A 115,343-nucleotide genomic window follows, 5' to 3' on the forward strand; every position below is an offset into this window, starting at 1 on the left:
ACCCTTCTGTCAGATTAACTTCCACTTCCCACTTTGCCAGGGTAACTTCTACTGATATCTCTTTTAAATCATGGAATTTAATTTATCAAATTAGCATAGTCGCATTATTTTATTTTTTCTCAATTTTCCTATTGATTTGCTTCTTTAACGGTGCTACACTAACGCCATATTAATAGATACGGATTGGCAACGAGGTCAAAGCTTTACAGCTTTGACCCCGTTTTTTTGCTTTTCTGTCTCGAAGAAGGGGGATGATCAATTGGAGAATAACAAGGTCACTAAGACCAAGGCTGCCTCCATCGCTGCGTTGTCATTATTATCGCTGGTCATTATGGTGCTTGGAGCTTACTACATCGTCCATAGCACGAAAAACGGAATTACTATCAAAGTCATCAATGCATCGGTGCCTGGTTCCGTATTCGGTCTCCTCGTTCTATATCTGGGATTCAAATACTGGATCTCGGTAAGAAAGCTCAGAACCGAAGTTTACAAGCCATCGTCGAGGTTCTCCATCAAAAACTTCAGTCGCAAAGGGAAATAGGTTAAGCGGGAAGCTTAAAAATCAGGAGGGTGGAAATAATGAAAAAATCATGGAAAATCGCTGGAGCGCTGCTGGTACTCGGGATATTTGCAATAGCAGCAATGATCTCAATCACGCCTACCACAGGATCCGATCCAACAGGAGCTGCGTATGTAGCGGCAACAGGAGCTGAAACGCTTTCGGAGGTTGCGACGACCGCTTCCAAGGCATATTACGGGGCAAACTTCACCTGGATAATGCTCACAGGCTTCATGGTATTCTTCTTCCAGTGCGGGTTTGCAATGGTTGAAACTGGCTTCACGAGAGGAAAGAACGCAGCACACACAATGACCATGAACTTCATGGTATTCCTTGTAGGTGCAATAGGCTATTTCCTTGTAGGCTTCGCACTTCAGTTTGGAGGCTCCGGTGGAGCTGCGGGACTTGGAACTGGCGGTTCAGCACTCGGAAGCATGCTTTCAATCCCAGGACTCGGTGGAATCCTTGGCTACAACGGATTCATGCTTTCAGGGCTTGGAGTCTATGATCCAGGCATATACGCTCTGTTCTTCTTCCAGATGGTGTTCATGGATACTACAGTAACCATACCTACCGGAGCAATGGCAGAAAGAGTCAAATACTCATCAATGGTCATCACCTCGTTCTTCATTTCGATGTTCCTCTACCCTCTTTTCGGAAACTGGGTATGGGGCGGCGGATGGCTTGCAACTCTAGGCAAGAACTTCGGACTGGGACATGGAGTCGTTGATTTCGCAGGCTCTGCAGTAGTACATTCCATGGGCGGTATGCTGGCACTTGCTGGTGCCATAGTCATAGGGCCCAGGATAGGAAAGTTCAAGAAGGATGGGACTGCCAGGGCTTTCCCCGGACATGACATACCGATGGCCATAATCGGAACGATAATCCTATTCTTCTGCTGGTTCTCCTTCAACGCTGGCTCGACGCTCAACGCATCTGATTTCAGACTGGCCATTGTTGCAACAAATACTATGATTGCAGGCGCAATCGGCGGACTTTCAGCAATGTTCTATATGTGGGTAAGGCATGGAAAGCCGGATCCGTCGATGACAGCAAACGGAGCACTTGCCGGACTTGTTGCAATAACAGCACCAAGCGCTTTCGTAAATGCGGGTGCAGCATTTGTAATCGGACTCTTAGGCGGACTTCTTGTGTGCGTAGCTGTATCATTCGTGGAAAACAAGCTTAAGCTTGACGATCCTGTTGGAGCGATATCAGTACACTGCATAAACGGCATCTGGGGAACCCTTGCTGTAGGACTTTTCGCAGACGGCACCTATGGCGATGGTCTGAACGGTGTTGCTGGCGGAGTAAGAGGACTATTCTATGGAGATGCATCCCAGCTATTTGCACAGCTCGCAGCTGTCGGAGTCCTCATAGTATATGGCTTTGGCCTCTCCTATGTGTTCTTCAAGGTACTTGACAAGGTCTGGGGTCTGAGAGTAAGTGCTGAAGCAGAGCTTGAGGGTCTGGATCTTCCTGAGATGGGTGTTTCAGCTTATCCTGAACTGCAGCTTGCCAAGTCAGAGCTTGACTTTGACAATTCAGACAACATGGAGATAAAGCAGCTGCCTAACTACAAGCCATTTGGCTATGCAGCAGGCAAGAAGCTTACATCATAAGAACAGCCACAATGATACTGATGGAGATGATTTAAATGAAGAAGCTGGAGATTGTGATCAAGCCGGAAAAGCTTGAAGCACTAAAAAAGATACTCTCCGACTGCAATGCAAGCGGAATGATGATAACAAACATCATGGGATATGGAAACCAGAAGGGATTCATGCATGTTTATAGAGGAACCGAGTACATGGTAAACCTGCTCCCAAAGGTCAAGGTTGAGACAGTTGTCTCTGCGGACATAGCAGAAAAGATAATCGGCAAGGTACTCAAGGAGATATCTACCGGAAGCTACGGCGACGGCAAGATATTCATATATGAGCTGGAAGACGCAGTAAGGATTAGGACAGGCGAAAGAGGTCCGAGCGCACTTTAGCCATCCGGGGCTTCCCGAACACACTCCTGAATGATACCTCATGACATGCCTCACACCTTGTCATGGGAAGCCCTTGATATAAGGCAGGCGCTTGATGCACCTGCCTCTTTTCTTGCAATAAAGCAGAATTGAGATTGCATTTCCTCAGGACATAATTTATAATGATTATAAATTGAAATCAATCATATTTTATAAAATCTAATAATCAGGAGTGAATTATGGAAATTACTGAAAACATACGAAAAACCCTTCTCGAATATCAGAAGAGCGAAGCTACCGGAGCTGAAATATACAGAAGGATATCCGGAATCGTAAAAGATGAGAATGATAAGGCTACTTTATTGAAGATAGCAACAGAAGAGGACCGCCATGCTGCCATCTGGAAAAGGTACACGAAGACAAGCATTGGCTACAACAGGTGGCATGTCCTCTTCTATACGCTTCTTGCAAAGCTCTTCGGTTATACCTTTGCAATCAAGCTCATGGAGAAGGGTGAAAACGCCACAATTGACAATTATACCAAGGACCCTGAATTCATCAAGGCCGTGCCTGAATCAGCACGTATTACTGAAGAAGAAGAAGCTCATGAGGACGCATTGATTGGAATGCTTGATGAAGAAAAGCTCAAGTACATGGGATCGATAGTTCTCGGCCTTAATGATGCACTCGTCGAGATTTCAGGAAGCCTTGCCGGATTTACCTTCGCAATGGGCTCTAACAAGCTCATATCCATGGCAGGACTTATTACCGGAATCTCCGCGACGCTTTCCATGGCCAGCTCGGAGTATCTCTCGAACAGGTCTGAAGGAAGCAGCAACCCACTCAAGTCCAGCATTTACACAGGCTTTGCGTACCTTATTGCCGTTGTCCTTATGATCATGCCTTTCCTCCTGCTTCCGGACCAGATGCATTATCAGGCACTGTTTCTCACCATGATCATTGTTGTGGGCATAATCTTTGTCTTCAACTTCTACCTTTCAGTTGCCAAGGACTACGATTTCAAGACCAGGTTCCTTGAAATGGCATCCATAAGTCTTGGAGTTGCTGCACTATCGTTCTTCATAGGCATCGCGGTGAAGAATTTCCTGGGCGTTGAGCTATAGGGTATTAGAGAGTAGAGCTGCAATATTTCCTAAGCCTCATGCTTACAATTTTGGCATCGTATATTTAATGTGATTTTTACCATTTTCTCATTGACTTCTAAAATGGCAGATATATATTTATATTGAAGATATAAATGTCTTCAAATCGCAATATAATATGGGGGAAAGAAATGAACATCGGGATACTCGTACATTCTAAGACAGGCAACACACTCTCGGTCGTCAAGCTCCTCGAAGACAGGCTAAGGAAGAACGGACACACAGTATCAATTGAACGCATAGTACCGGACAATGAGGACCAGCCTGACAAATCAAAGATTAAGCTAGTCTCGGCACCATCAGCTTCAGGATTCGATTCAGTTGTTCTTGCAGGTCCTGTTCATGGTTTCTCACCAACTGCGGCTATAGTCAGATGGATTGAGGGATCAGATGATCTGAATGGAAAGAACATTCCTCTGGTAATCACGCAGCAGTTACCATTCCCCTGGATGGGTGGCAACGGTACGGTCAGAAAGATTACCGCCTTGCTGGAGAAGAAGGGTGCCAAAGTTCCGGTAACATCAATCGTGAACTGGGGAAGCGGAAAAAGGCAGATGCTTATAGACGATACGGTAAACAAGGTATCGGAATATCTGAAATAGTTGTTTTGAGGGCAGATTCCACTGCCCTCTTTGTTTGTCATGGCATATTGAATTATTGTATACTTAGATAAAAACACCAGAGGTGCAGTATGAACTCACTTATTTTAAGGACAATAGCACTGATTACCATGATAATAGACCATACCGGAGCGGTATTCTTCCCTGGTGTGGATTCATTCAGGATAATAGGAAGGATAGCATTCCCAATATACTGTTTTCTCCTTGTTGAAGGCTTCAGGCATTCAGGAGATGTGAAGAAATATATAAGAAGGCTTGCTGCCTTTGCAATAATATCAGAGCTTCCTTTCGATCTGGCATTTTTCGGAAAGCTTGAACTAACACACCAGAACATATTCTTCACGCTGACCCTGGGTCTGATTGCGATATATCTAATGGATACAAAAGGTAAGGAGCTGCCATACATCGGGCTGGTCTCGGTGGTTGTCGCAATGGTCCTTGCTTCGCTTCTAAATACTGACTACGGGTACATCGGCATACTCTACATACTTATCTTCTACCACACAAGGCTGATGACCGGTCCCATGAGGCATCTCATTGCATTCGTTGTCTTCACTCTCTCGAATTTCCTTTTGACAGGCGGCCTGCAGCTATATTCGTCACTTGCCTTCATTTTCATAATCGCATATAACGGAAACCCCGGCCCCAGGTCGAAGGCAATCCAGTACTTCTACTATGCAGCCTACCCTCTTCACCTTTTGGTAATTTTCCTTATATCCAGATATGTCATCTGAGAAAACCTTCATAGCCTGTAATGTTAGCAGCCCGGAAAATCTGGGCTGCTTTTACATACCTTAATTATTAGTGAACTGATTGACTGTCAGTCAGTAGTGTACTAAAATTGACTTAAGAATGAAAGCAAGGGATGATCATATGAGTTATATAGCTTTAAGTGAAGTCACAAAAAGCTACAAAATGGGTGAAATAAGCATAGTTGCAGCCGACATGGTCAGCTTCAGCATAGAAAAGGGTGAATTCGCGGTGGTCGTCGGCCAGAGCGGAGCAGGTAAGAGCACTATACTCAACATTCTCGGAGGCATGGATATGTCCGATACCGGCAGGATTACTGTCGACGGCAGCGAAATCCATGGCTATAATTCCAGAATGCTTACAGATTACAGACGCTATGACATAGGCTTCGTTTTCCAGTTCTATAACCTTATCCAGAACCTGACTGCGAAAGAAAATGTTGAACTTGCTGCAGAAATAAGCAGAAACCCCCTTGATGCAAAGGAGGTCCTGAAACTTGTCGGGCTTGAGGACAGGATGTATAATTTTCCTTCACAGCTATCAGGCGGTGAACAGCAGAGGGTATCCATTGCAAGAGCGCTTGCGAAAAACCCCAAGCTTTTGCTATGTGATGAGCCGACAGGAGCACTTGATGACCAGACTGGAAAACAGATACTTAAGCTTCTTCAGGATACCTGCAGGAAGACCGGCATGACTGTTGTGGTCATTACACATAATGCTGCGATAACTGCAATGGCTGACAGGGTCATACGCATGAAGAGCGGCAAGGTGTTATCAGTGGAGGTAAACAGCAATCCCATCCCCGTCGAAAGGATTGAATGGTAATGTTCAATAAATCCCTCCTAACAGACCTGGTAAGGGCCATAAGGCGTACCCTTCCCAGGTTTCTTTCGATAACCGCCATAATAGCCATAGGTGTAGGCTTCTATGCCGGCATTAACGCGACCAGCCCTGACATGAGGCTTACCAGCGACAAGTATTTTGACGAGATGAACCTTATGGACCTTCGGTTACTGTCGCCAATGGGGTTCAGGGAGTCAGACCTTGAGATGATACGGGGTACTGAAGGGGTTAAGGATGTCAGAGAATCCCACACCAAGGATATATTCGCCATTTCCGGGGAAGACAAGAGCACAGTCAGGCTCTACGCGTATGATATGGGTTCGGAAGCTTCTGCGGTTTCAATTAACAGGGTTATCCTTACTGAGGGAAGATACCCGGCTGCCTCAAACGAAGTCCTTGTCGAGGATTCCCCGAATGTACCTTCATCCTTCAGCCTTGGTTCTGAAGTTAAAATGGAAGCCCCCTCCGGAGAAGACCTTGAAGACAGTCTGAGAGAAGACTCCTATACTATAGTGGGAAAGATTCAGTCGCCAATGTACATTGACCAGGCGAGAGGACAGACAACCATAGGAGATGGCAATATCCGGTTCTTCATGCTGGTGCCTAAAGAAGCCTTCACCTTCGAGCGCATAACAGAGGTTTATGTAACCGGAACAGGACTTAAGGAAATCAGCGCTTATGAGGATGAATACGATGAAAAGGTTTCAGTCCTAAAATCAGCCTTTACAGCTTTGGGTAAGGAAAGGATAGCACAGGAGCTGGATGAACTCAGAAAGAAGATTGAAGATGGCTGGGCAGAGCTTACAGATGAAAAGAAAAAAGCATACGCTGAGCTGGATGATGCCCTTATCAGTCTTAATGATGCCAGAGACCAGCTGGAGTCCGGTGAAACAGAACTCAAGGTCAATGATGCGAAATACAGGAAGCAGATAGCAGACGGCAGGGCTCAGATTGCTGCGGGAAGAAAGCAGATTTCTGCCGGATGGGCCGAGTACGATAAAAATCTCGCTATAATAACAGCAGCTGAAGAAGAGCTGAGGATTCCACTCCTGCTTCTGGCAGAGTCTGAAAAACTGCTGGATGCCATGAACCTGGAGCTTGGACCGGCTGAAGACGCATATGACAGGATGGTTGAATACATAAATACCGGGGAAGGTGAAATTCCCGTGGTGCCCGAGATACCAACTGAGGGACTGGATGATTCACAAGACCTCTCAGCTCTTCGTGAACTTTTGGTACAGTATCAGGCAGATTATGGTGATGAATATGAAAGTCTTGCTGAAGAATACGGCTTGCCTCCACTTGAGGAACTTGATGACCCGGATGGGATTAGGGAAGACATTGAAGAGATAAATATCCTGATCAGGAAATTCAATGAGACCGGCGAACTGAGCGAGGAAGAGCTTGCTATACTTACAACCTTCATTGAGGAAAACAGGACCAGATACGATGAGATGGTTAGACTTGTAAGTGACATGACTGGACAGATTGAAGCTGCAAACAGTGAAATTGAAGCCGGAAAGAAGCAGCTCTCTGCTGCAAAAAGCACTCTTGAAAAGAATGACAGATCCCTTGACCAGGCTGAGAAGACACTTAATGCCAGTGAGAAGACACTGAATTCAGAGCTTGCTGCAGGCCGTGTAAAGCTTGACCAGGGTTGGGCTGACTACAGGGAAGGTCTCGCAGCGTACGAAGAAGGTCTTGCAAAGGCTGATTCAGAGTTCCTTGATGCAGAGAATGAGCTTAGGGATGCTGAAGGCAAGCTTACTGACATCAAGGGTGAATGGTATGTATTCACCAGGGACGACAATCCCGGATATACCAATTTTGAGGATGATTCCTTAAGGATAGGAAATGTTGCCAAGGTATTCCCTCTGTTCTTCTTTTTGGTGGCATCCCTCGTATGCCTGACAACCATGACCAGGATGGTCGAAGAAGAAAGGACCCAGATAGGAACCCTCAAGGCTCTTGGATATGCCAAGAACACAATTTCAGCAAAGTATACCACGTATGCCCTCGCTGCAAGCACTCTGGGTTCACTCATAGGCTTCGCCATAGGATTCACTCTTTTTCCTACGATTATCATAGAAGCATACAAGATACTTTACCTGCTTCCATCACCAGTCACTCCCTTCCATTGGGATTATGCGCTGATTTCATATTTCATCGCAACAGTTGTTACATTGGTTGCTGCATATTCAGCTACCGCCAAGTCACTCAGGGAAAGCCCGTCACAGCTCATGCTTCCCAAAGCCCCTCCTCCAGGAAGGAAGGTGCTTCTGGAAAGGATACCTTTTATCTGGGACAAGCTCAGCTTCATGAAAAAGGTCACAATCAGAAACCTGTTCCGTTATAAAAAGAGATTTCTCATGACTGTAATCGGAATTTCGGGCTGCACAGCACTGCTCCTCACTGGCTTTGGTCTTCGTGACTCCATACTATCCATGATGGGGACACATTTTAAGGAACTGCAGGTCTATGATGCCATGGTAGTACTTGATGATGGGTCTTCGGCTGATAATGTTATTGAACTGCTCAAAACAGAACCATCAGTCACCGAAGAAATGTATGCAGTAACGGAGAGCCTTACTGCATCATCCGATTTGATCGGCAAATCACACGAGGTTACCCTTATTGCGCCCGATGACACCGAAAGCCTTTCAGACTACATAGTGCTAAGGGACAGAACATCCCATTCACCGATACCGCTAGATAATGACGGCGCGGTAATTTCTGAAAAACTGTCGATGCTTCTTGGCGTAGGCCCTGGTGACAGGATCACCCTCGAGAATTCAGATAAAGAGAAATTCAGCATCAAAGTATCAGGAATCACTGAAAACTACATGCTCCACTACATATACATTTCAAAGGAATATTATTCTCAGGTCTTTTCCCGGGAGCCTCAACGCAATTCCATACTATTTAACCTGGATGAGTCAACTGAGGAAAAAGAGGCTGCTCTTAGTGAAAAGCTCCTTGAGAACGAGAGTGTACTTGCGACAGTATTCCTCTCAGGGTCAATTCTGGACTTCACCAAGTCACTGGGCTCCTTCAACCTGGTAGTCCTTGTACTGATAATCGCGTCAGGAGCACTGGCATTCGTAGTTCTTTTCAACCTCACGAACATCAACATCACTGAAAGGATGAGGGAGATAGCGACAATCAAGGTATTGGGATTCAGGGACATGGAGGTTTCAACCTACGTATTCCGTGAAAACATAATCCTCAGCTTTATAGGAAGCCTCCTGGGTCTTGTTCTAGGTTATCTGCTCCACATATATATCATAGCTACCGTTGAGCTTGACTACATCATGTTCGGTCGTGAAATACTTTGGCCAAGCTACCTATACGCTGTTATACTGACCATGGGGTTCTCATGCATAGTAAATTTTGTAATGTACTTCAGGCTGAAGAAGATCAACATGGTCGAATCACTGAAGTCAGTGGATTAGGAGGTGCACCTTGAGAATATCAAAGCCCAGGGAAGAACGCAGACAGGAAATAGTTGAGACCGCAAGAGAACTGTTCATCGCACAGGGAATAGACAATACCCCAGTCAGCCAGATTGTCAAAACCGTTGGAGTGGCACAGGGTCTCTTCTATTACTACTTCAAATCCAAGGACGACATCATTGCTGCTGTCGCTGACCATATCATGGACTCAATAGAACGAAGCATCAAATCATCACTTGAAATAAAAGATATGGGTTTCAACCAAAGGATTACAATTGTAGTCGACATGTTTCTTGATTCATTCGGTATATTGGATGAAAGTACAGGAAGTGTCACAAACCTTGTTTATACCAGCCAGCTTTACGACATCATAAAGACGAGACTGACAAGCACTACCGCAGATGTCATCAACGCTCTCATGGCTGAAGGAACCTCATCTGGCGCACTTAACATCAGGCATCCTGAACTGATGGTGACCCTTATAATCCAGGGTCTTGCTGAGCTTATAGGTAATGGACTCAGGGAAAGGTCAGTCATACTTGACCTTATTGAGCAGGGTTTGAACCTTCCTGAGAACAGCCTGCAATAGCTTCTGGAACTTATCGATTTCAGCTAAGCTACAATTTCAAGATACAGTTCACACTCAAAATTTCTGTCTTCCCGAATTTGTTCATTAAATGATTAAGGTGCATTCCATGGCCTTTTGGCTTTGGAATGCACCTTTTCTATGCTTTCATATATTTCAGAAATCCGTTCTCAAGGATACGCCTGAGTCTTCCGGTCTCAAACAGGTAATCTGCATATGGCTTGAACATTCTTTCTATCACAAGGTGCTTCTTGATCGTCCCTACATTGATGTAGAACTCGTTGACCGCTGCCTTGAAAATATCCTCCATGGTCATTGGCTTGTCGATAAGGTTATATATTATCTCAATCCTTGCCATGCAGCCTTCTATGTTTTTCTTCGCAATATTATAGATTTCATCGCTGGATCCCCTGTGGGAAATAATGTACTTTTTGAAGCTGAAATTCTGGATGACCTTCAGTGTCTCGAGATAATCCGGGACAGAGTACATATACGGGAGCTTCAGGCCTGAAAGGACTTCGATGCTTATTATTGCATCACCAAGATAAATAACATCATCAGGTGTCACTATGCTCATATGGGAAGTTGTGTGCCCGAGTGTCGGTATGAACCTGAATTTTTTTCCGCATATGTCCACTGTCGTGTCCTCAGGCGGCACCTTTATATCAGTCTTGCAAATCAAATGGCTGAACCTTTCATTGATATCCGTCATTGAAAGATAAGGGTTCATAAACTTGAGGTTCAATAAATTGGTTGTCAGTATAGCATCAAGCTCAGGCATAGCTATGATACACCCATACTTTTCACGGAAGTAGGCATTGTTTCCAGTGTGGTCCACATGTGAATGTGAGCATGCGATACCAGCGACCTTAAAACCTCGTGACAGCAGGGCAGCTTCGATAATATCCCGGTCTTCATTGTAGCCCGAGTCTATAAGGACTACATTGCCCGTTCCAAGGTCGTAGAATGGGATATACTGGTCTCCTGTATCAACTACATAGGTATCCCCTAAAATATGAATAATATTTGCATGCCTAGTGTATGATGCCATTTGGAACACCATCCTCTGCTATTTCCTTTTTTTTGTGGGCTTAGCAACTTCCTCAGTATAATAGTACTGATAGTACTTTCCGTATCCGCTGTTTTCAGAAACATCAAGTTTATTTAGGATAACTCCAAGAATCTTTGCGTTTACTTTTTCAAGGAGTTCCTTTGACTTGATTGCAGCATTCCTCTCTGCCGTACCTGATGATACTACAAGTAGGTATCCGTCTGTATGACCTGCTAATAACTGTGCATCAGTAACAATAAGCACTGGTGGAGTATCGAATATGATAAAGTCAAACTTCTCCTTCATATCCTCAATAAAATGCTTCATTTTTGCTGATGCCAAAAGCTCTGATGGATTAGGTGGTCTGATTCCTGCAGTTATTATACTCAAATTATCTACGACTGTTGGCTTTATAGCATTATCAATCGTGACTTCACCGGCTAATAGGTTAGAGAGTCCAACTAAATTGGATGCTTTGAATATCTTGTGAGTCATGGGTTTTCTCTGATCACAATCAATTAATAGAGTCCTCTTTCCTGCCTCTGCCATGACAACTGCAAGATTCGCTGAAACTGTGGACTTGCCTTCGCCCGGACCTGAACTAGTTATGCAAACAGTCTGTACGCTTTTATCAAACGAAGAGAACTGTATGTTGGTCCTTAGTGTCCTAAACGCTTCAGCAATTGGCGATTTAGGATCCCTGACAGTAATTATATCAATTTTTTCCATTACATATCTCCATTATAAATATTATATATTTCTTCTAATCATTTGAAAGATACTCTTTCGTACAGGCAGTTCAAAATTCGCATCAATTTCCTGGTCTTCGATTATAAGTTCAGCATTATCTAGTACATAATCTTCAAATTTGCGATCAATCTTATATGCTTTATCAAACGCCTCAATCAAGCCTGCTGGTCTTCTAGTACTATTGTGCGCATCAGAAGCCATGAAGTTGGCAAGCCCATTCTTTATCATGTCAATCGCTGTTGCCTCTGCAGACTTTCCTGATGTACCAAGAAGACTTCCTGCATTTATTTGAAACAGACACCCTTCTCTGATTAGTCCATTTAAGACCCTTAAGTCATCCTGAATATACCTGTATCTTTCGGGATGTGCTAGTATAGGAACTGCACCAAGAACACCTAACTCATACATTAAATCAATATATGAATCTGACCAACTATCCATTGGTAATTCGACAAGTATATACCTACTTCCGTTAAGTCCTTTTATTATTCCGTTCTTATATAAATCAATGGAACTATTGTCGAGAAAAATCTCCTGACCTGGATATAATTCAATATTCATACCCAAATTCTTGATATTATCTTTGAGGGTTTCCAGACTTTCAAGCATCATCTCGTGGCTAACTTCATATCGTCCCTTTGCATAGTGTGGTGTGACAATAATTCCATCAGTACCTTCCTGCATATACTTCTTAAGCATTGCGATAGAAGTCTCCAGATCTTTAGAACCATCGTCAAGCCCTGGAAGTACGTGACTGTGGACGTCTATCATTCTTTCGCCTCTTGTTTCCATTATCCTCAACCTCCTTGGGAATTATGCCTATGACAGGAAGATCGAGATATCTCGCTATGTCGTCTTCAGATTTTATTGTATTGTCGAGATACTCTATAACAAATACGACCCCCATTGATCCCATAAGTCCGATAAGGAAAGCTATTGCAATATTCAGTTTTTTGTTTGGACTCACAGGGTTTGTAGGAATCTGCGCCCTGTCCATTATCTGTATATTTCCTCCAGTAGGAAACACTGTTTTCGATGTATCTATGAATGCTCCGGCTGCTGCTGTGGCAATTTGAACCGATACAGAAGGATCTTCATTCCTTGCCTTAATTACCATTATCTGAGTGTCTGACTGAGGGGTAACAGTAATAGCATCCTGGACATCCTTCGGAGTATAACCTTCTCCAAGTCTAGTAGCAGTTTCATCTGCAACAATTTTCGACTTAGCTATTTGTACATAAGTCTTTACAAGGTTCTGATACATGACGATATCCGAATAAACGGTCTGTTCAGTTCCTTGTGGTTTTCCCACAATGATACTAGTCTGAGCTTCATATACTGGTCTTAGAATAAAGAAGCTAATAACTCCAGATGCAAGTGTGCAAATTATTGTTATTATTATAATTAGTTTCTTTCTCTTTCTTATCATGTTAAATAGGTCTCGCAGGTCAAGCGTCATTTCATCTTCCATTGTTCAATTCCTTTCAAGCTTAATACATTTACTCTTTATTCTATCACAGTTTCCATAATCGAGTAAACCATAAATACTTTGAAATATATTGATATACAATATATCTTAATTTAACACAGAGTTAACATATAATTGAGACACCCGGTGTATTTATGCCGGGTGTCTCTAAGGCTTGCTATTTTGATTTAGCTACGCTGACTTTGGACATGTACTCGAAATACTTCACTATTGCGCTGTGGTCGGTATTGTCATGCCCATCAGCCTTGAGTGACTGCATTATCTCCATTATTTCTGCAGTGAACGGCATCGGCGATCCTATTTCGTGTCCTGCATCAAGGGCATTCTTCAGGTCCTTGATATGCAGGCTCATCTTGAATCCCGGAGTGAAGTCACCTGACACCATCTTCGGAAGCTTTGCATCAAGGACACTTGACCCCGCACTCCCTGCCCTTATAGCCTGATGGACCTTTTCAGGGTCAACTCCAGACTTGACGCAGAAGGCGATGGCTTCTGATACGGCAGCTATGTTAAGCGCCACTATCATGTTGTTAGCAAGCTTTGTGGTATGTCCTGCACCGACTGAACCTACAAGGGTGACGGTCGAACCCATTGACTTGAGTATGTCATAGCATGAGTCGAAAACATCCTGTTCTCCTCCTACCATGATTGCAAGGGTTCCGGCAACAGCTCCAGGCTCTCCTCCGCTTACAGGCGCATCCATCATGTCGATTCCCTTTTCCCTGAGCTTCGCTGCTATCCTCTTGGTTGCCACAGGAGATATGGAGCTCATGTCAATAACGACCAGTCCTACCCTGCCGCCTTCAACTATTCCATTTGTTCCAAGTGCCACTTCCTCCACCTGCGGTGAATCCGGCAGCATCGTTATTACAACATCACAAAGGCCTGCCACCTCTTTGGGCGAGAATGCCTGTACTGCACCTTCACTTACGAGCCTTTGCACCCTCTCGTTGTCATGGTGGTTGTATACCACAGTTTCAAATCCAGCTTTCATGGTATTCCTGCACATTGGTTCACCCATGATACCTATACCTATAAATCCTACCTTCTTCAAACTTATCACTCTCCCAATAATCTATAAGGCTATTATACAACGTTATTCAACCAGATTGCCAGATTTTGACGTTCTCACGACTTCAGATGACTAACAACTTGCTGTCCGCTTTTTCGGATATAACATGAAATATAGTAAAGTCATGATAAGTCTTCCCCATGTCATGGTCCCGCGAGCTCACTCCTTTGCGGGGCCTTCCAGGATAAGAGGCCACGGGAAACCGCGGCCTCATTCTTTAGATTATATTCCCAGGAGCTTTTTTGCATCGATATATGCTGCAATACCATCAGCTACCTTCTTGGCTTCCTTCATTGCCCTGACTACAGTCGCAGGCTCATGCACTACATCACCGCCTGCGAAGACTCCGGCAAGGGTGGTCATGCCATAAGGCTTTTCTCTTGTTATTACATAGCCCCTGTCACTTGTCTCTATGCCTGGCGTTGTCGAGACTATCCTCTTGGCAGGCCTTGACCCGATGGCCAGAAGTATGACATCGGCATCAATGATGTCTTCAGCACCTTCAGTCTCAACCACAAGTCCGGTCACCTTGCCCTCATTTCCTGCGTAGGCCTTGGGCAGTGCAGAGAATCTGAACTCGACGCCATCAGCTATCGCGCCTTCATATTCTCCCCTTGTTGCAGGCATATCCTTCTCGGTTCTCCTGTATGCAACAGTTACGGTTCCCGCACCAAGTCTTTTTGCAGACCTTGCAGCATCCATGGCCACATTGCCTGCCCCTACAACGACAACTCTGTCGCCAGGATTGATCAGGACCTCGTCTGCGGTAACCTTACCTTCTCCAGCCATTACAACCATTCTCAGGAAGTAGCTAGCCTGCTCTATTCCGCTGTTTTCACGTCCAGGCAGCTTTAGGTCCTTGGACAGGTTCGTTCCGGTTCCAATGAACGCAGCATCGAAGCCGGCCTTGAAGAGCGTTTCAAGCGTGAAGCTTTCACCTGCCGTAGAATTTGTGATGAATGTTACTCCAAGGGAGGCTATTCTCGCAATTTCCCTTCTCACAACATCCTTGTTCAGTCTGAACTCCGGTATGCCATATAGAAGCACTCCGCCGGGCTCTTCCTGAGCCTCATAGACCACCACATTGAAGCCCTGCCTTGCCAGGTCTCCGGCAACGGTAAGTCCAGCCGGTCCTGAGCCTATGACTGCCACCTTGCCTCTTGTCTTCGCTACTGTCGGATCAGTGATTATTCCTGCTTCATAGTCAAAATCAGCCACAAACCTTTCAAGCTTGCCTACCCTTATCTCCTTGCCCTTAGCATGCAGAATGCAATGCCCTTCGCATTGAAGCTCGTGGGGGCATACCCTGCCGCATATAGCCGGAAGGTTGCTCCTCTCAGAGATTATCCTTCTGGCGGTACCAAAGTTTCCCTTAGATACCTCTTTTATGAATTCAGGGATCGACTGTTCTATGGGGCAACCCGTCTTGCAAAGGGGCTTCTTGCAATCAAGGCACCTCTTGGCCTCAGCGACCGCCTCCTTTGGCGTGTAACCCCTGTTCTCCTCTTCGAATCCGAACCTGTTGTCCATGTGGCTTCCTCCTTTGAATAGAGAGGAGAAGACTAAATCTTCTCCCCTCCGTATGTCGTTGAAATATTGTACTTCTTTATCTTCCGCCACAATGTGGTGGTGCTTATGCCAAGCTCCTTGGCTACCGCTATCCTGTTTCCTGAGTGCTTGTCGAGCAGTGCCACGATCCTGGTATACTCTCCAGCCTCAGTGTATGGTTTGATCTCCTCAACATGTGATGACCCATTGGAGTGAATTGTACCATATTTCTGGGACTGGTCAATAGGAAAACTGTCCTCGATATGAAATCTGACCAGTTCTTCAGATATCACCCTTTCAGAGCTAATGGTGACTACCTTCTCAACAAAGTTCTTCAGCTGCCTTATGTTTCCATACCAGTCATATTCGCTCATCAGCTTTCTTGCGCCTTCACTGAAGGTCACATTCTTGTTAAGCTGCGCTGAGTAATCCCTTGTGAAGAAATCGGTAAGCACAAGGATGTCTTCCCTTCTTTCCCTAAGTGGAGGTATATGAAGGGAGAGGATGTTAAGCCTGTAGTAAAGGTCTTCCCTGAACTTACCCTGCCTGATAAGGTCCATCAGGTTCTTGTTCGTTGCCGCGATGATCCTGACATCTATTGGAGTGACCTTGTCGTCCCCAACCCTCATGATGTTCTTCTCCTGTATTACCCTGAGAAGCCTTACCTGGCCGTAGAGGTCCATTTCAGATATCTCATCGAGGAATATGGTTCCTGTGTCAGCAAGATGGAAAAGTCCTCTCTTGCCTCCCTTGGAAGCCCCTGTGAATGCGCCTTCGACATAACCGAAGAGCTCGCTTTCAAGCAGATTCGAAGGGAGTGCCGCGCAGTTCACCGCAACGAAAGGATTGTTCTTCCTCAGGCTCTCGTTGTGTATGCTCTGGGCAAAGAGCTCCTTGCCGGTTCCCGATTCCCCTGAGATGAGAACTGTGGAATTGTTCTTCGAATATTTCAGAGCCATGTCCTTAAGGCTCCTCATCTTGTTCGAAATGCCATGTATATCTTTGAAGGTGTACTTTGCAATGTGACCCTTAAGATAGATTTCTCTCTTGATCTCTGCAGCCATATCCTCAATCTTCTCTACAGGTGAGAATGAGAATATTACACCCTCCACCTTGCCATCAACATTGATAGGAGCATAGTTTGCGATATATACGGTCTCATTGTGGGTCAGTATGGTGCCGAACACCTCCTGCCCTTTCTTGACCTTAGCAAGGTCAGCAGAATCTATTTCAGGAATTATGCTCGTTATTCGCTTGCCAATGGCATTCTTGTCCTTTGTCCTGAAGCTCTCTTCCGCATTGTGGTTGAATATGGTGATTATTCCGCTATTGTCTGTCTTTATTATCGCATCAAACGAGTAATCAACAACCGCCTTGAACTCAGCGCTCTGCTTCTTCTCTATGTCAAGGGCCATGACAATCTTCTCAGCGATTTCAAAGGCCTGGCTAATTGAATCTTCAGTTGATTCCAAAAAGAGACACGGCACACCAAGCCCTTTGGCATAGGTGTTCACTATGTCTCCTCCGATCAGTGCATCAGCCTTATCTCTAACCGCCCTGTCGACTGCCGGCAGAAGGTCCTCCCTGTTATTGATAAGATATGTCTTTACCTCTACACCCACGATGTCTCCAAATATCATGATATCCGTATACATGTTCTCGAAGCCTATGAATGCAAGCTTGGGCCGCTCCTTGTTAAGAAGCTTTTTCGCCTCGTGCATGAGCATAGCGATTTCCTGACCTGTAATCCTGATTTCAACCAAAGGTATTCCGAGTCCTGAGTCCTTGATCATCGATGCCTGGGTACCTCGTGCTATGACCACGTCATAGCCCTTGTCCATGGCTTCCTTTGTCATTTCAACAATTTTCTCTGATGTTGAGAGCTGCATGAGGACCTCGGCATCCATCTTCTTCACGATGCTTTCTGCAAGCTCAATCATCTCTTTCCTAGGCGCCATGAATGCTATCTTTGCCAAGTCCTCACCTCCCTCTTTTATTACTATAATAGAGTTCCCAAAAGCTTATGTCAAAGACAAGCTTTAGATGAGCTCCATTTCCTTGAGGATCTTCCTGAGACTCTCTCTTTCATGTTCCTTAAGAGGTCCTACTGGTTCATAGGAGCATCCTACATCGATTCCCTGCATTGCAAGTCCTTCCTTGATAACCGCCGGGAATGTCCCGAGGTTAAAGGCTATCCTTAAAGGAGCAAGCTTGAACTGTGCTTCGAGGGCACCTTCCCTGTCGCCGGCCATATACTTGTCATAAATGTCAGCTGCAAGTCTCGGTGCAACGTTGGAGCATGATGCAATGGCACCTGCTGCTCCATAGCATAGAGCTGCATATATCAGGGTATCCCTGCCCATCATTACGTGGAAGTCCTTGCCTTTTGTAAGTCTCAGATACTCTTCAGTGTTAGTCATATCTCCTGTCGAATCCTTGACTCCTATGATGTTCTTGACATCAGCGAGCTTTGCCACAGTCGGAGGGAATATGTCCACACCAGTCTTTGGCTTGTTGTTGTACATGATTATCGGAAGGTCCGTACACTTCGCAATTGTCTCATAATGCCTGATGAGGTCTTCCTGTGTCGGGGTTATGAACATCGGAGTCAGTATTGACAGAGCATCAACCTTGCATTCATCTGCAATTTCAGCCAGCCTTACAGCTCCCCTGGTGGTTATGTGGTTGACTCCGGCATAGACAGGAACCCTGCCCTTTACCTCATCAACAGTTATCATGAGAAGTTCCCTGTATTCATCATCTGTCAATCCATAGAACTCGCCTGTTGTTCCTGCAGGGAATACACCGTGCAGTCCGTTTTTTATCAGATGATTGATCATCAGCCTCAGTGCCTTCTCGTCCAGCTTACCCTCTTTGGTCAGGGGGGTCACCAGAGGAGGTATGACGCCATACGGTTTAAAATCCATTTTCATTCCATCCTTACTTATCAAGGCATAAGCCTTGTTGATTTCTTTTTGTGCCTACCTGACCAGACAAGGTTTCTTGTTATCGAACTTCCAGTCCTTGATAAGGTACTGCATTGCCATGGAGTCATCCCTTGCTCCGAGGCCCTTCTCAAGATAAAGCTCATGGGCCTTCATTACCTTCTCCATGTCGAGCTCAATTCCGAGTCCCTTCATGTCTTTGGCTATGGTAACCTCACCATCAACTATCTTCATTGCGTTCTTTGTAAGGTCCTGTCCATCCTGCCATATCCAGTGCGTGTCTATGGCTGTTATGTTTCCAGGTGCCGCTGCTGCTGCATGGCAGAACATGGCAAGGGATACATCGAAATGGTTGTTTGAGTGGGATCCCCAGGTGAGTCCGAACTCATTGCACATCTGCGCGACTCTTACTGATCCGGACATGGTCCAGAAATGAGGGTCTGCAAGTGGAATGTCCACGCTGTGCAGAGCTACTGCATGGGACATCTGTCTCCAGTCAGTTGCGATCATATTGGTAGCTGTAGGAAGTCCTGTCCTCTTCCTGAATTCTGCCATGACTTCCCTTCCGGAGAAGCCTGCTTCGGCTCCGCACGGATCCTCAGCGTATGCCATTATCCCGTGCATGTCCTTGCAGAGAGATACCGCTTCCTCAAGTGACCATGCACCATTTGGGTCAAGAGTTATCCTCGCTTCAGGGAATCTCTCATGGAGAGCCTTAATTGCCTTGATCTCCTCTTTACCTTCAAGAACTCCGCCTTTCAGCTTGAAGTCCTGGAATCCGTATCTTTCCTGCGCTGCCTCTGCAAGCCTTACAATGGCTTCCGGAGTCATTGCCTCGAATCTTCTTACAGCTTCCCAGTCGTCCTTGAACTCATCCTCTATGAGGTAGCCAAGGTCTGTCTTCTTAGGGTCTGCTATGTAGAACAGGTAGCCAAGTGCCTTTACCTTTTCCCTCTGCTGTCCGTCACCAAGTAGTGCCGCTACAGGAACTTCCAGATACTTTCCGAGAAGGTCGAGGAGTGCTGATTCTACTGCAGTCACCACGTGAACCGTAGTCCTCAGGTCGAAGGTCTGAAGGCCTCTGCCTTCCTTGTCCCTGTCCTTGAACTTGTTGAATATCTCATTCATGACATTCTTGTAGTTTCCAAGCGACTGTCCTACGACAAGCTCCCTTGAATCCTCAAGTGTCTGTCTGATCTTTTCTCCGCCCGGAACTTCTCCTACTCCCTGGTTGCCTGTGTCATCCTTAAGGATTACAAGGTTCCTTGTGAAGTATGGTCCGTGAGCGCCTGAGAGGTTAAGAAGCATGCTGTCATAGCCTGCTACCGGAATAACGGTCATCTCTATTACTTTTGGAGTCATATCGCTACCTCCGCCTAGTTTCTTGTTACTTCGAGATTGTTCAGCTTCTCGTAGTACTTGACGAGTGCGGAATGGTCCTCTTTCTCAAGTCCGTCAGCCTTAAGCCCGAGCATCATCTCCATTACCTGTGAGGTAAGAGGAAGTGAAGCTGCCAGCTCGTGTGATGTATCAAGAGCATTCTGAAGGTCCTTGATATGGAGCTCAATCCTGAAGCCAGGGTCGAACCTTCTGTCCAAAACCATCGGAGCCTTAGCATCAAGCACTGTGCTCCCTGCAAGTCCGCCTCTTATTGCCTTGTAAACAAGCTCAGGATCTACTCCTGCCTTCTTTGCAAGTACGAGAGCCTCACTCATTGCCGCTATGTTAAGAGCAACGATTATCTGGTTTGCAAGCTTTGTTATGTTACCTGCGCCGATTTCTCCAACGTAGACAACAGATCCAGCCACTGTCTTCATTATGTCGTAGCACTTGTCGAAGGTTTCCTTGTTTCCGCCGACCATTACTGACAGAGTTCCATCGATTGCCTTAGGCTCTCCGCCACTTACAGGTGCATCAAGAAGATCGATGCCGAACTTGGCAAGCTCTGCGCTTACTTCCCTGCTTGCAAGTGGAGCTATTGAACTCATGTCGATGACTATCGTACCAGCCTTCGCTCCGCTGGATATTCCATTTTCACCAAGGCATACTGTCTTGACGTGAGGGGAATTCGGAAGCATCGTAATGATGATGTCTGTCTTTTCAGCAACTTCCTTGGCAGTTTCAGCCTTTTCAGCACCAAGCGCTACCAGTTCAGCAACGGCAACAGTGTTCCTGTCATTTACAATAAGCTCATATCCAGCCTTGAGCAGATTCTTGCTCATCGGCTTTCCCATTATTCCAAGTCCTATAAATCCTATCTTCATTTAATTTCACCTTTCCTTTGTATGATCGAATGTATGCAGATTATTCAATTATTCAGCGTCTATGTGATCGGAGCGGGGTTGAATACTGTCAGCGCATTGTATAGGCCGTACTCATCGCTGAAGGTCTTCTTCCTGCCTCCTGCCACATCGATTATGAACTCGAAGATTTCTCTGCCCTTCTCCTCCAGTGTCTTTTCACCGGATGCTATGTCTCCTGCGTTGATGTCTATCAGGTCAAACCATTTGTTCTTTAGTGCCGTGTTCGAGGATACCTTGATTACCGGCGCAACTCTCAGGTTGTAGGTAGTACCTCTGCCTGTAGAGAACACCTGGATCGTCATCCCTGATGAGAACTGCTGCGTTCCGCACACGAAGTCCGATGCGGGGGTTGCAGCGAATGTAAGTCCCGGTTTCCTGATCCTCTCGCCCGGTGACAGTACGTCAACTATGGGGCTTGTGCCGGATTTTACGACCGAGCCCAGTGATTTTTCGATTATGTTTGCAAGTCCGCCCTGCTTGTTGCCGGGTGTCGGATTCGCATCCCTGTCCACTTCTCCGCCTGCAAGGTAGTCGTCATACCATGACATCTCCCTTTTAAGCTTTTCAAGGACTTCAGGGGATACTGTCCTTGGTGCGAGGAGATGAACTCCATCCCTTACCTCGGACACTTCTGAGAACATGACCCTGGCTCCGGCAGCAACCAGCATATCGGCAGCATATCCTATTGCAGGGTTAGCAGTCACACCGGAAAAAGCATCGCTCCCCCCGCACTGCAGCCCTACAACCAGACCTGAAACCGGACATTCTTCCCTCTGCCTTCTGTTAAGCCTTTCGAGCTTTTCTTCTGCCTTGTCCATGATCTCATCCATTATTTCCTGGAAACCCTTGCAGTCCTGAAGGACAACAAGATCTCTGTCATCTATCTCAGTAAACAGCTTCTGCGGTGTAAGCTTCTCGCATCCCAGGGATACGGTTAACAGCTCGCCGCCGAAATTCGGGTTCTTTGACATGTTGAGTATCGTCCTGATTGGGATTTCGGAATTCTTTGCGCTTATTGCCACACCGCAGCCGTATGCATGATTTAATGCAGCAACATCATCTACATTCGGGTACTTCGGGAGAAGCTCCCTCCTTATCCTGTCGACAGCCACGTTCACTACACCTTCAACGCACTGCACTGTTGTTGTTATGGCAAGTATGTTCCTTGTACCGAAGGTACCGTCAGCATTCCTGTAGCCCATGAAGGTCCTGAGTCCGACTTCAGGTGCCGTCCATTTGTGGTCAAAAGAGCTCTTAAGGCTCTCAACCGGAACCGCTTCCCTTATCTTCACATTGCGCTCGTTGACCCAGCAGCCTTTTTTGATATCTTCCTTCGCATGTCCGATGACCTCACCGTACCTAAGTACTTCAGATCCCTCTGGTATGTCAGAAAGAGCTATCTTATGGGCCTGTGGAATGTCTTCTTTAGCAACAAGACCACCCTCGAAGGTACTGCCTTCCTTGGCTCCGCCTTCCCTGACTATGATCGCCACATTGTCCCTGTCATTGACTTTAATATACAACTCATTCATATCAGTTAAATCCCCTTGATATCCTTTACTTATGAGATTGGGGAAATATCTCTATTTCCCCAACTCTATGCTGCTAATTTTTGGGTATGTTACTTTTTAAGTAGAGCCTGGAACTTGAAGAACTCGTCTCTTGTTTCCTTTATGAGCTGTATTGCATCAGCAGTCTCATAAACTGTTACAGGCTGCTTGAAGCCAGTCTCAAGGTCCTTCGCATAGTCAGGATCAGTAGATATCTGCTTTGCAATGCTGCTCATCTTCTCTATTATCTTGGCATCAGTTCCCTTAGGGAACGCTATGATGTATGGCTTCTCCATTGCGAAGTCAAGGCCCTGCTCAGTGAGTGTCTTTATGTCGCCAAGGAATTCGTTTCTCTCAGCAGAGAACTGTCCGAGTGCAACCATGTCGCCAGTCTTCAGGTAATCCTGGATTGTTCCGTAGGAAATCGCCGCTACATCTATTCTTCCACCAAGAAGGTTAGTAACCTTTTCAGCTGCTGAACCTACGTCTACGACTTTAAGGTCGATTCCGGCCTGGTCCATGAGCATGAGTCCCTGAAGGTGAGAATATCCGCCAAGCTCTGTTCCGAATATTATGTCGCCAGGTGTAGCCTTTGCCTTTGCAACAAGGTCAGCTGCATCTGTAAGTCCGGACTGCTTGCTTGCTACAAGTATTACGCCCTTGTCAACTGCAGGTATTGCAGCAACATCAAAAGCATCGTATCCATAATCAACAAGTCCTGCGACTTCATTGACTATCATAGGTCCAGTGTGTGTAAAGAGGATTGTATTTCCGTCTGTAGCGGAATTCTTAACCTGTGATGTTGCAACTGAACCGCCTCCGCCTCCCATGTTGGTTATGATCATGGTCTGGCCAGTGATCTCTTCGAAGTACTTCGCAAATGTCCTTGCGTTGAAGTCTGTGTCGCCGCCTGCTGAAGCTGTTACAAGAACCTCTACAGTCTTTGTAGGCCATGCAGTCTCAGTCGGTGCTGAAGTGCCTGAAGGTGCTGTTGTAGGTGTTGTCGGAGTCTTGGCTCCGCAGCCTGCAAGCACGCCAACTGTGAGGACCATTGCTGAAATGATGGAAATTGCTTTGAATTTCATTCTTTTCTCTCCCTTTTTTGTAATATATATCCCTTTGTAATTGGAACCAAATTTATTCTGCCTATCTAACCAGGCAAGGTTTCTTGCTGTCGAACTTCCAGTTCGGAATAAGGTGCTGCATCGCCATGGCGTCATCCCTGTCATGGGAATCCATCTTGTTATACAGCTCGTTCGCCTTCATGACCCTGTCCATGTCTATTTCAATTCCGAGACCGGGCTTGTCGGTTACCTTGATCTTTCCGTCCTTTATTGCAATTGACTCGCCGCATAGCTCCTGTCCGTCCTGCCATATCCAGTGTGTATCCATGGCTGTGATTTCTCCAGGTGCTGCCGCTGCAGTCTGTGCGAATATCGCAAGCGAAATGTCGAAGTGGTTGTTAGAGTGGCTGCCCCACGTCATTCCCCAGTCGTTCAGGACCTGTCCTGCCCGAATCGAGCCGCTCATGGTCCAGAAATGAGGGTCTGCAAGGACTATGTCAACAGCTTTGCTTACAACTGAGTGGTGAAGCTGTCTCCAGTCTGTCGCTATCATGTTTGTCGCAACCCTGTGTCCGGTCGCCATCTTGTACTCTGACATTATTTCCCTGCTTGAGAAGCCCTTCTCAGGTCCGCACGGATCCTCAACATATGTCAGTATCCCGTGCATGTCCTTTGTAAGCTTAATCGCCTCATTCAGGGACCACGCTCCGTTAGGGTCGATGTTTATCCTGGCATCTGGGAACTCTTTCTTGAGAGCCCTTATCGCCTTCATTTCCTCTTCTCCATCAAGGACACCAGCCTTAAGCTTGAAGTCCTTGAAGCCGTATCTTTCCTTTGTAGCGTAAGCCTGCTCAACTATCGCTTCAGGAGTCAGCGCCACATTCCTTCTTATCCTGAACCATGGATCGCTGCTTGAAGATTCATCTATGTATGGCAGATTTACCTTGGTCCTGTCCGATACATAGAACAGATATCCGAGTATCGTAATGTCTTCCCTTTGCCTTCCGTCTCCGAGCAGAGAGCACACAGGCAGTCCCATGAACTTTCCAAGGAGGTCGAGAAGAGCTGACTCTATTGCTGTTTCAGCCTTTACCACGAACTTCAGGTTCTTCAGGTCAAGTCCCTGGAGCCCTTCGCCGTCGTTTCCTCCAGCGAGGTATCCTCCGCGCTTTACCGTCTGGACTATGTTCCTGTAATCTCCTATCTGCTTCCCTATGATAAGAGGCTTGTAGCTTTCAAGTGCCTTTGTTATGTCTTCACCACCGTGGACTTCTCCAAGGCCGGTGTTTCCTGCGCTGTCCTTCATGATCACGATGTTCCTTGTGAACATCGGGGCATGTGCGCCGCTGAGTGTCATTGTCATGCTGTCAAATCCCGCAACCGGGACAACCATCATTTCAGTTACTACTGGAGTACCTTTGATGTTCATATATCCACCCCTGTCTTCTGTTCTAGTCGCCGCTTCTCAGTATCGACTGTTTTTTCCTGACTTCACTGTAGATAGTCCAAAGCATTATGACTACCGTAAGCACCATAAAAACTGCAGCTATCGGGCTTTTAAAGAATCCTATGAAGCTGTCGTCTGTCATCATGAGTCCTCGTCTGAAGTTCGTCTCAGCCATAGGTCCGAGTACGAATCCTATAATGAAAGGAGCCTGCGGAATCTTGAACTTCACGAAGTAGTAGCCTACCGCTCCAAACAGGAGAATCGACCATACATCGAAAATCCTTGATGAAAGTCCGAATGCACCTACCACACAGAGTACGAACACTATCGGAAGAAGGATGTAGTTTGGTATGCTTAGCAGCTTTACGAATATCCTTATACCTGCAAACTCAAGGATTATCATGAGTATTGTTGATATGAAAACGGCCGCAAAGACTGTGTATACAAGTGGTCCGTAATTTACGAAGAGCATCGGTCCCGGCGCAATGCCATGGATCATGAATCCACCGAGAAGAAGTGCTGTAACAGCATCTCCAGGGATACCCAGAGTCATCAGCGGTATGAGAGCTCCTCCGATTGAAGCGTTGTTAGCAGTTTCGGATGCTACGATTCCATCTATGACGCCTGTACCGAACTTATCTGGATACTTCGAAGATTTCTTGACTACCATGTAGGCTACAAGATTGGATGTTCCTCCGCCTATTCCAGGCAGTATTCCAATTCCTGTACCGATCAGTGCTGAAATCAGGAAGTTCCACTTCTGGCTCATGAATTCCTTCATAGTAAAGCCGAAGCCCCTTATCTTAGTCACCTGAGCAATCTCAGCCTTACCTTCAAGCTTTGAAGATTCAGCAGTCTTTATGACTTCTGATATTGCAAAGAGTCCTATTAGCACGCATAAGGTATTGAACCCTGATGTCAGCTCCACAGTTCCGAAGGTGTATCTTAAAACAGCATCAACCGGAGCTATACCTACTGTAGCGAATACAAATCCTACAAGCCCGGAAAATATGCCCTTAAGCATTGAGTCCGTCGAGAGCGATACGATAAGCATGAGTGAGAATATTGCGATTGAAAAGTATTCTACCGGTCCGAAGCTAAGTGCAACCTTTGCAAGCGGCGGTGCAATGAAAATCAGAGCTACAAGACTGAACATCGTTCCCAGGAATGAGAACACTATTCCAACTCCCAGCGCCTTAGCTCCTTCGCCCTTCTCCTGCAACGGATGACCGTCAAAGCAGGTCGCGACTGATGAAGGTGTTCCCGGTATCTTAAGGAGTATTGCGGATATGAGTCCGCCTGATGTTGCTCCAATCCAAAGTGCAATGAGTATTGCCAGACCCATGGCCGGCTTCATGCCGTATGTCACAGGCAGAAACAGTGCAACTGCCATAGTGGCAGTGAGTCCCGGAAGAGCTCCGAAGAGTATACCGATCGCCGTTCCTGCGATCATGAGGATAAGTGTGCCAGGCTGCATTATGGCAACCAGTCCTTGTGCGAATAATTCCATGCTTTAGCCCCCCTATCCCAATAGTCCGGCTGGAAGCATAAGATCCAGACCAAACCTGAATGATACATAAATAATTGCTGAAGTTATCACTGCCACCAGTGCGTAAAGAAGATAGTTCTTCTTGATCCTCATCGGAACCAGCACAAGTATCTGGGCGAAAAGATACAATGATGACGATATTACGAATCCAAGCGGTTTTAGGAGTGCTACGTATACGAGTATCAATACTACTGTAATTAGCACCGTCTTCATGTCGCCCTTTTGGCCAGTCTTTGTTTCTTCGAAGGTACTAACATCGAACTTCTTAGCTGAAGCTGCACCCTTTACAGTCTGCAGCAGTCCCACAATGAGCATTATCGTACTAAGTATGTACGGGAAGAAAGTTGCATCGATGAGTTTGCCTTTTCTTGGAATCTGCATTGTCATAATGAGATAGAACAGGCCGAATGCAAGCATAGAAAGTCCGACTATCAGGTCATTATACTTTTTGAATTTCATTTTTATCCCCCTTCACTACTCCACACCTGGTTATTCTTTTGACAATCGTTAAATCCTGTCAATCGATTACTTCGATGTGTTGCATCGTTTACGCACCATAACATATAGCAAGAGCCATGCCAAAACCGTTTTCAAGTTAAAACTTTTTTACGAAATCGTAAAAACCGTGTTAAATACTGGACAAAATGACTTTTGATTGTACTCAATCTAAAACATCATGATTTCACAGGTTAACTTCCATTTCATAAGGCTGCAAACATCATTTCAAATTGAAATGATTGTTTCATATGAAATGAACGTTTCAAATGTTGAAATGTCTGTCATATTTTTCTATTTAGTTATTACCCCCTCAAACAGATTCAGGCGACTATCAGTCGCCTGAATCACATATTCTATCATCAATTTCATCCCTAGTATGGCCTTTCAGCTCCCATCTTCGTATAGATCCGCACCAGCTGGTAATTGCTCCAATGAAAGCCACCAGCTCATCAGAACCGGGAAATGCAGCAAGTTCCGCCAGGCCCCTTACAGTGTCAAGCTCATTGTAGCCTGACGCTATCTTGTCACGGGCAATATACAGCGCTTCCTTCATGGCTGCCATTTCATTGTCGCTGGCATAGGTACCGAGGAGATCCAGAATACCATTAAGCTTTTCCAACTCATCGCTTTCCATGTGGGAATTTGGATCCAGCAGCTCATCAGCTGCAAGCTGCTTGTATTCTGCAACATTTGAAATCTCCTGGGCATAGGCTACATTTGCCGGTTCTGTCACATCATCTCTGCAGATGACAAACCCCTTATCCTTCAGGTTCACACGGACAAGGCTAAATCTTCTGTCAAGAAATCTCCTTGTCTCTGCTTCAAGCCTCTCATCGTCAGAGTACAGGTTCCTCCATTCTTTCCCCTGTGCATTCCTGAGCGAATATCTGACAAGACGTACAAATTCCTCGACGGGTATCAGTCCGCATACCATTACCTGAACTTTTACAAGTTCCTCGATGATATCGAGCCTTTTTACCAGCTTCAGGGCAGATTTGTTTGATAGCTCCGGAAAAACATTCCCGGCGTTTCCCTCCAGGCCGAAATGCCCAAGGATTCCTGAGCTGGCAGCTCCTCTTTCCGTTCTTCCGGACAAGGCAAGGAAAGCATGCCTCGGAAGCAGGTATGCAAGCTCCTCAGGATTAGAAAGAACTGAAGATAAGGCATCAGTGAGAACCCCCTTGGTCCATCGGGATTTGGACTCAACACCGAGCTCGCTGCAGAGGTCGAGCAGCTCTGTCTTTCTCTTTTTCATAAGATTTTGTTGAATATACTCTAATAGATCCACGTTATCAGCCCCGTTTTTGAAGGATACCTATATTCTACCATTTTCGTTAACAAAAAAAAGGATGCCGCAAAGCTCTGCGGCACCCTCCTGAAATTACTGAATTATACTGAGTATACGCTTGCGTGCGTGTCTCCGCCTTCTCCAGACCAGTCATAGTGGAAGAATTCTCCCCTCTTCCTGTCAAGCCTTTCGAACATGTGGGCTCCGAAATAGTCTCTCTGAGCCTGAAGCAGGTTTGCAGGCAGCCTATCGGTGTGGTAGCCGTCATAGTATGATAGTGCTGAACTCATTGCAGGAAGGGATATCCCGTTCCTTACCCCGAGTATGACTGCTTCCCTCAGGCCTTTGGAAGCATCGTTCAATGTCTCGTTGAAGAAGCCATCCATCATGAGGTTTGAAAGTCCCGGATTCTTGTCATACGCCGTCCTTATGTCATCGAGGAACGCCGACCTTATGATGCAGCCGCCTCTCCATATTGTAGCGATCTCTCCAAGGTTCAGGTCCCACTTCCTGGATAGAGAAGCGCTTGCAAGCAGAGAGAACCCTTGAGCATAGGATATTATCTTGGCTGCATAGAGCGCTTTGCCAAGATTCTCAATGATCGCTGCCTTGTCACCTTCAAATGACTTTTCAATGAATGGAACCATCCTGGCTGCCACTACCCTCTCGTCCTTCATTGAGGACAGCACCCTGGCATATACTGCTTCCGTTATAAGTGAAAGCGGTTCTCCCTCGTCGAGCGCAGAAATTACAGCCCACTTTCCGGTACCCTTCTGCATCGCAGTATCGAGGATCTTCTCCACAAGAGGTTCCCCATCAGTATCTTTGGTCCTCAGGATATCTCTCGTTATCTCAACGAGATAGCTCTTGAGCACTCCATCGTTCCATTTCTCGAATATGTCGCCCATCTCATCATATGTGAGCTTCAGGACATCCCTCATTATCGCATAGACTTCAGTGATCAGCTGCATGTCTCCGTATTCGATGCCGTTATGTATGGTCTTGACATAATGTCCTGCTCCGCCATATCCGATCCAGGCTGTGCACGGCTCATTATTCTCACCAACCTTGGCAGATACAGCCTTGAAAATATCCTTTATACTATCCCAGGCTTCCTTGGCACCTCCGGGCATGAGCGATGGTCCGTATAGCGCTCCAAGCTCTCCACCCGAAACACCTGAGCCAACGAAGTAGATGCCCTTGTCATAGAGGTACTTGTATCTTCTTTCGGAGTCTTCGAAGTTGGAGTTTCCTCCATCGATTATGATGTCCCCTTCATCCACGAAGGAAATCAGCTGTTCTATAGTAGAATCTACTGTCGAACCAGCCTTGATCATTAGCATGATCTTCCTCGGTTTCGAAAGTGAGTTCACGAAATCCTCGATTGTCATTGCAGGGACAAAGTTCTTGCCCTTTCCGGTGCCTTCCATAAATTCTGATATTACGCTCGATGTCCTGTTGTATATCGCAACCTTATAACCTTTTGACTCCATGTTCCTTGCGAGATTCTCTCCCATTACCCTGAAGCCAAGTATACCGATATCTGCCTGCATATTCATTCCTCCTATTTTACGATAAATTCACCTTGATTATACCTCAAAAGGATATCAAAAAAAGGCTTATAGACAGATGTTAACAATTTTTGTCCAAAAATTCATCACTTTAAGGAAAATTTTTCCAACAAAATCAAAAAAATGCACCTCCCTAAGGAAGCGCATTCTGATTTTGCTATTTCTTTCTTATGAACAGACCATTCTCCAGCATAGACATGACCTGTTCTACAACAAGATCCAGGTCTACTTCCTCTTCGTCCTGGAACATGACATACTTCAGACCGAGGAATGTGGAAACTCCCATCAGCACATATGACATTACCGAAGTGTCAAAATCTCTTGCTTCGCCACTCACCTTCGCCTCGTCAAGCCCCTTCCCGTATCTTCTGCCGAACTCCTCATAGTAATCCATGAACAGCCCCTTATCAATATAGAGGGATTCCCAGATGATGTTGTAGGCGTGCTTGTTGGCTCTTACAAACTCAAGATATGACTTCAGTCCCTTACGTTCCATCTCGATCCTGGAATCGCCTTCAACTATGTTTGAGGCTATCGCCTTCCTTATGTCATGGTTGTATCCAAGAAGAAGATACCGATAAAGGCTGAACTTATCCTTGAAATATATATAGAATGTACCCAGTGCAACATCAGCTTCGCTGGTAATATCAGTAATGGATGTGCTATGGTACCCCTTCTCATAGAATAGGCTCTCTGCAGATTCGAGTATCCTGTCCATTGTTGCCTGACCACGTTTTGTCTTAGGTTTCTTTATAACATCATTCAAAGCCATACCTCATTCCAATTAAAGATTTTCCGCATTATGTCAGGTCCTCAGCCTGTTGTCCATACATACATTCTATTGATGCATTGGTGCCATGTCAAAGTTTTTCCAATCTGATACACCTGACGTCATTTAAGACGTTGGATTCTCGCCCCAACGTATGATATTGGCAGCCCATGCATATCCTATTCCAGCAGCTATCATGGCAACTACAGTTCCATCGCTTACCTTACCTGACTCAAGTGCCATTTGCAGAGAAAGTATCTGGTCTATCTGCCCCATATGCCCGTAGTCCTCAAGGTATGTAGTCTGACCTTCACCCATACCTAGCTCCTTTAGAAGGTTCTGGTGCTCAGACCTTTTTATATGAAGTATGGCAAGGTACCCTAAGTCAGCCCTTTCTAGGGAGGCCTTCCTGAGCGACTCGTCTATGCACTTCAGCCAGTTCCTAATTGAAACCTCTTTGAGCCTCGACTTCATCTTCGAAGGTTCGAGCACTCTCAGGCTCTTCTTTGATTCCTCAACATTATCTTGTGTGACTACCCTTTCGGTTCCGCCTATTTCAACTCCCACACTCCTTGAAAGACTCCCGTCTGATATGATGTGGGATCCGAGGATAAGGTTCCTTCCGTATCCCTTTTTCAGTAGGATTGCTCCCCCTCCGGCTGACAGGTCGAACATCATCGAAACATCATTGTCCGTGTAGTCTATGAAGTCCCCGTTCCTGTAGCCGCCTGCAATGAGTACTGTCTTCGCATCCTCATCTGCAATTAGCATATCACAGGCTATCTTCATGGCAGTGACAGTTGTACAGCACCTGTTCTGCATATCAACTCCCCACGCATTCCATGCGCCTATCCTTTCCTGTATATATAGCGCAGTCGTGGTTAGCGGAAATTCCTTCCATTCTTCACCGATTGAAATGATGATATCGATGTCCAGGGGGTCAGTTCCGGTATTCTTAAGGCACTCCAGCGCAGCGAGCGCTCCCATTTCCTGAGTCCCGTCTTCAGGTCCGTCACCGGGCACGTATTTCCTTCGTATGCCGAGCTTATCTACGACAGCTGCTTCGCTCCATGCTCCGTTTGACGCTTCAGCTATTTCTTTTGCTGTCATGAAACCTTTAGGAATGTACAGCCCGGTACCGACTATTCCCACACTTCCCTTCATATGTCACCTCCAGATTTACTATACTTCTCAATTTCAATGCCGCTTTGCTTTAGTCTACCATTTATTCGGTGTCCAATCGAACTAAAAATGAACCGCCATTCCATCACAGTCAATTATTTCACAATGAAAAGCTTTTAATAATATAAAAATCCATCTATTCTAATTATGCTTCGTAAATAAAGGGTCATGGCAACATGAAATTGCCATGACCATCCAAAACATGATATCAGCCTCATGTTTTTAAATTTTATTGAATAAACTGTTGAAATTAACGTCTTCAATTATTCACTTACAAGATATCTGATTAATTTGTTGATAATTTGTTAATTTTGATATTTTCATATTTTCTCAGCAACGTGATTTTGTATGAATTTAACAGCTGGAAAAGTATCATTTAATCAGTTTAGCACGCATCTATTTTCCATTTTGCTAATAAATAAAAATTTAACAATATTCTATTGCATTATCCTTTTCTCTATGGTTATAATGAACTCAACATGAAAGACCCTTCATGTTTGTTCTGAGGGTCTTATCAAATGGTGGAGGGAATTTAATGAAAGGTTTGACAGTTAACGAAATCAAAATCGGGGACACCGCCTCTTATCAGAGGACAGTAACAGAAGCGGACGTGGCTATGTTCGGAGGAATATCAGGAGACCTCAATCCGGCTCATTTCAATGATGAATACGCCAAAGATACTATGTTCAAAGGAAGGATAGTGCATGGCATGCTCACTGCGTCCTATTTCTCGACTGTATTAGGCACTTACCTTCCAGGACCCGGGACAATCTACCTTGCGCAGGATCTGAAATTCCTGAAGCCGGTAAAATTCCACGACACGATAAAGGCCGTCGTCACAGCTACTGAAATCAACGCAGAGAAGAACAAGGTCACTTTCGAGACTGTCGCCTACAACCAAAATGGCGATGTCGTGGTAAAGGGCTTCGCGACTGTTATGCCACCAAGATAGGAGAGATAAAATGGATTTTTTACTTAATGAAAAGCAAAAGATGATGCAGAAGCTGTTCAGGGATTTCGCAGTCAATGAAGTGAAGCCTCTGGCGCACGACATTGATGAGGAAGAGAGGTTCCCGGTTGAAACTGTCGTAAAGATGGCAGAGATTGGAATGCTGGGAATACCATTCTCATCTGAGTACGGCGGATGCGACGGTGACAACCTTTCATACGCGATAGCAGTCGAAGAGATGTCCAGGGTGTGCGGCACCACAGGAGTAATACTCTCCGCCCACACCTCACTTGGTGCAAGTCCAATAGCAAGCTATGGAACACCTGCACAGAAGGAGAAGTACCTGAAACCGCTTCTTAAAGGAGAAAAGCTGGGAGCATTCGGGTTAACCGAGCCAAATGCAGGATCTGATTCAGCCATGCAGGAATCAAAGGCTGTCCTTGACGGCGACCACTACATCCTGAACGGATCAAAAATCTTCATAACCAACGGCGGCTACGCTGACATATACATAGTCTTCGCCATGACTGACAAGGCGAAGGGCACCAAGGGCATTTCCGCATTCATAGTCGAAAAGGACATGCCAGGCTTCAGCATAGGAAAGAAGGAGCTGAAGCTAGGAATTAGGGGAAGCTCAACAACAGAGCTCATATTCAAGGATGTAGTAGTTCCGGTTGAGAATCTTCTCGGAAAGGAAGGCATGGGCTTCAAGATAGCCATGCAGACACTTGACGGAGGCAGGATCGGAATAGCAGCACAGGCTCTAGGCATAGCCCAGGGAGCGATCGATGAAGCCGTTGAGTACGTCAAGCAGAGGAAGCAGTTCGGAAAGCCCATTTCAGCATTCCAGAACACGCAGTTCGCAATTGCAGACCTTCAGACTGAAACAGATGCTGCAAGGCTTCTTACCTACAGAGCAGCATTTATGAAGGATGCAGGACTTCCATATTCTAAGGAAGCTGCAATGGCCAAGCTTTATGCATCAGAGACAGCATCAAGGGTAACCAACAAGGCAATCCAGCTACTAGGCGGATACGGCTACACAAGAGAGTATCCTATAGAGAGAATGTACAGGGATGCGAAGATTACCGAAATATACGAAGGCACTTCCGAAGTCCAGAGAATGGTCATCTCTGCCTTCATTCTGAAATAGGACGGGTGGGATAATATGAATATAATTGTTTTGCTTAAGCAGGTACCAGACACCACAGAGATGAAGGTCGACAAGGAGACAGGAACACTAATAAGGGCAGGCGTGCCGACGATAACCAATCCGGACGACCTTGCAGGCTTCGAGGCTGCACTCAGGCTCAAGGACAAGATGGGTGCAAAGGTCACTGCTGTAACTATGGGGCCTCCACAGGCTGAATCCATGCTCAGGGAGCTATATGCAATGGGTGCAGATGATGCAGTGCTCATTACCGACGCAAAGTTCGGAGGAGCTGATACGTGGGCAACTTCCAACACACTTACCGCAGTACTAAAGAACATGAGCTATGACCTGATCATCGCAGGACGACAGGCAATCGACGGAGACACCGCCCAGGTGGGACCGCAGACCGCTGAAAAGCTGGGGATCCCTCAAATTACCTATGTTGAAGATATCATTGACGTTAAAGATGGAAAAATAACTGTCAAAAAATCGCTCGAAGACACCTACGAAATCCTTGAAGCAAAGCTTCCGGTACTTATTACCACACTAAGCACCATAGCGAAGCCAAGGTACATGAGAGTCAGGGGAATCTCCGACTGCTTCAAGAAGGAAATCAAGAGGCTGACCTTCAACGACGTAGAAATTGACCCTGCGATAATTGGACTTAAGGGATCACCGACAAAGGTCAAGAAGACCTTCACAAAGGAAGTCGGGACCACATCACAAATGTTTACGCTCAACGCTGAAGATTCAGCAAAGAAGATAGCTGAGCTCCTCTTTGAGAAGCAGTACATACTGAAGTAAGGAGACGATATGATGAATATTAAGGAATACAAGGACATATACGTCTTTTGCGAGATAAGGGACGGCAAGATACATGATGCTTCCCTTGAACTCCTCGGAGAGGCAAACAAGCTGGTATCGGGCAGGCCGAACCTGGGCTACAACGTAGTCGGAGCAGTGATAGGCAATGTTTCGGATGAGGCGCTTGAACAGGCAGGACATCATGGAGCATTTAAGGTAATAAACCTCAGGAATGAAGGCATAAAACACTACAGCACTGAAATATATACGACTCTCCTGTCAAGGATGATTGACGAAGTAAAGCCTGACATCCTTCTCATCCCGGCAACAGTGCTTGGAAGGGACCTTGCACCAAGACTAGCTGCAAGATGCGACACCGGTCTTACAGCAGATGCCACGAAGCTTGAATTCGATCCCGAGAACGAGAACAGCTCCCTCCTCTATGTCACAAGACCAGCCTTTGGAGGAAACCTGTTCGGAACCATTGTTTGTGAAAACACAAGGCCACAGATGACCTCGATAAGGCCTGGAGTCATGGATCCGCTTAAGTCGGATTCATCAAGAGAATTCACGATCGAGAAGAAGGAAGTTGAGATTGCAGGAATAAAGGACCAGGTTAAAGTGCTCGAAGTAATACCAAAACCTCATAAGGGCGTTGATATTGCAAAGGCAGACCTTATAATTTCCGGAGGCAGAGGAATCGGAGACAACTTCAAGATACTCAGGGATGTTGCAAACAAGATAGGCGCCGAAGTCGGAGCATCAAGGGCCGTTGTCGATGCAGGCATCATGGAGAAAGATGTCCAGGTCGGCCAGACAGGAAAGACAGTAAGACCTAAGGTATATATCGCCTGCGGAATATCCGGAGCAGTACAGCACGTGGCAGGAATGGAGAAATCAGACTTCATTATAGCTATAAACAAGGATCCCGGAGCTCCTATCTTCAAGACTGCCAACATCGGAATACTTGGAGATGCCCTGGAAATCCTTCCAATTCTCGCTGACGAGATTGAAAGGATAAGACAAGAGACTAAGAAAGAGAACGCTTAAGCCAAGATAAGCAGTCTAATAAGCTGCCTATGATACACTCCATAAAGAAAAAACGCCTTAAGTTGAGGCGTTTTTTCTTCCATATATTATCTTAACAGCTGCTTTAAAGCCTTTTTTACATGTGCCGTTTTATCACAGCAATTGTCTCAATAGAATAACAATCCAATTATGACACATCCATAGAACATACTAATCTTAACCACATGCTGCATATCTGGTCAAATCTGTATTCAGACCTTACCTGACATCATGAGGTCAGTAATGTCATTTGCAAGGCTCTTTACATCCTCTTCCCTTGTAGCCCAGCTGGTGCAGAACCTCACGGCGCTATGGTTATTGTCCGCCTTCTGCCAGAATGAGTAGGCATATTTTTCTCCAAGCTTCTCAAGCACCTCATCAGGAAGTATCGGAAACTGCTGGTTTGTTGGAGTATCGATTAGGAATCCGCAGCCTGCAGCTGTCAGAGCTTCCTTTATTATTGCCGCCATCCTGTTGGCATGGGCAGATATTCCGAAATAGAGGCCATCCTCGAACAGGGCAAGGAACTGAACCCCAAGTAGCCTTCCTTTTGCAAGAAGTCCGCCCTTCTGCTTTATTATGTACCTGAAATCTTCTCTTATAACTTTATCCTTTATGACTAAAGCTTCGCCAAACAGAGCTCCAACCTTGGTTCCACCGATATAGAAGGCATCACAGCATTCGGTGATTATCTTAAGGTCAAGGTCATTCCCTTCACAGGTCAGGCCATAACCAAGCCTTGCACCATCCATATAAAGATAGAGACCATACTCCCTGCAGACATCGCTCAGGTCCTGAAGCTCCTTTTTGCTGTATATTGTTCCAAGCTCAGTAGGATTTGAAATGTATACAAGCTTTGGCTGGGCAATATGCTCATGTGTTACGTCATTGACGTGGTCAAGATGAACCTTCCTTACAGCCTCTGCGGTTATCTTCCCGTCTGAAGAAGGAAGCTCCATCACCTTGTGTCCTGTTGATTCTATGGCACCTGACTCGTGGGTGCTGATATGCCCTGAAGCTGCAGACACCGCACACTGGTGAGGTCTTAAGGCAGCTGAAATAAGTGTCAGGTTAGTCTGTGTGCCTCCGACAAGAAAGTGCACATCCAAGTCCTCACTCCCGCACAGGTCCTTGATTATATCTGCAGCCAGAATGCAATACTCATCCTCACCATACCCTGGAGTCTGAATCATGTTCGTATCCACAAGTCTCTCAAGTACCGATGGATGAGCACCCTCGCTGTAGTCGTTGTTGAATCTTATCATAGGATTATCCCGCCTTTATGAGCCCTACCGGGCAATCTTTTCAATCATGAACATTATATCACCATCTCCCCTGCCATTTCATCATGATTTGTGTTCATGATCACCCGGTTTTATTCTGAGCTTTTTTCGGCTACAATATATCCATATGCACTCATAAGAAAGCCTTGGAGGATAATTATATGGATAAGCTTATTAAATATGAACATGCAGCCCAGTACTATGAGACAGACATGATGGGAGTCATACACCACTCGAATTATATCAGATGGTTTGAGGAAGCGAGGGTGGACCTTCTTGGAAAGCTCGGTATGCCATACAGGGACATGGAGGACCAGGGACTGATCATTCCCGTGCTGTCGGCTTCAGCTGAATACAAGTCCATGGTCAGGTACGGCGACATAGTCTACATTACCCCGAAGCTCATAAGCCTTACACCAGTCAGGATGACCATGGAATATACGGTTTCTGACAAGAAAACAGGCGATGTAAGGACTGTGGGGGCAACAAGCCACGCATTCCTGAACAGGAGCCTGAGACCAGTCGCAATCAAGAAGACACACAGGGATATTTATGAGCTGCTTCTTGAAGCGGTAGGAAAGGACCTGTTCTAAATTTTAATGCCGCAGTCTTTTGAACTGCGGCATTTTTCTATGAGTTGTATGCTTCTTCAACAAGGTCAATGAGCTTCGAATCCGGTGCAAGTGAGCTGTATTTTATGAGCGCTTCCCTTACTCCATTTTCTTTTACGAACTTTACAAGCTCCAGGCTTTCCCTGTCACTTTCAGCCCTGAATTTCAGTGCAGCTGCAATTGCCCCTGCAATGCTCTTTGGTTCGATTCCCATGTCGAGAAGTCTCAGCGCAGGATTAACGAACCTGTCATACCTTGATATCTTCCTTAACGGTGAACGTCCGACTCTCTCAAGGTCATCGGAAATATCCGGGTTCTTGAACCTTCCTATAATGGTATCTACATATTTGCTATGTTCAACTTTATCGAATCCGTAGTAGCCGGTTATATACTGGGATGTCTCGTCCAGTACGGCTCGGACTGAAGCCTCGATTTCGGGATCTCCTATGGCATCGAATACTGTAGTGAATCCCTTCTGTGCACCAAGGTATGCAGTAGCTGCATGGCCTGTGTTCACTGTGAACAGCTTCCTCTCTATATACGGAATCAGGTCATCAACATAGTGGACACCCTCAAGTCTCGGGGGAGCTCCTCTTAGCTTTTTCTCTTCAATTACCCATTCAAAGAACGGCTCAACCTTTACGTCCAAAAGATTTGCATTGTTCTGGGCAGGCACTATCCTGTCAACGGCGGAGTTCGGGAATCCTATGGCAACATCTGCAATGCCTATCTCAAGTTCACTGAGGTAGCCATAAAGAGCTTCCTTGAGATTATCTGTAGCTCCTATCGCATTTTCACATGCGATTATGTTGAGTGGCTTGACATTCTGACTCGATAGCCTTTCTTTTATACCTTCAGCGATTGTCTTAGCGACTATTGGCACAATGGATGGACCTACCGCAGTAGTAATGAGGTCTGCATCCTCTACGAGGGACTTCAGCCTGTCAGCCTCCTTGACGTTGTGAACTGCATCGACTCCATCGACGTGAATGACTTTTCCTGAAGGATCAGCAATGATTACGTCATATTCCTTCTTTGCCTTGATCTCGTCAATAAGCGTATCGCTGATGTCAGCGAAAGTAAGCTCATAGCCGTTCTGTCTGAGGATGAGTCCGATGAATCCCCTTCCAATGTTTCCTGCACCGAAATGAAGCGCTTTCATTATTCTATACCTCCCAACAGTGCCAGTATCTCTTCCTTCGTCTTTGCAGCTACTATCTTTTCGACATTCTCCATGTCGGAGCAGAGTATGGCGATGTTCGACAGTATCTCGAGATGCGTATTGTCCTTACCTGCGATTCCGAATATGACCCTCGCCTTTTCTCCGTTGAAATCCACTCCGCCAGGTACCTGTATTACGCTGATTCCAGACTCTAAAACTTCATTCTTGGCATTCTCAGTTCCGTGAGGGATTGCTATGTCATTGCCTATGTAGGTTGTGCTGATTTCCTCCCTCTTTAGCATTTCTTCGATGTATTCTTCCTTTACGTAACCGTTCTTAACCAGAAGTTCGCCGGCCATCCTTATAGCCTGGTCCTTGGTTGCAATTTCCTGATTCAACAGGATGCCTTCTTCTCTTAATATACCGCTCATTTTCTACCTCCATATTCTCTTTATGATATCAGAATACGCCGCTTCAAGTGTCTTTTCAACCATGGCGAGTATTCTGTTCAGATCAGCTTCTTCGTATGTTTTCCTTATATCCCGCTCAAGCAGTGCAACACTTAAAGCGCTTACCATCTCAAGCCTTGGCCCGCTCAGCACCTCCGGTGTCAGAAGAAGGAGAAAGGTTCCTGACTCCATCATTTTTAAATCCATTCCCCTTACCTTAACCTTACCTCTGTTCCTGTACATCCTGAATACCATCCTGTCAAGACTGCTGCTCCTCCCATGAAGGAGCGTGATGTCCGATTCCGGTATGCCGCTGCCAGTAGAATTTTCCTTTTCCAGCAGCATTGATATTGATTCGTTTGCAATACCTGATCCAAGCACACTCCCAAGGTCATCCTCTATGTTCTTCAGCACATGTCCTATTTCCCTGCCAGCTGTCTCATTTATTGCAAATCCTTCGATTATCTCCTTTACAGCTTGTCCTGCATCCGTGACAATCTCTATAGTCCTTAGGAGTCCTTGTTCAGACAGCTTTGATTCCCTGAGGCCTTCATCCCGTTTCCTGGTGGAAGACAGGAGCTTCTGGTTGATGACCTTTTCCAGCTTCAGCTCATCGTCTGAAGAAAGCATCGGGTTGACAAGTATGTATTCAAACCCTGCATCATGGATTCCTACAGTTGATATTATCAGGTCAAATTCCTTTGGATCCATCTTGTGCAGTTCCCTTATGGAGCCCTGCTCGATAATAGTCAGCTGCGGGAACTTCATCAGCAGCTTCTTCGTCAGCATCCTCGAAGTGGCAAGCCCGCTGGTGCAGACTACAAGAGTCGCAACCTTCGGTACCTCCTTGAACTCAGTTATTGCTGAAGCGAAATGTAGAGTCAGGAATCCTATCTCGTCCTCACTGAACTCAAGCTCAGGAAATTTCTCCTTCAGCACAGTCCCAATAGTACCGAACAGGACCGAGTAGTCCTCCTTGATTTCCTTCTTGATAGGATTAGATACGAAGACTCCTTCCGCTATCCTGTTGAAAAGAGGTTCAAGATGCGATACCAGTGCATCAAGGAACTTCTTGTCCTTGCTGAAAAAATACCCGGTTGTCCTTGTCACATCTTCAATCAAAACGCTTGCAAGGCTTGTGAGTCCCATGACATTCTCAATGTCGGTTTCGCTTATCCTCTTTGCGCTTCTTAAAACCGAAGCCAGAAGATACGCCTCGTCTTCAGGAAACTTCAGGTCAAGCTCTTCTTCCAGGCTTCTGAATATCGCTCTGGAAGCCACCTCTTCGGGACCTTCACCGTGCTTCTTCCTGTCGACAGGATTCCCGCCCTTCACCCTCTCTACAGACATGTAGGTATGCAGCATGGCTTCAAGCAGGGAAAGGTCAGTAAGCTTATATGGCAAATTCCCGGTTTTTTCAAGAATGTTGACTTCGATTCGCCTTAAAAGCCCAGGATCGAATATTCCGAGCAGCTTCTCTTTCGGATCAAGTGAAAGGAATTCCCCTTCCTTTGAAGAAAAGACCTGCATAAGCTCCATTCTCTGCATGGCCATATTTACGAAGGCCATCCTCTTGTCCTTTTCACGACCTTCAAGTTCAACCCCATAGCCCCTTTTTCTTATGAGTGAAAGTCTTGTGTTCCTGATTTCCTCCTCGAAGTGCTCAAGGTCCTGCTGAAGCGTCTTGCTTGAAACTGAGAATCCCTTTGACAGAGTCATTGTCTTCAGCGGATCACCGGATTCAAGCAGTTCGTGGAAGATAAAAAGGCTTCTTTCACTTCTCCCCATTTCATAGTCTGAATATGCCCTGATCTCATCTCTAAGCTTCTTAAGCCCTTCATCGCTCCCAGTCAGCCTTATCCCTTCGTTGGCCTTCTTCTCAAGGGCAAGGTCGAATTTTGCCAAGGTGTCCTCCAGCATCTTCACTTCACGCTGAATGGTCCTTGTAGATACATCAAGCTTTTTTGCCAGGCTCTGAATTGAAACAAAGAGGTGCTGTGATTCCAGAAGGATCCCTGACATGGACCTTTCACGGCTTGTTATATACAATCACAGCACCTCCCCTATTCATTTATGTCCGTTGCTTATCTTTAATATTACCTTGATTTCTTCAGCTCTTCAATGATCTCATCGTATCTTGGGCTTCCAAGGAAGTTGTCCACTGATACGTGTATTGCCTTCGGAGACTTCTGTGCAGCCCTTTCTGTGAGGTCCTTGTGAGTTACGACAAGGTCGACATCATCAGGAAGGTTGGTTATTGATGTATTGGTTACGATAGTATCAAGTCCAGCATCCTTTACCTTCTTCTTGAGTATGGAAGCTCCCATTGCTGATGATCCCATTCCTGCGTCGCAGGCGAATACTATCTTCTTGACATCCTTGTATGATTTTGCAGCTCCGGAGATAAGTCCTGAAACGCTGCTCTTCTTTCCCTTCATTTCTTCCATCTTGGATACTGCAGAATCAAGGTCTTCATCCTTCTGCTTTGATCCCTTGAGTATGATGGAAGCGCTAACGAAGGATACTGCCGCAGCCACAGCTACACCGAGGAATACTCCTACGTAGTTGCCCTTAGGTGTCATAGCCGCATAAGCGAATATGGATCCTGGTGAAGGTGTTGCAACAAGTCCTGCACCAAATATTGTGAATATGAGTGTTCCTGACATTCCGCCGGCGATTACTGCAAGCAGAAGTATTGGCTTCATGAGTATGTACGGGAAATAAATCTCGTGTATTCCGCCAAGGAAGTGGATGATTGCCGCACTTGATGCGGAAGCCTTTGGTATTCCTCTTCCGAAAAGCATGTACGCAAGCAGTACTCCAAGTCCTGGACCTGGATTTGACTCAAGCATGAACAGTATGGACTTTCCATTCTGTGCAACCTGCTCTACTCCAAGAGGCCCGAGTATTCCATGGTTGATTGCGTTATTAAGGAACAGTACCTTTGCTGGCTCTATGAATATATGTACAAGAGGAAGGATTCCCATGTTCATTATCAGGTCAACACCTGATGCAAGGAAGTTACTGAGAGCCTCGACAGCTGGTCCTACAACTACATATCCGAGCAGTGCCAGAAGCGTTGCAAGTATACCGGCAGAGAAATTGTTTATGAGCATTTCGAATCCGGCTTTTACTTTGCCTTCAAACATCTGGTCGATCTTCTTTATCAGGAATCCGCCGAGTGGCCCCATCATCATTGCTCCAAGAAGCATTGGGATGGATGAACCTACGATGACACCTATTGCTGACGCAGCACCAACTACTCCGCCTCTCTCACCGTATACGATCTTACCGCCTGAATAAGCTATAAGTATCGGCAGAAGATAAACAAGCATCGGCGATACCATCTTAGAAAATTCCTCATTCGGGAGCCAACCGGTTGCGATGAATAATGCAGTAATAAGTCCCCATGCGATGAATGCTCCCATGTTCGGCATGACCATTCCACTAAGGAATGTACCGAACTTCTGGACCTTGGCTTTGAAACCGACATTCTGGTTTTCCATTTCTGTTCCTCCTAATTATTAATTTGATATTAAGATATTGGATAATCCTTACATCCTCATCCTATTACGTTTTCATTTGAGAAACAATCAAAAGAAACCTTCCGTTTGTCATGCATGCTGCGACAAATGGAAATTTACAGAAACAACTGTACCAAAGAATCCCTCCCTTGATTCTGAAGCTTAAAACATCATACTATAATACTCCACTATATTTATAATATTCAGAATTCATGTATTTACATTGAACTAATTATTACCATTTTGTGACATGCACACATTACCCCCCAAATAATTAAAACTAAAGACAAAAGGCAACGAGGAGAAGCGGTCTGCGCTTCTCCTCATTGCCTTTTTAACCTTTCTTTGACGGCAGACTGATATTCACTGTCGTGCCTTCACTGTCCCTGCTCTCAATCCATATGCTTCCCCTGTGGGCCTCAACCAGGGCTTTCGAAATTGTTAGACCTATGCCCTTACCGCCAGTCTCCCTGCTTCTTGACCTGTCGCTCCTGTAGAACCTTTCAAATACGAATGGAATGTCATCAACGCTAATGCCTATACCATCATCTGTGACTGTCGCGAGTGCTTCATCCCCATTCATTTTTAAAGTCACCCTTACATGACCGCCAAGGTTTGTATACTTAAGTGAATTCGCGACAATGTTTATGAACACCTGGTTCAGCCTGTCGCTGTCACCCATTGTGATTATATCTTCTTCAATATCAGCGGTGATGGTCTTGCCATCAGACGCAAAGAGCGGTTCAAAGTTCTCCACGATATTTGCCACAAGCTTTGAAAGTCCTATTTCCTTAGTCGCAAGTCTTATCTCACCGCTCTCCATGTATGAGAGGTCACCCAGGTCCTTGATGAGATTGGTAAGCCTCCGTATCTCGTCCTGAAGTACGGAAAGCCTTTCTGTCGTTGGCTCCCATACCCCATCGATAAAGGCTTCAAGATGACTGTTCACTGTTGAAAGCGGGGTCCTCAGCTCATGTGCGATGTCAGATGTCAGCCTTTTCCTGAGGCGCTCCTGCTGCTCCAGCTTCAGGGCCATATTGTTTATCGACCTGGAGAGCTCATCAAGCTCGATCGTATTAGTTTCAACATCCATGACTCCCCTGAAATTGCCATCTTCGATATATTTTGCATTTTTCTGTATGGAGTAGATCGGGTTAAGGAACATTCCTGAAACTCTTCTTCTGAGTAAAAATCCGATTATTAAAGAGATACCCGCTGCCGCCAGATAAATCAGGTTTATTGTTATAAGGAAATTCCTGTCTGGTGACGCTGAAAATATGCTTTTAGGTCTTCCAATTACAATCTTACCCTCTCCGGGCTCCATGGAACCATAAGAGTACTCCTTGTAGCCGAATTTCTCTGTATCCATGTAGTCAGCTCTTCCCAACTCTCCATCCGGTGCCTCAGATGGCTCCCTGGTGCTCATAATGACCTTGCCATTAGAATCTTCCATGATTACTTCTGCAGACATGGTGAAAGCATAATGTTCTATGCTCATGAGGTCGGTCTCATCCAGAAGTCCATCCTCATGCAGCAGCTCAGTGGCATAGTCAGATATGGCTATGTCTTCTGATTTCTGTGAGTCTCTAAGGTACATGGTGAAGAATATGTTCATTCCTATATTTGAAAGAACTGTTATCAGCAGCACCGACGTCATGGATACAAGCGCAAAGTATCTTCCCAGCTGCCTGCCTATCCTTATCATTTCTCACCGCCCTGGAATTTATAGCCAACACCATATACAGTCAGAATGTAGGTTGGATCACGAAAATCATCCTCAATCTTCTGCCTCAGGTTCTTTATATGTGTATCGATGGTCCTGTCATAGCCTTCAAAATCGAAGCCAAGTGCCGCACTTACGAGCCTCGACCGTGAAAAAACCTGCCCGGGATACTGAACCAGAGCATGGAGTATCTTATACTCGTTAGGAGTAAGGCTTACCTCAATTCCTTTCTTTGAAACTGCCCTTCTCATGTTATCCAGGACCAGGTCTCCACTTCTGAACGAGTAGATTTCAGACATGCTGCCCTTGTTCCTCGTCCTTCTGAGTATCGCATTTACCCTTCCGACCAGCTCCCTTGGACTGAACGGCTTCGTCAGATAATCGTCTGCTCCGAGGTATAGTCCCTTTACCTTGTCCTCCTCAGACGTCTTTGCCGTAAGCATCAGAATTGGAATGTCAGATTTCTTCCTTATCTCCCTGCAAATTTCTTCACCCGAAATATCAGGAAGATTAAGGTCCAGAATAAGGAAATCTATCTCCAGTTCATCGAACATTTCAAGAGCCTTCCTGCCACGGTCCGCAGTGAAAACCTCAAAAGAGTTCTTCCGCAGATAGTCTCCTACCACCTGAAGCAGGTTCTGCTCATCATCTATTACAAGTATCCTCTCAGCCATCAAATCATCCCCATTCGCATCCTGATTGTATTTTATCGCAACTTACGCATAATTACACTTAATCTATGCTACCAAATATAGCCTTGCATTGTGAAGATTTGGTGAAGGAGCTTCCATCTGCAGAAATATAGTATTTCTGCAGTCTCTTCGAAAATTTGACATTATAAAAGGGACTCCAAAGAATCCCCTATACCTAAAGGCGGCATAAATTATCCAGTAGGGATCACGAAAATCCGATATGGAGATAAAAGCATGCACCCTTCCTTATCCCTTCATGAAATAAGCAAGCAGGATTACACCCGCAATCATAGCAATAACCGTAAAAATCCCGATGGCCTTGTCTTTGGCACTTTTGCCGTGTCCATCGTAAGGCAGTCTGCCTTCAATATTCTGGGAGTGTTCCTTCGCAGCATCGTGTGATTCGAACTTTCCTTGCTCATTGAAATTGTACATATTGCTACCTCCATTCATTATTTCAACGTTTCGATATGTTCAATGAAGAATGCCATTGCGGCTCTGCCAGAAATCTTAACCATTAAATCCAAAGCACTGAAGCGAAACCGACATAGCCTTGCAACTTAATTATATCACATTAATAAATAGTGATAATACGAACTTCCTCAATATAAGTAAATAAGGTAGAAGGAACATTTATTATATTATATATACTTTTATGTATTCAGTTGAAATTTTGGTGATTTCAACATATCATAATTTTATAATGTAGTATATGAACTTTGAGGAGGCTTTATGGCACGCAACAGGAAAATTCTTATATTAAGCCAGGTACTCGCAGCAGTTGCGCTCGTTGTTTCTTTATCACTTGTAATTATCTTAAGGCTTGATCGTCCTGTGTTCATCGAAAACTACAAGGACCTTCGAGTTTATCCGACAAACGGATATTATTCAGCAGATTATCTGTCACTGCATTACCTTGCCAACAGCACAGACCAGAGAAATGTTATTGCAGTCTCGTTCCAGGGTGCTGAGGACCTCGAGGTAATCTCATATGAGAACTCCTGGCCTGATAAAGGTCAGATAGTGGGCCGTTACACTTTGCGAACCGTCCAGCTTTTGGTGAACGGGTATACCGATACCAGCAAAGGTCACATAAGGACACTTGAAAATGCTGTGATCCTATTCAGTGACGGTACTGAAATAAGCGTTAACCTCGGAAGGATCAGCATTTATGCAGGAAGCACAGATGACAAGCTTAAGAGGATGCGGACATCTTCCTCATCTGACGGTTACTCAGATATGGAATATCAGGCTATGGAAGACATCACAATCAAAGGCCTTGAAGCAGAATCATTAGAAATCATGACTGAGGTCTTTGATGTCAGGGTCAATGACCTGCCTCTAGATAGAATTGAAGGCACCGAGATATTGCAAGGACAAAGGATAACCTTAAGCGCAAGGATCCGACAGGATGAATTCAATTACAAAGCCATGAGCTCGTTCAGCCTGACACCCTCGCTGGTGTTCACTGGCATTGATGGAGCCAAGCAAGTCGAAATGCTTGATCCAATATCAAAGGACGTCTGGAATCTGGATACATGGAATGCCATACGCTATCTGAAGGCGAGAGGTGAGGTATGATGAAGGATCAGTACAACAGGCTCTTCTGGGGAATAATCCTCGCCACCTTCCACATAAACCTGGGTATGATAAGGATATTGCCTGAATTCATCGGCTGGTGGATGGTATCATCCGCATGCTATGAGCTGTATGACATTTCAAAGAACATGAAATTCATGAAGTCCAGGAAGATATCAGGTGCAATGGCAATCTGGTCACTCACAGCCTCATTATTATCCCTTGGCTCCTTCAATTCAGGAATAGCATTGGATCTTCTCCAGTTCGCACCAGTAATTTTTACATTGATGGAAATGCTGTTTGCTGCAAATATCCTTGAAGCAAGCGCTGAAACCTTCCATTCAAACGGCAAGACAGAGCTCTATCCTTTCTATGTATCAAGGGCCGGTATCTCATCCATAGTTCTTGCTGCTGTTGCAGTTGCACTCTGCATCGCATTGGTGCTTTCAGACACTTTCTTCATTACCGTGGCAGCTATCCTTGGAATCGGAATCCGCATATGGCTGGCAGTTATGATGAAATCAATGTCCCAGGACTGGGAACAGATAGGCTATGTATTTGATCCTGGTGAAAAAAGCAATTAGCATCGGTATAGGGAAAAAAGTTAATAGATATGGAACAGCCGGCATTTTGGTGCCGGCTGTTTCTATATCATCACAAGCTTTGTATTTCTTCCAAGTGACTTAGCTGCCTCCATTATCCTCATGACATCCAAGGATCTAATATGAGTATCAGAATTTGCAAGGTTTACCGCACTTCCAAGCCATATGGTAATGTCAGTGGAGTCTATTATCATTCTTGCAAGCCTTGCTGCCCCGTTCCTTTTCCTGAGCTTAAGGAATATGTCATCATCTGTCGGTGACAGGAACTCCTCAAGGAGGTCAGCAGTCCTTGCGAGAGTCAGGGCACCCTCGGTCACGATATCAGCGCCTTCAAGCCTTGAGGTCGGCGGCACCAATTCGTCCATATCGCTGATTTCAGCCTCGATTTCCCTTCCAGTCTCACGAGCAAGGATAGCTGCTGTTGTACCTCCTGATACAGCCACTTTCCCGGAAGCATTCAGGAATGCATCAGCAAGCCTTCTGTCATCTTCAGCTCTTAGTGGCGGCCCTGTGAAAATTGTCAGCCCTTCATTCTTTCTCACCGCTAAAGTCAAGACTGTGGCATCATCACCCGGCTTAAGATCATATAGCACGTTGCAAAATACGCTGAGCTGTAGAGCAATTCCGCTGGCGCTTTTTTCAGCACGTGCGCTATCCTTCAGAAAATCCCTTACATCCTCCCATCCCCATCCCTGGTTCAGGATCATCCCCTGACTGGCATAAAGAACTCCATCACTTACGACAGATAGGCAGTCACCGTCATCCATGATAAAATCTGATTCCCATATGGACTTTCCAGCTATTGTGCTCATGGTCTTCTCCGGAATTCCAGACTCAGTTTTCCTCGTAAGTATATATGCAGGATTGTCGAATTCGACTGTGTGGACTCTTCCATCTTCAAAAGCTTCAATGACTGTGAAGGTGGAATAGGCAAGATTCCTTACTGAACAGACCGGGAGAGTCCTTGCTATGGTATCAACCGTCTCCTCAAGGATTGCTCCTTCCTTCAGCATTGTGACTGCAATCCTTGACGTGAGTGTTGCAAGTATGTTGGCCTTTACTCCGCTTCCAAGCCCGTCAGACATAACGATTATGAGCCTGTCCCCGATCCTCTCCATCGCTACCTGGTCTCCGCATAGCTCCTCGCCGTGCTTTTTCAGGCTTCTGTACGCCGTGTCAAGAAAGAACCCCATCTACTCGCCCTCCATGAGGACCAGCTCCTTGAGCTTGTCTAATGCTATCTTCGTCTCAGCAGTGGTCTCTCCAAGAAGGCTGGCGATCTCGTGTGCTGCAGTCATCTGCCTGTCAATTACCTTCTGTGCGATCTTTAGTGTCCTTTCCTTCATAGACTGTAGCTCATCCCGCCTCTTTTCCTCATCTGTTATATCAGACATGATTATGAGAAGCTGGTTTGAGCTGTCTAGGAATACAGTGCTCTGGACCACTACGATCCCGTATTCGTCGTATACGGTCCTTTTATTCAGGTTGCTCCTTTTTGATTTCGCAACTTCTTCAAATATGGCGTCATCTGCAACATAGCTTATGGGGAAGCCCCTTACCTCATCGATACGTCTTCCAAAAACTATCTCAGCTGAAGGATTCATCTGATGTATGCACAGCTCTTCATCAAGCAGGAAAATATAGTTAGGTGAATTGCTGAATATGATGTCTGACATGTGCTCCGCTTTTGTCCTCATGAACGGCAGGCACATCTCAACTTCAGACATCCCCTCAAGTACAGCCTTCGCTTTGTCCCTGCAGGAATTATAACCGCATGCGCTGCAGTTGAGCTCGTCACCTTTTGAGAACTTGCCCATCCTTGCAAGAGTAGCGACAATATCTGATTCCGGATATTCCCTTGAAACTATAGGAGTTGGTGCGTAGGTACCGCTTATGTCTATATTCCCATCGAGTAGAGCCCTTCCTTCAGACTCCCATCCCATTACCGAGAACCTCTTTACATTCTGCTTCCTAGCAAAAACAGGAAGGGAATTCTCCGGTACGCACGGCCCTCCGATACAGGACTCAGAGCAGGCCGAAAGTTCGATGTATGCCTTATCCAGGCTGCCATCCTCAATTTCCTTAAGAACCTCCCTGATTTCTGTCATACCTTCCACCTTTATGACATCATAGCCCATCCTGTCAATTGTTCCGGAAAGACCCTCGGCTATTCCACCTGCGACAGGATATCTTCTTCCTCGTTTTCCAGCAGTCACATCAGGCACTGATGGTTCAAGGACCTCCGGATCAAGTCCTTCCTCAGACAGCAAATGCGATATCTCCTCAAGTGTAAGAACCGCATCAATTATGCCTTCGTTTCCATAGGACACCATCTCGCATTTCTTGCTCAGACACGGTCCTATGAATACTGTAAAGCAATCCACTTCATCCCTTTTAACTGCCTTTCCTGTAGCAAGCATCGGTGACACGACAGGCATAAGATATTCAGCAGTTGTCGGGGTGTATCTTCTCATGTACATGTAGACTGTAGGGCAGCAGCTTGATATGGCATATTTGGGGTCATTCTCTTCCATGAACCTTCTGTACCTTTCGGTCACCATTTCCGCTCCGGCAGCTACCTCAATAATCTCACTGAAACCAAGCTTCCTTAGTGCTGTAAGGAAACCACCTCTGTTCCTGTAGAAGCCGGCAAAGGATGGTGCAATAAGGGCTTTCACCTGTTTCCCTTCACCTATAGCCTGTTTGACCTTCATAGTATCGCTTACGATGTTCCTTGCATTCTGGGGGCAGATTACAAAGCACTTTCCGCAGGCTATGCACCTCTGTTCATCTATTTCAGCCTGGCTGCCCCTGAACCTTATGGCCTTAACAGGACAGCCCCTTACGCATTTGTAGCAGTTCTTGCAGTTTGCTTCTGAAAAATCCAGCAGTCTCATGAGCAGCGCCTCCAAATCAAATCATATGACCATTATACTCCCAGGTTAATTATTTAACAAATAACCCATGAAAATAACCGTACCAGGAAAGTGATTTCTCTGATACGGTTATTATCCTGTTCAATTCTTGAATTTGAAGCATTCATAAATTGCTTGCTCAACAACTTCTGAAATTTCCTTAAAGCCTTTACCAGTAATGTTACATATTGCTTTTATGTCTTCAAACTCTGGAGAATAATATTTCATATCTTCATGAGAACTAGCTTTTACTCTAACTGAACCAAATCTGGTGTCCACATTTATTATCGAATATTCTAGGACTGTCTTTTCTATCCTATATTTCTTAATGCCTATCGTCGTAGTATTTTTAAATATTACTGATTCCATTTTTTTCACAGAATCACCATGGCATGTAACAGAAAGCTTGAATGCTGGCCTGTTCTTCTTCATGAAAATCGGTGTGAAAAACACATCTCTGGCTCCGCTTTCAAGTAGTTTTTCCATTGTGAACGCCAGGCTTTCACCTGTGGAATCATCAATGTTTGTTTCCAATATCCAAGTCTCATTGTTCACCTGCGGCTCATCTTCTTCAATTACCATAGCTCTCATTTGCTTTGTGCTTTCATCTTTCTCCGAGCCAATTCCTTGACTTAAAATCCTACAACTCCTCGGAGTCCTTTGTTTTTGGGTCAATGTTGAAATAATTGAAGTACCAATTAGAGATAATAATTCTTCAGCTACATCAACAAATTTGACTGAAAGCTGACTATTAATCAGTATTCTTGCAATCTGAGGTGAAGGTATTGAAACAATATTACCCTTGTTCGTTCTAGTCCCAATTCCTTCGTGTATCTCGGAAATAATGACGTCGTCAACACTCAATTGATCGACACAAAAAGCTGCCACAATTATTGTCAGAATGTCCTTATCCAGTATGATGCTATCATTGTCAAATCCTTCGATGTTTGAATAACAAGTTTCCGTAACTGCTTTCAATATTGAATTAACAGCATTTATAGAAATCCTCTTTGCGTAATCTGATATATCTGTTTTATTGATAATATCGTAAATCTCATTGGCCTTCATTTTACGATAATTAACATTATTAATTTCGCATTCAGATTCTCTAGATATTTCAAAGAAATGAGAGATCGATCCATTTAGACTCGTCTTCCCAACCTCTATTTCAAGCCCTTCTAATCCAGTACTGTCAATTACAGGTTTTAGCAAATCCTCACTTATGCCTAGGTTTAGTAATGACGCAATTAACATTCTCTCATCAATTCCAGAATTGCACTCAATATAAAGTGTCTTTTTTCCCATGATATCCCTTCCAATCAAGTATAAATAAAAGCCTCGGCAATCATAGCAAAACTTAAAGTGATTTACTTAACCTGATTCCATAAATAATCTATTTAACTTTGTTTTGAGCAATCTCGTTTGCGACTTCAATTATCCAGTCTTCTTGACCTCCAACAGCACGCCTTCTGCCTAACTCAATAAGTATGTCTCTTAAATCTACACCAAACCGAGCCGAAGCTCTTCTGGCATGTAGCATAAAGCTTGAATACACTCCAGCATACCCACAAATAAGTGCATCCAGGTTAGTCTGTGCAGTTACTCCCTTAGACAAAAGCACGGGTGCCAATGCTTCAGTACTCGCGTCCATAGTCTTATATAGGTCAGCTCCATGCTCTAAACCCATCCTGTTAAACACTGCAACCAGGGTATCAGTCGGAGTATTTCCAGCTCCGGCTCCAAGCCCTGAGAGTGAACCATCGATATAAGTGGCACCGGCATCTACGGCTGCAATACTGTTGGCGATTGCAAGTCCCAGATTGTTGTGGCTGTGAAAGCCGATTGGGATTGAGAGATTTGCCTTAAGAAGGCTAATCTTCTCGGTAACATCAGCTGGAAGCATTGCACCTGCTGAATCAGTGCAATAGACTACATCAGCCCCGTAGCTTTCCATCTTCTTCGCTTCCTGCAGCACTCTCTCAGCATCAGCCATATGCGCCATCATAAGGAAACCTACAGTCCAGAGACCCATTTTCTTGGCTGCCTTGATGTGCTGCTCTGCAACATCGGCTTCGGTCACATGAGTAGCCACCCTGACTGCAGTTGCTCCTGCATGTACTGCTTCCTCAAGGTCTTCAACAGATCCAATCCCTGGAATCAGAAGAACTGTAACCTTTGCTCTCTTTACAACCCCGGCGGCTGCCCTGATCACATCCAGCTCTTTGTAGTTAGAGAATCCGTAGTTTATTGTTGATCCTGTAAGGCCATCACCATGTCCGATTTCAATCAGGTCAATTCCAGCCTCATCGAGTGCCTTTGCTACCTTAGCCACATCCTCAGGAGAAAATTGATGGGAAACTGTATGACTTCCATCCCTTAGGGTTGTATCAGTTAGATATATTTTAGCCATTAATTTGCTCCTCCCATTAGCTTTCCAGCATACTTCTCTGCAGTATGCACTGCAGCTGCAGTGATTATATCAAGGTTACCAGAGTAAACCGGAAGATAATCTCCCAGTCCTTCCACCTCGATCATTGTAGTAACAATATTGTTCTGTATAATTGGTTCGAGAAGATACCTGTAGCCTGGTACATATTCCTTGATTTTTTCAACCATGCTATCCACTGATTTCTTTATGGCATCGATGTCAGGATTCTCCACAATCGTATAGATTGTGTTCCTCATGTATATTGGAGGTTCTGCCGGGTTAAGCACGATTATTACCTTTGCATTATCCGCTCCACCTACGTCCATAAGCGCTTTCTTAGTTGTGACTGTAAATTCGTCAATATTCGCTCTAGTGCCAGGACCTGCACTTTTTGAGCTTATTGAAGAAATTACTTCAGCATACTTAACATTAGCCGCTTGGTTTATTGCATATACAATAGGTGTCGTAGCTTGACCTGCACAGGTAACCATATTGAGGTTTGGTTGTTCCAGCATTTCCTCTGTTAGATTGACCGCAGGAACAGTGAATGGTCCAATCGCTGCAGGAGTAAGGTCTAATGTGAAAATCCCCTTGTCCTTCAGAAGAGGACCATTGACAAGATGTGCAGAGGCACTAGTGCAATCAAAAGCAATTTTAATTCCTTCGATTTCAAGGAGGTGGCTGATTCCGTCTGCCGAAGCGTCAATGCCTCTCTCCCTAGCGTATTCGATTCCTTTAGATTCAGCAATTCCGACTATTGTAGCAACTTCAAGTAATGGGCTTCTCTGTATTTTATTCAACAGGTCCAAACCAATGTTTCCAGGACCTATAATACCTACCTTAATTTTCTCCATTTTAATCTCCTTAGTACTATTAAATAAATTTTACTTTGACTTCTCCAATGTTCTCATACACTGCTGTGAACTCATCTCCGGCTTCAGCTGCTAACGCTGCGCTGAAAGCACCAGATAATACTATTTCTCCCTTTTTTAGACTTACACCAAATTCGGAAAGAGTATTTGCAAGCCATGCTACAGCTGTAGCAGGATCCCCCAAAACATCGCTTCCAATTCCCTCATTTATGTACTCACCATTCTTGAATAGCTTCATTCTAATTGATAGGAGGTCTGTTTTTAAAGGGTCTATTCTCTCCTTACCTACAACATACATGCCTGATGATGCATTATCCGCCACCGTATCAATGATGTTTATTTTCCAATTAGCAATTCTTGAGTCAACAATTTCAATTGATGGTACGACATAGTCAGTAGCATCAATCACATCTTTCGATGTCACGCCAGGTCCTGCAAGATCTTTTTTCAAAACAAATGCAAGCTCACCTTCAACCTTTGGCTGCAAAAGTTTCCTTCTATCCACAATTTCATCTTTCACTTCCATGGTATCTAAAAGATGTCCAAAATCTGGTCTATTGACTCCAAGCAGGTTTTGCATTGCAAGTGAAGTCAACCCAATTTTTTTTCCGGTTATTTTTTTTCCATCAACTACTTCTTTACGGATATTCAAGAGCTGTATCGCATATGCATCAGATATCTCTATTTCAGGATTTTCCTTTGATATCGCACTGACAGGTATGCAAGTCCTCTCTGCCTGTTTGAGTAAATTGGCTAATTCTTCGTAAGTATATTCCTTTGTTATTGGCATTTTACCCTCCCCTTTCTCATAAATGAGTTGCGCTTTGATTAGAATGAGTTAGCAATTTATTTTGATATTGATGAGCCTTAAATTTCCTAAAGATCCATACATTTCCATGTCAATTAAATAGTAACGAAGACAGCATCACACTGGATGTATAGGAAATTTTGCAAATAAGCAGATTTGAAATTGCCGAAGCAAAAAATTATTTGCGTAATAACTTAGAGTCAAAATAGATTAATACTAGAATCATATATATGGTATCACTATTGAAGTAAGAACTTATGATAATTCCCCAGCTGCATTATTTAGACAAATCATGCAGCCAGAGAATCCTACCTGATAAACACCATTTGTTATTTGTCAGTTAGATTAATACATCCTTCCTTCTTAATAAGAATAGTGTCAGTTATTCTTGGTCCTCCAACGTTGGCAAGGTATATGGTTGGAAGAAGCAGGTCAATGACCATGTTTTCCTGAAGAATCTGGCCGGAATCCTTACTAATTATTGGATAAAATTCTGATTGCCTAATACCCACTCCGTACCCTATTGTCGGAAGAAATAATTTTGCATAACCATTGTCATGGACTTCCTTATACGCAGCCTCATAGACTTCACCGGCGGTAGCCCCCGGCTTAGCAGCTTCTATTGCCAGCTCTTGAGCTCTTGTAAGTACATTGTATATTTTTTTTGTTTCTGTTTTAACATTTCCAAGAAATACCGTTCTACACATTTTCGCAGTATAGCCCTTGTAAGTTGCGCCAAGATGAATGACTACCGGTTCATTGTCATTTAAAGAATATTCACCAGCGTACGGATGCACCAGCTGTTGCCTGTCATGTCTAAGGACTTGCATTCTGAATGAAGGTCCCTCTGATCCAGCTTTTCTCATTGCATATTCGGCTTCGGCCAACACATCAGTCTCCCTGATTCCAGGTCTTACAAAGTTTGTAGCAGCCATCATTCCAATCCTGCAAAATTCTGCAGCCTTAGAAATTAGTTCAATTTCACTCTCATCCTTAATCGAACGTATCTTATAACATGTTTCGGCAATATCTCCAAAATAAACTCCATTAACAAAGTCCCTTAGACACTGGAAATCCTTTAGCGATATGAAGTATCTTGTGAAGCCCAGCCTAGGTCTGTCTATGCCTAGCCCGTTTATAACATCTGCTGTCTTCTTGCTGATGTTCTCTTCCGGGAAAAAGTATGGAACAACGTTCATTCCTGAAACTTCTCTAACATGTCTTGCGTCAAGCCAGAGGCATATAAAAACAGGATCACCTTTTCGCGGGATAATAATTGAACCCGCTTCAATATCTGTAAGCATTGAGAAATAGATGATATTTTCTCTATCCATTATCACAGCTGCGTCTAAGCCAAGTACATCAAGCTCAGACTTAAGTCTCGAGATTCTACCTCTTACTACTTCGTTCATTATATCCTCCAATGCCGCCTAAAGGTTATTCAGCTGCTTTACTTATCTGATTGAAAATCATGCCTGTCTGCTATAAGAGATACTACTATACCAACAACAAGAGCCCAGAATGCTGCACCGATACTGAAGAATGTTACTCCGCTGACTCCAACTATTAGCGCTGCAAATGCTCCAGTCTTGTACTTGCCAGTTCCAAATCCATCCTTAAAAGAACCTATCAGAACGCTGATCATTGCAAGTCCAGCTAGGACACTTACTAAAGGTGCTGGAATTATCTTAATCACACTAATTGCAAAGCTTGCTACCAATCCGAATGACATAAAAAATATTCCGTTTACTACTGATGCTGCATATCTTCCTGCTTTGTCCTCACCCGCTTCTTCGCTCGAACAGATTGCTGTCATTGGACCAGCGATGTTCGCATTATGAGCACCTACTAATCCGGAAAGCATCCCACCTATTCCACTGACCACAGTCATGGCGTTAACAGGTGTCTTGTAGCCTTGTCCAAATAGAACCCCAATTGCCTGAGCATTCTCAGCTCCAACTACCAGCGCTGCAAGAGGTACTGAAACTGAAAGTATCGTTGCGACATTAAATTTTGGAGCAACAAACTGTGGTGGAATGTACTTGAAATCAAGACCTGCTGTATCCAAACCACCAGTTAGCATAATTGCTACTATTGCAAAAAGTATTGCTCCAAGTATAGGAGAAATCTTTTTCCCTAGCTTAGGTGTAATAAAAAATCCGACGATAGCAGCGCCGCAAACTATAGGTAGTGCAACTGTTGCTGTCACTATTCCTGTTCCAAATCTAAGCATTACTCCGCCTATCATTCCCATAACTATCGGCAGAGGTAGGAACTTCATTACCTTCCCAATCAATCCTGATAATCCTAGCAAAAGAACTATAACTCCAGCCATTATGAAGGCTCCAGCCGCCTCGTTGAATGTGAATCCAATCAATGAAGTCGCGAGCATTGATGCTCCAGGAATAGAAAACGCTCCCACAATTGGTTGCTTGTAGTACAGGGCCATTAAAAGACTAATCAAGCCACCGAATACATATATTCCAAATATCCAGGATACCGTCTGCTCAGTTGTATATCCAGCACTTGTGCTTGCTTTTATTGTCACAAGTGCAGGTCCTGTACATCCGAATACGGCTGCCACAAATCCTGTGGTTATGGCCTTTGAACTTAGATATTTTCTGAGATCCTTAAGTCCAGATTTGAATCCTGGTCCTTCCTCAATTATTCTTCTTTTGTTGGATGCCGCTGTTACACTGCTCATTCTTTTACTCCTCTTATTTTATTTGACCTGTTGATATAACGATATAGGGAATTTTGATTTCTGATCATATCCAGGTTGCTACAGTGTTTTATATTATTGGACAGATGAGGGCATCTGAGCTATCTGTACTCGGAAGTGACACCCTCATTCATTTATGCTAACACAGCGCAAATTACTTCAATTTCAGCTTATCGAGGATGGAAATATCCACCCCTCTTTGTTTTAACCATTTTGGCAGCAGGATTTTATCAACTCTTTCACTTACTTGCGGAGCCTTCTCAACAAGGAATTCAGCCAATGACTTACTAACATTCATTCCAGCCATTGCTCCATCGAATATCAGAACCTTATCAGTCCCTGATGCATTGTATGCAAAATTCATTGCGGCTTCAGCTGTTTTAACTACGCTTGCATATGTCATATAATCCTGATTTAGCGGGTCCGTATCGAACAGGTCACTTTGTGTCTGACCAACCACAAGTGTCGGGATATGCTTTGAGAAAAATGCTGATGGATACCCAAGCCATGCGTAGTTATGAACACAGATCTTAACAGCAGGATTCATCGGAGGAATGCTATCAAGCATAGGTTTCTCATGTTTGTTATAGAACGCCTCTGTATACCACGTATATGCAGGAAGTGGAGTTTCCATATCATATAAATCTGTATTTGCTCCCACGAAATTACCGTAAATGACGCCAGCAGAAAATACATATGGTACTGGGCACGGAAAGTCTAGAGCAACAATGCATTCGTCAATTTCACCGAACAGTGTCATTATTTTGCCGTAGTACTGGCAACCTAGGAAGGTAGCCCTTTCATTCAGAGCATAAAGGTCCGCATCAGAGTCTACACCAATGATTCCATGAGGTCCAACGTTCAAGAAGGAAGCAAAGGCAAATTTACTCTGAACAAATTCCGAGTCAAATATTGCTCTCGCTGTAAAGTTTGCTGCTCTTGGTCCTAAGTTCTGATGATATGTGCTTCGTGTCTCTATTCTTGCATATGACATACCAAAAGGTTTGACCGCCTTGTCAACCTGTCTGTGAAAGTGGACTTCACGTACATCTGTATGATGTGCATGAATAATCCATGTTGCATCGTATACTTTTTTCAACCCATACAGGGTACCAATTTCCGTCTCAATGGGAATACCTTCATCAACAGGAGCCATTCCTATTGCTTTTCCATTAAAATAGGTATCTAGACCATATCTCTTGATGTATTCTTCGGTTTCTCTGAATCTCATTCCAACACCAGCTCTTAGCCGTATGTTTGTACAGCCTGTCTTTTCAGAAACGACATCCTTTATTGCTTTTAGAAGTTCAGCATATGGTTGGCCACCATAGAGCGTGAATCCATGATGGGATGCAAGTATGTTTACTGTATGTTCAGACTTTATCTTGCTCATGTCAATCTGCCTCAGCGAGTCGACTGCAGCCCTGTATACTTCCTTTATCGCCTCCTCATTGTTAGCTGTTGGAAAAATAGTATCTGGAAGATCCGGAAAAATTTCCTTAAGTTTAATCGATACCATGCCTGGCATTTCGGAAATCCTTGTTTTAACAAGCTTTGGATCAATTCCATACTGAGACGTCTTTGGCTCAATTGGTCTGATTGGTGCATGTAAAAAATTCTCCATATTTCTCTCCTTTCAATTCCTTTAGGATCTAACTATTCTTTGTGTGAACTATTTCATCAAGAAGCTTCCGATCCTCTTCAAAATAGAATCCTCTGCTTCCATATTTTTCCTTAACTTTGTCTGGTATTGTCCATGCAGTTGCAGTTGTACCATACCACTGCCAGCCACCTTTAATTGGAACCAGTTCATTACCAGCAGCTTCAACCATTCTAAGAAGCGGTTGGATACACTCAATAGTACAACCTGTACGCATTCCGGTCATTGCCGAGACTTCTTCAGGTGTCTTAGCCCCACTTATTAGAGCAGCTGCAACCTCTTCGGCTCTTACTCCTACGCAATAACAGAGAGTCTGCTGAGGATTAAGGTGTGCTTTCTCGCACATTTCCCTGATTTCTTCTTGGTCAAACTTTGATACATCTACTCCAATTTGAATCGGTTCATCTCTTTTCACCATCTTTATTGCATAGAAGGGGCATCTTTGTTCACAGTTACTGCAGCCTGTGCAAGCATCATTGTCAACCTTCGCCTTTCGATCGACAACTTTTATTGTAAGCACAGGACATACTTTTTCGCATATCTTGCATCCTGTACATACATTTTCGTCAACAACAGCAAGCATTGTAATGTTTTTCATCTTGTTCCTCCTTTATTTGTGAATTAAAGTTCAGGTTTTTGTCATCTATATACACAGTCTTAATGAACCGGCATATTACTTATGATGATGAAATCTTTTATTAGCAATCTTTTCAGCTAGCGCATTTGCCAAAAGCCCCGCTGTGGTATTCTTATCATAATTTGACTCTATAGCATTCATTAGAACTTCTGTTGCTACTTTCACTTCATCATTCGGTCCAGGAAGAGATACTATCATCGATGGTCCTACTGTTCCGACTGCTATCCTGACTCCATCCTTAACGTGTCTGCCTGTACCTTGTTTGAATTTCACAATATATGGCGTTGCAGCAGCTGGATCAATTTCGAGTACACTCTCAACTGTTTTGTCTTTATCCTCCGCACCTACACCGCCTGTAGTTATTATCAACCCATAAGCTCTTGAAACTGCATCCGATATTTTATATACCATTTCATCGAAATCATCCTCAATAATATCTCCTACAGTTACATTGAACCCTCTTTCTTCCAGAATCCTTTTTAAATATGGTGTATTTGTATCTTCAATCATATTTTTCTTTAACTCAAAACCAGTTGGGAATACGATCGCTCTTTTAGAAATCTTCTCTCTCATTTCCTGTACCATGGAATCTACATTTTTGCTTATTTCTACCGGATTTACAGTATTAGCACATATCATGCCCAATATTCCGTTTGAATGTATGTATGTCTCGTTTGTTATTGTAATCCCATCAATCCTGGATATTGCATCGAGAAGCTCCTTCTCTTTTCCAATAATGTTCTCAGTAGGGATGTCCTTTTCAAGGATATCCAAAGTTATATGCTCCGGTCTGACATCAACTACTAGAACCTTACTACAATCTATTCCAAATACTTTTGCAGTTTCATTTGCGATATCCGTCAAATTTGTATTCGATAAGAAAATATTATTTATCCAAAGTTCAGTTTTTTCTAGTAGATTTATTCCCATTTCATTCACCTTCCATATCTGTAGCCACATCCAATTTCATATCAAGTAATAATGCATCCACAATTTCCTTCCCAATACACAGCGCTTCAATCTTGTAACTACATAGTTCTGGAATATCATCTATCTTAATTCCACCAGAGAAAGCTACCTTTACTTCTCCACCCTTCCCAGTAAATTCAAGCGTCTTTAGGCATTCGTCGAGATCAGCAATATTCCCAGTATCAACCATCAGCAAATTACATCCACCTTCTATAGCTTCTAACGTTTCTTCTACTACAGACTTATCCTTCCCCTTTATTTGAATTACTTTCACAAGGTTGTCTAGTTCATCTACTGATTTAAGTGCATCTTTTATTGACCCAAGCATTCTAATATAATTTTTATCCAGATAAACCATAGGAGTACGGCTAATCCTTACATCTGCTCCTCCAGTAGCAATTGCTTTGCGTATGGAACCCTTTATTTCATTAGGCATTTTCTTTAATGATCCTGAAACAATTCTTACCCGCCCGTCAGCTAATCTCACTGCTCTTCTCGCAGCGGTCGCTATCCCTGAATATTTGGACATGCAACCAATAATTCTATCTTCTGCAACAGTAATCTGCTTGGGACTTCCTGATACCCAGGCTATCTTATCACAAGGATTAAGTTCATCCCCTTCATTTTTGTAGAATCCAATTTCGATGCCAATTTCCAAAGCTGCTTTTTCAGCCTCAACTATTCCTGAAAGACATCCACCTTTCTCAGCTGTTATTGTTGCTATAACTTTGCGATCAAAAATCCCTTTGAAAATAGTGTCCCTGATATCGTTCATTTTTCATCCCTTTCGACATTGCTGAATGCCATTTTGAATTATAGAAATAATTTATGGGGTATTTAGCCCCTATGTCAAACCGTTTTCTAAACGTCGTAATTGTATCACAAAAAGCAGAATCAAAATAGTAATTTCAATTTCCATTAAGTCCTGTGAAATATTATTCCTGGCTCCTAGTACCATGAAAGTTTAATTTGACTAACCTGAAATCAAATCTGTAATTTGATAGTATTCTATGCAACTTCATCAGCTTATCCCCAAAACTTAACGCACATATTCAGCATTGCCGAACACCATTCTCATTTATATTGTGTAATTAAGTGCATTTCTGCACTTAACTATCCTTCATAACCTAATTTCCTTGATATTTCTTGTGCTGCTTCAGTTACAAGTTTTATCGCACTGTCCTTTTTGGCATCTGTCATCCTTAATGTCGGTCCTGAAGTGCTTATAGCATACTTGACATTTCCAAACCTATCGAATATCGGTGCAGCTACGCAGTAAAGACCCTGTGTATATTCTTCATCATCAATCGAGTATCCCCTTGACTTGATTTTACTCAATTCTACTATGAGTTCTTTTTTATCCGTAATTGTTTTCGGTGCTTTCTTGTCAAGGTTCTCAGGAAGATGCCTCTCTACTTCATCATATTCCAAATTGGCTAGTATAGCCTTCCCTACTCCTGTACAGTACGCTGGTATCCTTGAGCCTATCTTCGTTATAATTCTAATTGACTGATTTGATTCTTTTTTTCCTATATATACGACATCTTTGTCATCTAGTAAACACATATGTACTGTCTCATCAAGCTTATTGCACAAATCAGCAAGGTATGGTTCTGCAATTTCATTAACATCCATACTATTTGATACTATAGCTCCAAGTTCCATCAAACCAAGCCCTAAACGGTACTTTTGGCTTCGATCATCCTGAGCAATCAAACCATGATATTTTAGTGTGCTGATTATTCCATGAATAGTGCTCTTATTTATGTCAAGCCTTTCTGCAATTTCTGCAAGACTGAGTTCCCTGTTTCTTTCAGAGAAGCACTTAAGTATCATAACTGCCCTGTCAATTGATTGTACTCTACCCGTTCTATCCATATCTACCTGCCAGTCTTTATTTATGAACTGATAATAACATACTGAAAAGGGTTTGTGAATAGGTTTTCAAAAAATATTTCGCATTGTCAAATACCATTCTCGAACATTGATGTGACCTCCATATCTCCTTGTCACATATGATTCCAGTTAATCATACCATTGAACTAATGCTGAGCCTATTTTAATACCAGTCGATTACAGAAAGTACCCACTTGAAAAAATGGATTCAACTTAGAAACCATCCCATGATTGTTAACAGTTTTGTTCACGTAACTTTGTTGCATTTCCCATTAATCCGGACTATTCTCAATGTGAAAGAAGGCCATCAGTATCAGGAGATGATTAAGATGAGGACCTTGAAGCTAAATGGAAAGTTAATCCAGATTTCAAGTTCCAATCATGAAGTCAGGGTTGATAAGCTTGCTTTTGGCAATCTGTTCTGGCTTTTTCTCGGTTTCTGCCTGGTTGGATACATATTCGAAACCCTGATTGCCTTTTTGGAGTTTGGGTCATTTCAGAGCAAAGCCGGCCTGATTTATGGTCCGTTTTCACAGATCTATGGAATTGGAGCACTCCTATCCGTCCTTCTTTACAGATTCGTCAGAAACAGTACTCACCTTGCCAAATTTCTTTTTTATAGCGCAACCGGTTCGATTTTCGAATTTTCAGCCGGAGTCCTGCATGAAAATATCCTAGGCAGCTACTCCTGGGACTACTCTTCACATGTTCTGAGCTTCGGCACAGGCAGGACAGACATTCTCTATTCACTTGTCTGGGGATTGTCCGCCATGCTTATCGTGTACAAGGTATACCCCATGGTCTGCAGGATCTATGACAGCGTAGGAAGGAGGACTACATCATTAGCTACACTTGTATTTTGCACCCTGTTGTCAGCTGATATGCTTGTCAAAAGCCTTGCTGTAGCAAGATATTCAGAGAAGCATTACGGAGAGCCGCCTTCAACATCCATCGAGGCTTTTATGGACCTCCAGTTCCCTGATGACTTCATGGAAAGGATATATCCCACAATGCTATTCCTTGAACGGTGAGCATTATGATTTCTATCATATGAATATACCGTTTGTGTATAGCATTGTGAAGTTACCAGGGTAATCCTCCTCCATATGGAGATGGGCAAAATACCAGTGCCTGAACCCGGTCAGCTGCTTAACCCTTTCAAGGTATAGGTTAAGTTCCTTTTCGGGATCGTGGTTCGGAAAAATCATGTTCATTACAGACTCAGGAGCAGCATGGGTAATGATGTAATCCACCTTGAAGCTATGTTTCTCAAGATTCTTCATCCCTTCCTCATATTCTGCAAGGCTAGGCATTTCCTCCGCCCACCAGGATACTCCTTCTCTTCTTAAATATTTGTCTATGCTGTAGCCTCCCCCGAATGTGAAGAATTTCTTTCCTTCAATAGAGTATACCTGACCCCTCATCAGATGGATGACATTCTCCCGTATGAAATGGACCTTTCCACCGTTCCACATCTCCAGAGGGTACTTGAATAGCGTATCAAAGTTCTCATGGTTTCCGTCAATGAATAGCACTGTATAAGGAAGCTTTGCTAAAGTATCAAGGAAATTCCTTTCCCTCTGGTCATTCAGGAACACGAATCCAAAATCACCGGCAACTATGAGAAAATCTCCCTCACCCAGTCCCTTGAGATAAGGGCACCTATCTTCATCGAACCTCCACTCCCAGCCATGTACGTCTCCTGTAATGCAAATCATAGCAATCACTTCCTTAACTATATTCATAAGTATTATACCTGATTGTCAAAAACACAGACAATTTGACATAATTAATCTTGTCTGCACTTCTCAAAGTGATACAATAAATAATAGCAGCAGCAAGGGGGAAGGTTATGGAAGGTTTTCTAAAGATGGCAGAGATACAGGGAGTTCTCCTTGTATATCTAATTGTGGGCTTCATAGCCAGAAAGGTCAAGATTATAACTCCTGAGACAAGGCCCAGTTATACTAACTTCGTCATCTACATACTCCTCCCATGCATGATATTCATGTCATTCTCGGAACAGATAACAAGCGAGCAGCTAAAATCAACGATGATACTACTTATGATTTCATTCACAGTAGCTATATTCTCTTACATCCTTGGAAAAGTGCTCTTTAGAAATTATCCCTACAGGAGAAGAAGCCTAATGCAATATGGCACCCTGATCAGCAATTCAGCCTTTGCAGGAATGCCTATGATCTATTATGCATACGGTGAGCTTGGCCTATTCTACGCATCTATATATATCATCCCATTAAGGATCCTCATGTGGTCTGCAGGCATCTCACTATTCACTGAAGCAGACTTCAGGACCAAGGTAAAGAATGTCCTTCTAAACCCGGGGATAATCGCCGTCGAGCTCGGTGCCGCAAGGATGCTTCTTCAGGTACCTATACATCCGAGCCTTTCAACAGCACTCAAGAGCGTAGGCAACGCCACAATGCCCATGTCTATGATACTCATTGGAACCATTCTTGCAGAAATAAGCATCCGAGATCTCCTGGATAGGGATGTCGTGTACATGACGGTCTTGAGGCTCATCCTGCTGCCAGGAATTGTCCTCCTGGCGCTGAAGGCGATTGGAACTGATCCTCTGATCACTGCAGTTACGGTCCTCCTTACAGGAATGCCCGTTGGCAGCACAGCTGCCATACTTGCTGAAAAATACGGGGCTGATTTCAGCTTCGGGTCAAAGATCGTATTCACCACAACCATACTTTCACTGATTACAGTTCCCGTACTTTCAATATTTTTATGAATATGCTGCGAGGACCCGTCTGATTCAGACGGGTCCTCTTCATAAGGGGATTTTCGTTATCTTTTGTTCTTCAAAATGCTTTTGTTATTACCCTCGCATTAAGCTGAGGCTTGACATTAGTCCACCATTATCCTATGTTCCATCATTAATAGCCATTAGCCCGGAATAAGCTATACTGTCATTCTTTCCTCATGCTTCTTCCCGTTTTTCATCGATTTGTTTATGGCATCAATAAATGCCTTGATGCTCGCTTCAACTACATCAGTGCTTACGCCCTTGCCATTGTAAGTGTATTCACCGTCCTGGATCTTGACCGTCGCCTTGCCCATTGCGTCCTGGCCTTCAGTAATGCTATGCAGAGTGTAATCAAGAAGCTCGAGTTCCTTCCCTACAATCTTCTCCACAGCCTTGAACGAAGCATCCACAGGTCCATCGCCATATTCCACAGCCTCCATAGTCTCATTCTGTTTCCTGACCCATACTGTTGCCTCTGAAGGTCTGCCCTTCCTGCTGACAATATCAAATTTCTCAAGAGTAAATACCTGGTCGTTCTGGTCATCCCTTTCAATGATGGACACGATATCTTCATCGAATACCTGCTTCTTCTTGTCAGCAAGGATCTTGAACTCCTTGAATGCTGCATCAATCTCATCATCTGTGAGCTCATAGCCTAAGGTGACAATTCTGTCCTTAAAGGCATGCCTGCCTGAGTGCTTTCCAAGAACCATCTTTGATACGTTCAGGCCTACTGACTCAGGGGTCATGATCTCATAGGTACTCCTGTTCTCAAGCATTCCATGCTGATGGATTCCGGCCTCATGGGAGAATGCGTTTGCCCCTACTATCGCCTTGTTTGGCTGAACAGCGACACCCGTTATGGAAGTCAGCAGCTTGCTTGCCTTCATTATCTGTGTCGTGTCTATCCTTGTAATGGCATTGTAGTAGTCTCTCCTGGTGGAGAGAGCCATGACTATTTCTTCAAGAGATGCATTGCCCGCCCTCTCTCCAATGCCGTTCATGGTGCATTCCACCTGGTCGGCCCCTGCAAGGACCGCGTACAGAGTGTTCGCCACTCCAAGCCCCAGGTCATTGTGACAGTGCACCGAGATCTGTGCCTTGTGTATGTTCGGCACGTTCTCCTTGATGTCCTTTATCAGGTTGAACATCTCAAAGGGAGTTGCATATCCCACAGTATCTGGAATGTTAATGACGGTCGCTCCGGCATCTATGACATCCTTTATTATCCTGTAGAGGAATTCCTTCCTGGACCTTGTAGCATCCTCGCAGGAGAATTCAACATCACTTATGAACCTCTTTGCGTATTTCACACCAGCCACTGCACTCTCGACAACCTCTTCAGGTGTCTGCTTCAGCTTGTATTTCATATGTATGTCCGAAGTAGCTATAAACGTGTGGATTCTCGGGCTTACAGCATCCTTCAGAGCCTCATAGGAGCTCCAGATGTCCTTCTCGAGGGTCCTCGAAAGTGATGCCACTGTCGAGTCCTTTATCACTCTTGATATTTCCTTGACCGACCTGAAATCTCCGGGAGATGCTATGGCGAATCCTGCCTCGATGATATCGACCTTCAAGGCTTCAAGCTGCTTCGCCATTACTATCTTCTCTTCCAGGTTCATGCTGCAGCCTGGTGACTGTTCACCATCCCTTAATGTCGTATCGAATACTCTTATCATCTTCTCCATCTCATACCTCCATGATTTGACTTTAGTTACAGAATTATGATGCCTGCTTTTGATTCTTGTCCTTAATTTTTATCTTCTGTTTTTTGATTGCATGCCTTGATCTGATTATCCGGCCTTTGCCAGCAGTGTCTTCCTTAGTTGCAAAATTACGAAAAGTTTTATATCCCTGTTATTTAATTATTTTATTTTATTTCTTATGTTCGATCCCTACAGATGATGGTGTTCGATGCCTCCCTCTCCACTTGCTTGTAAACAAAAAACCCGCCCCTGGGATACAATTAATTGTATCCCAGGAACGGGTGATATACCGTGGTACCATCCTGGTTCGCCCCCTATACGGAAGCCTCTGTCAGATCGGGGAAAATCCCTAATCCCGTGCACTATAACGTATGCACATACCGTAAAGAGCTACTTAAGTGTTCACCCTTTCAGTTCAGGAGTGAGTTATGTTCCAGTCTTCACTCCGGCTTTCAGCAACCGCCGGATCTCTGCAGAGAAGATGTGGAGTTTTTTCTCCGTCACAACCTTTTTAGATATTATTGATACTTTACCTTGATTCTCAAAATAAGTCAATACTATTTTTAACTATTCGGCAAAATTTTGCGCATTAGTTAACATAGTCACCACGTTAAATCTATAGCCGTAACAAAATGCTAATGTAAATCGCAATTATTGCCACTTTGTCATTCTAGTCAAGTATAAGCTCATCGATGCTCTTTCCCGGTGGAACCATCGGGAATACCTTGAAGTCCTTGTCTATGACGCAGTTGACAACTGTAGGCCTGCCTGTCGCAAGAGCTTTTTTAAGGATCTCATCAGCATCTTCCTTTCTTTCAAGGTTGAAGCCAACAGCCCCGAATGCTTCGCAGAGCTTGACATAGTCAATTCCTGGTCCCAGATCCGTATAGGAGTACCTCTCATCATAGAAGAGTGTCTGCCATTGCCTGACCATTCCAAGGACCTGGTTGTTGATTACAATTACAACTATTGGGATGTCATACTTTACAGCAGTTATTAGCTCATTCAGGTTCATCCTGAAGCAGCCGTCTCCTGCTATGTTAAGGACGGTCTTGTCAGGGTTTCCAAGCTTTGTTCCTATCGCAGCTCCCATACCGAATCCCATTGTTCCGAGACCTCCAGATGTTATAAGCTGCCTTGGTTTCTTGAATTTGTAGTACTGTGCAGCCCACATCTGATGCTGTCCGACTTCTGTGCAGACAAGCGCATCGCCGTTTGTCAGCTCATAGAGCTTCTCAATGACATACTGTCCTGTCAGGCCTTCTCCGACCTTGAGCGGGAATTTCTCCTTCAGGCATTCAACCTCTTCGATCCATTCCTTGTGGTCCATCTGCTCAATTTTTGCGTTGAGCGCACCAAGGACTTCCTTGATGTCACCAACTACAAAGTGGTCCGATGTGATGTTCTTGTTGATTTCAGCCGGATCTATGTCAATATGCAGTATGTCAGCCTTCTTGGCGAAGGTATCCGCCCTGCCTATGACTCTGTCACTGAACCTTGCTCCTATTACGACAAGCAGGTCGCATCTTGTTATCCCTATATTGGAGGCCTTGGAGCCATGCATCCCTATCATTCCTGTGTACAGCGGATCTTCCCCAGGGAAGGCGCCGGTGCCCATGAGGCTGCAGGTGACTGGCGCATCAAGCTTCTTGGCGAACTCGAAGAGTTCCTTCTCAGCCTGAGACATTACCGCTCCACCACCAACCATTATGAAAGGCTTCTTTGCATTCATAAGGAGGTCTGCTGCATTCTCCAGGTCAAACTGATTAACTGCTTCAAGTGATTTGTAAGGCTTCTTTGGCTCCTCATATGTATATTCCGTCTTCTGTGCTGTGATATCCTTAGGGATATCAACCAGGACAGGTCCCGGTCTTCCGCTTTTTGCGATATGGAAGGCCTCTCTAAGCATCCTGGCCAGGTCCTTGATGTCCTTTACCAGGAAATTGTGCTTGGTTATGGGCATGGTTACTCCGCAGATGTCTATTTCCTGGAAGCTGTCCTTGCCGATAAGATTCATAGGTACGTTTGCAGTGATTGCTACCATCGGAGTCGAATCCATATACGCTGTTGCAATTCCTGTAACAAGGTTCGTAGCACCCGGTCCAGATGTTGCCAGGCACACGCCTACCTTACCGGTAGACCTGGCATACCCGTCAGCGGCATGGGCAGCACCCTGCTCATGGGAGGTCAGGTAATGCTTGATTTCACTGCTGTGCTTGTACAGCTCATCATAAATATTAAGGATGGTTCCTCCAGGGAACCCGAATACAGTGTCGACCCCCTGTTCTTTCAGACACTCTATAACTATCTGTGCGCCTGTTAGCATCATATCAATCGTCTCCTTTAATCGGCACTCAGCACGGCTCCCTTGCTTGCCGATGTGACAAGCTTGGCATACCTTGCGAGGACGCCTGTCTTGATCTTTGGTTCAAGTATCTTGTGGGTCTCACGCCTCTTTGCGAATTCATCATCTGATAGCCTGGCGTTTATTGTGCCCTTCACCATGTCGATTTCAAGTATGTCCCCTTCCCTGAGAAGTCCGATGTTTCCACCAAGAGCCGCTTCAGGGGAGATATGCCCAATTGCAGCACCTCTTGTGGCTCCGCTGAACCTTCCGTCGGTTATAAGCGCAACATCGCTGTCAAGGCCCATCCCGACTATTGCTGAGGTTGGTGCAAGCATCTCACGCATTCCGGGTCCGCCCTTCGGTCCCTCATACCTGATTACAACAACATCACCCTTTACAATCTTGCCGGCATATATGGCTTCAATGGCCTCATCCTCTGAATCGAAGACCCTGCATGGTCCAGAATGTACCAGCATCTCAGGGGCTACAGCTGATTTCTTGACTACGCAGCCATCCTGGGCAACATTGCCCTTGAGGACTGCAATACCTCCGTAAGTGCTGTAAGGATTGTCTATAGGCCTTATTATTGATTTGTCCAGAATCTTAACACCCTTCAGGTTCTCCTCAAGTGTCTTGCCTGTAACAGTTATGTTGCTAGTGTCTACAAGCCCTTTTGAAGCCAGCTCCCTTATGACAGCATGGACTCCTCCTGCAGCCTGCAGGTCCTGCATATGGTAAGGTCCCGCCGGTGCCAGCTTGCAGAGATTGGGAGTCCTTGCGGACACCTCGTTTGCAAGGTCGAGTGTCAGGTCAACACCAGCCTCGTGTGCTATTGCAGGAAGGTGGAGCATGGAATTTGTGCTGCAACCAAGCGCCATATCTACCGCAAGGGCATTCATGAATGTCTTGGTGTTCATGATGTCCCTGGGCTTAATGTCCCTCGCAAGCATCTCCATTACCCTCATGCCGGCAGTCTTAGCTAGCCTCTCCCTTTCCGCATAAACGGCAGGAATAGTACCGTTGCCGGGCAGTGCCATACCGATGGCTTCACTCAGGCAGTTCATGCTGTTTGCAGTATACATGCCTGAACAGGAGCCGCATGTCGGGCATGCTGCGTTCTCGCACTCCGTCAGCTCTTCCTGCGTCATGTTGCCGGCCTTGAAGGCTCCTACAGCTTCAAACATAAGGCTAAGGTCATAATCAACCCCCTTATGCTTTATTGATAGCATGGGACCGCCAGACACGAATACCGTCGGTATGTTGACTCTGGCAGCCGCCATGAGCATTCCGGGAACCACCTTGTCACAGTTAGGTACCATAACAAGAGCATCGAAGCCGTGTCCAAGAGCCATTGCCTCCACAGAGTCGGCGACAAGCTCCCTGGTTACCAGTGAATACTTCATCCCCATATGGCCCATGGAAATTCCGTCACAGACGCCGATTGCGGGAAACACAATGGGAGTGCCTCCTGACATGAGGACTCCTGTCCTTACTGCATCCACAATTGTGTCCAGATGCTTATGTCCTGGTACTATCTCGCTCTTGGCGCTTACTATTCCGATAAGGGGGCGTTCAATCTCCTCTTCGGTCATTCCCATTGCCTTGAATAGTGACCTGTGAGGTGCCTTCTCAGCACCTTTCTTGACACTGTCGCTTCTCATAAGTTTACTTCCTCCCTTTATCAGATCCTGTCCCTTATTAGACTTCCCATCTCTTTAGTTCCGACCTGAGTCTTTCCTTCGCTCATTATGTCACCTGTCCTGTAGCCTTCTTCAAGGACCTTCTTGACAGCAGCCTCTATTTCAGCAGCCTCAGCATCCAGTCCGAATGAGAGCCTCAGCATCATCGCAACTGAAAGTATCGTAGCTATAGGATTTGCCTTGTCCTGACCAGCTATGTCAGGTGCTGAGCCGTGAATAGGCTCGTACATTCCAAATGATGTTCCGCCCATGCTGGCTGACGGAAGCATCCCTATCGATCCCGTTATCATGCTTGATTCATCCGATATTATGTCTCCGAACAGATTCTCAGTCACAATAACATCAAACTGTCTCGGATTTATAACAAGCTGCATGGCGCAGTTGTCGACATACAGGTGGTTAAGCTTAACCTCAGGATAGTCTTTTGCCACCTCGAGCGTAACCTTCCTCCACAGCCTGGATGAGTCCAGCACATTAGCCTTATCAACGCTTGTAAGTCTCTTGTCCCTTTTCATTGCAAGCTCAAAGCCAACCTTGACTATCCTTCTGATTTCATTCTCGGTATAGAACATGGTGTCGTAAGCCCACATTCCGTTCTCATCGCTGCCTGTGTCTCGCTTTCCGAAATATGCTCCGCCAGTCAGCTCCCTTACAACAACGAAATCAAGTCCTTCAGTACCGGTTACCGATTCCTTCAAGGGACATGCTCCGCTAAGCTCCTGGTACATTACAGCAGGTCTGAGGTTCGCAAAGAGTCCGAGCTGATTTCGAATACTTAACAGCCCTGCTTCAGGCCTTAGATTTCCAGGAAGCGTATCCCACTTCGGTCCGCCCATGGCTCCGAGAAGCACTGCATCGCTTGCCTTGCATACCTTGACGGTTTCATCAGTAAGCGGCACGCCAAATTTATCCAGTGAGGCTCCGCCTGCGAGGACCTCAGTATACACGAATTTGTGTCCGTGCTTTTCGCAAACCTTATCGAGTACCGCCATTGCCTGCTCGACCACGTCCGGTCCTATCCCATCGCCCTTTATGACTGCTATCTTCTTTTCCATGCTCACACCCTTGCCTTCCTTAACCTTTGTTGTTTATATAGTTCACAAGACCGTCTGCCTTGATTATCTCCTGCATGAACTCCGGGAACGCCTGTCCCTGATAGCTCTCGCCTCTGGTCACGTTGGTGATGACACCAGTATCGAAATTGACCTCAACAACATCGCCGCCCTTAATCTTTTCAGCAGCTTCAACGCATTCAAGTATCGGAAGCCCGATGTTTATTGAGTTCCTGTAGAATATCCTGGCAAAGGTCTTCGCGATGACGCAGGACACACCTGCAGTCTTTATTGCCAGCGGCGCATGCTCCCTTGAGGAACCGCAGCCGAAGTTCTTGTCCGCGACTATGATGTCGCCATTCTCGACCTTATTCCCGAACTCAGCATCTATGTCCTCCATGCAATGAGCTGCAAGCTCCTTGGCATCAGAAGTGTTGAGATACCTTGCAGGTATGATTACATCTGTATCGACATTGTCTCCATATTTGAATACTTTTCCTCTAGCTAACATTCCAATACCCCCTATATGTTCTCAGGGTTCGAAATGTACCCTGTCAGAGCTGACGCCGCGGCTACCGCAGGACTTGCCAGATATACCTCGGACTCGACATGACCCATCCTGCCAACGAAGTTCCTGTTTGTCGTCGAGACAGCCTTTTCACCCTTTGCGAGGATGCCCATGTGGCCGCCCAGGCAAGGACCGCAGGTTGGTGTGGAGAATGCCACTCCGGCCTTTACAATGTCCTGAACCAGACCCTCTTCAATTGCCTGAAGATATATCTTCTGTGTGCCAGGGAAAACAAGCACCCTCACTCCCTTGGCAACCTTCTTACCTCTCAGGATTTCAGCCGCTACCCTGATGTCCTCTATCCTGCCGTTCGTGCAGGAACCTATGACTACCTGGTCCACCTTTATGGTGCCCACTTCATCTATGGTCCTTGTGTTGTCAGGAAGGTGAGGGAAGGCAACTGTCGGCCTTACTTTCCCGAGGTCTATCTCATATACCTTCTCGTAGACAGCATCCTCGTCTGCAGTGAATACCTTGTATTCCCTGTCAGAATGCTCCTTTACATATTCTATGGTCTTCTCATCAACGGGGAATATACCGTTCTTGGCACCAGCCTCTATGGCCATGTTGGCCATTGTGAACCTTGAATCCATTGAAAGGTTCTTAAGTCCCTCTCCAGTAAATTCCATTGACTTGTAGAGAGCTCCGTCAACTCCGATCATTCCGATGATATGAAGTATTACATCCTTACCGCTTACCCATTTGGTTGGCTTTCCGGTGAGCTCGAACCTCAGAGCTTCCGGTACCTTGAACCACGCCTTTCCAGTTGCCATTCCTGCTGCCATGTCAGTGCTTCCTATGCCTGTCGAGAAGGCTCCAAGCGCACCATATGTGCAAGTATGAGAGTCTGCTCCTATGACCACGTCACCAGGTACAACCAGTCCCTTTTCAGGAATAAGAGCATGCTCGATGCCCATCTCTCCGACCTCGAAATAGTTCTCTATCTTCTTGTCGAGTGCGAATTCCCTTATGAACTTGCACTGCTCCGCTGCCTTGATGTCCTTGTTTGGCGCGAAATGGTCAGGTACTATCGCAATCTTCTTCTTGTCAAAGACCTCAGTGGTCTTCATTTTTGCAAATTCATTGACTGCCACAGGTGTAGTTATGTCATTGCCGAGCACAAGGTCAAGGTCAGCCATGATTAGCTGTCCTGCCTTGACTTCCGCAAGGCCTGCGTGGCTGGCAAGGATCTTTTGAGTCATTGTCATTCCCATTTGTTTTCCTCCGTTTGTCACATATAGTTCCTGATCTTCAGTTCAAGCTCCCTCAGAAGCTTTATCTCTATGGCGTCCACAAGTGCAGTAAGGCTGGCGCCTATTATGTCCTTGGATACGCCGATGGTTGTCCACTCGTTCACTCCGTCTGTAGTGCTGATAAGCACCCTTACCTTGGATGCTGTCGCATCCCTTGAATCCAATACCCTTACCTTGTAGTCGGTGAGGCTTGTCTTCTTCAGCACGGGATAGAAGTTCTCCAGACATTCCCTTAGAGCCTTGTCCAGAGCGTTAACCGGTCCGTCACCTTCAGCTGCAGACATCTTGGTTGTACCCTCAACGTTTATCTTTACCATTGCATACGCGCTGTGCTCTCCGGCTTCCTGCCCTCTTTCACCGATGATCTTGAAATCCACCAGGTCAAAGAATGGCTTATACTTGCCGAGCTGTTTCCTTATCAGCAGCTCGAAGGAGCTTTCTGCACCCTCGAACTGGTAGCCAATGTGTTCCAGCTCCTTGAGCCTCTTAATGATCATCCTAGTCTCTTCCGAGTCTTTACTTATGTTCGGTGCTATCTTCTGTATGTTCTTGATGACAGTGCTTCTTCCTGATACCTCCGACATTAGGAACCTTCTGGAGTTGCCGACCACAGATGGCTCGATATGTTCGAAGCTCCTCGTGTTCTTCATTGCTGCGTCGATATGCATGCCACCCTTATGGGAGAAGGCATTCCTTCCCACATATGGCATATTCTCATCAAAGCTGATATTTGCGGTCTCTCCGATGAGCCTTGCAGTTTCTGTAAGATGCTCCATGGATTCCGAAGGAATCGCGCTGAAGCCCATCTTCTGCTGAAGGTTAGCTATCACAGTTGTGAGGTTTGCATTGCCGCACCTTTCCCCAAAGCCAATGAAAGTACCCTGGACTTCCTGTGCACCTTCAGAGACCGCAGCAAGAGTGTTGGCAACAGCGCAGCCGGAATCATTATGACAATGGATTCCCACAGGAATATCAAAGGCATCAACTACTGCCTTTGTCATCTCGGATATCTCATGGGGAAGGCACCCGCCGTTGGTGTCGCATAGCACAAGGCTTCTTGCACCGGCATCACTTGCTGCCTTCAATGCTTTCATGGCATATTCCCTGTTGTTCTTGTAGCCGTCGAAGAAGTGCTCCGCATCGAAGAATACTGCCTTGCCCCGCTCAGTCAGGAAACCAATCGTGTCTGATATCATCCTGAGATTCTCTTCGAGAGTTGTGTTGATGATGTCGGTGACATGGAAATCCCAGCATTTTCCGAATATGGCGATATGCTCTGTCCCTGCAAGCAGTATCGACTTGAGGTTGTCATCATCCTCAGGCAAAATGTCTTTCCTTCTGGTCGATCCGAATGCCACGAGCCTTGCATTTTCAAGCCTGATATCTGCAACCTTCTGGAAAAACTCCAGGTCCTTGGGGTTGGAGAATGGATTCCCGGCTTCTATGAATTCCACGCCTATTGCGTCAAGCGCTCTGACTATCTTGAGCTTGTCTTCAGCAGAGAAAGAAATACCCTCTCCCTGAGCTCCATCCCTCAGAGTTGAATCGAATACTGAGATTTTCCTGTCCAATTCATGTCACCTCTTTTGTTGTAGGATCAGTGATCCCTATTTGTTCCAGCTCATCATCTTTCTGAGTTCCTTGCCTACATGCTCCACCTGAAGGTCCTGCTCTATCCTTCTTCTTGAAAGGAATGCAGGCCTGTTAGCCTTGTTCTCAAGTATCCAGTTCTTTGCGAATGTTCCGTCCTGTATCTCATTAAGGACCTTCTTCATTTCCTTCTTGGTCTCGTCAGTTATTATCCTGTCGCCTATGGAGTAGTCTCCAAATTCAGCAGTATCAGATATTGAGTATCTCATGTAGTTTAGTCCGCCCTGTACTACAAGGTCGATTATTAGCTTCATCTCGTGCACGCACTCGAAATATGCGCTTTCAGGCTGATATCCAGCGTTGACAAGTGTCTCGAAGCCTGCCTTCATGAGGGCTGTTACTCCTCCGCAAAGTACTGCCTGCTCACCGAAAAGGTCTGTTTCTGTCTCTTCCTTGAAGGTTGTCTCAAGTACTCCTGCTCTTGCTCCGCCTATTCCGAGAGTGTACGCAAGTGCAGTCTCCTTGGCCTTGCCTGAGGCATCCTGATATACAGCTATGAGACAAGGAACTCCCCTGCCTTCAACGAACTGACTTCTAACTGTATGGCCAGGTCCCTTTGGAGCTGCCATGAAAACATCGACGTCTGCAGGAGGAACGATCTGGCAATAGTGGATATTGAAGCCATGTGCAAATGCAAGACTCTTACCGGCAGTAAGATTCGGTCTTACACTTGTGTTGTATATGTCAGCCTGCTTCTCGTCCGGAACGAGCATCATTATGATGTCTGCTTCCTTTGCAGCATCGAACGCTGTAGCTACCTTAAGTCCGTTTTCCTCTGCAAGCTTCCAGGACTTGCTGCCTTCGTACAATCCAACGACTACGTTTACTCCTGACTCCTTGAGATTAAGCGCATGCGCATGTCCCTGGGATCCGTAGCCTATTATTGCCACCGTCTTTCCTTCAAGTGCCTGTCTGTTGCAATCCTTCTCGTAATACATTACCGCCATTTTTCTTTTCCTCCTGTTATTCTTTTATTTTTTTGCTATGTAAATTTAATTAGTTGGCTTTTATACCTGTGATTCCCTGACTTCCCCTTCCGAGTGCTGTAAGTCCGGTCCTTGTCATTTCAATTATCCCGTATGGTTCAACAAGCTTTATGAATGCATCTATCTTGTCTCCGTCACCTGTTATTTCTACAATCAGGCTCTCAGGGGCTATATCTACAATGCTTGCCCTGAATATGTCGACCACACCTCTTATCGGTGACCTGGCCTCCTCGTTTGCCCTGACCTTGACCAGAGCAAGCTCCCTGTATACACTATCCTTTGTCTTCAATTCCTCGACCCCCAGTACCACATACAGTTTCTGCGATTGCTTGATTATCTGCTCCAGCGTTGAGGTATCGCAGGTGAGAGAGACAGTAATCCTTGAAACCTCAGGGTTTTCTGTCCTTCCTACAGTAAGGCTCTCAATGTTGTAGCCTCTTCTGCTGAACAGTCCGGATATCCTTGACAGAACTCCCGGCTCATTAACTACCAGTATCGACACTACGTATCTTTCCATTCGTTCCACACAGCCCGAAACTTCCGGGCGCTCCTTTCTTCTCTATGTTTTCAAGGTAAAATAAAAACCCCTACATCAAATGCAGGGGCGAAAACTTTCCGCGGTACCACCCTAATGCCAGCATCAGCCAGCGCTCAATCAAGTTCAATCAAACTCTTGCCTATAACGGGGCATACCGTTCCCGCTTACTCAGTATTCAGCGAAAACGCTCGGGAGTGATTATACCAGAAGGGCAGCATCGATTCGCACCAACCATCGATTCTCTGAATCTGCTTGCTAGAGGCATTGTCTCCGTCATCGCATTTGAAAGGGATATTGAATGCATTTTAACAACTCCGCAATTTTTTGTCAACATATTGCCTAAGAAATATCTCAATTCATCAATTCTTAACATATCAACAAAAATATCTAATATTTTTATCATTACGGTAAATTGTGCTTTGAATTTTCCGGATATTGATAAACATTTGTACTCTGGAGGGGTACATCTTCTTCAAAAACGCGAATGATTCCCACATTTTTCTGAAAAATATTAATAAAATATTTTTTAAATGAGCCAAGTGGTATACTGAAAATATATTAAATACACTCTTATTCCAAAAGGAGACCATAACATGACAGATACAGAGCTCATAGGAAGACTTTCTAACGCCTTCGGTCCTTCTGGATTCGAGGATGATGTAGTTTCAGTCATAACAGAAGCCCTTGAAGGCTTCAATCATGCAACGGATCCGATGAACAATCTGTATGTTTCACTTAATACAAACAAAGGCTCGAGACCAATAGTCATGCTCGATGCCCATCTGGACGAAGTTGGCTTCATGGTCCAGTACATAGCTGGAAACGGCCTGATAGGTTTTGTTAACCTCGGAGGATGGATTGCTTCAAACGTTCCTGCCCACAAGGTGATTATCAGGAACTCTAAAGGAGAAATAATACCGGGGATAATAACCTCCAGGCCTCCGCACTTCATGACCGAAGCTGAGAAGTCCTCTGTCCCAGACTTCGAGACCATGATGATCGATGTGGGGGCAAGAAACAGGGAGGAAGTAATTAACCTTTATGGCATACAGCCCGGTGACCCGGTTGCTCCGGATGTGCGGTTTGAAACCACAAGGAACGGATTCCTGATGGGAAAGGCATTCGATAACAGACTGGGATGCTACGCTATCATCGAGACCCTCAGAAGATTAAAGGATGCAGAACTAAATGTTGATGTCATCGGCTGCTTCGCATCCCAGGAAGAGGTAGGCATGCGTGGGGCTGAAGTTACAGGCAAGGTCACAAGGCCTGACCTCGCCATAGTATTCGAGGGTTCTCCCTCAGATGATTTTCTGTCTGACAGAGATAAGGCTCAGGGAGTTCTAGGAAATGGCACCCAGATAAGACATTTCGACCAGAGCTATGTCAGCAACCCAAAATTTATCGCATATGCCAAAGCCATAGCAGAGGAATCAGGCATCAGATACCAATCAGCGGTAAGAAGGCGTGGCTCCACAGATGCAGGAAGGATACATATCTCTCATAAGGCGGTGCCAGTTCTCGTCCTTGGAATTCCTTCAAGGTACGTCCATACCCACTACAACTACGCCTGCCCCGATGACGTCGAAGCGACGATAAGCCTTGCGGTTGAATCAATAACAAGGCTTTCACAAGAAAGCGTCTCAGGGCTGACACAAAGATAATACGTTAATTTTACGAACATTTTTTGAAAAATCTTGATTATCGTTCACTAATTTAGTATCATGTATTCAATAAGGATTCTCTCATATAATTCTCGTGATATGGACGGGAAGTTTCTACGAGGCAGCCATTAACTGCCTGGCTATGGGTGTTTTCAGCATATGGATGCAAAGGGGTATCCCCTTGTTTCCTGTGCCCGAAAACCGGACCCATCGCCTGATGGATCCGGTTTTTCATTTGCCAGTCACAATTATTCTGATAGATGTAACCACTTGCAGCGCGCCGTGGCGACCCCAACGGGCAAGCCCGGCCATGGCGCAAAACCCCTTTGCCGTCCCGGCGCTGACCCCCCGGGCGGCTTTCTTTTCACATTATGACTAATGATAAACTACCAAAATAGAATGGCGATAAAAAATAGATAAAAAAATAGCGTACACTTTTCAAAAAGGTACTTGCTATGTTCGCCAATAAAGATTAAAATTATAAACATTCAAATTGTGTGTGAGGTGTGGACGTATGTATGCTATAAAAACATTAAACAATATTTCAGAAAAAGGCATGAAGCTTTTCACAAGTGAGTATGACCTCTCAGGAGAAGGCAAGGCAGACGGTATACTCCTCAGAAGCTTTAGTATGCATGGAATGGAGCTAGACGACTCCGTTAAGGTGATTGCCAGGGCAGGAGCCGGTGTCAACAATATCCCTACTGAAGAATACGCGGAAAAAGGCATCGTGGTATGCAATACCCCTGGCGCCAACGCAAACGCGGTCAAGGAGCTGGTCCTTCTTGGACTTCTGATGTCTTCAAGAAATGTAGTAGATGCAGTTGACTGGGTAAGGTCCATAAAGGATAAGACAGATGCTGAAAAGATCGTCGAGAAGGAAAAAGGCAGATTCACCGGTCAGGAGCTCACCGGCAAGAAGATTGGAATAATAGGGCTTGGAGCTATCGGAGCGCTCGTCGCAAACATGTGCACATCCCTCAAGATGGATGTATATGGCTACGACCCGTTCATATCGGTAAGCGCCGCATGGGGCTTGAGCTACAAGGTCAAGAGAGTTGAGAACGTTGATATGATCCTCAATACCTGCGATTATGTGTCGCTTCATGTTCCTCTTATAGAACAGACAAAGAACATAATCACTGCGGACAGGCTTAAGAATGCAAAGAAGGGCCTTATCCTTCTTAATTTCGCAAGAGGAGGCCTTGTTCCTGAAGCTGCCATCAAGGAAGCTCTGGAGCTCGGCAGTGTTTCAACTTACGTTACCGATTTCCCGAACAATACTCTTCTAAACATGAAGAATGTAATATCCATACCGCATCTTGGAGCCTCCACTGAGGAGTCTGAGGAAAACTGCGCGATAATGGCAGTCAATGCCACCATGGAATTCCTCGAGAATGGCAACATTGTCAATTCAGTGAACTATCCTGAATGCTGCATGGGTCCTGCTGAAAGAAGAGACAGGATAGCAATCTGCAACAGGAACATACCGAACATGGTCGGACAGATTTCAGGGATACTTGCCGAAAAAGGCATGAACATCGCTGAAATGAAGAACCAGTCAAAGGGCAACTACGCATATACGCTTATTGATACAGACAGTGAAGTTGACGAAGACACTCTGGACAGACTTAAGTCAATTGAGGGAGTCATCAGGGTCAGGCTTATAAAGGCCAGAAACAAAGTCAGCTAAAATTACTTCGTTATCCCCTACCTTCCGGATAAGTATAGAAACACCGGCTGGACCTGCCGTCCACCGGTGTTTCATGCGTCCAGAATCTTTTCCTTGCTCTATTACAATCACTTACCTTAGGTCACTTCACTGAGTTCCTTTCTTCAAGGTCCAGAAGCTTCCTTTTTGCATCCAGTCCGCCAGAATACCCTGTCAGGCTTCCATTTGCACCCACAACCCTGTGGCATGGAATTATGATTGGAAGTCTGTTCCTATTGTTAGCTGCGCCTACAGCCCTCACAGCTTTTGGTTTTCCTACAGCTTCTGCAATCTGACTGTAAGTCCTTGTTTCGCCATAGGGTATCTTTAGAAGCTCCTTCCATACCGTCTCCTGGAACTCTGTCCCCTCTACAAGCAATGGCAGGTCGAATACTATTCTGATTCCGGCAATGTACTCGGCTATCTGGTTAAACGCCTTCTTTATCAGTCTGGTCTCTTTCGTCTCAGCACCCTTAAGACCATCACTCCCGAAAACAATGTCTGAAATATATCCATCCTCTTCTGCAATCCCGATTAGCCCTATTTCAGTCTCGTAAAAAAATATCTTCTTCAAATTCCCACCCCCACATATATTATATCCTGAACCTTCATACCCTATTCAAACAACAGGCATAGGCTTCAATATTTTCTCTCTATTGAGTTTCATTATCTATATGTTTATGTTCTGATGCATACCATTCTAGCCAATATGGATTATAATGTAATCAGAGAATATACTATGATATTCCTTATTCAAGAAATCCGGAGGTGCTGCCAATGATTACTATAAACATTAAATCCGAGGCGGATTCCGTCAAGGGGCATGGAGTGCTTTCAGCTCATGACGAGCAGCTTCAGCTTGTAAGGAGTACCCTTTCAGACACCTTCGAGTTTTACGACAACACGAACAAAACATGCGACATAACTCATTTTCAGACGGTGAACTTCACCTATCTTCTCCGTTTCTTCATATACAAGAGACATGGCAGTACCGTGGCCCATGTGCACTTCCTTCCGGAAACCCTGGACAAGAGCCTCAACCTGCCCTGGATTGCACGCAAGGTATTCTATTGGTACCTTATAAAGTTCTACAAGAACGCGGATTACCTGGTAACAGTGAATCCTTATTTTATTAAAGCGATCGGCAGATACGGCATTGACAGTAAAAGGGTCCGGTACATACCGAACTTCGTATCATCCGAGAACTTTCACCCTATTGCTGAATCAAAAAGCGAATTACGAAGAGAATTCGGACTGCCTGAAGACAGATTCACAGTCCTTTGCGTAGGTCAGCTCCAGGAAAGGAAGGGAGTCATAGATTTCATTGATGCTGCAAGGAGAATGCCCGATTCCGAGTTCGTATGGGCTGGCGATTTTGCATTCGGAGTAATCTCATCAGGCTATTCAAGCATAAAGGAACTTGTCGGCTCACACCCGTCAAATGTTCACTTCCTTGGTCTTGTCGAGCATGAAAGGATGAACAGCCTCTACAACCTCTCGGATGTCATGTTCCTGCCATCCTACGACGAACTTTTCCCTATGACTGTCCTTGAGTCAATGAGCTGCCACATACCAGTACTCCTCAGGGACCTTCCCGAATATGAGAGTGTGCTCCTTGATTTCTATCTCAAGGGCTCCAGCAACGAAGACTTCATATCTCAACTTGAAAGGCTTAAGAACGACGAGACTTATCGGAAAGAGGCCTCAACCATGGCAGAAAGAGGCGCGAATTTCTACAGCAGCGGCAGGATATCCGAAGAGTGGAGAAAATTCTACCTTGAGGTCTATAATTCAAGAAGATAGCGAATCCCGCACGGTATTGCCATGCGGGATTTATTATCCACTATTCCATCATTTCCTTCATGAACACGCCTACGCCTTTTCCAAGTTCAGTATGCTTACCTAGTCTGTACAACGTCCTCTCAATTGCAGCTATAGCTGAAACAGAGTCATGCATGTCTATGTTCCCCATGTGACCCAGCCTGAACATCCTGCCCGCATAAGCACCAAGACCACCCGCTACAAACACACCTTCTTCGGAAAGTGTATTCCTGAATTCGAGGTCGTCCACTCCTTCAGGGTAAATGAGATTCGACAAAGTCACAGCCCTGAAGCCTTCTTCAGCGAGGATCCTGAATCCAAGGGATTCCATTGCAGCCTGGGTAGCCTTTGCCACCTTCCTGTGCCTGTCCTGCCTCTCCTTCAGACCTTCCTCGTTTATGATTCTCACAGCGTCCTTCAGAGCCCATATGAGGTTCACTGCGGGAGTCGCGAAATACTTTGCCGGATTTTCCATTATCGGCAGCCACTTTTCAAAGTCAATGTAGAATTCAGGTATTGTTCCAAGCTGCTTCCGTCTTTCAAGCGCCTTTTTCCCTGCCCATACTATTGCCAGTCCCGGGCTTACACCAAAAGCCTTCTGTGAGCCTGTAAGGAGCACGTCTATACCCATCCCGACCATATCTTCAGGCTCTGCAGCCGATGCACAAACACCATCAACAATATAGATCGTATCCGGATACTTCCGAATGACCTCCCCTATCTCAGCTACAGGAGCACATACTCCGGTAGCAGTGTCCACATGTGTCACTGTTATCGCAGCATAGTTCTTCTCTGAAAGCTTCCTGTCGATTTCCTCTACCGGGACTGCCTTTCCCCATTCGCTGGCAAGCACATCAACATTAAGCCCCTTTCTCTGGCAAAGGTCAATAAACCTGTCTCCGAAGAAGCCATGGGATACCAGGAGTATGTTGTCACCCCTTTTAGTCACATTCGCAACTGCCATTTCCATGGCCATTGTTCCGGTCCCAGCAACCACAAATACTTCTCCATCAGTATTCATCATAACCTTTAGGTCTTCGATAAGCCCCTTGAAGTCTTTGACGAACAATGGGTCTCCGAATGCTGTTGTCTCCCTTCCCATTTCATTCTGAGTCGACCTTGCCACTGGTGTCGGTCCTGGAATCATGACAAGCTTCCTGTTCTTCAACTGAAATACCCCCCATATTTATATTTTGACCGGTATTGTCATTATCTGCATGACAATACTAATCTATGTTACATCCCTCTAATTATATCACTAAATGTAAACCATATCATTATTTGAATCTGTCCTGACGAATGCTGAAATAGTATTGAAATTAGTCTGGAATTCAATGATTCACAGTACTATAATTGGCTTGAGAATACATATGAAAGGTGGTAATTTCATGGCGCTTAATGCAGCATTCATTTTCCTTGCACCTGGAGCAGATCCGGCTGCCCATCGCTCTGTTGTTGTTACACCTGCAGTCACTCTTACTGTTGTTGGCGTGCCAGACTACAAGGAAGCAGAAGCTGTCGCAAAGTCACTCGTAGATGAAGGCAATGTGGCAATCGAGCTTTGCGGAGGCTTCGGAATCGAAGGCACTGCCGCTGTCAAGAAGGCAGTTCAAGGTAAAGCTGTAATTGGAGTTGTTCGCTTCGACAACCATCCCGGCCTCGAATTCAAGAGCGGAGATGACATATTCTAAGATATTAAGCCTCAGAGAATAACATGATTTCTTGAAATGAAAAAGCGGCCAAACAGCCGCTTTTCGTATTTCAATTACTGACTTTTATTAGTTGATCTCAAACCGCTCTATCTTTCCTTCACTATCTATGGAAATAGAACCGGCAAAGCTCGATCTGTCGCCTAGGACAAGCGGAGTTATCTTGAGATAATATTCGCTGATCCCCTCTTTATGGAAGCTCTCATTGATATCACACCACTCAAGGTCTCCTTCACTTCCAGACTTCAGGTCACCAGAAAAGTCATCAGTCTTGAAGTAGAATGTTATTACCTCAAAATCCCTTCCTGCCATATGATTATGAACTACACCCCTGAACTCAAGGTGCCTTACATCCAGGTTCGTCTCCTCGGCGACCTCTCGCCTGCATGCAGCAATCAGGTCTTCTCCAGCTTCCTTCTTTCCTCCCACAACAGTATATTCATTGTAGGAAGGCGGATTCCCTCTTCTTATGAGAAGAATCTTTCCGTCCTTGACTATATAGCAGAAGACTACCGCCACAACGTTAGCATACCGCTTCATCACTCTGTCCCATCTTTCTTCAGGTTCTTTCACTATTTCGCTACCCATATCTTCTCCTTAAATCCATAATCTTAATTTTACTTTCACACCAAATCGATTATTTGTAAATACAAATATGAATCTAATCTTTGATTTCCTGAATGCAAAACATTTAATTTGAGATTTCCGGATATTCTTAAACATAAAAAGAAAACAGCCCAACATCGTTAGACTGCTCTCCAAATGGTAGCGGGGGAAGGACTCGAACCTACGACCTTCGGGTTATGAGCCCGACGAGCTACCAACTGCTCCACCCCGCGATATTAACTTGTTTGGTGCTGAAGACCGGGATTGAACCGGTACGGTGTTTCACCACCGCAGGATTTTAAGTCCTGTGCGTCTGCCAGTTTCGCCACTCCAGCACGCTATTGGTAGCGGAAATAGGACTTGAACCTACGACCCTTCGGGTATGAACCGAATGCTCTAGCCAGCTGAGCTATTCCGCCACATTTGTGCTGCCACCTTCTGGCGACAAAATTAATTATACCTAAGATACCCTATACTGTCAACACATTATTAACATTATTTTCAAGAAGTATTTTAGGCCATTTTCACACCGTTTACATTTCTTGTTCCAGAAAAGAAAAGACCCGGTGATACACCGGGTATGATTGCTAGTTACCTCTTCTGCTCTTGGTGCGGACTTCCTGATGCTTCTTGAAATCCGACATCTTTTCTTCACTTTCCTTCATGAACTTCGACATTATGTCTTCGAAGCTTGAAGGTGCAGGGGCTTTCTTCCTGTCCTGTCTGTCAGAGTGATGCCAATCGACTTCAGTCGGTCTAGTGCTCCTCTTTGCCGGAGCTGCTACTGTATTGGCCTGCTTTATGGACAAGCTAATCTTACCGTTGTTGTCTACGCTGAGTACCTTCACTTTTACCTTGTCGCCATCCTTCAGAAAGTCCTTGATATCCTTGACATAGCTGTCAGCTACTTCTGAAATGTGCACAAGTCCAGTCTTTCCCATCAAATCAATGAAGGCTCCGAAGCTTGTGATGTTAACAACAGTTCCCTCTACAATGTTTCCTACCTCTAAGGTCATGCTTTAAAGTATCCTCCTTAAAATTGTGTGTATGTTATTCATGATAACCTAATTAATTCGAAGAATCAATGACTGGAATTTCTCCTGGCTTCAGGAGTCCAAGTCTTGTTCTTGCATTCTTGATGATGAACTCGTCAGTCTTTGTCATCTCAAGATTGTTCGTGAGGATTCCATTTTCTTCTTTTGCTTTCGCCAGCTCCTGCTGCTGCAGGATAATGTCGGCCTTAATCCTTTGCATGGCCAGCTGCTGGTTGTATACCGTTGTGCCTATGACCACTATGAAGAGAACGATAAATGCCCTCTTGATCAGATTGCCAAACTTCATAACCACCTCCGCGGGACCAGTCCCGGAAAAAGAATACAAACAGATCCTATTCCTCGGTGTCCTCTTCGCCTTCCACTATCTCATACATGGAAGAAGCATCTTCCTTTCGGACATGCTCCACAACCTTCAAAATCCTTGCCAGTATCTTCCTGGATGCGAAGGAAATCTCGATGATGTCGCCTTCCTTTATGTCAGTGCCTGCCTTTGCCACCTTGTCGTTGATCTTGACCCTTCCACCATCACAGGCTTCCTTGGCCACAGTTCTTCTCTTGATGATCCTTGATACCTTCAAATACTTGTCCAGTCTCAATCCTATACCTCCGGGGCTATTTCCTTTGACGCTCTAAGCCAGCTGTCCAATGCCTCGTTTACTCCATTATAGATAGTTTGGCGTACAAAGTGAAGGAAAATTTGTTAAATGTTCTAACTTAGACCACGTTTTTTATATTTTTACAAAATTCGCGCAAAATAACTCATATTTGAAAGATGAAAATGCACGCCCCTTAAGGGGCGTGCATCCTATGGAATGTTATTTCTCAGCTTTCTTTCTGCCCCTCTTCTTAGGCTGTACATTTACCTTAGTCTTAAGGTCCTTGCCTGCCTTGAATGATGGTGCCTTTGATGCAGGAATCTTTATCTCTTCTTTGGTCCTTGGGTTTCTTCCGACTCTTGCTTTTCTTTCCCTTACTTCAAAGGTTCCGAAGCCAACGAGCTGTACCTTTTCGCCTTTTTCAAGGCTTGCTGATACTGCTGTGATAAAAGCTTTGAGAGCAGCCTCCGAATCCTTCTTGGTGAGCTTGCTTTCCTCAGCGATAGCCGCGATTAATTCCGCCTTGTTCACAATTGATTCCTCCTTATTGATTAAAAATTGAAACTATTATTGTTATTCTACACAATTGGCTCAAACCCTTCTTTTTTAACGGTTTTTTTCAAATATTTTTGCTTTTTCCCAATAACGGTCCAATTCTTCGAGCCCAAGACCCTTGAAAGTGACTCCATCAGCGGATATGAGTTCTTCCATTTTGGTGATTCTTGATATGAATCGGTCGGTTGTATTATTAAGAGATATCTCCGGATCGGCATCAATGAACCTTGAAAGGTTGACTACCGCAAAAAGCAGGTCTCCAAGCTCCTTCTTTGCATCGTTTCCGTTGCCTTCATCGAGTGCTTCCCTAACCTCGAGTATCTCCTCACTTATCTTGGCAAACACCGGCTCTATGTCATCCCAGTCGAATCCATACTTCCTGGCCTTTCTCTGGACCTTTTCAGCCCTCAGGAGCGACGGGTAGTGCCTTGATACGCTGCTTACCGCATCGATAATGGATCCTTCATTCTTTTCCTTCTTCTTCAGTTCGTCCCACTGCACAAGGACTTCATCCGATGTCATGTCCTTGTCCTTCTCAAACACATGGGGATGCCTGTAGATCATCTTTTCAGATCCAAGCCTTATGACTTCATGGATATTGAATTCACCGGCCTGCCTCCCGATGACGCTGTGAAGCAGCACCTGCAGGAGTACATCACCGAGCTCTTCAGCCATCAGGTCCGGATCATCAAGATCAATTGCCTCCAGAGTCTCGTAAGCCTCCTCGATCAGGTACCTTTTCAGGCTATCATGTGTCTGCTCCTTGTCCCATGGGCAGCCATCCTCACCTCTCAGCCTCTCAACGATCCTAAGGTAGCTGTAGAAGTCATAAGCCGAGTTATTCTTCGGAACATATATTGAGGTCAGGTGGTCAATGTCCTTCTGCCTGTCTAGTTCATAGAGCATGATTTTCCTGATGGACTCATCAGCTGTCCCTGCAGACCTAATGAACACTATTTCTGCCTCATCATCCATATACTGGGAAAGTGCTAGCTTCACTCTGCCAGCCACATACTGCGAATAAACCTGGGTGATCACCGTACCCTTGGAGAAGTCAGGATGCTCGTTCTCGATTTCAAGTGCATCGATTATCCTGAGGCCAGCAATGGGGTCAATGCCAAGGGCTTCAGTCACAGCATCCACGAAACTGACAGCAGGATGGATCCTGTAGCTGATTCCGTTCTGCTTCGCTGCCTCCATAATGAGCTGGACCGATTTTTCAGCAACCAAAGGATGTCCCGGCACAGCGTATACGACATCCCCCTTTACAGCTTCCGTGACGATGAATTCCGCTATCGACGAGTAAACCTCCTCGAAGCTGTTAAGAGTCTCATAGAACCTGTCAAGGCTCTCAAAGTCTATGCCTTCACTCTCAAGGAAACCAACAGTCGGATGTTCCCTGGTCCTTAGGAACAGCGGACCTTCCTTAAGCAGCTTGAGTGTACCAATCGTAAGTGATTCGTAATTTCCTGGCCCAAGGCCTGCCAAATGTATCAATATAAGCACCTCGCTAATTCTTCTTACTTCAAATATACCTCAAGAAACCAGTGACATCCACAATACTTATGAAGATGGCCTTGATCCAACGTAGGTTCCGACAGATACTGCAACTGCAAGGAGAATAAGCCTGACAAAAGTGCTGCCTGTGAAAAAGATAATTGTCGAACCGATTCCCAGACTCATGAGAACAATTGCGACCACCTTGGTCTTTACACTGATCGTACCATTTTCACTGTAATCCCTGATTGCCGGGCCGAATTTCCTGTGGCTCAAGAGTCTCGTATAAGCCTTTTCAGAGCTCCTCATCCAGCAGGCCGCTGAAAGGAGCAGAAAAGGTGTAGTTGGAATTATCGGGAGAAAAACCCCTGCCAATCCAAGTGCGAACGAGAGTGACCCCACTCCCATAAGCATGTATCTTATAAATATATTCAAACGAACGTCCTCCATTGAAATTGATTCTCAATAAGATATTTTACCATAAAAATACAGGCCGTACCATAAGGTTTCGGCCTGTATCATCAATTAGCTATATTATCTTGTCTTCGTAGGTAGTGACCTTGAGCTCAGTCTTCCATGAGGTCATCTGCTCTTCATACTTGGTCTGTTTCTTCTCGCCAAGAAGCTCATCAGTGACATCATCCTTTATTTCATCAAATGCCGGTGTTATGTCCTCTGCCTGAACGTCCTTGACAGTTATGATATGGTAGCCTGCAGTTGACTGTACGACTCCGGAAATCTCGCCTTCCTTGAGCGGCTTCACCTTGTCCATGAAGTCAGCAAGAAGCTCGTCAGTGTCATAAGCAAAGGATCCTAACTCACCGCCATCCTCAGCAGTGGAATCCTGTCCATATTCAAGTGCAATGTCAGCGAACTTGGCACCTGCATCAAGCTTGGCCTTTGCTTCATCAGCCTTGGCCTTAGCTGCAGCATCGGTACCGAAATATATGTGGTATATGGTTGCTCCGGCCTTCTCCACGTAAGCTGCCTTGTTCTCCTCGTAATAAGCCTTTGCCTCTTCCTCGGTAGCAGTCACGTCCTTGACTATCTCGTCATATACGAGACCCCTAAGCACTTCTTCAGTGACAAACGTCTTGTAGGACTCTTCAGTATAGCCCATTGATTTGAGGCTTTCAACGTACTTGGCGTCATCGCCGTAGATTGTCTTGATTGACTCTATTCTCTCATCAGCAGATTTTGTGACAGCCTCTGATGTAAGAGACAGTCCGTAGTCCGCTGCCTTGAGGTTGAGAATCTCCATCTCCACAAGTGAAGTCAGAAGATCCTTCTTGAGGTCTGCTACAACCTTCTTGCCCTCGTCTGAAGCTACAGCTTCCTCGCCATACTGGCTGACAAGCGTGTCAATGTAAGACTTGGCTTCAGTATCCAGGTCCTTCTGCGTGATATTGACGCTCCCAACTTTTGCAAGGACAGTCCCATCAATGGACTCCTGCGTCCTTTCCACCATACCGCATGCCGAAAGGCCAACGGTGGCAATTGCTGCAATGGCAGCTGCCATAAGTACTTTCTTTACTCTCTTCACTTGTTCTACCTCGCTCCTGATATTAAATCATAATTTCATTCGAATGATATGGGGACTACCTGTCCCGCTTCAACAAGTGTAGTATCGCATGCTAAAAATTAGCTTAAGTACGGTTTGAAGCCAGAAGGTCGGTCATGAATGCCGTAAGAGCTGCAACCATCTGATCCTTGTGCTTTTCGGTTATCTTGTAGGATATTGCCGGCGCATCCCTCCTGAATTCGATCCTTCTTCCGTAAGTCTTAAGGAGCTTGTCAATTACAGCTTTCGTCATCTTGTCAGGCGATGCGAATGTGATCAGGGCATAGGTCCCGTGGTCCTTGATCTCAAGTACACCAAGCTTCTTCGCAAATGCCTTGAGAAGTGCGATGTCCATTAGGTTGTATAGTGAATCAGGAATGTCAGAGAACCTGTCGATGAGCTCCTCCTTGACCTCATCGTATTCCTCCCTGCTTTCGATTGAAGCGATCTTCTTGTACACTTCAATCTTGTGCATCTCATCCTCGATGTATTCCGTAGGTATGTAAGCATCTATCTTGATATCGATGACCGTGTTGATCTCAGCCTCATCAATTTCGCCTTTAAGCATCCTCACAGCCTCATCCAGCATCTTGACGTACAGGTCGTATCCGACAACTGACATCTGTCCATGCTGGGCTTTGCCCATTAGGTTACCTGCACCCCTTATCTCTAGGTCACGCATCGCTATCTTGAATCCGCTTCCAAGCTCAGTGAAGTCCTTAAGGGCTCTCAGCCTCTTTTCAGCAACCTCCGTAAGCACCTTGTCCTTCTTGTAGGTAAGGTATGCATATGCAATCCTGTTCGTCCTTCCTACCCTTCCCCTAAGCTGGTACAGCTGTGAAAGGCCCAGCTTGTCTGCGTTGTTGACGATTATAGTGTTGACGTTCTGTATGTCCATGCCCGTTTCAATTATTGTCGTGCAAAGAAGCACATCAGTATAGCCGTCCATGAAGTTCATCATGGCGTTCTCAAGCTCCCTCTCTGACATCTGCCCATGCCCAATGTCTATGGTGACCTCAGGTATGAGCCTCTGAAGGTACGCATGCAGCACATTGATGTCCTCAACCCTGTTGTGGACAAAGTATACCTGGCCTCCTCTGGATTTTTCTCTGAGGATTGCATCCCTTACCAGCTGCTCGTTGAATTCCACCACATAGGTCTGTATCGGATACCTTTCCTCCGGAGGAGTCTCGATTACCGAGATGTCCCTGATTCCAGTCATTGACATGTGCAGTGTTCTCGGAATAGGTGTCGCTGACAGAGTGAGCACATCAACGCTCCTCTTCATCTGCTTCAGCTTTTCCTTGTGGGTGACTCCGAACCTCTGCTCCTCGTCAACCACAAGCAGTCCCAGGTCCTTGAACCTTATGTCCTTGGATATGAGCCTGTGGGTACCTATCAGGATGTCTACGTTTCCTTCCTTGAGGCTCCTTAAGGTGTCAGACTGCTGCTTTGGTGACCTGAACCTCGATATCATGTCGACCTTAACAGGGAACCCCTGGAACCTTCTCCTGAAATTCCCATAGTGCTGCTCTGCAAGTATGGTGGTAGGAACCAGGAAAGCCACCTGCTTCCCGTCCATCACCGCCTTGAAGGCCGCTCTCATGGCAACCTCCGTCTTGCCGTAGCCGACATCGCCGCAAAGCAGCCTGTCCATTGGCTTGTCCTTCTCCATATCAGCCTTTATCTCTTCAACCGACGTCAGCTGGTCATCAGTTTCAGTGTACGGGAACTCATCCTCAAACTGGTTCTGCCACTCGGTATCCTTGCTGAATGCGAAGCCCTTTACCTTCTCCCTCTCGGCATAAAGCTTTATAAGGTCTTCGGCTATCTCATCTACAGACGTCTTTACCTTTGCCTTGGCCTTAGCCCATTCAGAGCCTCCCAGCTTGCTTACCTTAGGCTCCTTGCCCTCTGAGCCAACATACTTCTGTATCATGTCGAGCTGCTCTACCGGTATGAACAGCTTGTCGTTCTTGTCATAGGAGATGTCCAGGTAATCCCTTATCAGGCCGCCGCTCTCAAGCTGCCTGATTCCGTGGAATACTCCTATTCCATGATTTGCGTGGACTACATAGTCCCCGGATTTCAGCTCAGTAAAGGACTGGATCTTTGCAAGGCCCTTTCCCTTTTTTGGCTTTTTTGCAGATTTTCTCTTCGCTTCTCCGAAAACTTCCTTGTCAGATATGAGCGACAGCTTGATGTCAGGGAATTCGAAGCCCCTTAGCTGGTTTCCGAAAGTAACAGTAACTGTCGAAGGCACAAGCTTTGAAATCTGGTCCTTGTATGATGATTCAAGGCCTCTGTCCCTTAACGTCTCGACAAGCCTCTCACCTCTTGACCTTGAGCCTGCGAGGATAACTGTCGCATAGCCTCTCTTCTTCCTCTCCCTGATGTCTTCGATAAGCATGTCAAGCTGACCCTGGTAGTTGTATATGGTCACCTCATTGAACGAAACCAGACTTCTTGGAGGAAGGAATTTTTCTGTTTTCTGGAACTGGTTCAAGGTCACAACAGGCCTTTCCTTCAGCTCCGATATCAGTATTTCCTTTTCCATGAGAAGCTTTCCCTGAGATGGAAGTATTTCTCCCCTTTCCAGGAACGCTTCATAGTTCTCCCTGAACTCAAGGTATGTCGAATCAAGCTTCCCGAGAGAATTGGATGTGTCGTCAACTACTATGGTATCGCTGCCTATGAAATCGAACAGAGTCGACGGATTATCGTAGAAAAACGGCAGATAGGAATCTATGGTCTCGAAGTACATGCCTTCCTTCAGATGTTCCAGGTTCGCGCCTACATTCATCTTCAGCTTTTCAAGGCTCTCCTTCTGGTACTCTTTCCTTTTGCTCTTGGTCTCGATGATTCCCTTCAGCTCGGCTTCAATCCTTCTGGCTCCATTTTCCATGGTCGCCTGTCCGATTATCATTTCCTTTGCCGGGAAAATCTCTATTGAGTCGACATGCTCTATGCTTCTCTGCGTCTCGGGATTGAAGGTCCTTATGGAATCAATCTCATCCCCGAAAAGCTCTATCCTGTAGGGCATTGACCCCATGGGAACGAAGATGTCGAGGATGCCGCCCCTCTGGGCGAACTCTCCACGTCCTTCAACCATCTCAACTCTCTGGTACCCGGACTCCGTAAGCCTTCTGGCTATTGCCTTGAGGTCTGCCGTCTCACCCTTCCTTAACTTGAAGGTGTACGTCCTGAAGAAGCCTGCCGGTGTATAGAACTGGCTCAGTGCATCAATGGTTGTCACCACTATCTTCCGGCCACCCTCAAGGAGCCGTTTCATGACCTTCAGCCTCTCCCACCTGAGGTCTCCGGATATTGCGTCAATGTTGTAGAAAACCGCTTCCTTAGAAGGGAAGTAATACACGTCATTCTCATAAAGAAGAAGGTCCTCGTAAAGGTTCTTGGCATCCATGTCCTTCGAGGCAAACACGAAAAGGCCGTGTTCTGATTTTCTGAACACAGCTGACAAGAGGAAGGCCTTTGCTGATTCTGACACTCCGTATACACCTACGGGATGCTTCCTCGCCTCCATATTGCCGACAAGCTCCCTGAAGCCCTTGTCGGATTCTATGGCATCTAAAATTCCATTAAGTCTCATGATGACACCTGCTCGGCCCTGAAGCTGTTATATTCCGATATCGCAGAATCAATTCCAGTCCTCACCATGGCAATTACAGCATCCTTAGCGGCAGTAAGTGTCCTGTCCATGACTTCCCTTTCCTCCGGTTGGAACCTTCCGAGCACGTGCCTTACCAGATCCCTCTGCGGACCGCCTATGCCTATCTTTACTCTTGGAAAGAGGTCTGTCCCGAGGTGCGCTGTAACGGATTTGATGCCGTTGTGGCCTCCCGGGCTTCCCTTCTTCCTTATTCTCAGCCTCCCTACTTCGAGGCTTATATCGTCGTAGACAAGTATTATGTTCTCAGGAGGTATCTTGTAGAAGGCTGCCGCTTCACCAACACTTTCACCCGAAAGGTTCATGTAGGTGGATGGCTTCAGGAGTAGCACCTTCTCAGTTCCGATCCTTCCTTCACCGAAATAGCCTCTGAACCTTGTCCTGTCAAGGCTTGCCCCGATATCGGACGCAAGCATGTCGAGACAGTCGAAGCCAACATTGTGCCTTGTGTGCATGTAGTCAGGCCCTGGATTTCCAAGTCCTACGATAAGATACAAAATTCACCACCATCCAATCAAACGTAGAAGCCGCTGCGCAGTCCCTTTTCGAGGACTTCCTTAGCATAGCTCTTTGCAAGCTCAAGAGAATGGTCCCTGTAGTTTCCGCACGAAAGCTCGTTTGCGGCAGGTATCTCATCAGTCTCGATGACCATTTTCAGAGCATATTCAAGTGCATCAGCAACAGAATCCTCAGTGAGGTCACCCCAGGCTACCATGTAGAAGCCGGTCCTGCAGCCCATAGGGGAAATGTCTATGATGTCCTCCATCTTTTCCCTCATGTACCCTGCAAGAAGATGCTCCATAGTATGTATTCCCGATGTCTCCATTACACCCTGATTTGGCTGTATGAACCTCAGGTCAAACTTTGATACTGTGTCTCCGTTCTTGCCGAGAAACAATCCGCACTTCCTGACGAAAGGAGCCTTAACCTTAGTGTGGTCCATCTGGAAGCTCTCTACCTTTACCATCTATATCATTCTCCTTTTACAATTCCTGTGTCATTACATTGTAATGCAAAAAGGGGCCTGATATAAAGCCCCTTTGAAAAATCATCTTACCCTGGTTCCGTAAAGAGTAGCTTCTATGGTCTGCTCTTCCGACACTCTCATTATCTTCAGAGTAACTGTCTCTCCTACCTTCTTGGTCTTAAGGTAGTCATCTATCGTAGTATCCGATGTCATTGCGATCCCGTCTATTGACAGTATGATGTCAGTAGGTCTCAGACCAGCCCTGTCCGCCGTGCTTTCAGGCTCGATCCTTCTGATGTAGTAGCCTGTCTGCCCTTCAAGGTCTTCGGTTACTATGTTTCCTGTGATACCCATGTATGGCTCAATGGCCTGCCCGGTGTTTATGATGCTGCGCACCACGCTCCTGGCCTCATTTATCGTTATAGCTGCTCCGAACCCTCCGTTGAAGTCCTCCGAAAGGTCAAGGCTATTTACTCCAATGACATCGCCCTGCATGCTCACCAGCACTCCTCCGTTTGTCGCCCTGTTGACACTGGCATCCGTCTCGAAGGCGTACACCTTCACTTCCCTGTTGTCCTCTGTGACTGTAGATATCAGCTTGTTTACAGTACTTATTATTCCGAAGGTTACAGTGCCCTTTTCAGAATCACCGAAAGCGTTGCCTATTGCAAGAACCGCCTGCCCAACCTTCACAGAGCTTGAGTCTCCAAATTTCGGAGGTTCCACTTCAAGTCCCTCGACCATAATTACCGCTGTATCCGTGGACTTGTCCTTACCGACAATAGTAGCCTCGAGTACAATATCCTTGTCTTTTGCAGTCTTAACATATATGGGACCGGCATACCCGTCGATAACTGAATACGGGACCAGTATGTGGCCGCTTCCGTTCATTACAACTCCGGTGAGGACCCCGTCATAGCTTCCAGTGCCAAATGCAAGCGGATCCCTTGATACTCCGACAAGTGAACCTGCAACCCTTGCATATATGTCCCTGATGATCTGCCTGTCATAGAAGTCGCGTGTGAAGTTCTCTATGTTCATCCTGATAACCTGAAGTATGTTGCCTTCTGTGTCCAATCTCAATGCGTTCTCATAAATCCGTCTCGCAACTATGGTCGACGTAATGAGTGAGGTCATGACTATTACCGCCAGGAGAGCTGAGATTCCGGCAAGCCTCTGAAGGAACCTTGCCTTCTTGTCCTGCCTGAACCTTATCTCACCGGAGCGGTTCTCGTCCCTTAATTCTTCATTATTCTGACTGGTTTCCCTATCCTTATCAAACTCTCCCATTTCGTCTCCTTAGGTCTTGCTCAGCGTGAAGGTGAATGCAACGCCCTTAGGCCTGTTCTCCACCCAAATGTCTTCGCCGAACTGTGTGATTATGTTCCTGACGATGGGAAGCCCCAGACCCGTTGAAACCTTGTTGGTCCTTGACTTGTCAGCCTTGTAGAATCTGTCCCATATATACTTGATGTCGCTGTCCGATATACTCTGACCGTCGTTGTATACGGTAGTATGTACCTTCTTTCCCTTGGTTTTGGTGTAGATCTCCACATGTCCGTTGTCAGGCGCATGCTTCATTGAATTGTCGAGGAGGTTCGTAACTACCTGTATCAGCCTGTCCCTGTCCCCTGCCACATAAAGATGATCGCCTTCTAGGGTGACATTGACCTTGAGCCCCTTGTCGTTTATCTTGGTTTCAGCTCTTATTATGCAAAGCCTTATTATCTCGTTCAAGTCAACCTCAGTCATCCTGAAGGAGAACCTTCCGGATTCCATCGCTGAAAGGTCAAGAAGGTCGTTGACCAGCCTCGTCAGCCTCTGTGTCTCATCATAGACTATCGTAAGGTAATAGTTCTCCTTGTCCTTTGGTATAATCCCGTCAAGTATTCCTGCTATGAAGCCCTTCATCGATGTGATCGGGGACCTCAGCTCATGGGAAATATTTGACAGGAAGTCGCGCCTGTTCTTGTCAGTCTGCTCAAGCGACTCCGCCATGATGTTGAAGGATTTTGCGAGTTGCCCTATCTCGTCGTCAGAGGTGACGTTAACCCTCTGGGAGACCTCTCCCTTTGAGATTTTTGCAGCTATGGTGTTCAGGTCAGTCAGAGGCTTGAACAGCATCTTCTGTACAAAGTAGTATATTCCAAGCAGCGTCATGAAGAAGGCAAGCGCCGCAAGCCCCCAGATTATGACAAGCACGCTTGAAAGAGGCTCCCGGACCGCATCATCTGCGATGTAGGTCACGAGACTCCCCACGTATGCATCCTGGTTGAATACAGGCTTAATGAATACAAGGGATGTCTCCTTGGTTACAGGATTCACCTCTCCGTTTATCTCAAGCTCCGAGCCAGCTATCAGCCTGCCCTTGTCAGGCAGCCTGAACTTTGAGTAGATAAGGCTGTCGTAGCTTGCATCCGAAACATAGTAGATATAGTCTGATGCATCGATAAGGAGAAAGTCCCAGTCTTCACCCTCCGAGACCCTTCTTATGTTCTCATCCAGGACTATGTCGTCTATGTCCTTGTCGAGATAGTCGGTGACGTACTCCGCGATATATCCCGATGTTATTTCAGCCCTCTCGGTTACCTGTGCGCGCAGATGTCCCTGGAACCAGATCGACAGTGCCGCAGATATCAAAATATAGCTAACGGCGACGACGATGGCGAGAGTCGCCACCAGCTTCGTCACCAGACTGCTGTTCTTCATAATTCCACCAAATCCTATTTGACTTCGAACTTGTATCCTACTCCCCAGACAGTCTCAAGCTGCCAGTTCGGTCCGCCGTGGAGCTTCTCCCTTAATCTCTTGATGTGTACATCCACAGTCCTCGAGTCTCCGGGATAGTCATAGCCCCAAACCTCACAGAGCAGCTGCTCCCTTGTGAATACCCTGTTCTTGTTGGATGCCAGGTGATAAAGCAGCTCGAACTCCTTCGGAGGCATCTTTATGTCCTGGTTCTTGTAGGTTACGTTGTATGAATTGACGTCGATGTTGAGCTCAGGGAAGTTCAGGACTTCCTTGCCGCCTCCGTCAGTGTTGAATCTCCTCATGACAGCCTTGACCCTCGCAACAACTTCCTTGGGTTCAAAAGGCTTTACCATGTAGTCGTCTGCTCCGAGCTCAAGTCCGAGCACCTTGTCAAAGGTGTCTCCCTTTGCAGTGAGCATGATTACAGGAGTGTCGTAGTCTCTCCTTATCCACTTGAGGACATCTATTCCATCTATGTATGGAAGCATGATATCCAGAAGCACCAGGTCAGGCTTGTATTCCAGGAAGGTCTCCTGGGCTGACTTTCCGTCTCCGCATACCCTGGTGTCATAGCCTGAGCTCTGCAGATACATCTTGAGCACTTCGCTGATATTCTCGTCGTCATCCACTACCAGTATCTTTCCTATCTTTCCTTCCATGATTTAATCCCCTTTTCCACATCCAGGCCTCATAAATTATGGCGACCTGTTCATGTTTAATAAATATTCTTAACATAATCATATATTCTTTATGTAGAAAAATCATAAAAGTTACAAATAATTAATGAGTACGGGGTCAATTGTTAACAAATTATAATCATTTTAAAATAGCGGCAGGTGTTTACCTGCCGCTAAAAGTATTGATCAATCGAAAAGCTTGCTTAATGGAACATCATCCTTGATCCTCTTTATGGCCTCACCGAAGAGAGGTGCCACTGAAAGATATGTGAATTTCTCCATATCCGTCCTGTCAGGCCTTGCTATTGTATCAAGACACACCAGCTCCTCTATTGCAGAGCTGTTGATCCTTTCAATTGCAGGTCCTGAAAATACGCCGTGGGTGCAGGCCGCGTATATTGTCTTCGCACCAAGGTCCTTCAGCGCGTTTGCAGCGTTGGTTATGGTCCCTGCAGTGTCTATCATGTCGTCGACAAGAATGCAAACCTTGTCCCTTACATCTCCTATTATGTTCATGATCTCAGATACGTTGGCCTTAGGTCTCCTCTTGTCGATGATGGCCATCGGCGCATGGATCCTTTCAGCCAGCTTCCTTGACCTGGTTACTGAACCAAGGTCAGGGGAAACGACGACTATGTCTTCATTCTCCATGAAGCCCTTCTTTATGAAGTAATCAGCGATTATTGGCATTCCAAGCAGATGGTCGAGAGGAATGTTGAAATATCCCTGTATCTGAGCAGCATGCAGGTCCATTGTAAGGACCCTGTCAGCTCCGGCTGTTGTCAGGATATCCGCTACAAGCTTTGCAGTGATAGGATCCCTTGATCTGGCCTTCCTGTCCTGCCTTGCATATCCATAATATGGAATAACGGCATTGATCCTGCCTGCTGAAGCTCTCTTGAAGGCATCGATCATGATGAGCAGCTCCATGAGGTTGTTGTTTACAGGATTGTTAGTCGACTGGATTATGAATACATCGCAGCCTCTTACGGTCTCGTTTGTCTCGACGAATATCTCGCCATCGGAAAATGTGCCTACCTTGCAGTCCCCCAGCTTCATTCCGAGTATTCCGGCTATGGATTTCGCCAGTTCCGGATGTGAATTCCCTGCAAATATCTTCATGTTGTTATAGTGGCTCTTGTTCATTTGACAATGTCCTCCCCTTTCACAGCTTCTTCGTTCCTTCTTGTGACCCAACCTTCCTTTACTACCTGCTTCGCTCTCGCAATGGCAAGGCTGTCTTTAGGCACTTCATCAGTTATCGTTGAGCCAGCAGCGATATATGCTCCTTCGTTTACAGTGACAGGAGATATGAGGTTTGTGTTGCAGCCAATGAATGCATTGTCCTTAACAACCGTCTTCCACTTCTTCTTGCCATCGTAATTGACTATTACAGTTCCGCATCCGAAATTGACATTCCTGCCAACCTCAGCGTCTCCTATATATGTGAGATGGGATATCTTGGTACCATCTCCGATGACCGATTTCTTGATTTCGACAAAGTCGCCCACCTTGACATGCTCACCGATCTCAGAATCAGGTCTTATGTATGCGAAAGGTCCAACTGAAGTATGGCTTCCGACCTTCGATTCCAGGATCACTGAAGATGTTACTGCAACATCATCACCGATTTCAGAATCTACGATCCTCGAATTCTGGTAAAGGATGCAGTCTTCCCCGATGAAGGTCTTTCCTTCCAGCGATACTCCGGGATGAACAACAGTGTCCATGCCTATGGCAACATCAGCTCCTATGTAAGTCGATCTCCAGTCTATGAAGGTGACTCCGTTGTCCATGTGGAACCTTGCTATCCTTTCCCTCATGATCTCCTCGGCCTCGGCAAGCTGCGCCCTGGAATTGACTCCTCTTGTCTCGTCAAATTCAGTGATGCTGGCTCCTACCTTTTTGCCCTTGCCCTTAAGAATCCCTATGACATCGGTCAGGTAATATTCTCCCTGGGCGTTGTCATTCTTAAGTTCCTTAAGGCTTTCAAGAAGCTCCTTTATGTCAAACATGTACATTCCCGCATTGACCTCAAGAGTCTTAAGCTCTTCATCGCTGCAGTCCTTATGCTCGACGATCCTCAGCACCTCGTCGCCGTCCCTTATTACCCTTCCATAGCCAGCAGGGTTGTCGATTACCGATGTCAGGAGCGTAGCGCTTGAAGCATTGGCCTCATGCCTCGAATACATGGCCTCCACTGTCTCTCTTCTTATGAGTGGTGCATCTCCAGTGAAAATGGCTACTGTTCCATCCTTGCCCTCAAGGTATTCCCTTGCGCAAATCACTGCGTGTCCCGTTCCCATTGGGTTTTCCTGTACTGAAAATGAAACTCCCCTTGAGGAGGTTCCTGCAATCACCTGTTCCCTGGCCTTACCTACAATCACGTTGACATCCTCGAAGCCTGCGCTTCTCATCACGTCAATCACGTGGTTTACCATCTCCTTGCCGCATACCTTGTGAAGGACCTTCGAGACTTTCGACTTCATTCTTTTTCCTTCACCGGCCGCAAGGATCAATGCGTATTTTCCCATACTTTCACCTCTGTTGTATAATAGGGTTTTATTTTTTCTACTGCGCCCTTTTTGCAGCTTGTTTCACCTATTCCATTATAGATTAGGAGACCCTTCATTTCAACTTAAGTGCTGTTAGGATTTTGCTTTGTTTCACATAGTTTCTTTGCAAGAGAAAATTGTGGCCTGACATAAATCAGGCCACAATTTGCATTTTAATTTAAACCTCTGCTGCTACAAGCACTTCAACTTCCGGCTCTTCGTTCCTGACCTTCTCGTATTCACCGAGAATTGAGTCCTGGAGCCTTTCCCTTGTAAGTGTGTTTATTGGATGTGCAATATCCTTGAATTCTCCATCCGGTGTCTTTCTTGAAGGCATCGCTATAAAAAGTCCGTTTTGCCCTTCAATGACCTTGATATCGTGAACAACGAACTCATTGTCGAATGTCACCGATACAATAGCTTTCATCTTGCCCTCTGCAGCTATTTTTCTAATCCTTACGTCTGTAATGTTCATGTCGTACCTCCTTAGTTTGCGGCCTACCTTAATACCCTTTTATTTGTAAAATTCTGAATTCAAGGCCTTTGTAACTACATTATAGTATGTAAAAGATTACATTTTCAATAGATTTCTTTTCAGGATGACGAATTATTGGTAAACGGATGATATTGCTGTGATTAATATCAAATTTGCAAAAAAAATATTACAATGATTATAGTAAAAGTGAAATCGGGTGAATAATGCTTATGAGAAATGTATTCATAACTGGCGCCACCGGAAACATGGGGTGGCCGCTCATAAAGAGGCTTGTTGGCAGACAGGACATAAGGCTTATTGTTCTCGCATCTCCGAAGGACAGGAGAATCGAGACCCTTCAGGAGATGTCGAGGAAAGGTCAGCTTTCCATAGTCTGTGCTGATGTTTGTGACAGAGATGCCCTTTGTGAACCTGTGAGGGAAGCAGACATCATAATCCACATGGCGGCTGTTGTTTCACCTGCAGCTGACAAGCTGCCTGAGCTTGCCATGGAGGTCAATCTGAATGGTACAAAGAATATCCTTTCAGCCATTAAGGACCAGGGCAGAGAGGCTTCAGTGAAGCTTGTATTCATAGGCTCTGTTGCTGAAACAGGTGACAGGCGCCCGCCGCTCCACTGGGGAAGGGTCGGGGATCCGGTTAAGCCAGCCATGTTCGACACCTATGCGCTCTCCAAGCTAAGGGCTGAAAGGGAAGTCGCCGAATCAGGCCTTGAATTCTGGGTATCGCTCAGGCAGACCGGAATCATGCACAAGGGACTGCTTTCGGTCAGGGACGGAATAATATTCCATCAGCCCCTCAACAACTGCATGGAGTGGATTTCTGACGAGGACAGTGCGAACATGCTTGAACATATCATAGATTATGACCTTCCGAAGGAATTCTGGAAACATATCTACAACGTGGGCGGCGGTGAAACATGCAGGCTTACATACTACGAGTTCATGGAAATGCTCTACCGAAGCATCGGAATCAGGGATATAATAAAGGTCATGGAGCCTTCCTGGTTTGCACTTGGCAACTTCCATGGGCAGTATTACCTTGATTCGGATATCCTTGAAGGATTCCTTCATTTCAGGAGCGAAAGTGCAAAAGACTTCGCTAAAAGGGTCCGAAGGAAGCTGCCGATAGGAATCAAGCTATCCGGAATGTTCGGGCCTTCACCTGTAAAAAGGGGCATGTCTTCCATCTCCTCAAACAAAGGCGGAAGCCTTCAGTGGATGAGGAAGAAGGATGGAGCAAAGATCGATGCATTCTACGGTTCGATGGGTTCCCTGCAGCTTATACCCGGCTGGGAAACATGGATCCCGGTCAGAAGCACCAGGGAGTCTGAAAAGATAATCCTTTCTCATGGATATGATGAGGGGAAGGGTCTTGAAGGAATTGATTTCAATGACCTGAAGGAAATCGCAGATTTCAGGGGCGGAAGGCTGCTCTCGGAAGGCTATGACGGAGACCTCTGGAGGAAACTCAACTGGGAATGCCCACTTGGGCACAGGTTCGAAGCAAGTCCTGGCCTAATAGCCCACGGCGGTCATTTCTGTCCGGTTTGTGATGGCAACTGGGAGGAGTACGACAGTATCTCAGCCTCCAGCCCATTTTTCAGACAGGTTTACGAACCGCTTAAACTAAACAAATGATTGGAGATAATATGGATAAATACAAGCTTATTTGCCTTGATGTTGACGGAACCCTGTACGACAGCCACAAGAGGATACCGAAGGAAAACATAGAAGCCATAAGGGAAGCTGCCGCCAAGGGGATAAAAATCGCAATCACTACAGGCAGGATGTATAACTACGGCAACCTTTACGGGTCAAAGCTTGGTGTTGACACCCTGACCGTTGCGTCAAACGGCGCTTTTGTCAAATACGGTGAAGAGATTCTCATACACGAAACCATCGATGACGGGGATCTACTATACTTGACAGAACTCCTTGGAAGGCTTGACCTGTTCACTCACTACAACGAATGGAATGCCCTCATCTGCGACAGACCTGTCGGAGACGGCAACGGTTATATTGATGCCAATCTTCATCTTCCTCCAGAGAGTAGGATTGAAATCATAGAGACTGATGACCTCCTGAGGACCTTCAAAGAGAGGGACTCAAGGATAGTAAAGTCCATCTCCCTTGAGAGGGAGCATCCGGAAAAGCTACTGAAGCTGCGGAGAGCCCTTGAAGGCCACCCTAACCTGGAAGCCGTGTCATCCACATGGTTCGGTCTGGAGGTCATAAAGGCTGGGGTCAGCAAAGCTAAAGGAATAGACGCCCTGATTGGCCGGCTTGGAATCACTAAGGACGAGGTCATAGCAATCGGAGACGGTGAAAATGACCTTTCCATGATAGGCTATGCAGGCATGGGAGTGGCTATGGGGAACGCCATACCTGAGCTTAAGGCAATTGCAAAAATGATAACCGACACAAATGACAATGCAGGAGTCGCGAAGGCGATACGGGAGCTATGCCTCTAAAAAAACAGGGAAAGAGGAATGATGATGTTAAATGAACTATTAAAGAAGGACAAGAAGTCAGCCGGCACCATAAAGCTAGCTGCATCGCTGCTGCTTCTGTCCGGCATACTCACAAGGAACTACATGCTTGCATACATCTCAATACCGATATTCGCCCTTGGACTGTATAAGGGTACGATCCCAAAGGATGCTCCATCAGAAAAGGCCGGTCCGGCTGTTCCACAGGAACTGACCGCTTCAGCAGCTCCTGAAACAAGGTCAGTTGTATTCGATGCTGAATCCGATGAGTTCGATGATGATGGAAAAAGCTTTCAGGATATAATATCAGAATTTGCGCGTGATAGGATCCATCCCGGTTCAAGGTTTGAAGGGCTTTCAGATGAGGAGATCATCAGGCTCAGGATGGGAGTCTTTGAGACAGAACTCACCGGTCTTGGAGAAATCAAGCTTATTTCGGATGGCACATTGGTCAGAGTCATCCATGATGAGATGGGACATATCGGCAATGTGCCTCCGTCCAAATCAGCTGACGTGCTTTCGGTGCTTGATGGTGACAACAAATACAAGGTAATCTGGCAGGTTTATGGCGGAAGGTACAAGGGGTATGACCCTGAGTCGGGCTCCGTGGTTTCAAGGGATGCCGCATATACCGTGCATGTTGAGCTTATAGAATTTCTGTAAAATAAAACTGCTATTTCAGAACAACTTCTGAAATAGCAGTTTTTTATATCGTAGTTGAAGGCTTCATCCTTATCGCACCCTTTTCGTCGATTCCGAAATAATCGACTATGGATACATAAGGCTGGGTCATTGTCTTCTTAACTTCCTTGTTGTCTACAAGTACTCCAATGCCTATAAGCTCAGAATCAAATTCCCTGAGAAGGTCCTCGATGCCGTTTACCGTTCCGCCAGCCCTCAGGAAGTCGTCTATGAACAGACATCTTGATGAAGTCTTGAGGGTCCTCTTTGAAAGACCCATTGTGGAAAGACGTCCTGTGGTGCCTGAAACGTAGTTTATAGTTACAGATGTACCCTCAGTGACTTTGGAGTTCTTTCTTGCGACTATGAGAGGTACTCCCATATATCTTGCAACCTCATATGCCAGAGGCACGCCCTTTGTCTCGACAGTTATGATGTAGTCCGGCTTCAGCTTTATGAAGTGTCCGGCCAGCATTGCGCCAGCTTTTGAAACCACTTCCGGATCAAGCATTATGTCGGTCACATAGAGGAAATTCCCTGGAACGACTCTGGACTTGTCGGAAAGTGTGGAGCATATGTACTCCTTGAACTTTTCCTTCTCCTTCTCGCTCACCTTCACTATGTACCTGACGCCGCCCGTTGCACCGGCTATCGTCTCTATCCTGCCCATATCAAGCTTTTCGAGGATCTCCCTTACAACCAGTATGTCCTCGCTGATGGTGGACTTAGCCGCATTAAGGATATCTGAAAAATAATTAAGGCTCATTATCTTGTTTGGATTTTCGGTCAGGATCTTGGTTATGATGCTGACTCTGCTGTTTCTGGAATATTTATCCATAAGTTCGCCTCCATTTCCTCAAAATATATCTTATAATACAATCGAATGTTTCGCAATGTTTTTTAAAAAATCATTCGTAAAATTCAGAAAATAGGGGTAAAGTAAACGCTTTGATATAATCAGCATTCGTGGAAATTTTCCTGACCTTATCCTCTAAGCCGGCATTATTTAACGCTTTCAAGCACTTCGGCCCCATCCTCGCTGCCAACTACCACTGTGTCAGCCATGGCGATGAATAGTCCTGTCTCGATTACGCCCGGCATAAGCTTGAGTTGCCTGTGCAATCCTTCAGGATCATCAATGAAGCCTGTCTTCAGGTCAATGATGTAGTTCTTTTCATCAGTAAGGAACGGGCAATTTCCAGCCATCCTTAGCCTTGGTGAAAATCCCATGGCACGAAGCTTCCTCATCAGCTGAACATGTGAGAACGGAACAATCTCGACCGGAAGAGGAAAAGCTCCGAGCCTGTCGACCAGCTTGCTTCTGTCAACTACCCATATGACCCTCCTGGATATGTCAGCTACAAGCTTTTCATAAAGCAGGGCTCCGCCTCCGCCCTTGATGCCGCAAAATGACCTGTCCACCTCATCAGCACCGTCTATGGTTATGTCGATCTCTTCAACCTCAGACATGGGTACAAGGGTAAGATTCAGGCTCTCTGCCAGATTTGTCGTCGCTTCGGATGTCGATACGCACCTTAGCTTCAATCCTTCCTTCGCCATTTCTCCAAGCTTCAGTATAGTATGGTATACGGTTGACCCAGTTCCAAGGCCTACGGTCATTCCGTCTGTCACAAACCCGGCTGCCCGAATTCCTGCCTGCCTTTTTCCTTCCATTGCAGACCACTCCTCTTTAAGGTCCTTGAGTGTCAAAATGTTTCTTTTTAGACCTCTTTGTATTATCATACTAAATGGGGGACTGTTTGACACCCCTAAGCTAAACCAAAAGAAAAATATCGGAGCTGATTTTTATGTCATTTGATTTCAGGGACTATAAAGGTAAAAAAGTTCATTTCATAGGAATAGGCGGAGTTTCCATGAGCGGCCTTGCCGCCATACTTCTCAGCAACAAGATAGAGGTCACGGGATCTGATTTCAGAGAATCTGAAACCGTCGAAAGCCTGCGTGACAGGGGAGCAAAAGTCATAATAGGCCATTTCAGGTCAAACATCACGGACCAGGACCTGGTGGTCTATACAGCAGCAATACGGGATGACAATGAAGAGCTTATGGAAGCCAAAGAGAGAGGAATAAGGACCCTGGACCGTTCCGAGTTCCTGGGACACCTTATGAAGAACTTCAAAAATTCCATATCCGTGTCAGGTACCCACGGAAAGACATCCACAACCTCCATGCTATCCTCCATTGCCATGAACAGCGATTCTGATCCGACAATACTTGTAGGCGGACAGCTTCCACTGATAGGCGGTAATTTCAGGATCGGAGAAAGCGACCTGTTCATAACTGAGGCCTGCGAATACAAGGGCTCATTCTTAAGGTTTCCTGCACTTACAGCAATCATCCTGAACGTTGAGGCAGACCACCTGGATTACTACAGGGACCTTCAGCACGTTCTGGATACCTTCAGGGAGTATGTGGCGATGATCCCCGCAGAGGGTACCATAGTTGCTAATGCTGATGATAAAAATATGGATTATGTCCTTACCGGTGCAAAGGCGAAGGTCTTAAGGTTCGGAATTGAAAATGGTGACCTTAGGGCAGAGCACATAACCTTCAGCGAGTCAGGAAAAGCAAGCTTTGACGTTTCGCTCAAAGGCGGATACCTGATGTCAGTAAGCATGGGAGTTCCGGGTAAGTTCAATGTCTCCAATGCACTTGCTGCTATTGGCGCATCCATTGCAGCGGGGATACCGCTTGAATCGATAGCGAAGGGACTTTCCTCGTATACCGGAGTGGACAAGAGGTTCCAGCACCTCTACACCGAAGGTGGGGTTACAGTCATTGACGATTATGCTCATCATCCAAGCGAGATAAGGGCAGCAATCGACACAGCCAAAAGAACTGATGCACGCAAGATACATGTTGTGTTCCAGCCTCACACCTACACCAGGACAAGGACCCTCTTCGAAGGCTTTACGGAAGCCTTTGATGATGTGGACACTCTGGTCCTTCTCGACATATATGCTGCAAGGGAGCTTGACACCGGACTCGTGACGTCAGAGGAGCTTGGGGATGCCATAAGGGCCAGGCATACAGTGACAGCAGTCAACTGCCACAGCTTCAGGGAAGCAGCTGAAAACATCATGCACTTCGCTTCTCCAGGCGACATGGTAATCACCATGGGAGCAGGTGAATCCGTAAAGGTAGCTGATATCATAAGACCGCTTCTAAAAGCCCTATAAAGGGTTGACATTATATATATATGATGTATCGTAAAGTCATGGGCTATTCCATGACTTTTCTACATCCAGGGGGTTTTTAAAATAGACAGAGTATACCAAGAGGTCAGGAAACACAAGCTTCTCGTAATCATCCCATCAATGGCGATGATTCTTTCTCTCGTCCTTGATTTCTTCAACCCACTCATAACACGTGCGATCATCGACAGGGTCGTGATTGGCGGAGAGAGGCATCTCCTTCTCCCTTTCATAGCAGGCCTTTTCGGCGTGACCATGTCGAGGGCTATCCTTGGCTACACCAAGGAATATCTCTTCGACCTTTTTTCAACAAAGGTGGTAATAAGGCTCAAGGATGACACCTACCGCCACATAATGAAGCTGAGCTTCAAATACTTCGATACCATGAACACCGGTGAGCTGATGGCAAGGATGAGCGAGGACGTGGAGAACGTATGGAATGCTGTCGCCTTCGGTTTAAGGCTCATTGTCGAGGACGCGCTTTATTTCGTACTCGCTTTAGGACTCCTCACGTACTTCAACTGGAAGCTTACCCTGATATGCCTTTTAATCATGCTTCCTATTGCGTGGATAGCTGTGCAGCTTGAAAAAAGGAGCACGAAGAGCTATGAGGAGATTTCAGACCATATAGCTAAGCTGAATACCACCGCACAGGAGAATATTGCCGGAGTCAGGCTCGTAAAGGCATTCTCGAGGGAGAGACACGAAATAGGCAAGTTCTTCGAGATGAACAGGAAAAACTTTGAGCTAAACAGCAAGCAGACAAAGATAATGTCTGATTACTTTCCGCCAATAGAGCTTCTGACTAATCTTGCAGTGGTAGCCATGGTTGCCTTCGGAGGCTTCTTCGTTACTACCGGCGAGATGACGCTTGGAACCCTCGTTGCATTTTCAACCTATATCTGGAACCTCATATGGCCCTTAAGGGACATGGGCTGGCTTATAAACCTGGCTTCACAGAATAAATCATCTCTCGGAAAGCTTGAGAAGATATTCAAGGAGGAGCCATCCATCAAGGATTCGGAAACTGCAGCAGGCCTTCCCATTTCAGGAAAAGTCGAATTCAGGGACCTCACATTCTCATACGGAGGTGAGAATGTGCTGGAGGACATATCCTTTACAGCTGGTTCAGGCAGCACAGTCGCCATAATGGGAACCACAGGTTCAGGAAAGTCTTCCCTGACAGGCCTCATCGGCAGATATTATGAATTCCAGTCAGGAAGTATATTGATCGATGATGTTCCTATAAGGGAGATAACCCTTGAAGCCTTAAGACGGAACATGTCGGTGGTCCCTCAGGACACCTTCCTGTTCTCTGATACCATTGAAAGCAATGTACGTCTTGGACGAAGGGATGCAACTGACGCTGAAGTCATTGAAGCGTTAGACCTTGCGTGCGCTGACTTTGTCGGAGAGCTTTCAGACGGGCCTGCAACCATAATCGGTGAAAGAGGCGTTGGGCTTTCAGGCGGTCAGAAGCAAAGGATCGCAATTGCCAGGGCAATTATAAGAAGGTCACCGATAATGATACTTGATGACGCAACAAGCGCCCTGGACATGGATACTGAATACAAGCTGTTAAGGAACCTGAAGCACCTGCCTTCAAAGAGCACATTATTCATAATCGCCCACAGGATATCCGCAGTAAAGAATGCCGACCTCATACTCATAATGGAGGATGGAAGGATAATCGAGCGCGGAACACACGAGGAGCTAGTCGCCAGAGGCGGAGCCTACTACGAAGTATACCGGGAGCAGTTCAAGGATTTCGACTCCCTCAGGGAGGAAGCATAATGGCAAAGAATACCGTAAAGCAGGATGAGAAATTTACCATAACAGGTAAACGGGAACTGATCTCCAGGCTATTCACATACATGGTTCCATACAGGAACGAGGTAACAATAGTCCTCACACTTATGGTCCTGGTCATGGTAGTCGGTCTCATCAATCCCTATTTCACAAGGCAGGCAATCGATGTATATATAAGGAATGAAGACATGAAGGGCTTGGCGCTTGTCGCAGGCATCATGGCCGGACTTAACATTTTAGCCATGGCAGCATCCCGTGCGAGGATATACAAGATGGGCATCGTAAGCAACAAGATCGTACTCAGCATGAGAGAGGACCTCTATGCACATATACAGAAGCTCTCATTCTCATTCTTCGACTCGAGGCCTGTAGGAAAGATACTGGCAAGGGTGGTTGGAGATGTCAATGCACTTCAGACGCTGTTCTCCAACTCCGTTACAAGCTTTCTTCCTCACATCCTTCAGCTCGCAATGGTTACAGTGATGATGTTCATCCTCAACTACAAGCTTGCTCTGGCTACCATGGCTGTCATGCCGCTTCTTGGCGGTGCCATGTTCATGATTGAAGCGAAGGCAAGACCAAGATGGCAGGAGTTCAGGAGCAAGCGAAGCAACCTCAACGCCTTCACGCATGAAAGCTTCGCCGGAGTAAGGGTGATACAAGGCTTTGCAACAGAGGATGACAGCAGGAAAACCCATGATTCCATGGTCACTGAAATGATGAAAAGCTTCATGAGCGCCATATTCCTGAACGACTTCTTCTGGCCTCTTGTTGAATCCTCATGGGGAATCGGCTCCTGCGTCGTTTATTTCGTCGGTGTTAATCTGGTTTTTGCAGGAGACATATCCCTTGGAACTCTCATAGCCTTCACCATGTATGTGAGCATGTTCTGGAGACCAGTCATGAACATCTCCAACTTTTACAATACTCTAATAACCAATTTCGCATCTGCGGAAAGGATCTTCGAGATCCTTGACATCAACCCGGACATTGAATCATCTGAGAAAGCTCTCGAAATGAAAAGGATAAATGGCAGCGTGGAGTTCAGGAATGTTGACTTCAGCTACGAGGATGGAATTCCCGTGCTGACGGATGTATCCTTTAAGGTCGAAGCCGGAGAATCCATTGCGCTTGTTGGAGAAACAGGTGCCGGAAAGACCACCATAGTCAATCTCCTTTCAAGGTTCTACGATACTGACAGCGGTGATGTGCTGATTGACGGAACAGACATCAGGACAGTGACTCTGGAATCTCTAAGAAGCCAGATGGGAATTATGCTTCAGGATACCTTCCTGTTTGCAGCCACAATCAGGGAGAACATAAGGTACGGAAAGCTCGATGCTGCAGATGAGGAAATCGAAAGGGCAGCAAGGGCGGTAAACGCCCATGACTTCATAATGAAGCTTGAGAACGGATATGATACGGAGATAAGGGAAAGAGGATCCAGACTGTCAGTTGGCCAGAGGCAGCTCATATCCTTTGCCAGGGCACTGCTTGCAGATCCTAGGATCCTGATCCTTGACGAAGCAACCTCGAACATCGATACCCAGACAGAAAGGCTCGTACAGGACGGAATAAAGAAGCTCCTTAAGAACAGGACCTCGTTTGTAATAGCACACAGGCTTTCCACCATAAGGGACTGTGACAGGATAATGGTAATAAACGGTGGAGTCATAACAGAGAGCGGCACCCATGAGGAGCTGCTGGCAATGAAGGGCGATTACTACAGCCTGTACATGTCTCAATACAGATTCTTGAGCGAAGGCGCATAGGAGGTACAAATGTACGATTCACCATTCAATTCAGGCTTCGGATTTTTCAGCATAATTCCATTCATAGTTGCACTTGGGTTCCTCATCGTAGGCTCTATGCTTATTCTCAACATAATTAGAGGAATAGGCGAATGGTCGAGGAACAACAATTCGCCGAAACAGGATGAAAGGGCTCTGGTAGTTGCAAAAAGGACCAACGTATCACATCACCACCATACTAACCAGAATGTCCCTTCATCAAGCACAAGCACCACATATTATGCGACCTTCGAGCTTATGTCGGGTGTAAGGCAGGAATTCCATGTGGCCGGAAATGTATTCGGGTACCTTGTGGAAGGTGACGAAGGCATGCTTTCATTCCAGGGAACAAGATACCTTGGCTTCCAGAGGGACATTCCGGGAGCCCAAAATCCTTCAACCACTTGAAGAAATCACCCCGATAGGTTAAAATGTATGTGCAATTGACAAACTTGGAGCAAAAATGTTCCGGGCTTCTAGTCCCCTCGGGACGGAAGCTCTTTTATTCTAAAGAATCAAACTATCAGGAGGAACGAAAATGCCATATGTAAAAGAGCTTTATACGAAGCCTGAAGACTTTGCAGGCAAGGAAGTTCTCGTCAGCGGATGGATAAGGACTTCAAGAGTCTCCAAGTCATTCGGGTTCATCGAGCTGAACGACGGTACTTTCTTCAAGAATCTGCAGGTTGTCTTCGATGACACTCTTCCAAATTTTTCAGATGTGTCAAAATACCATATAAGCACCGCAATCACTATCAAGGGAGACTTCGTGCTGACTCCCGAGGCCAAGCAGCCATTCGAGCTGAAGGCTAAGGAGATTATCCTTGAGGGCGAATCAAGCGCTGATTATCCTCTGCAGAAGAAGAGGCATACCTTTGAATACCTCAGGACAATAGCTCACTTAAGGCCGAGAGGAAACACCTATTCAGCCGTATTCAGGGTAAGGAGCATGGCAGCTTACGCCATACACAAGTTCTTCCAGGAAAGAGGCTTTGTATATGTACATACGCCGATAATCACCGGAAGCGATGCTGAAGGAGCAGGAGAAATGTTCAGGGTATCCACCCTTGATCCTATGAATCCTCCTCTTACTGAAGACGGCAAGATCGACTATTCAAAGGATTTCTTTGGAAAATCCTCCAACCTTACCGTATCCGGTCAGCTCAATGGCGAGGCTTATGCACTTGCATTCAGGAACATCTACACCTTCGGGCCTACCTTCAGGGCTGAGAACTCAAACACTGCAAGGCATGCGGCAGAGTTCTGGATGATAGAGCCTGAAATAGCTTTCGCAGAGCTCTCAGACAATATGCAGCTTGCAGAAGACATGCTGAAGTATGTCATAAGGTATATACTTGAAAATGCTCCTGAGGAAATGCAGTTCTTCAACAGCTTCATCGACAAGACACTTGTTGAAAGGCTCAATTTCCTTGTGGATTCTGAGTTCAAGAAGGTCACCTATACTGAAGCAGTGGAGCTTCTCCAGAAATCAGGAAAGGAATTCGACTACAAGGTTGAATGGGGAACTGACCTCCAGACTGAGCATGAGAGATACCTCACAGAAGAGATATTCAACATGCCGGTATTCGTAACTGATTATCCTAAGGAGATTAAGGCATTCTACATGAGGCTAAACGATGACGGAAAGACCGTAGCAGCAATGGACTGCCTTGTTCCGGGAGTCGGAGAGATCATAGGAGGAAGCCAGAGGGAAGAAAGGCTTGACGTGCTGCTGGACAGGATGAACAAGCTGGGACTTAACGAAGAGGATTACTGGTGGTACCTTGAGCTCAGAAAATACGGCGGTGCCAAGCATGCAGGATTTGGACTCGGCTTTGAGAGACTCATCATGTACATGACAGGCATGACCAACATAAGGGATGTAATACCGTTCCCGAGGACCCCTAAGAGCTCAGATTTCTAAATCTCCATCACAAACACACCATCTGAATTGTGAAGGCATTTTCTATTCAGAACTTCAAATGCCAATGAAATAGCTATGAAATCAGTTGAGGCGCGCTCCGGATTCGGAGTGCGCCTCGTTTTATCTTCTAATCTTCAATATGCAGACATACCTTCATTAAGATACAGATACTCTGCACCTATTATCCATCTACTCTGCATCATTGCCAATTACCTTAATTTCCTTTGTGTATGAGTTAAGGACCTTATGGCCATCTTCAGTCACAAGCACCAGATCCTCGATCCTCACTCCCACATCGCCCTGAAGGTAGATTCCAGGCTCAACTGAGAACACCATTCCAGGCTCAAGTACCGAAGTGTTTGCTGATGATACATCTCCAGCCTCATGCACATCGATTCCGATTGAGTGCCCTGTCCTGTGGGTGAAGTAGCTGCCGAAGCCTTTTTCTTCTATGTATCCTCTAGCTGCCTGATCAATGTCGCAGAACCTAACTCCTGGCCTGACCTTCTCAATAGCCCTGACATTTGCTTCGAGCACTGTCCTGTAGACTTCCCCGGACCTTTCAGGAACCTCTTTCCAGAATACTGTCCTTGTCATGTCTGAGCAATATCCATCCTTTCTGCAGCCTATGTCTATGATTATGGAGTCACCAGCCTTAAGCCTTGCACCTGAATTGCTGTGGTGAGGATTCGCTCCGTTGGCACCGAAGGCTATTATCGGCTCGAAGGAGAATCCTTCGGTTCCAAGCTGCTCATAGATGTCTGAAAGCAGCTTTGCCAGATCCTTTTCAGTATGGTGTTCACTTATGGAGTTCACAAGTATCTCTATAGCCGTGTCGTTAAGCCTTGAGGCCTCTTCCATCAAACGAGCCTCAGCCTCGTCCTTTATTGCCCGTATGGTATCTACGATTGGTGAGGAGTTCACGAAATCAGACATTCCTGTCTTTTCCATCAGGCTTATCAGGAATCCCGAAGGCCACGTCTTGTCAATGCCTAAAGGCTTGTCAGCTTCAATCTTACCGGCTATCATCCCTATGCCGTCCGAAGTGTCCCTGAGCCAGACTATTTCAAGCCCTTTGGCCTCAGCCGTGGGGAACAGCTCGTTGATGAAAAGGACTGGTGATCCGTTTCCTCTGACAAGAAGGGCCAGAAGCCTTTCACCGGGATGGATATCCTTGCCCGTAAGGTAAAGTATTGAAGAAGGGTCAGACACTATCATCTGGCTGAGCCCCTTTTCCTTCATGGCATTTATTGCCCTGCCGAGTCTGTCATCTGCCGCACTCAATTCTTTTCACCACAGCCGCAGCCTGATTCCGGAGTTTCCAGAGCCAGATTGTATAGGGTCTTCACTCCGGTTCCTGTAGCGCCCTTGGGCAGATAGCCCTTTCCTGCTGTGAGATATGCAGTGCCTGCTATGTCAAGATGGACCCAGGGTGTGTCACCTGTGAATTCCCTGAGGAATGCAGCTGCGCTGATTGCTCCGCCCCACCTGCCTCCGCTGTTCTTGAGGTCCGACCTGGTCCCTTTAACTAGCTCCCTGTACTCTTCATTGAGTGGAAGCTGCCATGTAGGCTCAGCTGACTTTTCCGCTGCATTCTTAACCCTCTTCATTAGCTCATCGTCGCTGGCAAAGGCTCCTGACATCTGCTCGCCAAGTGCCACAACGCAGGCTCCTGTCAAAGTTGCTATGTCTACAACCTCGTCAACCTTTTCTTTGGTAATGATATAGTGAAGTGCATCTGCCAGGGTCAGTCGCCCCTCAGCATCCGTGGACAGTATCTCGATGGTCTTCCCTGCCATGGATCCAATGATGTCTCCGGGCTTATAGGCCTCCCCATTCACCATGTTCTCGGTCGCAAGAACCACGGCTGTAACATTCCTTTTCACGTCGTTAAGCGCGAGTGCTTTCATCGCCCCGATGACTGCCGCTGAGCCTCCCATGTCGTCATACATGGTTACCATGGAGTCCTTGGGCTTCAGTGAATATCCTCCGGAATCGTAGGTGACTCCCTTTCCGACAAGTCCCAATAGTCTTTGGCTTTCCTTGTCACCCTTATATCTCATTATTATTACTTTCGGCTCCTCGGATGATCCCTTGGCAACAGCCAGGAACGCTGCCATACCAAGCTCGGCAGCAGAAGATCTTCCAAGCACCTCAACTTCAACTCCAAGGGAAGTAAGTTCCTTTTCTGCTATTACTGCCAGTGACCCTGGTGTTAGCGATATAGCTGGCTCGTTGACCAGGTCCCTTGCAAGAAACACTGCATCCATAAGGTTTATAGTCTCAGCAATAGCCGACTTTACCTTATCCTCCTTGCCTTCCTTAATGAAGAATGACATCTCAAGTCCCGTATGATTTTTCTTTTTAGCCAGGTACTTGTCGAAGGTATATGCGCTTTGCAGCATCCCTTCAACCCATG

The 115,343-nt window shown here is 45.6% G+C and carries 103 protein-coding genes, 3 tRNA genes, 1 riboswitch and 2 other annotated features (1 of these 109 running past the window's edge); of the genes, 30 read left to right on the forward strand and 76 right to left on the reverse strand.

Features of this window, described 5'->3' with window-relative positions; genetic code table 11:
* Positions 1–259: 259 nt before the first annotated feature.
* The 9 genes from J2Z34_RS05345 (at position 260) to J2Z34_RS05385 (ending at position 9,951) form a co-directional block, all read left to right on the forward strand.
* A complete protein-coding gene (locus J2Z34_RS05345; RefSeq protein WP_245250528.1) occupies positions 260–541 on the forward strand; it encodes a hypothetical protein in 282 nt (93 codons plus the stop codon).
* Positions 542–579: 38 nt separating this feature from the next.
* Positions 580–2,181, forward strand: a complete 1,602-nt coding sequence (locus J2Z34_RS05350) for an ammonium transporter (RefSeq protein WP_209458837.1) — start codon at positions 580–582, stop codon at positions 2,179–2,181.
* Positions 2,182–2,216: 35 nt separating this feature from the next.
* Positions 2,217–2,555 carry a P-II family nitrogen regulator gene (locus tag J2Z34_RS05355; RefSeq protein WP_209458838.1) on the forward strand — a complete coding sequence of 113 codons (339 nt, stop codon included), beginning with the start codon at positions 2,217–2,219 and terminating at the stop codon, positions 2,553–2,555.
* A 218-nt stretch (positions 2,556–2,773) separates the two neighbouring features.
* Positions 2,774–3,658, forward strand: coding sequence for a VIT1/CCC1 transporter family protein (locus tag J2Z34_RS05360; RefSeq protein ID WP_209458839.1), 885 nt, complete (start codon positions 2,774–2,776; stop codon positions 3,656–3,658).
* Positions 3,659–3,828: 170 nt separating this feature from the next.
* A complete protein-coding gene (locus J2Z34_RS05365) occupies positions 3,829–4,299 on the forward strand; it encodes a flavodoxin family protein (protein WP_209458840.1) in 471 nt (156 codons plus the stop codon).
* Positions 4,300–4,388: 89 nt separating this feature from the next.
* Positions 4,389–5,051 (forward strand): TraX family protein, encoded by a 663-nt coding sequence (locus J2Z34_RS05370; protein ID WP_209458841.1) that lies wholly within the window; start codon positions 4,389–4,391, stop codon positions 5,049–5,051.
* A 139-nt stretch (positions 5,052–5,190) separates the two neighbouring features.
* Positions 5,191–5,892 carry an ABC transporter ATP-binding protein gene (locus J2Z34_RS05375; RefSeq protein ID WP_209458842.1) on the forward strand — a complete coding sequence of 234 codons (702 nt, stop codon included), beginning with the start codon at positions 5,191–5,193 and terminating at the stop codon, positions 5,890–5,892.
* Positions 5,892–9,362, forward strand: a complete 3,471-nt coding sequence (locus tag J2Z34_RS05380) for an ABC transporter permease (RefSeq protein ID WP_209458843.1) — start codon at positions 5,892–5,894, stop codon at positions 9,360–9,362. The genes J2Z34_RS05375 and J2Z34_RS05380 overlap by 1 nt, the downstream gene beginning before the upstream one ends.
* A gap of 10 nt (positions 9,363–9,372) precedes the next feature.
* Positions 9,373–9,951, forward strand: coding sequence for a TetR/AcrR family transcriptional regulator (locus tag J2Z34_RS05385; RefSeq protein WP_209458844.1), 579 nt, complete (start codon positions 9,373–9,375; stop codon positions 9,949–9,951).
* 136 nt (positions 9,952–10,087) lie between these two features.
* Here J2Z34_RS05385 and J2Z34_RS05390 read toward each other — a convergent pair whose 3' ends face one another.
* The 19 genes from J2Z34_RS05390 to J2Z34_RS05480 all read right to left on the reverse strand — a co-directional run bounded on the left by J2Z34_RS05390 (position 10,088) and on the right by J2Z34_RS05480 (position 32,006).
* Positions 10,088–10,999, reverse strand: coding sequence for an MBL fold metallo-hydrolase (locus tag J2Z34_RS05390; RefSeq protein ID WP_209458845.1), 912 nt, complete (start codon positions 10,997–10,999; stop codon positions 10,088–10,090).
* A gap of 18 nt (positions 11,000–11,017) precedes the next feature.
* Entirely contained in the window at positions 11,018–11,728 is a 711-nt protein-coding gene (locus J2Z34_RS05395) for a CpsD/CapB family tyrosine-protein kinase (protein WP_209458846.1), read from the reverse strand.
* Positions 11,729–11,749: 21 nt separating this feature from the next.
* Positions 11,750–12,541 (reverse strand): tyrosine-protein phosphatase, encoded by a 792-nt coding sequence (locus J2Z34_RS05400; protein ID WP_209458847.1) that lies wholly within the window; start codon positions 12,539–12,541, stop codon positions 11,750–11,752.
* A complete protein-coding gene (locus J2Z34_RS05405; protein WP_209458848.1) occupies positions 12,483–13,220 on the reverse strand; it encodes a YveK family protein in 738 nt (245 codons plus the stop codon). The genes J2Z34_RS05400 and J2Z34_RS05405 overlap by 59 nt, the downstream gene beginning before the upstream one ends.
* A 175-nt stretch (positions 13,221–13,395) precedes the next feature.
* Entirely contained in the window at positions 13,396–14,292 is an 897-nt protein-coding gene (gene garR, locus J2Z34_RS05410) for a 2-hydroxy-3-oxopropionate reductase (RefSeq protein ID WP_209458849.1), read from the reverse strand.
* A gap of 240 nt (positions 14,293–14,532) precedes the next feature.
* On the reverse strand, positions 14,533–15,840 hold the full coding sequence (locus tag J2Z34_RS05415; RefSeq protein WP_209458850.1) for an NAD(P)-dependent oxidoreductase: 1,308 nt from the start codon (positions 15,838–15,840) through the stop codon (positions 14,533–14,535).
* A 32-nt stretch (positions 15,841–15,872) separates the two neighbouring features.
* Positions 15,873–17,834 (reverse strand): sigma 54-interacting transcriptional regulator, encoded by a 1,962-nt coding sequence (locus tag J2Z34_RS05420; protein ID WP_209458851.1) that lies wholly within the window; start codon positions 17,832–17,834, stop codon positions 15,873–15,875.
* Positions 17,835–17,897: 63 nt separating this feature from the next.
* Positions 17,898–18,785, reverse strand: a complete 888-nt coding sequence (gene dapA, locus J2Z34_RS05425; protein WP_209458852.1) for a 4-hydroxy-tetrahydrodipicolinate synthase — start codon at positions 18,783–18,785, stop codon at positions 17,898–17,900.
* Between the two features lie 54 nt (positions 18,786–18,839).
* Complete coding sequence (locus J2Z34_RS05430) at positions 18,840–20,165, reverse strand: enolase C-terminal domain-like protein (RefSeq protein WP_209458853.1); 1,326 nt, start codon at positions 20,163–20,165, stop codon at positions 18,840–18,842.
* 14 nt (positions 20,166–20,179) lie between these two features.
* On the reverse strand, positions 20,180–21,067 hold the full coding sequence (gene garR / locus J2Z34_RS05435) for a 2-hydroxy-3-oxopropionate reductase (protein ID WP_209458854.1): 888 nt from the start codon (positions 21,065–21,067) through the stop codon (positions 20,180–20,182).
* Positions 21,068–21,126: 59 nt separating this feature from the next.
* Complete coding sequence (gene garD, locus J2Z34_RS05440; protein ID WP_209458855.1) at positions 21,127–22,638, reverse strand: galactarate dehydratase; 1,512 nt, start codon at positions 22,636–22,638, stop codon at positions 21,127–21,129.
* 89 nt (positions 22,639–22,727) lie between these two features.
* A complete protein-coding gene (locus J2Z34_RS05445; protein ID WP_209458856.1) occupies positions 22,728–23,741 on the reverse strand; it encodes a tripartite tricarboxylate transporter substrate binding protein in 1,014 nt (337 codons plus the stop codon).
* A 61-nt stretch (positions 23,742–23,802) separates the two neighbouring features.
* On the reverse strand, positions 23,803–25,149 hold the full coding sequence (locus J2Z34_RS05450; protein WP_209458857.1) for an enolase C-terminal domain-like protein: 1,347 nt from the start codon (positions 25,147–25,149) through the stop codon (positions 23,803–23,805).
* 22 nt (positions 25,150–25,171) lie between these two features.
* Positions 25,172–26,677 (reverse strand): tripartite tricarboxylate transporter permease, encoded by a 1,506-nt coding sequence (locus J2Z34_RS05455; protein WP_209458858.1) that lies wholly within the window; start codon positions 26,675–26,677, stop codon positions 25,172–25,174.
* A gap of 12 nt (positions 26,678–26,689) precedes the next feature.
* Entirely contained in the window at positions 26,690–27,175 is a 486-nt protein-coding gene (locus tag J2Z34_RS05460; RefSeq protein ID WP_209458859.1) for a tripartite tricarboxylate transporter TctB family protein, read from the reverse strand.
* Positions 27,176–27,545: 370 nt separating this feature from the next.
* Positions 27,546–28,469, reverse strand: coding sequence for a hypothetical protein (locus tag J2Z34_RS05465; RefSeq protein WP_209458860.1), 924 nt, complete (start codon positions 28,467–28,469; stop codon positions 27,546–27,548).
* A 134-nt stretch (positions 28,470–28,603) separates the two neighbouring features.
* Positions 28,604–30,055, reverse strand: a complete 1,452-nt coding sequence (gnd, locus tag J2Z34_RS05470; protein ID WP_245250529.1) for a decarboxylating NADP(+)-dependent phosphogluconate dehydrogenase — start codon at positions 30,053–30,055, stop codon at positions 28,604–28,606.
* Between the two features lie 175 nt (positions 30,056–30,230).
* Positions 30,231–30,839, reverse strand: coding sequence for a TetR/AcrR family transcriptional regulator (locus J2Z34_RS05475; protein WP_209458862.1), 609 nt, complete (start codon positions 30,837–30,839; stop codon positions 30,231–30,233).
* 129 nt (positions 30,840–30,968) lie between these two features.
* A complete protein-coding gene (locus J2Z34_RS05480) occupies positions 30,969–32,006 on the reverse strand; it encodes a 3-oxoacyl-ACP synthase (RefSeq protein ID WP_209458863.1) in 1,038 nt (345 codons plus the stop codon).
* A 553-nt stretch (positions 32,007–32,559) separates the two neighbouring features.
* Here J2Z34_RS05480 and J2Z34_RS05485 point away from each other — a divergent pair.
* The 4 genes from J2Z34_RS05485 to J2Z34_RS05500 are packed head-to-tail and all read left to right on the forward strand — an operon-like array spanning position 32,560 to position 35,980.
* Positions 32,560–32,976 (forward strand): MaoC family dehydratase, encoded by a 417-nt coding sequence (locus J2Z34_RS05485; protein ID WP_209458864.1) that lies wholly within the window; start codon positions 32,560–32,562, stop codon positions 32,974–32,976.
* A gap of 10 nt (positions 32,977–32,986) precedes the next feature.
* The gene (locus J2Z34_RS05490; RefSeq protein WP_209458865.1) at positions 32,987–34,126 is read left to right on the forward strand and encodes an acyl-CoA dehydrogenase; all 1,140 of its coding nucleotides are present in this window, start codon (positions 32,987–32,989) and stop codon (positions 34,124–34,126) included.
* 15 nt (positions 34,127–34,141) lie between these two features.
* Positions 34,142–34,930, forward strand: a complete 789-nt coding sequence (locus tag J2Z34_RS05495; protein WP_209458866.1) for an electron transfer flavoprotein subunit beta/FixA family protein — start codon at positions 34,142–34,144, stop codon at positions 34,928–34,930.
* A gap of 12 nt (positions 34,931–34,942) precedes the next feature.
* Positions 34,943–35,980, forward strand: a complete 1,038-nt coding sequence (locus J2Z34_RS05500; RefSeq protein ID WP_245250530.1) for an electron transfer flavoprotein subunit alpha/FixB family protein — start codon at positions 34,943–34,945, stop codon at positions 35,978–35,980.
* Positions 35,981–36,210: 230 nt separating this feature from the next.
* Here J2Z34_RS05500 and J2Z34_RS05505 read toward each other — a convergent pair whose 3' ends face one another.
* Complete coding sequence (locus J2Z34_RS05505) at positions 36,211–37,263, reverse strand: threonine aldolase family protein (RefSeq protein ID WP_209458868.1); 1,053 nt, start codon at positions 37,261–37,263, stop codon at positions 36,211–36,213.
* A gap of 179 nt (positions 37,264–37,442) precedes the next feature.
* Here J2Z34_RS05505 and J2Z34_RS05510 point away from each other — a divergent pair, with 179 nt between their 5' ends.
* A complete protein-coding gene (locus J2Z34_RS05510; protein WP_209458869.1) occupies positions 37,443–37,874 on the forward strand; it encodes an acyl-CoA thioesterase in 432 nt (143 codons plus the stop codon).
* Positions 37,875–37,911: 37 nt separating this feature from the next.
* On the opposite strand, the gene J2Z34_RS05515 is transcribed toward J2Z34_RS05510, so the two are convergent.
* From J2Z34_RS05515 to J2Z34_RS05545, 7 genes are all read right to left on the reverse strand, one after another.
* Complete coding sequence (locus tag J2Z34_RS05515) at positions 37,912–39,054, reverse strand: mannitol-1-phosphate 5-dehydrogenase (protein WP_209458870.1); 1,143 nt, start codon at positions 39,052–39,054, stop codon at positions 37,912–37,914.
* Entirely contained in the window at positions 39,054–39,485 is a 432-nt protein-coding gene (locus J2Z34_RS05520) for a PTS mannitol transporter subunit IIA (protein WP_209458871.1), read from the reverse strand. Before J2Z34_RS05520 ends, J2Z34_RS05515 begins: the two co-directional genes overlap by 1 nt.
* 3 nt (positions 39,486–39,488) lie before the next feature.
* Positions 39,489–41,552, reverse strand: a complete 2,064-nt coding sequence (locus J2Z34_RS05525; protein ID WP_209458872.1) for a BglG family transcription antiterminator — start codon at positions 41,550–41,552, stop codon at positions 39,489–39,491.
* 47 nt (positions 41,553–41,599) lie between these two features.
* A complete protein-coding gene (locus tag J2Z34_RS05530) occupies positions 41,600–43,009 on the reverse strand; it encodes a PTS mannitol transporter subunit IIBC (protein ID WP_209458873.1) in 1,410 nt (469 codons plus the stop codon).
* A 352-nt stretch (positions 43,010–43,361) separates the two neighbouring features.
* Entirely contained in the window at positions 43,362–44,732 is a 1,371-nt protein-coding gene (locus tag J2Z34_RS05535; RefSeq protein WP_209458874.1) for a sensor histidine kinase, read from the reverse strand.
* Complete coding sequence (locus tag J2Z34_RS05540; RefSeq protein ID WP_209458875.1) at positions 44,729–45,424, reverse strand: response regulator transcription factor; 696 nt, start codon at positions 45,422–45,424, stop codon at positions 44,729–44,731. Before J2Z34_RS05540 ends, J2Z34_RS05535 begins: the two co-directional genes overlap by 4 nt.
* Positions 45,425–45,688: 264 nt before the next feature.
* Complete coding sequence (locus tag J2Z34_RS05545; protein WP_209458876.1) at positions 45,689–45,877, reverse strand: hypothetical protein; 189 nt, start codon at positions 45,875–45,877, stop codon at positions 45,689–45,691.
* Between the two features lie 297 nt (positions 45,878–46,174).
* Here J2Z34_RS05545 and J2Z34_RS05550 point away from each other — a divergent pair, with 297 nt between their 5' ends.
* Complete coding sequence (locus J2Z34_RS05550; protein ID WP_209458877.1) at positions 46,175–47,023, forward strand: hypothetical protein; 849 nt, start codon at positions 46,175–46,177, stop codon at positions 47,021–47,023.
* Complete coding sequence (locus tag J2Z34_RS05555; protein ID WP_209458878.1) at positions 47,020–47,604, forward strand: hypothetical protein; 585 nt, start codon at positions 47,020–47,022, stop codon at positions 47,602–47,604. The genes J2Z34_RS05550 and J2Z34_RS05555 overlap by 4 nt, the downstream gene beginning before the upstream one ends.
* A gap of 62 nt (positions 47,605–47,666) precedes the next feature.
* Here J2Z34_RS05555 and J2Z34_RS05560 read toward each other — a convergent pair whose 3' ends face one another.
* The 13 genes from J2Z34_RS05560 to J2Z34_RS05620 form a co-directional block, all read right to left on the reverse strand.
* Positions 47,667–48,815, reverse strand: coding sequence for a SpoIIE family protein phosphatase (locus tag J2Z34_RS05560; protein ID WP_209458879.1), 1,149 nt, complete (start codon positions 48,813–48,815; stop codon positions 47,667–47,669).
* Positions 48,816–50,519, reverse strand: a complete 1,704-nt coding sequence (locus J2Z34_RS05565) for a [Fe-Fe] hydrogenase large subunit C-terminal domain-containing protein (RefSeq protein ID WP_209458880.1) — start codon at positions 50,517–50,519, stop codon at positions 48,816–48,818.
* 120 nt (positions 50,520–50,639) lie between these two features.
* Positions 50,640–51,842, reverse strand: coding sequence for a nickel pincer cofactor biosynthesis protein LarC2 (gene larC2, locus J2Z34_RS05570; protein WP_209458881.1), 1,203 nt, complete (start codon positions 51,840–51,842; stop codon positions 50,640–50,642).
* An 88-nt stretch (positions 51,843–51,930) separates the two neighbouring features.
* Positions 51,931–52,947, reverse strand: a complete 1,017-nt coding sequence (gene dmpG / locus J2Z34_RS05575; RefSeq protein ID WP_209458882.1) for a 4-hydroxy-2-oxovalerate aldolase — start codon at positions 52,945–52,947, stop codon at positions 51,931–51,933.
* Positions 52,947–53,819 carry an acetaldehyde dehydrogenase (acetylating) gene (locus tag J2Z34_RS05580; RefSeq protein WP_209458883.1) on the reverse strand — a complete coding sequence of 291 codons (873 nt, stop codon included), beginning with the start codon at positions 53,817–53,819 and terminating at the stop codon, positions 52,947–52,949. Before J2Z34_RS05580 ends, dmpG begins: the two co-directional genes overlap by 1 nt.
* A 19-nt stretch (positions 53,820–53,838) precedes the next feature.
* On the reverse strand, positions 53,839–54,627 hold the full coding sequence (locus J2Z34_RS05585; RefSeq protein WP_209458884.1) for a 2-keto-4-pentenoate hydratase: 789 nt from the start codon (positions 54,625–54,627) through the stop codon (positions 53,839–53,841).
* Between the two features lie 347 nt (positions 54,628–54,974).
* A complete protein-coding gene (locus J2Z34_RS05590; RefSeq protein WP_209458885.1) occupies positions 54,975–56,057 on the reverse strand; it encodes a M24 family metallopeptidase in 1,083 nt (360 codons plus the stop codon).
* Positions 56,058–56,095: 38 nt separating this feature from the next.
* On the reverse strand, positions 56,096–57,349 hold the full coding sequence (locus J2Z34_RS05595) for a benzoate/H(+) symporter BenE family transporter (protein WP_209458886.1): 1,254 nt from the start codon (positions 57,347–57,349) through the stop codon (positions 56,096–56,098).
* 172 nt (positions 57,350–57,521) lie between these two features.
* The gene (locus J2Z34_RS05600) at positions 57,522–58,991 is read right to left on the reverse strand and encodes a hypothetical protein (RefSeq protein WP_209458887.1); all 1,470 of its coding nucleotides are present in this window, start codon (positions 58,989–58,991) and stop codon (positions 57,522–57,524) included.
* Positions 58,992–59,019: 28 nt separating this feature from the next.
* Complete coding sequence (locus tag J2Z34_RS05605) at positions 59,020–59,625, reverse strand: (2Fe-2S)-binding protein (protein ID WP_209458888.1); 606 nt, start codon at positions 59,623–59,625, stop codon at positions 59,020–59,022.
* 75 nt (positions 59,626–59,700) lie between these two features.
* Entirely contained in the window at positions 59,701–60,594 is an 894-nt protein-coding gene (locus J2Z34_RS05610) for a molybdopterin-binding protein (RefSeq protein WP_209458889.1), read from the reverse strand.
* Between the two features lies 1 nt (position 60,595).
* A complete protein-coding gene (locus J2Z34_RS05615) occupies positions 60,596–61,408 on the reverse strand; it encodes a beta/alpha barrel domain-containing protein (protein WP_209458890.1) in 813 nt (270 codons plus the stop codon).
* 338 nt (positions 61,409–61,746) lie between these two features.
* Positions 61,747–62,511 carry an IclR family transcriptional regulator gene (locus J2Z34_RS05620; RefSeq protein ID WP_209458891.1) on the reverse strand — a complete coding sequence of 255 codons (765 nt, stop codon included), beginning with the start codon at positions 62,509–62,511 and terminating at the stop codon, positions 61,747–61,749.
* A gap of 347 nt (positions 62,512–62,858) precedes the next feature.
* Between J2Z34_RS05620 and J2Z34_RS05625 the strand changes: the two genes are divergently transcribed.
* Positions 62,859–63,560 carry a putative ABC transporter permease gene (locus J2Z34_RS05625; protein WP_209458892.1) on the forward strand — a complete coding sequence of 234 codons (702 nt, stop codon included), beginning with the start codon at positions 62,859–62,861 and terminating at the stop codon, positions 63,558–63,560.
* 15 nt (positions 63,561–63,575) lie between these two features.
* Here the strand turns inward: J2Z34_RS05625 and J2Z34_RS05630 are convergent, their stop codons facing one another.
* A complete protein-coding gene (locus J2Z34_RS05630) occupies positions 63,576–64,247 on the reverse strand; it encodes a metallophosphoesterase family protein (protein WP_209458893.1) in 672 nt (223 codons plus the stop codon).
* Between the two features lie 134 nt (positions 64,248–64,381).
* On the opposite strand from J2Z34_RS05630, the gene J2Z34_RS05635 reads away from it, so the two are divergent.
* On the forward strand, positions 64,382–65,290 hold the full coding sequence (locus J2Z34_RS05635; RefSeq protein ID WP_209458894.1) for an AEC family transporter: 909 nt from the start codon (positions 64,382–64,384) through the stop codon (positions 65,288–65,290).
* A gap of 170 nt (positions 65,291–65,460) precedes the next feature.
* On the opposite strand, the gene J2Z34_RS05640 is transcribed toward J2Z34_RS05635, so the two are convergent.
* The 9 genes from J2Z34_RS05640 to ilvN form a co-directional block, all read right to left on the reverse strand.
* Positions 65,461–66,993: a 2-isopropylmalate synthase gene (locus J2Z34_RS05640; RefSeq protein WP_209458895.1), complete on the reverse strand. Its 1,533-nt coding sequence runs from the start codon at positions 66,991–66,993 to the stop codon at positions 65,461–65,463.
* A 288-nt stretch (positions 66,994–67,281) separates the two neighbouring features.
* Positions 67,282–67,524: a binding site (T-box leader), on the reverse strand.
* Between the two features lie 157 nt (positions 67,525–67,681).
* Complete coding sequence (ilvB, locus tag J2Z34_RS05645; RefSeq protein ID WP_209458896.1) at positions 67,682–69,340, reverse strand: biosynthetic-type acetolactate synthase large subunit; 1,659 nt, start codon at positions 69,338–69,340, stop codon at positions 67,682–67,684.
* Between the two features lie 14 nt (positions 69,341–69,354).
* Positions 69,355–71,019 (reverse strand): dihydroxy-acid dehydratase, encoded by a 1,665-nt coding sequence (gene ilvD / locus J2Z34_RS05650; protein ID WP_209458897.1) that lies wholly within the window; start codon positions 71,017–71,019, stop codon positions 69,355–69,357.
* 20 nt (positions 71,020–71,039) lie between these two features.
* Complete coding sequence (leuB, locus tag J2Z34_RS05655) at positions 71,040–72,113, reverse strand: 3-isopropylmalate dehydrogenase (RefSeq protein ID WP_209458898.1); 1,074 nt, start codon at positions 72,111–72,113, stop codon at positions 71,040–71,042.
* 19 nt (positions 72,114–72,132) lie between these two features.
* On the reverse strand, positions 72,133–72,621 hold the full coding sequence (leuD, locus tag J2Z34_RS05660; RefSeq protein ID WP_209458899.1) for a 3-isopropylmalate dehydratase small subunit: 489 nt from the start codon (positions 72,619–72,621) through the stop codon (positions 72,133–72,135).
* Positions 72,622–72,632: 11 nt separating this feature from the next.
* Positions 72,633–73,892, reverse strand: coding sequence for a 3-isopropylmalate dehydratase large subunit (leuC, locus tag J2Z34_RS05665; protein ID WP_209458900.1), 1,260 nt, complete (start codon positions 73,890–73,892; stop codon positions 72,633–72,635).
* Positions 73,893–73,909: 17 nt separating this feature from the next.
* Positions 73,910–75,502 (reverse strand): citramalate synthase, encoded by a 1,593-nt coding sequence (gene cimA, locus J2Z34_RS05670; RefSeq protein WP_209458901.1) that lies wholly within the window; start codon positions 75,500–75,502, stop codon positions 73,910–73,912.
* 36 nt (positions 75,503–75,538) lie between these two features.
* Entirely contained in the window at positions 75,539–76,528 is a 990-nt protein-coding gene (ilvC, locus tag J2Z34_RS05675; protein ID WP_209458902.1) for a ketol-acid reductoisomerase, read from the reverse strand.
* 49 nt (positions 76,529–76,577) lie between these two features.
* On the reverse strand, positions 76,578–77,084 hold the full coding sequence (ilvN, locus tag J2Z34_RS05680; protein WP_209458903.1) for an acetolactate synthase small subunit: 507 nt from the start codon (positions 77,082–77,084) through the stop codon (positions 76,578–76,580).
* Positions 77,085–77,164: 80 nt separating this feature from the next.
* Positions 77,165–77,391, reverse strand: a binding site (T-box leader).
* A 307-nt stretch (positions 77,392–77,698) separates the two neighbouring features.
* Between ilvN and J2Z34_RS05685 the strand changes: the two genes are divergently transcribed.
* Positions 77,699–78,769, forward strand: coding sequence for a M42 family metallopeptidase (locus tag J2Z34_RS05685; protein WP_209458904.1), 1,071 nt, complete (start codon positions 77,699–77,701; stop codon positions 78,767–78,769).
* Between the two features lie 61 nt (positions 78,770–78,830).
* Positions 78,831–78,932: riboswitch (purine riboswitch) on the forward strand.
* Positions 78,933–79,283: 351 nt separating this feature from the next.
* A complete protein-coding gene (locus J2Z34_RS05690; RefSeq protein WP_209458905.1) occupies positions 79,284–80,462 on the forward strand; it encodes a phosphoglycerate dehydrogenase in 1,179 nt (392 codons plus the stop codon).
* Positions 80,463–80,583: 121 nt separating this feature from the next.
* On the opposite strand, the gene J2Z34_RS05695 is transcribed toward J2Z34_RS05690, so the two are convergent.
* Positions 80,584–81,054, reverse strand: coding sequence for a methylated-DNA--[protein]-cysteine S-methyltransferase (locus J2Z34_RS05695; protein ID WP_209458906.1), 471 nt, complete (start codon positions 81,052–81,054; stop codon positions 80,584–80,586).
* Between the two features lie 203 nt (positions 81,055–81,257).
* On the opposite strand from J2Z34_RS05695, the gene J2Z34_RS05700 reads away from it, so the two are divergent.
* On the forward strand, positions 81,258–82,283 hold the full coding sequence (locus J2Z34_RS05700) for a glycosyltransferase family 4 protein (protein WP_209458907.1): 1,026 nt from the start codon (positions 81,258–81,260) through the stop codon (positions 82,281–82,283).
* Positions 82,284–82,323: 40 nt separating this feature from the next.
* Here J2Z34_RS05700 and J2Z34_RS05705 read toward each other — a convergent pair whose 3' ends face one another.
* Entirely contained in the window at positions 82,324–83,469 is a 1,146-nt protein-coding gene (locus tag J2Z34_RS05705; RefSeq protein ID WP_209458908.1) for a pyridoxal-phosphate-dependent aminotransferase family protein, read from the reverse strand.
* A 220-nt stretch (positions 83,470–83,689) separates the two neighbouring features.
* Here J2Z34_RS05705 and J2Z34_RS05710 point away from each other — a divergent pair, with 220 nt between their 5' ends.
* Positions 83,690–83,992 (forward strand): DUF6506 family protein, encoded by a 303-nt coding sequence (locus J2Z34_RS05710; protein ID WP_209458909.1) that lies wholly within the window; start codon positions 83,690–83,692, stop codon positions 83,990–83,992.
* Between the two features lie 87 nt (positions 83,993–84,079).
* On the opposite strand, the gene J2Z34_RS05715 is transcribed toward J2Z34_RS05710, so the two are convergent.
* The 20 genes from J2Z34_RS05715 to spoVG all read right to left on the reverse strand — a co-directional run bounded on the left by J2Z34_RS05715 (position 84,080) and on the right by spoVG (position 100,993).
* Complete coding sequence (locus J2Z34_RS05715) at positions 84,080–84,598, reverse strand: NUDIX domain-containing protein (protein ID WP_209458910.1); 519 nt, start codon at positions 84,596–84,598, stop codon at positions 84,080–84,082.
* 175 nt (positions 84,599–84,773) lie between these two features.
* Positions 84,774–84,849: transfer RNA gene (locus J2Z34_RS05720), tRNA-Met, on the reverse strand.
* 13 nt (positions 84,850–84,862) lie between these two features.
* A tRNA-Leu gene (locus J2Z34_RS05725) sits at positions 84,863–84,951 on the reverse strand.
* A gap of 7 nt (positions 84,952–84,958) precedes the next feature.
* Positions 84,959–85,035: transfer RNA gene (locus J2Z34_RS05730), tRNA-Met, on the reverse strand.
* A 168-nt stretch (positions 85,036–85,203) separates the two neighbouring features.
* A complete protein-coding gene (locus tag J2Z34_RS05735; protein ID WP_209458911.1) occupies positions 85,204–85,632 on the reverse strand; it encodes a S1 domain-containing RNA-binding protein in 429 nt (142 codons plus the stop codon).
* A gap of 52 nt (positions 85,633–85,684) precedes the next feature.
* Complete coding sequence (locus J2Z34_RS05740; protein ID WP_209458912.1) at positions 85,685–85,957, reverse strand: FtsB family cell division protein; 273 nt, start codon at positions 85,955–85,957, stop codon at positions 85,685–85,687.
* Positions 85,958–86,003: 46 nt separating this feature from the next.
* On the reverse strand, positions 86,004–86,267 hold the full coding sequence (locus J2Z34_RS05745) for an RNA-binding S4 domain-containing protein (protein WP_209458913.1): 264 nt from the start codon (positions 86,265–86,267) through the stop codon (positions 86,004–86,006).
* 219 nt (positions 86,268–86,486) lie between these two features.
* A complete protein-coding gene (locus J2Z34_RS05750; protein ID WP_023387692.1) occupies positions 86,487–86,798 on the reverse strand; it encodes an HU family DNA-binding protein in 312 nt (103 codons plus the stop codon).
* Between the two features lie 75 nt (positions 86,799–86,873).
* The gene (gene yabN / locus J2Z34_RS05755) at positions 86,874–88,319 is read right to left on the reverse strand and encodes a bifunctional methyltransferase/pyrophosphohydrolase YabN (RefSeq protein WP_209458914.1); all 1,446 of its coding nucleotides are present in this window, start codon (positions 88,317–88,319) and stop codon (positions 86,874–86,876) included.
* Between the two features lie 66 nt (positions 88,320–88,385).
* Positions 88,386–88,754 carry a YbaN family protein gene (locus tag J2Z34_RS05760; protein WP_209458915.1) on the reverse strand — a complete coding sequence of 123 codons (369 nt, stop codon included), beginning with the start codon at positions 88,752–88,754 and terminating at the stop codon, positions 88,386–88,388.
* A gap of 94 nt (positions 88,755–88,848) precedes the next feature.
* Positions 88,849–89,862 carry a peptidyl-prolyl cis-trans isomerase gene (locus J2Z34_RS05765; RefSeq protein WP_209458916.1) on the reverse strand — a complete coding sequence of 338 codons (1,014 nt, stop codon included), beginning with the start codon at positions 89,860–89,862 and terminating at the stop codon, positions 88,849–88,851.
* A gap of 103 nt (positions 89,863–89,965) precedes the next feature.
* The gene (mfd, locus tag J2Z34_RS05770; RefSeq protein ID WP_209458917.1) at positions 89,966–93,490 is read right to left on the reverse strand and encodes a transcription-repair coupling factor; all 3,525 of its coding nucleotides are present in this window, start codon (positions 93,488–93,490) and stop codon (positions 89,966–89,968) included.
* A complete protein-coding gene (pth, locus tag J2Z34_RS05775) occupies positions 93,487–94,065 on the reverse strand; it encodes an aminoacyl-tRNA hydrolase (protein WP_209458918.1) in 579 nt (192 codons plus the stop codon). The genes mfd and pth overlap by 4 nt, the downstream gene beginning before the upstream one ends.
* A 17-nt stretch (positions 94,066–94,082) precedes the next feature.
* A complete protein-coding gene (locus tag J2Z34_RS05780; RefSeq protein ID WP_209458919.1) occupies positions 94,083–94,535 on the reverse strand; it encodes an S-ribosylhomocysteine lyase in 453 nt (150 codons plus the stop codon).
* An 81-nt stretch (positions 94,536–94,616) separates the two neighbouring features.
* Positions 94,617–95,825, reverse strand: coding sequence for a S1C family serine protease (locus J2Z34_RS05785; RefSeq protein ID WP_209458920.1), 1,209 nt, complete (start codon positions 95,823–95,825; stop codon positions 94,617–94,619).
* Between the two features lie 9 nt (positions 95,826–95,834).
* On the reverse strand, positions 95,835–97,244 hold the full coding sequence (locus J2Z34_RS05790) for a sensor histidine kinase (RefSeq protein ID WP_209458921.1): 1,410 nt from the start codon (positions 97,242–97,244) through the stop codon (positions 95,835–95,837).
* Positions 97,245–97,258: 14 nt separating this feature from the next.
* Entirely contained in the window at positions 97,259–97,945 is a 687-nt protein-coding gene (locus J2Z34_RS05795) for a response regulator transcription factor (protein WP_209458922.1), read from the reverse strand.
* A gap of 204 nt (positions 97,946–98,149) precedes the next feature.
* Entirely contained in the window at positions 98,150–99,109 is a 960-nt protein-coding gene (locus J2Z34_RS05800) for a ribose-phosphate diphosphokinase (protein WP_209458923.1), read from the reverse strand.
* A complete protein-coding gene (glmU, locus tag J2Z34_RS05805) occupies positions 99,106–100,497 on the reverse strand; it encodes a bifunctional UDP-N-acetylglucosamine diphosphorylase/glucosamine-1-phosphate N-acetyltransferase GlmU (protein ID WP_209458924.1) in 1,392 nt (463 codons plus the stop codon). Before glmU ends, J2Z34_RS05800 begins: the two co-directional genes overlap by 4 nt.
* A 199-nt stretch (positions 100,498–100,696) precedes the next feature.
* Positions 100,697–100,993 carry a septation regulator SpoVG gene (gene spoVG / locus J2Z34_RS05810; RefSeq protein ID WP_209458925.1) on the reverse strand — a complete coding sequence of 99 codons (297 nt, stop codon included), beginning with the start codon at positions 100,991–100,993 and terminating at the stop codon, positions 100,697–100,699.
* Positions 100,994–101,223: 230 nt separating this feature from the next.
* Here spoVG and J2Z34_RS05815 point away from each other — a divergent pair, with 230 nt between their 5' ends.
* The 3 genes from J2Z34_RS05815 to J2Z34_RS05825 are packed head-to-tail and all read left to right on the forward strand — an operon-like array spanning position 101,224 to position 104,168.
* Positions 101,224–102,654 (forward strand): NAD-dependent epimerase/dehydratase family protein, encoded by a 1,431-nt coding sequence (locus tag J2Z34_RS05815; RefSeq protein WP_209458926.1) that lies wholly within the window; start codon positions 101,224–101,226, stop codon positions 102,652–102,654.
* A gap of 11 nt (positions 102,655–102,665) precedes the next feature.
* Positions 102,666–103,487 (forward strand): Cof-type HAD-IIB family hydrolase, encoded by an 822-nt coding sequence (locus J2Z34_RS05820; protein ID WP_209458927.1) that lies wholly within the window; start codon positions 102,666–102,668, stop codon positions 103,485–103,487.
* Positions 103,488–103,511: 24 nt separating this feature from the next.
* On the forward strand, positions 103,512–104,168 hold the full coding sequence (locus J2Z34_RS05825; protein ID WP_209458928.1) for a hypothetical protein: 657 nt from the start codon (positions 103,512–103,514) through the stop codon (positions 104,166–104,168).
* A 43-nt stretch (positions 104,169–104,211) separates the two neighbouring features.
* Here J2Z34_RS05825 and purR read toward each other — a convergent pair whose 3' ends face one another.
* Positions 104,212–105,024, reverse strand: coding sequence for a pur operon repressor (purR, locus tag J2Z34_RS05830; protein WP_209458929.1), 813 nt, complete (start codon positions 105,022–105,024; stop codon positions 104,212–104,214).
* 164 nt (positions 105,025–105,188) lie between these two features.
* Positions 105,189–105,860, reverse strand: a complete 672-nt coding sequence (gene rpiA, locus J2Z34_RS05835; protein WP_209458930.1) for a ribose-5-phosphate isomerase RpiA — start codon at positions 105,858–105,860, stop codon at positions 105,189–105,191.
* Between the two features lie 134 nt (positions 105,861–105,994).
* Between rpiA and murC the strand changes: the two genes are divergently transcribed.
* From murC to asnS, 5 genes are all read left to right on the forward strand, one after another.
* Entirely contained in the window at positions 105,995–107,386 is a 1,392-nt protein-coding gene (gene murC, locus J2Z34_RS05840; protein WP_209458931.1) for a UDP-N-acetylmuramate--L-alanine ligase, read from the forward strand.
* 138 nt (positions 107,387–107,524) lie between these two features.
* The gene (locus tag J2Z34_RS05845; RefSeq protein ID WP_245250531.1) at positions 107,525–109,195 is read left to right on the forward strand and encodes an ABC transporter ATP-binding protein; all 1,671 of its coding nucleotides are present in this window, start codon (positions 107,525–107,527) and stop codon (positions 109,193–109,195) included.
* On the forward strand, positions 109,195–110,982 hold the full coding sequence (locus tag J2Z34_RS05850; protein WP_209458932.1) for an ABC transporter ATP-binding protein: 1,788 nt from the start codon (positions 109,195–109,197) through the stop codon (positions 110,980–110,982). Before J2Z34_RS05845 ends, J2Z34_RS05850 begins: the two co-directional genes overlap by 1 nt.
* A 9-nt stretch (positions 110,983–110,991) precedes the next feature.
* Positions 110,992–111,408: a DUF2500 domain-containing protein gene (locus J2Z34_RS05855; protein WP_209458933.1), complete on the forward strand. Its 417-nt coding sequence runs from the start codon at positions 110,992–110,994 to the stop codon at positions 111,406–111,408.
* A 130-nt stretch (positions 111,409–111,538) separates the two neighbouring features.
* Positions 111,539–112,924: an asparagine--tRNA ligase gene (gene asnS / locus J2Z34_RS05860; RefSeq protein ID WP_209458934.1), complete on the forward strand. Its 1,386-nt coding sequence runs from the start codon at positions 111,539–111,541 to the stop codon at positions 112,922–112,924.
* A 189-nt stretch (positions 112,925–113,113) separates the two neighbouring features.
* On the opposite strand, the gene J2Z34_RS05865 is transcribed toward asnS, so the two are convergent.
* The gene (locus J2Z34_RS05865; protein WP_280922305.1) at positions 113,114–114,208 is read right to left on the reverse strand and encodes a M24 family metallopeptidase; all 1,095 of its coding nucleotides are present in this window, start codon (positions 114,206–114,208) and stop codon (positions 113,114–113,116) included.
* Positions 114,205–115,343, reverse strand: the 3' portion of a protein-coding gene (locus J2Z34_RS05870) for a leucyl aminopeptidase (RefSeq protein WP_209458935.1). It continues 361 nt past the right edge of the window; only the last 1,139 of its 1,500 coding nucleotides appear in the window; its start codon lies beyond the right edge, outside the window; it ends in the stop codon at positions 114,205–114,207. Before J2Z34_RS05870 ends, J2Z34_RS05865 begins: the two co-directional genes overlap by 4 nt.

Source organism: Youngiibacter multivorans (genome assembly GCF_017873395.1).
GTDB classification, from domain to species: domain Bacteria; phylum Bacillota; class Clostridia; order Clostridiales; family Clostridiaceae; genus Youngiibacter; species Youngiibacter multivorans.

What these genes read in the sequence shown, in the direction of transcription:
- dmpG (WP_209458882.1), bottom strand. Translation starts at nt 52,947, where the DNA reads ATGGCTAAAATATATCTAACTGATACAACCCTAAGGGATGGAAGTCAT.
- J2Z34_RS05480 (WP_209458863.1), bottom strand. Translation starts at nt 32,006, where the DNA reads ATGAAGGGAAGTGTGGGAATAGTCGGTACCGGGCTGTACATTCCTAAA.
- J2Z34_RS05350 (WP_209458837.1), top strand. Translation starts at nt 580, where the DNA reads ATGAAAAAATCATGGAAAATCGCTGGAGCGCTGCTGGTACTCGGGATA.
- J2Z34_RS05635 (WP_209458894.1), top strand. Translation starts at nt 64,382, where the DNA reads ATGGAAGGTTTTCTAAAGATGGCAGAGATACAGGGAGTTCTCCTTGTA.
- J2Z34_RS05450 (WP_209458857.1), bottom strand. Translation starts at nt 25,149, where the DNA reads ATGAACATCAAAGGTACTCCAGTAGTAACTGAAATGATGGTTGTCCCG.
- spoVG (WP_209458925.1), bottom strand. Translation starts at nt 100,993, where the DNA reads ATGAACATTACAGACGTAAGGATTAGAAAAATAGCTGCAGAGGGCAAG.
- J2Z34_RS05375 (WP_209458842.1), top strand. Translation starts at nt 5,191, where the DNA reads ATGAGTTATATAGCTTTAAGTGAAGTCACAAAAAGCTACAAAATGGGT.
- J2Z34_RS05495 (WP_209458866.1), top strand. Translation starts at nt 34,142, where the DNA reads ATGAATATAATTGTTTTGCTTAAGCAGGTACCAGACACCACAGAGATG.
- J2Z34_RS05460 (WP_209458859.1), bottom strand. Translation starts at nt 27,175, where the DNA reads ATGAAATTCAAAAAGTATAATGACCTGATAGTCGGACTTTCTATGCTT.
- J2Z34_RS05430 (WP_209458853.1), bottom strand. Translation starts at nt 20,165, where the DNA reads ATGACTCCAAAAGTAATAGAGATGACCGTTATTCCGGTAGCAGGCTAT.
- J2Z34_RS05415 (WP_209458850.1), bottom strand. Translation starts at nt 15,840, where the DNA reads ATGGACAACAGGTTCGGATTCGAAGAGGAGAACAGGGGTTACACGCCA.
- J2Z34_RS05625 (WP_209458892.1), top strand. Translation starts at nt 62,859, where the DNA reads ATGAGGACCTTGAAGCTAAATGGAAAGTTAATCCAGATTTCAAGTTCC.
- J2Z34_RS05825 (WP_209458928.1), top strand. Translation starts at nt 103,512, where the DNA reads ATGTTAAATGAACTATTAAAGAAGGACAAGAAGTCAGCCGGCACCATA.
- J2Z34_RS05510 (WP_209458869.1), top strand. Translation starts at nt 37,443, where the DNA reads ATGGATAAGCTTATTAAATATGAACATGCAGCCCAGTACTATGAGACA.
- J2Z34_RS05585 (WP_209458884.1), bottom strand. Translation starts at nt 54,627, where the DNA reads ATGCCAATAACAAAGGAATATACTTACGAAGAATTAGCCAATTTACTC.
- J2Z34_RS05550 (WP_209458877.1), top strand. Translation starts at nt 46,175, where the DNA reads ATGGCACGCAACAGGAAAATTCTTATATTAAGCCAGGTACTCGCAGCA.
- J2Z34_RS05465 (WP_209458860.1), bottom strand. Translation starts at nt 28,469, where the DNA reads ATGAAAAAGAGAAAGACAGAGCTGCTCGACCTCTGCAGCGAGCTCGGT.
- J2Z34_RS05395 (WP_209458846.1), bottom strand. Translation starts at nt 11,728, where the DNA reads ATGGAAAAAATTGATATAATTACTGTCAGGGATCCTAAATCGCCAATT.
- asnS (WP_209458934.1), top strand. Translation starts at nt 111,539, where the DNA reads ATGCCATATGTAAAAGAGCTTTATACGAAGCCTGAAGACTTTGCAGGC.
- J2Z34_RS05555 (WP_209458878.1), top strand. Translation starts at nt 47,020, where the DNA reads ATGATGAAGGATCAGTACAACAGGCTCTTCTGGGGAATAATCCTCGCC.
- glmU (WP_209458924.1), bottom strand. Translation starts at nt 100,497, where the DNA reads ATGGGAAAATACGCATTGATCCTTGCGGCCGGTGAAGGAAAAAGAATG.
- J2Z34_RS05545 (WP_209458876.1), bottom strand. Translation starts at nt 45,877, where the DNA reads ATGTACAATTTCAATGAGCAAGGAAAGTTCGAATCACACGATGCTGCG.
- leuB (WP_209458898.1), bottom strand. Translation starts at nt 72,113, where the DNA reads ATGGAAAAGAAGATAGCAGTCATAAAGGGCGATGGGATAGGACCGGAC.
- J2Z34_RS05685 (WP_209458904.1), top strand. Translation starts at nt 77,699, where the DNA reads ATGACAGATACAGAGCTCATAGGAAGACTTTCTAACGCCTTCGGTCCT.
- J2Z34_RS05850 (WP_209458932.1), top strand. Translation starts at nt 109,195, where the DNA reads ATGGCAAAGAATACCGTAAAGCAGGATGAGAAATTTACCATAACAGGT.
- larC2 (WP_209458881.1), bottom strand. Translation starts at nt 51,842, where the DNA reads ATGGGAAAAAAGACACTTTATATTGAGTGCAATTCTGGAATTGATGAG.
- J2Z34_RS05735 (WP_209458911.1), bottom strand. Translation starts at nt 85,632, where the DNA reads ATGACCTTAGAGGTAGGAAACATTGTAGAGGGAACTGTTGTTAACATC.
- J2Z34_RS05355 (WP_209458838.1), top strand. Translation starts at nt 2,217, where the DNA reads ATGAAGAAGCTGGAGATTGTGATCAAGCCGGAAAAGCTTGAAGCACTA.
- garR (WP_209458854.1), bottom strand. Translation starts at nt 21,067, where the DNA reads ATGAAGATAGGATTTATAGGACTTGGAATAATGGGAAAGCCGATGAGC.
- J2Z34_RS05365 (WP_209458840.1), top strand. Translation starts at nt 3,829, where the DNA reads ATGAACATCGGGATACTCGTACATTCTAAGACAGGCAACACACTCTCG.
- mfd (WP_209458917.1), bottom strand. Translation starts at nt 93,490, where the DNA reads ATGAGACTTAATGGAATTTTAGATGCCATAGAATCCGACAAGGGCTTC.
- J2Z34_RS05600 (WP_209458887.1), bottom strand. Translation starts at nt 58,991, where the DNA reads ATGGAGAATTTTTTACATGCACCAATCAGACCAATTGAGCCAAAGACG.
- leuC (WP_209458900.1), bottom strand. Translation starts at nt 73,892, where the DNA reads ATGGGAATGACAATGACTCAAAAGATCCTTGCCAGCCACGCAGGCCTT.
- J2Z34_RS05845 (WP_245250531.1), top strand. Translation starts at nt 107,525, where the DNA reads ATGGCGATGATTCTTTCTCTCGTCCTTGATTTCTTCAACCCACTCATA.
- J2Z34_RS05795 (WP_209458922.1), bottom strand. Translation starts at nt 97,945, where the DNA reads ATGGAAGGAAAGATAGGAAAGATACTGGTAGTGGATGACGACGAGAAT.
- J2Z34_RS05640 (WP_209458895.1), bottom strand. Translation starts at nt 66,993, where the DNA reads ATGGAGAAGATGATAAGAGTATTCGATACGACATTAAGGGATGGTGAA.
- J2Z34_RS05780 (WP_209458919.1), bottom strand. Translation starts at nt 94,535, where the DNA reads ATGGTAAAGGTAGAGAGCTTCCAGATGGACCACACTAAGGTTAAGGCT.
- gnd (WP_245250529.1), bottom strand. Translation starts at nt 30,055, where the DNA reads ATGCAGGCAGATATCGGTATACTTGGCTTCAGGGTAATGGGAGAGAAT.
- J2Z34_RS05520 (WP_209458871.1), bottom strand. Translation starts at nt 39,485, where the DNA reads ATGAGCGGTATATTAAGAGAAGAAGGCATCCTGTTGAATCAGGAAATT.
- J2Z34_RS05790 (WP_209458921.1), bottom strand. Translation starts at nt 97,244, where the DNA reads ATGAAGAACAGCAGTCTGGTGACGAAGCTGGTGGCGACTCTCGCCATC.
- ilvC (WP_209458902.1), bottom strand. Translation starts at nt 76,528, where the DNA reads ATGGCGGTAATGTATTACGAGAAGGATTGCAACAGACAGGCACTTGAA.
- J2Z34_RS05485 (WP_209458864.1), top strand. Translation starts at nt 32,560, where the DNA reads ATGAAAGGTTTGACAGTTAACGAAATCAAAATCGGGGACACCGCCTCT.
- ilvB (WP_209458896.1), bottom strand. Translation starts at nt 69,340, where the DNA reads ATGATGCTAACAGGCGCACAGATAGTTATAGAGTGTCTGAAAGAACAG.
- J2Z34_RS05615 (WP_209458890.1), bottom strand. Translation starts at nt 61,408, where the DNA reads ATGAACGATATCAGGGACACTATTTTCAAAGGGATTTTTGATCGCAAA.
- J2Z34_RS05595 (WP_209458886.1), bottom strand. Translation starts at nt 57,349, where the DNA reads ATGAGCAGTGTAACAGCGGCATCCAACAAAAGAAGAATAATTGAGGAA.
- J2Z34_RS05700 (WP_209458907.1), top strand. Translation starts at nt 81,258, where the DNA reads ATGATTACTATAAACATTAAATCCGAGGCGGATTCCGTCAAGGGGCAT.
- J2Z34_RS05530 (WP_209458873.1), bottom strand. Translation starts at nt 43,009, where the DNA reads ATGGAAAACCAGAATGTCGGTTTCAAAGCCAAGGTCCAGAAGTTCGGT.
- J2Z34_RS05400 (WP_209458847.1), bottom strand. Translation starts at nt 12,541, where the DNA reads ATGGAAACAAGAGGCGAAAGAATGATAGACGTCCACAGTCACGTACTT.
- J2Z34_RS05710 (WP_209458909.1), top strand. Translation starts at nt 83,690, where the DNA reads ATGGCGCTTAATGCAGCATTCATTTTCCTTGCACCTGGAGCAGATCCG.
- purR (WP_209458929.1), bottom strand. Translation starts at nt 105,024, where the DNA reads ATGGATAAATATTCCAGAAACAGCAGAGTCAGCATCATAACCAAGATC.
- J2Z34_RS05610 (WP_209458889.1), bottom strand. Translation starts at nt 60,594, where the DNA reads ATGGGAATAAATCTACTAGAAAAAACTGAACTTTGGATAAATAATATT.
- J2Z34_RS05605 (WP_209458888.1), bottom strand. Translation starts at nt 59,625, where the DNA reads ATGAAAAACATTACAATGCTTGCTGTTGTTGACGAAAATGTATGTACA.
- J2Z34_RS05515 (WP_209458870.1), bottom strand. Translation starts at nt 39,054, where the DNA reads ATGAAAGCGCTTCATTTCGGTGCAGGAAACATTGGAAGGGGATTCATC.
- J2Z34_RS05500 (WP_245250530.1), top strand. Translation starts at nt 34,943, where the DNA reads ATGAATATTAAGGAATACAAGGACATATACGTCTTTTGCGAGATAAGG.
- J2Z34_RS05800 (WP_209458923.1), bottom strand. Translation starts at nt 99,109, where the DNA reads ATGAACAAGAGCCACTATAACAACATGAAGATATTTGCAGGGAATTCA.
- J2Z34_RS05390 (WP_209458845.1), bottom strand. Translation starts at nt 10,999, where the DNA reads ATGGCATCATACACTAGGCATGCAAATATTATTCATATTTTAGGGGAT.
- J2Z34_RS05505 (WP_209458868.1), bottom strand. Translation starts at nt 37,263, where the DNA reads ATGATAAGATTCAACAACGACTACAGCGAGGGTGCTCATCCATCGGTA.
- J2Z34_RS05785 (WP_209458920.1), bottom strand. Translation starts at nt 95,825, where the DNA reads ATGGGAGAGTTTGATAAGGATAGGGAAACCAGTCAGAATAATGAAGAA.
- J2Z34_RS05690 (WP_209458905.1), top strand. Translation starts at nt 79,284, where the DNA reads ATGTATGCTATAAAAACATTAAACAATATTTCAGAAAAAGGCATGAAG.
- J2Z34_RS05560 (WP_209458879.1), bottom strand. Translation starts at nt 48,815, where the DNA reads ATGGGGTTCTTTCTTGACACGGCGTACAGAAGCCTGAAAAAGCACGGC.
- J2Z34_RS05535 (WP_209458874.1), bottom strand. Translation starts at nt 44,732, where the DNA reads ATGATAAGGATAGGCAGGCAGCTGGGAAGATACTTTGCGCTTGTATCC.
- garD (WP_209458855.1), bottom strand. Translation starts at nt 22,638, where the DNA reads ATGAATGAGTTGTATATTAAAGTCAATGACAGGGACAATGTGGCGATC.
- J2Z34_RS05370 (WP_209458841.1), top strand. Translation starts at nt 4,389, where the DNA reads ATGAACTCACTTATTTTAAGGACAATAGCACTGATTACCATGATAATA.
- ilvN (WP_209458903.1), bottom strand. Translation starts at nt 77,084, where the DNA reads ATGGAAAGATACGTAGTGTCGATACTGGTAGTTAATGAGCCGGGAGTT.
- J2Z34_RS05740 (WP_209458912.1), bottom strand. Translation starts at nt 85,957, where the DNA reads ATGAAGTTTGGCAATCTGATCAAGAGGGCATTTATCGTTCTCTTCATA.
- J2Z34_RS05490 (WP_209458865.1), top strand. Translation starts at nt 32,987, where the DNA reads ATGGATTTTTTACTTAATGAAAAGCAAAAGATGATGCAGAAGCTGTTC.
- J2Z34_RS05820 (WP_209458927.1), top strand. Translation starts at nt 102,666, where the DNA reads ATGGATAAATACAAGCTTATTTGCCTTGATGTTGACGGAACCCTGTAC.
- leuD (WP_209458899.1), bottom strand. Translation starts at nt 72,621, where the DNA reads ATGTTAGCTAGAGGAAAAGTATTCAAATATGGAGACAATGTCGATACA.
- J2Z34_RS05715 (WP_209458910.1), bottom strand. Translation starts at nt 84,598, where the DNA reads ATGGGTAGCGAAATAGTGAAAGAACCTGAAGAAAGATGGGACAGAGTG.
- J2Z34_RS05855 (WP_209458933.1), top strand. Translation starts at nt 110,992, where the DNA reads ATGTACGATTCACCATTCAATTCAGGCTTCGGATTTTTCAGCATAATT.
- J2Z34_RS05360 (WP_209458839.1), top strand. Translation starts at nt 2,774, where the DNA reads ATGGAAATTACTGAAAACATACGAAAAACCCTTCTCGAATATCAGAAG.
- J2Z34_RS05630 (WP_209458893.1), bottom strand. Translation starts at nt 64,247, where the DNA reads ATGATTTGCATTACAGGAGACGTACATGGCTGGGAGTGGAGGTTCGAT.
- dapA (WP_209458852.1), bottom strand. Translation starts at nt 18,785, where the DNA reads ATGGATTTTAAACCGTATGGCGTCATACCTCCTCTGGTGACCCCCCTG.
- J2Z34_RS05380 (WP_209458843.1), top strand. Translation starts at nt 5,892, where the DNA reads ATGTTCAATAAATCCCTCCTAACAGACCTGGTAAGGGCCATAAGGCGT.
- J2Z34_RS05565 (WP_209458880.1), bottom strand. Translation starts at nt 50,519, where the DNA reads ATGAGACTGCTGGATTTTTCAGAAGCAAACTGCAAGAACTGCTACAAA.
- murC (WP_209458931.1), top strand. Translation starts at nt 105,995, where the DNA reads ATGTCATTTGATTTCAGGGACTATAAAGGTAAAAAAGTTCATTTCATA.
- J2Z34_RS05455 (WP_209458858.1), bottom strand. Translation starts at nt 26,677, where the DNA reads ATGGAATTATTCGCACAAGGACTGGTTGCCATAATGCAGCCTGGCACA.
- J2Z34_RS05405 (WP_209458848.1), bottom strand. Translation starts at nt 13,220, where the DNA reads ATGGAAGATGAAATGACGCTTGACCTGCGAGACCTATTTAACATGATA.
- J2Z34_RS05590 (WP_209458885.1), bottom strand. Translation starts at nt 56,057, where the DNA reads ATGAACGAAGTAGTAAGAGGTAGAATCTCGAGACTTAAGTCTGAGCTT.
- J2Z34_RS05540 (WP_209458875.1), bottom strand. Translation starts at nt 45,424, where the DNA reads ATGGCTGAGAGGATACTTGTAATAGATGATGAGCAGAACCTGCTTCAG.
- J2Z34_RS05445 (WP_209458856.1), bottom strand. Translation starts at nt 23,741, where the DNA reads ATGAAATTCAAAGCAATTTCCATCATTTCAGCAATGGTCCTCACAGTT.
- J2Z34_RS05815 (WP_209458926.1), top strand. Translation starts at nt 101,224, where the DNA reads ATGAGAAATGTATTCATAACTGGCGCCACCGGAAACATGGGGTGGCCG.
- J2Z34_RS05580 (WP_209458883.1), bottom strand. Translation starts at nt 53,819, where the DNA reads ATGGAGAAAATTAAGGTAGGTATTATAGGTCCTGGAAACATTGGTTTG.
- ilvD (WP_209458897.1), bottom strand. Translation starts at nt 71,019, where the DNA reads ATGAGAAGCGACAGTGTCAAGAAAGGTGCTGAGAAGGCACCTCACAGG.
- rpiA (WP_209458930.1), bottom strand. Translation starts at nt 105,860, where the DNA reads ATGGAAGGAAAAAGGCAGGCAGGAATTCGGGCAGCCGGGTTTGTGACA.
- J2Z34_RS05620 (WP_209458891.1), bottom strand. Translation starts at nt 62,511, where the DNA reads ATGGATAGAACGGGTAGAGTACAATCAATTGACAGGGCAGTTATGATA.